General features: G+C 44.0%; 70 protein-coding genes and 2 pseudogenes. 19 read left to right on the top strand and 53 right to left on the bottom strand.

The genetic code is table 11. From position 1 onward, the window contains the following. The 17 genes from tnpA to BLS03_RS16295 form a co-directional block, all read right to left on the bottom strand. Positions 1 to 218 (bottom strand): IS200/IS605 family transposase (tnpA, locus tag BLS03_RS16370; RefSeq protein WP_143015644.1); only part of this gene is annotated, 218 nt, incomplete at its 3' end. A gap of 287 nt (positions 219 to 505) precedes the next feature. Then, a complete protein-coding gene (locus BLS03_RS16365) occupies positions 506 to 1,048 on the bottom strand; it encodes a lysozyme inhibitor LprI family protein (protein ID WP_093276365.1) in 543 nt (180 codons plus the stop codon). Positions 1,049 to 1,181: 133 nt separating this feature from the next. Further along, on the bottom strand, positions 1,182 to 1,742 hold the full coding sequence (locus BLS03_RS16360) for a hypothetical protein (RefSeq protein ID WP_143015643.1): 561 nt from the start codon (positions 1,740 to 1,742) through the stop codon (positions 1,182 to 1,184). Between the two features lie 175 nt (positions 1,743 to 1,917). Continuing rightward, positions 1,918 to 2,961 carry a hypothetical protein gene (locus BLS03_RS16355; protein ID WP_093276358.1) on the bottom strand — a complete coding sequence of 348 codons (1,044 nt, stop codon included), beginning with the start codon at positions 2,959 to 2,961 and terminating at the stop codon, positions 1,918 to 1,920. A gap of 122 nt (positions 2,962 to 3,083) precedes the next feature. Continuing rightward, a complete protein-coding gene (locus BLS03_RS16350) occupies positions 3,084 to 4,151 on the bottom strand; it encodes a hypothetical protein (protein ID WP_093276356.1) in 1,068 nt (355 codons plus the stop codon). 165 nt (positions 4,152 to 4,316) lie between these two features. Continuing rightward, positions 4,317 to 4,688: a hypothetical protein gene (locus BLS03_RS16345; RefSeq protein ID WP_093276353.1), complete on the bottom strand. Its 372-nt coding sequence runs from the start codon at positions 4,686 to 4,688 to the stop codon at positions 4,317 to 4,319. 320 nt (positions 4,689 to 5,008) lie between these two features. After that, a complete protein-coding gene (locus tag BLS03_RS16340) occupies positions 5,009 to 5,575 on the bottom strand; it encodes a hypothetical protein (protein WP_093276351.1) in 567 nt (188 codons plus the stop codon). Between the two features lie 16 nt (positions 5,576 to 5,591). Next, positions 5,592 to 5,768, bottom strand: a complete 177-nt coding sequence (locus tag BLS03_RS25690; RefSeq protein ID WP_176765619.1) for a hypothetical protein — start codon at positions 5,766 to 5,768, stop codon at positions 5,592 to 5,594. A 238-nt stretch (positions 5,769 to 6,006) separates the two neighbouring features. Further along, positions 6,007 to 6,504, bottom strand: a complete 498-nt coding sequence (locus BLS03_RS16335; RefSeq protein WP_093276348.1) for a hypothetical protein — start codon at positions 6,502 to 6,504, stop codon at positions 6,007 to 6,009. 46 nt (positions 6,505 to 6,550) lie between these two features. Continuing rightward, the gene (locus BLS03_RS16330) at positions 6,551 to 7,357 is read right to left on the bottom strand and encodes a hypothetical protein (RefSeq protein ID WP_143015642.1); all 807 of its coding nucleotides are present in this window, start codon (positions 7,355 to 7,357) and stop codon (positions 6,551 to 6,553) included. Further along, positions 7,332 to 9,491 carry a glycoside hydrolase family 19 protein gene (locus BLS03_RS25915; RefSeq protein ID WP_245696724.1) on the bottom strand — a complete coding sequence of 720 codons (2,160 nt, stop codon included), beginning with the start codon at positions 9,489 to 9,491 and terminating at the stop codon, positions 7,332 to 7,334. Before BLS03_RS25915 ends, BLS03_RS16330 begins: the two co-directional genes overlap by 26 nt. Before the next feature lie 15 nt (positions 9,492 to 9,506). Next, positions 9,507 to 10,964 carry a DUF4150 domain-containing protein gene (locus tag BLS03_RS16320; RefSeq protein ID WP_093276343.1) on the bottom strand — a complete coding sequence of 486 codons (1,458 nt, stop codon included), beginning with the start codon at positions 10,962 to 10,964 and terminating at the stop codon, positions 9,507 to 9,509. 150 nt (positions 10,965 to 11,114) lie between these two features. Next, entirely contained in the window at positions 11,115 to 11,906 is a 792-nt protein-coding gene (gene icmH / locus BLS03_RS16315) for a type IVB secretion system protein IcmH/DotU (protein WP_093276342.1), read from the bottom strand. After that, the gene (gene tssK / locus BLS03_RS16310; RefSeq protein WP_093276340.1) at positions 11,903 to 13,228 is read right to left on the bottom strand and encodes a type VI secretion system baseplate subunit TssK; all 1,326 of its coding nucleotides are present in this window, start codon (positions 13,226 to 13,228) and stop codon (positions 11,903 to 11,905) included. Before tssK ends, icmH begins: the two co-directional genes overlap by 4 nt. A gap of 11 nt (positions 13,229 to 13,239) precedes the next feature. After that, the gene (gene tssJ, locus BLS03_RS16305) at positions 13,240 to 13,740 is read right to left on the bottom strand and encodes a type VI secretion system lipoprotein TssJ (protein WP_093276338.1); all 501 of its coding nucleotides are present in this window, start codon (positions 13,738 to 13,740) and stop codon (positions 13,240 to 13,242) included. Next, positions 13,733 to 15,256: a type VI secretion system-associated FHA domain protein gene (locus BLS03_RS16300; RefSeq protein ID WP_093276336.1), complete on the bottom strand. Its 1,524-nt coding sequence runs from the start codon at positions 15,254 to 15,256 to the stop codon at positions 13,733 to 13,735. Before BLS03_RS16300 ends, tssJ begins: the two co-directional genes overlap by 8 nt. A 9-nt stretch (positions 15,257 to 15,265) precedes the next feature. Then, a complete protein-coding gene (locus BLS03_RS16295) occupies positions 15,266 to 15,868 on the bottom strand; it encodes a hypothetical protein (RefSeq protein WP_093276334.1) in 603 nt (200 codons plus the stop codon). Between the two features lie 648 nt (positions 15,869 to 16,516). Here BLS03_RS16295 and BLS03_RS16290 point away from each other — a divergent pair. The 3 genes from BLS03_RS16290 to BLS03_RS16280 are packed head-to-tail and all read left to right on the top strand — an operon-like array spanning position 16,517 to position 21,714. Continuing rightward, positions 16,517 to 17,794: a type VI secretion system ImpA family N-terminal domain-containing protein gene (locus tag BLS03_RS16290; RefSeq protein ID WP_093276331.1), complete on the top strand. Its 1,278-nt coding sequence runs from the start codon at positions 16,517 to 16,519 to the stop codon at positions 17,792 to 17,794. 33 nt (positions 17,795 to 17,827) lie between these two features. Beyond that, positions 17,828 to 21,226 (top strand): type VI secretion system membrane subunit TssM, encoded by a 3,399-nt coding sequence (gene tssM / locus BLS03_RS16285; RefSeq protein WP_093276330.1) that lies wholly within the window; start codon positions 17,828 to 17,830, stop codon positions 21,224 to 21,226. A gap of 35 nt (positions 21,227 to 21,261) precedes the next feature. Next, positions 21,262 to 21,714, top strand: coding sequence for an Lrp/AsnC family transcriptional regulator (locus BLS03_RS16280; RefSeq protein ID WP_093276327.1), 453 nt, complete (start codon positions 21,262 to 21,264; stop codon positions 21,712 to 21,714). Positions 21,715 to 21,858: 144 nt separating this feature from the next. Here BLS03_RS16280 and tssG read toward each other — a convergent pair whose 3' ends face one another. The 13 genes from tssG to BLS03_RS16215 all read right to left on the bottom strand — a co-directional run bounded on the left by tssG (position 21,859) and on the right by BLS03_RS16215 (position 37,472). Further along, positions 21,859 to 22,890, bottom strand: a complete 1,032-nt coding sequence (gene tssG / locus BLS03_RS16275; protein ID WP_093276325.1) for a type VI secretion system baseplate subunit TssG — start codon at positions 22,888 to 22,890, stop codon at positions 21,859 to 21,861. After that, positions 22,854 to 24,602, bottom strand: coding sequence for a type VI secretion system baseplate subunit TssF (gene tssF / locus BLS03_RS16270; protein WP_093276322.1), 1,749 nt, complete (start codon positions 24,600 to 24,602; stop codon positions 22,854 to 22,856). The genes tssG and tssF overlap by 37 nt, the downstream gene beginning before the upstream one ends. A gap of 11 nt (positions 24,603 to 24,613) precedes the next feature. Further along, the gene (tssE, locus tag BLS03_RS16265) at positions 24,614 to 25,024 is read right to left on the bottom strand and encodes a type VI secretion system baseplate subunit TssE (RefSeq protein ID WP_093276320.1); all 411 of its coding nucleotides are present in this window, start codon (positions 25,022 to 25,024) and stop codon (positions 24,614 to 24,616) included. A 154-nt stretch (positions 25,025 to 25,178) separates the two neighbouring features. Further along, positions 25,179 to 26,654 carry a type VI secretion system contractile sheath large subunit gene (tssC, locus tag BLS03_RS16260; RefSeq protein ID WP_093276317.1) on the bottom strand — a complete coding sequence of 492 codons (1,476 nt, stop codon included), beginning with the start codon at positions 26,652 to 26,654 and terminating at the stop codon, positions 25,179 to 25,181. An 8-nt stretch (positions 26,655 to 26,662) separates the two neighbouring features. Continuing rightward, positions 26,663 to 27,166 (bottom strand): type VI secretion system contractile sheath small subunit, encoded by a 504-nt coding sequence (gene tssB, locus BLS03_RS16255; protein ID WP_093276315.1) that lies wholly within the window; start codon positions 27,164 to 27,166, stop codon positions 26,663 to 26,665. A gap of 26 nt (positions 27,167 to 27,192) precedes the next feature. Continuing rightward, positions 27,193 to 28,782, bottom strand: a complete 1,590-nt coding sequence (tssA, locus tag BLS03_RS16250; protein WP_093276312.1) for a type VI secretion system protein TssA — start codon at positions 28,780 to 28,782, stop codon at positions 27,193 to 27,195. A gap of 5 nt (positions 28,783 to 28,787) precedes the next feature. After that, complete coding sequence (locus BLS03_RS16245; protein ID WP_093276306.1) at positions 28,788 to 30,779, bottom strand: serine/threonine protein kinase; 1,992 nt, start codon at positions 30,777 to 30,779, stop codon at positions 28,788 to 28,790. A 208-nt stretch (positions 30,780 to 30,987) separates the two neighbouring features. After that, complete coding sequence (locus BLS03_RS16240) at positions 30,988 to 31,950, bottom strand: hypothetical protein (RefSeq protein WP_093276300.1); 963 nt, start codon at positions 31,948 to 31,950, stop codon at positions 30,988 to 30,990. Beyond that, positions 31,940 to 32,953, bottom strand: coding sequence for a DUF2169 family type VI secretion system accessory protein (locus BLS03_RS16235; protein ID WP_093276295.1), 1,014 nt, complete (start codon positions 32,951 to 32,953; stop codon positions 31,940 to 31,942). Before BLS03_RS16235 ends, BLS03_RS16240 begins: the two co-directional genes overlap by 11 nt. Beyond that, complete coding sequence (locus tag BLS03_RS16230) at positions 32,934 to 34,253, bottom strand: hypothetical protein (RefSeq protein ID WP_093276293.1); 1,320 nt, start codon at positions 34,251 to 34,253, stop codon at positions 32,934 to 32,936. The genes BLS03_RS16235 and BLS03_RS16230 overlap by 20 nt, the downstream gene beginning before the upstream one ends. 46 nt (positions 34,254 to 34,299) lie before the next feature. Beyond that, positions 34,300 to 34,788 (bottom strand): hypothetical protein, encoded by a 489-nt coding sequence (locus tag BLS03_RS16225; protein ID WP_093276291.1) that lies wholly within the window; start codon positions 34,786 to 34,788, stop codon positions 34,300 to 34,302. Next, positions 34,788 to 36,866, bottom strand: coding sequence for a type VI secretion system tip protein TssI/VgrG (locus BLS03_RS16220; protein ID WP_093276289.1), 2,079 nt, complete (start codon positions 36,864 to 36,866; stop codon positions 34,788 to 34,790). Before BLS03_RS16220 ends, BLS03_RS16225 begins: the two co-directional genes overlap by 1 nt. Before the next feature lie 87 nt (positions 36,867 to 36,953). Beyond that, positions 36,954 to 37,472 carry an Hcp family type VI secretion system effector gene (locus BLS03_RS16215; protein WP_093276287.1) on the bottom strand — a complete coding sequence of 173 codons (519 nt, stop codon included), beginning with the start codon at positions 37,470 to 37,472 and terminating at the stop codon, positions 36,954 to 36,956. A 461-nt stretch (positions 37,473 to 37,933) separates the two neighbouring features. Between BLS03_RS16215 and tssH the strand changes: the two genes are divergently transcribed. Beyond that, positions 37,934 to 40,600 carry a type VI secretion system ATPase TssH gene (tssH, locus tag BLS03_RS16210; protein ID WP_093276284.1) on the top strand — a complete coding sequence of 889 codons (2,667 nt, stop codon included), beginning with the start codon at positions 37,934 to 37,936 and terminating at the stop codon, positions 40,598 to 40,600. Further along, the gene (locus BLS03_RS16205) at positions 40,587 to 42,236 is read left to right on the top strand and encodes a sigma-54-dependent Fis family transcriptional regulator (protein WP_093276282.1); all 1,650 of its coding nucleotides are present in this window, start codon (positions 40,587 to 40,589) and stop codon (positions 42,234 to 42,236) included. Before tssH ends, BLS03_RS16205 begins: the two co-directional genes overlap by 14 nt. A 296-nt stretch (positions 42,237 to 42,532) precedes the next feature. Here BLS03_RS16205 and BLS03_RS16195 read toward each other — a convergent pair whose 3' ends face one another. The 11 genes from BLS03_RS16195 to BLS03_RS16145 all read right to left on the bottom strand — a co-directional run bounded on the left by BLS03_RS16195 (position 42,533) and on the right by BLS03_RS16145 (position 69,373). Then, positions 42,533 to 43,939 carry a leucine-rich repeat domain-containing protein gene (locus BLS03_RS16195; protein WP_093276276.1) on the bottom strand — a complete coding sequence of 469 codons (1,407 nt, stop codon included), beginning with the start codon at positions 43,937 to 43,939 and terminating at the stop codon, positions 42,533 to 42,535. 192 nt (positions 43,940 to 44,131) lie between these two features. Then, complete coding sequence (locus BLS03_RS16190) at positions 44,132 to 45,235, bottom strand: hypothetical protein (RefSeq protein WP_093276275.1); 1,104 nt, start codon at positions 45,233 to 45,235, stop codon at positions 44,132 to 44,134. Further along, entirely contained in the window at positions 45,232 to 45,561 is a 330-nt protein-coding gene (locus tag BLS03_RS16185; RefSeq protein ID WP_093276274.1) for a hypothetical protein, read from the bottom strand. Before BLS03_RS16185 ends, BLS03_RS16190 begins: the two co-directional genes overlap by 4 nt. A 58-nt stretch (positions 45,562 to 45,619) precedes the next feature. Beyond that, on the bottom strand, positions 45,620 to 46,882 hold the full coding sequence (locus BLS03_RS16180) for a hypothetical protein (protein ID WP_093276272.1): 1,263 nt from the start codon (positions 46,880 to 46,882) through the stop codon (positions 45,620 to 45,622). Positions 46,883 to 46,977: 95 nt separating this feature from the next. After that, complete coding sequence (locus BLS03_RS16175; protein ID WP_093276271.1) at positions 46,978 to 48,057, bottom strand: beta-propeller domain-containing protein; 1,080 nt, start codon at positions 48,055 to 48,057, stop codon at positions 46,978 to 46,980. Then, the gene (locus BLS03_RS16170) at positions 48,057 to 49,283 is read right to left on the bottom strand and encodes a hypothetical protein (protein ID WP_093276270.1); all 1,227 of its coding nucleotides are present in this window, start codon (positions 49,281 to 49,283) and stop codon (positions 48,057 to 48,059) included. Before BLS03_RS16170 ends, BLS03_RS16175 begins: the two co-directional genes overlap by 1 nt. 49 nt (positions 49,284 to 49,332) lie before the next feature. After that, complete coding sequence (locus BLS03_RS16165; protein ID WP_093276267.1) at positions 49,333 to 49,713, bottom strand: hypothetical protein; 381 nt, start codon at positions 49,711 to 49,713, stop codon at positions 49,333 to 49,335. A 126-nt stretch (positions 49,714 to 49,839) separates the two neighbouring features. Further along, positions 49,840 to 54,657, bottom strand: coding sequence for an OmpA family protein (locus BLS03_RS16160; RefSeq protein ID WP_093276264.1), 4,818 nt, complete (start codon positions 54,655 to 54,657; stop codon positions 49,840 to 49,842). A 1-nt stretch (position 54,658) separates the two neighbouring features. Further along, positions 54,659 to 55,888 carry a hypothetical protein gene (locus BLS03_RS16155; RefSeq protein WP_093276261.1) on the bottom strand — a complete coding sequence of 410 codons (1,230 nt, stop codon included), beginning with the start codon at positions 55,886 to 55,888 and terminating at the stop codon, positions 54,659 to 54,661. A 3-nt stretch (positions 55,889 to 55,891) separates the two neighbouring features. Then, complete coding sequence (locus BLS03_RS16150) at positions 55,892 to 57,565, bottom strand: hypothetical protein (RefSeq protein ID WP_093276258.1); 1,674 nt, start codon at positions 57,563 to 57,565, stop codon at positions 55,892 to 55,894. 612 nt (positions 57,566 to 58,177) lie between these two features. Further along, positions 58,178 to 69,373: a tandem large repeat gene (locus tag BLS03_RS16145; RefSeq protein WP_093276256.1), complete on the bottom strand. Its 11,196-nt coding sequence runs from the start codon at positions 69,371 to 69,373 to the stop codon at positions 58,178 to 58,180. A 332-nt stretch (positions 69,374 to 69,705) separates the two neighbouring features. Here BLS03_RS16145 and BLS03_RS16140 point away from each other — a divergent pair, with 332 nt between their 5' ends. After that, complete coding sequence (locus tag BLS03_RS16140) at positions 69,706 to 70,575, top strand: peptidoglycan DD-metalloendopeptidase family protein (protein WP_218122019.1); 870 nt, start codon at positions 69,706 to 69,708, stop codon at positions 70,573 to 70,575. Positions 70,576 to 70,691: 116 nt separating this feature from the next. Beyond that, positions 70,692 to 71,543: a helix-turn-helix transcriptional regulator gene (locus BLS03_RS16135; protein WP_093276251.1), complete on the top strand. Its 852-nt coding sequence runs from the start codon at positions 70,692 to 70,694 to the stop codon at positions 71,541 to 71,543. 49 nt (positions 71,544 to 71,592) lie between these two features. On the opposite strand, the gene BLS03_RS16130 is transcribed toward BLS03_RS16135, so the two are convergent. Continuing rightward, entirely contained in the window at positions 71,593 to 72,705 is a 1,113-nt protein-coding gene (locus tag BLS03_RS16130) for a succinylglutamate desuccinylase/aspartoacylase family protein (RefSeq protein ID WP_093276249.1), read from the bottom strand. 112 nt (positions 72,706 to 72,817) lie between these two features. Continuing rightward, positions 72,818 to 73,591 (bottom strand): transporter substrate-binding domain-containing protein, encoded by a 774-nt coding sequence (locus BLS03_RS16125; protein WP_093276246.1) that lies wholly within the window; start codon positions 73,589 to 73,591, stop codon positions 72,818 to 72,820. Between the two features lie 255 nt (positions 73,592 to 73,846). Here BLS03_RS16125 and BLS03_RS16120 point away from each other — a divergent pair, with 255 nt between their 5' ends. From BLS03_RS16120 to BLS03_RS16115, 3 genes and pseudogenes are all read left to right on the top strand, one after another. Continuing rightward, positions 73,847 to 74,137, top strand: coding sequence for a hypothetical protein (locus BLS03_RS16120; protein WP_093276244.1), 291 nt, complete (start codon positions 73,847 to 73,849; stop codon positions 74,135 to 74,137). A gap of 12 nt (positions 74,138 to 74,149) precedes the next feature. Further along, positions 74,150 to 74,359 (top strand): annotated as a pseudogene (locus tag BLS03_RS26215) (PAS domain-containing protein); the annotation flags it as partial. Beyond that, positions 74,360 to 74,851 (top strand): GGDEF domain-containing protein, encoded by a 492-nt coding sequence (locus BLS03_RS16115; protein WP_093276241.1) that lies wholly within the window; start codon positions 74,360 to 74,362, stop codon positions 74,849 to 74,851. A gap of 112 nt (positions 74,852 to 74,963) precedes the next feature. Here BLS03_RS16115 and BLS03_RS16110 read toward each other — a convergent pair whose 3' ends face one another. Then, the gene (locus BLS03_RS16110) at positions 74,964 to 76,736 is read right to left on the bottom strand and encodes an alkaline phosphatase D family protein (protein ID WP_093276239.1); all 1,773 of its coding nucleotides are present in this window, start codon (positions 76,734 to 76,736) and stop codon (positions 74,964 to 74,966) included. A 248-nt stretch (positions 76,737 to 76,984) separates the two neighbouring features. Then, positions 76,985 to 77,368, bottom strand: coding sequence for a winged helix-turn-helix transcriptional regulator (locus tag BLS03_RS16105; RefSeq protein ID WP_093276237.1), 384 nt, complete (start codon positions 77,366 to 77,368; stop codon positions 76,985 to 76,987). A gap of 195 nt (positions 77,369 to 77,563) precedes the next feature. Between BLS03_RS16105 and BLS03_RS16100 the strand changes: the two genes are divergently transcribed. The 3 genes from BLS03_RS16100 (at position 77,564) to BLS03_RS16090 (ending at position 84,674) form a co-directional block, all read left to right on the top strand. Further along, entirely contained in the window at positions 77,564 to 78,691 is a 1,128-nt protein-coding gene (locus BLS03_RS16100; RefSeq protein ID WP_093276235.1) for an NADH:flavin oxidoreductase, read from the top strand. A gap of 596 nt (positions 78,692 to 79,287) precedes the next feature. Beyond that, positions 79,288 to 80,886, top strand: a complete 1,599-nt coding sequence (gene mqo / locus BLS03_RS16095; protein ID WP_093276232.1) for a malate dehydrogenase (quinone) — start codon at positions 79,288 to 79,290, stop codon at positions 80,884 to 80,886. A gap of 416 nt (positions 80,887 to 81,302) precedes the next feature. Next, complete coding sequence (locus tag BLS03_RS16090) at positions 81,303 to 84,674, top strand: hypothetical protein (RefSeq protein WP_245696723.1); 3,372 nt, start codon at positions 81,303 to 81,305, stop codon at positions 84,672 to 84,674. A 141-nt stretch (positions 84,675 to 84,815) separates the two neighbouring features. Here BLS03_RS16090 and BLS03_RS16085 read toward each other — a convergent pair whose 3' ends face one another. The 8 genes from BLS03_RS16085 to BLS03_RS16050 all read right to left on the bottom strand — a co-directional run bounded on the left by BLS03_RS16085 (position 84,816) and on the right by BLS03_RS16050 (position 92,037). Further along, complete coding sequence (locus BLS03_RS16085; protein WP_093276226.1) at positions 84,816 to 85,817, bottom strand: GlxA family transcriptional regulator; 1,002 nt, start codon at positions 85,815 to 85,817, stop codon at positions 84,816 to 84,818. Between the two features lie 61 nt (positions 85,818 to 85,878). Further along, positions 85,879 to 86,658 carry an MBL fold metallo-hydrolase gene (locus BLS03_RS16080; RefSeq protein ID WP_245696722.1) on the bottom strand — a complete coding sequence of 260 codons (780 nt, stop codon included), beginning with the start codon at positions 86,656 to 86,658 and terminating at the stop codon, positions 85,879 to 85,881. Positions 86,659 to 86,789: 131 nt separating this feature from the next. Continuing rightward, on the bottom strand, positions 86,790 to 87,257 hold the full coding sequence (locus tag BLS03_RS16075; RefSeq protein ID WP_093276219.1) for a DMT family transporter: 468 nt from the start codon (positions 87,255 to 87,257) through the stop codon (positions 86,790 to 86,792). Between the two features lie 62 nt (positions 87,258 to 87,319). Then, positions 87,320 to 88,159 (bottom strand): type 1 glutamine amidotransferase domain-containing protein, encoded by an 840-nt coding sequence (locus BLS03_RS16070; RefSeq protein WP_093276215.1) that lies wholly within the window; start codon positions 88,157 to 88,159, stop codon positions 87,320 to 87,322. A gap of 19 nt (positions 88,160 to 88,178) precedes the next feature. Next, positions 88,179 to 88,871, bottom strand: a complete 693-nt coding sequence (locus BLS03_RS16065; RefSeq protein WP_093276211.1) for a type 1 glutamine amidotransferase domain-containing protein — start codon at positions 88,869 to 88,871, stop codon at positions 88,179 to 88,181. An 82-nt stretch (positions 88,872 to 88,953) separates the two neighbouring features. After that, positions 88,954 to 90,060: an alkene reductase gene (locus tag BLS03_RS16060; protein ID WP_093276207.1), complete on the bottom strand. Its 1,107-nt coding sequence runs from the start codon at positions 90,058 to 90,060 to the stop codon at positions 88,954 to 88,956. 111 nt (positions 90,061 to 90,171) lie between these two features. Further along, positions 90,172 to 91,080 carry a LysR family transcriptional regulator gene (locus tag BLS03_RS16055; protein ID WP_093276203.1) on the bottom strand — a complete coding sequence of 303 codons (909 nt, stop codon included), beginning with the start codon at positions 91,078 to 91,080 and terminating at the stop codon, positions 90,172 to 90,174. Between the two features lie 69 nt (positions 91,081 to 91,149). Then, a complete protein-coding gene (locus tag BLS03_RS16050; protein WP_245696721.1) occupies positions 91,150 to 92,037 on the bottom strand; it encodes a LysR family transcriptional regulator in 888 nt (295 codons plus the stop codon). Positions 92,038 to 92,141: 104 nt separating this feature from the next. Between BLS03_RS16050 and BLS03_RS16045 the strand changes: the two genes are divergently transcribed. The 6 genes and pseudogenes from BLS03_RS16045 to BLS03_RS16015 all read left to right on the top strand — a co-directional run. Then, on the top strand, positions 92,142 to 92,651 hold the full coding sequence (locus tag BLS03_RS16045; RefSeq protein ID WP_093276193.1) for a lactoylglutathione lyase family protein: 510 nt from the start codon (positions 92,142 to 92,144) through the stop codon (positions 92,649 to 92,651). 26 nt (positions 92,652 to 92,677) lie between these two features. Next, entirely contained in the window at positions 92,678 to 93,661 is a 984-nt protein-coding gene (locus tag BLS03_RS16040) for a zinc-binding dehydrogenase (RefSeq protein WP_093276190.1), read from the top strand. Between the two features lie 132 nt (positions 93,662 to 93,793). Then, the gene (locus BLS03_RS16035) at positions 93,794 to 94,300 is read left to right on the top strand and encodes an SRPBCC family protein (RefSeq protein WP_093276188.1); all 507 of its coding nucleotides are present in this window, start codon (positions 93,794 to 93,796) and stop codon (positions 94,298 to 94,300) included. 105 nt (positions 94,301 to 94,405) lie between these two features. Then, positions 94,406 to 95,308, top strand: a complete 903-nt coding sequence (locus BLS03_RS16030; protein ID WP_093276184.1) for a LysR family transcriptional regulator — start codon at positions 94,406 to 94,408, stop codon at positions 95,306 to 95,308. Between the two features lie 141 nt (positions 95,309 to 95,449). Continuing rightward, positions 95,450 to 96,310, top strand: a complete 861-nt coding sequence (locus tag BLS03_RS16025; protein WP_093276180.1) for an NAD(P)-dependent oxidoreductase — start codon at positions 95,450 to 95,452, stop codon at positions 96,308 to 96,310. Between the two features lie 553 nt (positions 96,311 to 96,863). Beyond that, positions 96,864 to 97,121, top strand: a pseudogene (locus BLS03_RS16015) (transposase); the annotation flags it as partial. Between the last annotated feature and the right edge of the window lie 15 nt (positions 97,122 to 97,136).

Genomic DNA, 97,136 nt, shown 5'->3' with positions numbered 1-97,136 from the left:
GATACTTTCGGTGGGACTATCACAACCAAGTGAACGTGATCTGGCTGAATATTTAATTCCAAGACTTCACAATCTTTTATATTGCACAAAATGTAGATCGAGCGGTAAAGCTCCTTACCTACATTACCTTTCAAGATCTTAAATCTATACTTCGGCGTCCATACTATGTGGTATTTACAACGCCAATATACATGTGATGAACTTCTGTAGTCGCCCATGTTTTTAGTTTCCTCTTACTTGTGGTGAATAAGAGACTTACTTCTAACATGGGCATTCCTTCGGGCAATAGCCCCAAGGGACAATCACCACCGCCCTAGGCGGTGGTTTAGAGCTGACAATAAAAAAGCTAGCCTATGGCTAGCTTTTTAGTTGCGCAAATAAAGTGTAGAAATCGCGATTTATTTATCTTTAAAAATTACTCTTGGAAGATATCAACGTTTGCGTAGGTAAAATTATCATTGCATTGTGAGTAAAAAATTTAAATCTCATTTTTATCGACAGATAACTATAATTCTAGCTCTTTATAATAAAAATCCATTCTCTTATTACATTCTGATTCTTCAGATATAAACTTACAATTATAGTCTTTATAATCATCCCATTCTTTTGACTTTTTTATTCCATCATCAACTATTTTCGCTCTTGAAATAGCATAAGATAGCTCAACATCTTTTGATAATGAATACTTAATTTCCAATATTCTAGCTTGAGTAACCCAACTATTGCACTCAGCTATAAGATACTGAGTCATTACATCATTACTAGGTTCCTCTCCCTCAAAATAAGGTTTAGCATCGCAAGCTTTAATCTTATATTTTAGCCATTTTCTTTGAACATCTCTAAATTCATTCTTTTTATTCTTAGAGTCAAAAAAAGAAAGAGACTTACTATATAATTCATTTAATTCTCTATCATATCTATTGTATTCATCTGATCTTTTGTTTAATAAACCTTGGTAGTTATGATTAAAATCATAGATTTGATACGATAGTACGTCACTTGAATAGAAGAACAAAATCAAACCCAAAGAAACTATTTTTTGTAACATAAACACACACCATAAACTTCAAACATTTTCTTTTCAAAATTACCTATATACTAATTCTTCTATCAATAATAAGAGATAGTAATCCACCAGATAACTCTTGAATTCTAGTTTTAAAAATCAACATATAGCTTGTCTAGTCGTTTTTCTCTTTAAATAAAAATTTAATCGTTTCTAGGTTAGGAAATACATATGTATTCTTATAACTTTTCTTCTCAAGATCATTCATAAGAAACTTAGGCTTGCACCTCTCCAAAAAAATCAACTTATCATTCGATGAATTATAAAATGAAAGAGACATTGAATTATTAGCCTCTGCTAGATGATACTGGTAATCACCGGAATCAACAACTATTGAAAATGAAGATACAGAACCACCACTTTCATTAATAAAATAAAACCTATTATTTATTCCTTTTTCATATTCTGAATCTATATTATCCCTATCACCATACCTATAAAAAACATTATCATTTCCAGAATTTCCGCAGATAGATACTATTTTTTTATTTCTTAGATAGCACCCAGCAACCAATTCTTCATCAACTTTACATAAAGAACCATCATCACGGAATAACTCCTTTTGATAAGCATAAGAATTTATTGGTTTAAATATACCTAAAAATAATATTATAATAATATTCATGTAAAATTTTTTCATTCCACAAAAACCAAAAGTTTTGTTCGCTTTGTTCATAACTATTAGTATCCTATTTAATTTTTTCAGTAACGGATTCAACTGAGTCATGGCTAGGTCCGAACAAGAACTAATCTAGAAAATCCTGCGGTTCTTACTGCATACTTAAAATAAGACTAAATAAAACCTATTTCTGAGACTAAGCAAACAAATAATCAATATATCTAAAAAAAATTTAATGGAAATTCTTTCTAAAATTCCAATCAAAATACTGACTAATCCCTTCACATTCTGATTCAAAAATATTTTTATTATCTCTAGAGACCATTAGCTTATATGAATGGTATATGTCACCTTCAAAATCTTGCAACATATCACGTACTTCGTAAGTATACTTATCTTTTGAAAACATTACGCTATTATACTTTTCACCATTTTCAGATAACTCGCCAACAAAAGTAGGACGAGTTAAACTCAACTCTAACTTTTTAGATGTTCCATATTTATAAGCAATCTTATTATTTTCGATTGAGCAAATGGACACTATTTTAGAATTGTTAAACTGGCAAGAGAACTCAACTTTATCATCACCACATAAACTCATAACTTTAGCGTCATTTGATAAGTATTTAGTATTTTCAGTTTTTGATAACAACACCAATGGTAGAGTATCTCTTTTTTTGTACAATTCATTAACTACAAATTCAGTCATAGTTTTTGCATCATATTTTGACAAGTCATATAGTTTAGAAGGCTTAGGGATATCTACCTTGTAAAAGCTAAACCAGTTATCCTCTTCACGAGCGAGATGTGAAGTAGATTCATAAAAGATGTCAGAAAGTACGACCTTTTTCTCTTCTAAGTTATAATCATACTTTAAAAAAAACTTGAATGTACTGATATCTTCTTCTCCAGTTTCTATTAAAATAGAGCTGTATGACGACTTAGAGTCATTAATAAATCTTTCTCCAAAATCACTCCAATTAGGATAAGAAATTCCGTCTTCATTTTTTACGATTTTAATATGATAGCCAATTTTACTAGCATTATCTGAATACCCACTTTTATTATAGCTTAATGGATATTCTTGATATCTGGCTCCGAGTATCTTATCTCTTTTATCTAATAATTCATTAAAATAATAACTCCCTCCTGAATTGAAAACCTTCATTTCTCTGATTCCATCCACAAACTTCATATTAAACCTGTAAATACCCTCATCTGCTGATACACTATAGGATAATAAAAAAACAAAAATCACAGCCGAAAATTTATACATTCTCCCCCCGTAAATAGATCAGCTAAACTTTTAAATACAATTAAATAAATATAAAATTATTATTTAATAAGCATTGGTGTTTATCATTCCGATTATGTAACAGACAAAATCTACAGTAAAATCTAGTTTTGATAGTACTTACTAGTATTTATGCATCTATGATTAAAAACCTCCGAATTCTTTTGTTTAACTATTAAATCATTTTGGACTGGATCATATTTCCCACCTTCTTTAAACGACTTTTGTTTTAAAATATATTTATAGTCACCGAGATTAAAGTAAGAGCTTTGATAATTATAATAATCATCGCTATGTTTTTCATTCGTTAATGATTTAATGATTTTATGTATTTCCGGTTTATGAAAATCACCATAGTTGTAAGTCATTTCATTGTTATCGTTGCCACAATATGACACAAACTTCCCATTATCTAACTGACATGAGAATTCAATTTTTTCGTCAGTGCCACATAAACTTTTAATGTTAAAGTCTTTAACATCTATACCAGGTGGAGTGTTAATTAAATCAAGCAATAGATTTCTTTTAGATCCATACAATTCGTCCACGATAAACTTAGACATAGATAACCGGTCATAGCCATCAAAAAACAATATTCCATTTTTTTTAATTTTTCCTACCGAATATACCATACGGGCATAATCATACTTTTCAGATAAATTTTCTATATATAGAATATCTTTTAGTTTTATTCTTTTTACTTCATCATCAAAAGCATAAATTAATAAGAAATTATAGGCGCCATTATCTTCTTCATTGGTTTCAACTAAAATGACGTTCCCTAATTTTTTGTTATTATCAATTGTAAGTTCTAGCTCCTCATTTTGAGCCACTGGATAGAATGAACCATTTTTTAAAGACTGTGAATATATATGATACCTAACGGAATTTTTTACAGATTCATACTTAGATTTATTATTTTCAAGAGGATAAATTTCTGAGTTATTGCCTAGACTATAATCAGCTTCATCTTTTTCATTCAAAATATAATAAATACCATTCTTCTCACTAGCCTTCACTATCGCTTCAGAACCGTTTAATCTAATAGTAAAATCATCTAAACTTTCATTTGCAGACGTTTTAAGTGAGAATAAAAATAAAAAAAAAGCCAACAATAAGCACTCAACTCTCTTGTAAAACAAAATAGTAGTACTACTATTCAATGATTTCATTAAAGTATTTCTTCCCATTTTTACCAGCTTACCAGCTTACCAGCTTACCAGCTTACCAGCTTACCAGCTTACCAGCTTACCAGCTTACCAAGCCATTATGTAAATTAGGCCTTATATAAGGAATTAACATCACTCTAAAATTTTTTGTAAGTCACATGTTTTACTCTATTTTCTTCTAAGAAAGATATATTTCACATCACAAACTTGGAATAAAACATAATAGTTCATAGAGTTGCCATAATTTTGAAATACTAATTCACCATCTTCATATCCGGCTGATACTTTGCTTTCACCTTGATCTGGAACCATGTTTAAAAAAGTTATAATTTCTTTATCATCACCAGATTTATATGAACTTAACATGCCACTTTCATTCTGGTTCCCTATATTAATGTAATATTTATCGCTTTGTATATTAACTGTTAACCCACATTTATTGAACTCTAATGAGATATACTTTCCATCAGGCACAGTTGCCCAAGAGTATGTACTAAACATAAGAGAAAACAATAGAAAAGCGATTTTACAATCAAACATAAACCTACCCTAAGATAACTCTTGAATTCTAGTTTTAAAAATTAATATATTTTATTTTATATTCATGCTAATTTTATCCACTAGACATATCTTGTTTATATACTAAGTCTAATTAATTTATTCAAAATCTTACCTATATAATTACATAACTGCATTAAATTTTAATTTATAGCTACCAAAAAGTTACCTACCAATATTTTTAAAATACTAAATTATGATTAAACATTTCATTAATAAATGATCAAGAAATAATAAAAACAGAAAATTCTGATATATCGTGATTATAGTTAACTCCATAAATTATATTGTCGTTGCACTATTTAATTAATGAGATTTTCCAGTTTGTCGCGTTGCTGTTGTGTTAAATCGTAACACTGAGAATAACTTTCTAAAGAATAGTCAAGCCCGTCTACTTTTCCACTCAATATGTCATTAGGTAAGTATGATGACATCTTTTTCACATGAGTCCCACGAATTATTTCCATGACTGGACTTTTAATGTCGAACCTTATCTTAGTAAGACCTCTAGTTATCTGATTATTATCGACCCAGTTTGCCCCACATGCTTGACCATCTAAAGTAGTAATAATACATCCATTATGCATATTTACTACATCACAATAGTTGGTGGAAATAAATTTTTTATCACCATTCTCAAGCCATAAATATCCTTCATCATATTTTTGAATTATAGCAAAATCTTTTTTAGGGCTATATGAAATATGGCTTTCATTTTGTTCAACTCTATACTTATTATTTTTTGGGTATAGATTAAAAGTCCCAACATTTTTACTAATAAATACTATATTTTCGTCTTTTACATGCAAAGTTGCAGAGTAACAACAACAAGAAAAAAAACAGACTGAAACTAAGAAAAATTTATTCATCACCCGTTCTCCTAACCTAGTTATTATAACGATTGACGGCATCTTTCATATTTCTTCTGACACCATAAAGGTCGAGAATCTCTCTTTCTCTAGTTGAACGCTCATCATCACCCCAATCATTGATATTGTTATGTTCTTTGTTGTCATCCAAAGAAAAAAATACATCTAAAATATCATTTATTTCTGTAACCACGTTATTAGGACGATTGATATGATGATCTAGTACCTATACCCAACTTTGACCTAAATAAATCCGCTAAAGATATATTATTATAATTTGATAATGTGAGACCTGGAGTCACCAGCGCTTCTATGGTAGTTGGAGTTCGAACCCGAGAGGTATATTCCTTTATTCGAAACCCATCTTCCAACGATTTAAAATTTTAAGTAATAGATAAAGCGCAGACTTGTGCTTTATCTATCTTTAAAAATTACTCTTGGAAGATATCCACATTTGCGTAGGTCAAATTATCGTTGCATTGCGAGTAAAAAATTTCATTTTCATTTTTATTCACTGCTAGCCAGCTTATAGCATCAAATATTTCACTATTACCAACTATATATTTATATTTACCTAACGAGAAATAAACTCGTGTACTATAATATTTATTCTCATCTTCCGTCGCTTCTTGTCTAATCGATTCATATCCGAAATCAGAACCATCAGCATCAATTGGATAATTTAGTTCAATGTTGCTTTCAGTTCCATACCTATAAACCAACCCTATACTGTTTATGTTTTTTTCGTTGACTTTGTTTTCATTTTTTTTGCTACATAGAGAAACTATTTTTTTATTCTCTAGCTGACAACTAAAACGAACATACTCATCAGTACTACATAAACTTGTCTTATCGTTTCTCTGAGCATAGACCAGAAAAGAAGTGAAAATGAACATTACAAGACAAACCATTACTCTAATTGAAAACATAAATCTCCACAAAGGTACACTTAATCACATTGTAATCGTTTTATAATCAATAAACCTCAGAACAAGACTTACTAAAGACACTTTTATTTTTTTGCGTAACTAATAAAGATGATACTGGTTTATCATTAGCTTTTAATAAATATGTATAATCACCGCGACTAAACATAAAAGCACCGGAGTCAGTTCGTTTTATTTGATCCTCATCCCACTTAGGGTAAGAGATTTCAATATTAGATAGAGTCCCATATCTGTAGGTATTCGCTTTTCCACTTTGACAAATAGAAACTAATTTATCATTAGATAACCGACATGAAAATAATGTTTGTTCACTCAACGAACACAACCCTTGAGTATGAGAGACTAACTTTCTTTTCAGGTAATCAATTACTACATCAAGATTCTGATATTCATATACCTGCGAATGTTCTGGATCTTCGTATCCAGAAAAACCACTCATAACATCAGTATTAGAGATTGGAAGATCTTTAATAAATTGGTTATCCACGTATTTATATAAGTAGTTAGAGTATTGTGTCCCATTGATATCTGCATGCCTAACTTCCCAGCTTACCTGAACAATAAGATAAAACTGCTCTTTTATAGAAAAATATTTCATATCTTCTATCTTAGGCTCAGAACCTTCGTATGAAAATCGGTCAACGACATATTCCCTATCACCAGATTTAGATTTTAGCAATAGAGGATAATCTTCATCAATAACGGATTTTTCAAAAATATCCACTTTAACTTCATCTATATTTAAAACTACTTCTTTTGATAAAGCATTGTTAGAAATAAAAACAACAATCAATAAAATAATGTACTTTCTAATCATTAACATACTCGTCAACATTGTTAATCCCCAAGACTTCCGCGACAGCTCTAAATCTGTTTTTACGATCCTCAAGCCCATTTATTCCACCGTTAACCTTTTTTGTTATTTCCCTAACTGTATATGATTCTGCATCTTCGTTTTTAATATCCTTAAAGTCAAACCAATAATAAAAAGCACTAGATGTTGCGTATTCTATACTTGATGATAATAATTCTGGGTTAGTTAAAAAATTCTTTATATCATCTGGGTTGTGGAGATTATGAAAATTAGTAAATTCGGAATATTTATCTCTTCCTGTTAATTGAATTAGTCCTCTTCCCCGATATTTATATCCGTCACCTGAGCTTTCATTACCGTTCCCCATTCTATCAGCATAAACATAATTCCCTAAATTACGAGAATTACGCGAATATTTATTTTCTTCAGTCCAGAGTTTTTCTCTTAGCTTTCCTAAGCTACAACTATCCGTTTCAGATACATAGTTCTTAGGGCCACCCTTACAGCCAAAAATTTGTCTCATTCTCTTCGGTGAATAGGATAAACTTTCTGTACTTGCAGTAAACCCACTTTCGTGAGCTAGCTGAGACAAGAAATGGGCTATAACTACAGGTGAATTCATGTTATATTTTTTAGCATATTTATTTAAATATGGCAGGATATTTAAACAAACATTCCTATTTTGTCGCAGATTTGCTGAATAAATCATATCAATGTTTATTAACTCACCTAATTTCAATGCGAAAGGCCACAAATAATATGGCTTTGGATTGGCGTGGATGACATCACTTGCATCCTGAATCCAAGCTAATAGTTTTGCTTTTTCTTGCTGTTGGGCAAAAAACGACTGGTATACCTCTTCTAACTTGTTATGCCATTTGGAATCTTTATATTCATCCCTCGATATAAAACTATTTTCAAACAGCCTATCTAATACCTTTTTCGCTGATTCTTTTATCGACTCTAAGTGAGTATTAGCAGAATCTTGACACCACTCGCTTTGATGTTGAACGATCAACTTTTCAAGTTTTTCTCGTTTTCCATTTAGTCGAGTAATTAAAGCTTCCGTGGTCGTTGGAGGTGGTGTTGAGTCCGCTTCTTCGCTAGTCAACGTGACCAATTGTGAAAACAAAGGGTTACCTGGTTTTACGGCTCCGTCACTGACAGTTCCGTCTATTGGTGTTTGATTCATATTTTCAAACTGTTTTAGGAAGTATTCTTCTGGCTTATCGATAGAAAACATTTCTATATGTACTACGTACTCATGTTGCTTAGTCGCGTTACTATCCTGACTAAATTCATTCAGTGATAGATAACCTAAGTCACTACCAGCATCGATACTGATGCGAGTATCTTCGCCATCGGGCTTTTTAATTGCCACAACACTGCCATCTCGCTTGATATCACTCCCAGTCATCCACTCCGGTTCAGGTGTCGTTAAAGCCAAGTGACCGCCCGGAGTATTTAAAAAATTAAATCGCGATGTGTCGCTATCCACACCATTACCTGATGCAATCCATACCTCTTTATCAACAAAGTCACTGTTATTAGTCAATAACTTACAGCGGATCATGGCGTGTACAGTGTTATTAATACTAAAAGAGCGATACGTTTTACTATCTGCGTCTAGATACTCAAACTCTGTCCCAAGCGGCAGACTCACAGTTTTTTCGGGCGTACCTAAGCTATCTGGCACACCGGACGTAGCGAACGAACGAACCTTGGTTTTTTCGGCGTCCATTTTATAACGAGTGGCAAACTCAGCATTCACTCCAATCGCGCTTGGCGGAGCTAAATGCATATACAGCGTGTAGAAAGTGAAAACCTTATCAGAGCCTTCAGTCGGATCAGCATACTCGTGCTCTAATAGCACAAAGTTATTACTGAATTTAAACGTTTTGCCCATGTATTCGCTAGAAACGTAATCATCGTTGATTCGATACGCCGCAACTTTACCACCCAGCATGGCTTGTATCGAGCGCAGCCCCTTCCCCCAAGGAAAAGACTGACTATTAAGATGCACACCACCGTGCCAACCATGACCCGTACTTAAAATATAGCGCCCAGAGGTACTCTTATTCAGATCTTGTTTAAACTCAGTCAAGTTAGCGTAAGCGGAGCCATCGCGTTTTAGAATGGGAAATACTGCGCTCATCAAAAGGCTCCTTACTTAGTGAGAAAACACATCTTTGAAAATAACAAATGGTGGTCGATTGGCATTGTGTGATTTGGCGTAGACAACCGTGCTGAACTCGCCCGAATTGGTCGCAAAACCCGATGCACTGCTGCGGTTGATAATCGCGCCTTCGGCCATATCAACAACGCTTGAAACCTGCTGGCTCACTTGGTCAAAAATTGCCGAAAAAATATCGGGCAGCGCGTTTGACAGTGTTTTAATGCCATCGCGGTAAGCTTGAATGCCGTTATCAACCACCGTTAAGCCACGCGCTTGCGCTTGGCTTTGCATGTATTCAAGGCGCACATCAACGTCGCTAACCAATTGATTAATATAGCTACAAAGGGTGTTATTGACTTGTTCCCAATCCATATTTTGCAGCAAGTTCAAAGTATTACCGCAGCCCAGATAACGCAGCTCAGCGAGCAGTTCTGCCGGTGGCGCAGACGTGTCGGCACTGTAAATGATTCGCACAATATCGCCGTTTGGATGAGCCTTCTCAAAGACTTGTTCAAGCAGTGGCTGATATTTACTGTGCGTGTCGAGATCATCGAGCGAATGGTTCAGCGCTGAAATAAACGCGTTTGCAAAATCGCGAGACTGATTACGGCTAACGACATAAGGCGCCGTGATTCGGCACTGTTCGTAAACAATATCGACAAAGTCATCATCGGTTAATTGCGGCGAAATCAAAATGCCCCAATTGCTGCTGGCGCCAACACTGATGTCCCAAAACGGCGCGCGATGGCCAGAGACGTAAGTGCAAAACGTTTGGCTATCTTCAAAGGTGTTGGTTGGGGTATTTTCTGCCAAGGTTTTGCTTGGCACGTATTCATCTTGTGATTCGCTGACCACTAAAATGCATTCTGCTGGCGCGAGGCCGCTTACACTCGCAAGCCCGCTTGCATCAAACTGGCCGCTGGCAATGGTGCTGCCGGAAGGATCGCGCAGCTCAAATGGCGCGTTGGCATAGGGTTCGCCGGATGGGTAACGGCAGATAAGATCAAGAGTATAAGTCCCTTCGGCATCTTCACTAACCGAAACCGAAGGGTTTTGCACGCCGCCCATACACATCGTATTGGCTTTGTTCATCGTCATTTGATCCGACAAACGGCACACACCCGCACCTTCAATACTCACCGTTGGCGACGCAGAAATAAATTCAGCTTCATCTTCGATGGTGCCGGAAACGATGCCCTTTTTATCACCGCTGGCATCACCAGTACTTTGGGAGAATTTGCTGCCTTTGATGGCAACGCTATTACCACCATCCATTGTTACCGTGGTGGTACCGTCGGCAAGGTCAGCCGATTTGGCATTGTTACCATATGGAATTGGGACGACTGGCGGTCCACATTGTGTCTTACATACATCTGGCAGTGTTGCATTGGCTTCGCCGCCGGATCCTTGATGAACCACACTGAGTCCATTTGCACAAACTGTTACGCCCATAGTCAACCCATTTCAATTAATGTTGGTGAATAAATAATAAAAGAGATTGCGGCTAACAATCTCTCTTATTCACTAGTGAAACTCGCGGTTTCGGTAGGCATTTTTACTATTGAGCAAAAAATAGACTCAATGTCATACTTTTTACCTACCTCATTGATAAGCCGCCAATAACTGCTGAAACTTCATATCAATGATCACGTACGTTACCGCATACATCACCCCAAACGCGATGGCACTTACTCCAAGCACAAACTTGGGTGAAATAACTCGCTTGAGAGGCTTCTTCAGATATTTCGCTTTCAAGTTAACAAGCGACACTTTTTCCTGTTCTGCTAAACGGTCATCGCGAACTAATCGATAAACGGTGTTGCCAATATCGTTGAGTTTTTCATTGCCGCGTTCCTCGCGGCCATATTTACCTTGAAAGCCAAGCTGCAATAACAGGTAAAGAAATTCAATGACATAACGGTATTTTCTCGGGTCAGCTTTTAAGCGCTCAAGAATAATGAAGAACTTGTCACCGCCTGAGGTTTCGTTATGAAACTCAGAAAGCAAACTGTGTTGGCTCCAGTGGCTATTCGCCCCCCACTCTTGGCGACATACCGCTTCATCAAGCGCTGCGCACAAACAGTAGCGAATCACCAAAATTGACGCGCGATCCAACTCCATTTCGTTGAGTTTTCGCTCCCCTTTACGGATCTCGCGCGCCACTTGCTCGCGAAACGGCATTGGGTCATCGAGCCATGGAATTGAGCCCATGCACGACAAGCTGGCAATCAGCCAGGTAAACTGATCGACCAACGGGTTAACGCCCATCTTCTCGATGGTCAAATCACGCACAGCGATATTGCGAGACAAGTCCGGCGCTGGCATCACCTCCATCGGTTTGCCAGGCTCAGGCTGGAACAGGACGACGGTTACATCGTTATCTTGATAACTCATAACCTAACTGCCCACAGTTGGAGTGATAGGTTGGCAAAATCGCCCGCGACATGCACGGCAATCGCGGCGGCATTCTTAAGCGCCGACCACTCTTCGCTGCTTTTATCCAGTTCAAAATAGGTGTAACCGGCGTGGTATGGAAGCGCGCGCGGCACCACTGGCATCGGTTTGATCTCAATGCCCGGTAGCTGCAAGTTAATCAGGTCGCGAATGTTATCAATCGAACCAATCTTAGTTTGGCTGACGAACTGGGTATGCAGAACATCGAGCGTTACATCGGCTTTCACCGCCAGAATAAAGGTGGTGGAATCGACCACGCCTTTGTCTGGAATCGCGGCGGTGCGAATACCGTAGTTTTGCTCTTTTAGCGTGAGCGGAATGGCGCGTTGCTCTGACATCACGCTCAATGTCATCTTGGCACTGTCTAAAGTGCGAGACAGACAAGAGGTTAAATCGGCGTGATTGTATTTGGTAAATTCTTGCGGGCGTCTTGACGCCGAACACAAGGTCGAAAGCTCACCTTCGGCTTGGAGCAAAATGCGATACAGCGATTCGGGATGCACACCTTCGATGCTGGCAAAATGCCAAAACAGCGGTTCGTAACGGTTAAGGGCTTGCAGCAACATAAAATCCGCCACCGATGAAACCCCTTGTTGATCCACCACACCCAAACGGGCCACGATCGATTCTGCGCGGTGCTTAAGCATCGAAGCAAATTCGGTCGCGAATTTACTCAGCACTTTTGAGGCATGAATATCGATACAAGTCGGAATGTAGCCGTCATCAAGGATCACACTGCCATCGGGTTTCACCTCAGAAATTTTCAAAATCGGAATCGAGGTGTAAGCACTTTTATCTTCGTGATCGTACATCAGGCAAAAATTCAATTTACCCACTGAAATACTAGCAATGTCTTCGCTGTCGTAACACGAATCCACCGCTTCTTGGCTTTCGATACGATAACGGGCGCCATCTTTTTTGCTGCCAAACAGCTCAGCACGTTCAGACGGCAGCGGGCAACATAAGTACACCACTTTGTCGGTGATCGACGGATCAACGTCGCGCACTTCTGGCAACTCCGCCAACAGCGGCAGTTCAAACGGCGTTTGATCCTGAAGTACCCCTTCAGCGCGAGTGATGCCTAATTTACCTAGCGCCAGAAGCTCTGCGTTGATTTCGAGACTTTTCAGCCCCCAATGCAGCGGTGAACTGCTTGAGTTCAGCATTCCCGCCATCTTTCCTAGCGAACGGTCAAGCTGCTGGAAATGTTGCGGCTTCATGAACATGCCGTCTTGCCAAACAACCGGATTGTATAAAGACATGTTGTGATCCCTTAAAAATATGTCTGTTCGATGCCGCGACTCTTATCGGTCGATAATGAGCTGCCTTCTAAAATGAGGCGTAAAAAGTAATCGGTCTTTTCGTCGATCAGCTCGACTTTGCGCCATGAAGAACCGTTGATTTCACGAAACGCCACCGAAAAACCGACCGCGCGCGTATTGGGGTCAAGTTCGATGGTCTGCTCTATGGTGTCACCCGGCTTAACCTGAAATTCATATCGTTTAATGTATTCATCACCGAGAGCGGCTTTATCGTTATCAAACAGCGCAAAGAAATCTAAGCTGCGAAACAACACCGGCGAGGTTAATTCATGTACGCGCAAAATAACTGGCGACGATTCACCGCCCTCACGTACGTTGAGAATGTCTTTGGCTTCAATCACTAATTGAATGGATGAGGTTTCAGGCGTAATACCAGTCGACTCTTTCATTTGATCCCATACCGAGCAACCACTCAGTAAAGAAAGCGTCATCAAGGCAAGTGCACTACGCATGTTTTTCTTGAACAATCTTTTCATAGTTTTCTTTAATTAATTTCTTAACCGAGTTGTCATTGAACTTGAGGCGATTTTCGTCGTAATGAGCGGTATACGCGCTCCAAAGCTTAGATTTGGTTGCGAATTTGGTGCTCTGACCGAAATCGTGTTCGAATCGTTTCGGTTCACAGGCATTGATCTGATCAACAACAAAATGGCTGACCGCACGTTCGTACAACACGCGATGGTCATGCAGCTCATCAAGCATTTGCTCAATAAGTTCTTGAGGCGACAGTAATTTCTGACTATTTAGCGTCAGCATCAATTCTGTTAGATTTGGCGTTGCCGTTGGCGTCGATTCGCCATCTTGCTTCATAGTTTCGACATCGTTGAGCTCTTTTTGCAGGCTCTCCATGCACAAACGCAGACACGCGCCCATTTGACGGAAAAAGTGTTCATCGCTGCTTACCAACTCTTGCGCATTAATTCCAAGTCCTTGATAAAACGCATCACTTAAACTTTGATCGCTGGCTGCGGGCGCGCTGAGCACTGCTGAGCTGTCATCAAAGTTCACTTCACTGTTACTCTCTTGCGTAGCGGATGGCTCTTGCTGCTTGAACGGTTCAAAAGGCTGAGTCACCTCTTCCCAATTTTGCTGATTCACTTGGCTTGGCTGCGCAGTTTGCAAAATAGGTTCAGCACTTGGCGAAGGTATGTCTGCCGCGCTTGGCTGACTTGGCTCTAACGCAGGCTTTGAACTCGGCGTAACAGGTGCGCTGGATGTATTGTCAGTAACGGTTGCCGAAGCGCGACTGACAGGAGTTTGAGGCATGACATCATTGTGAACTGGCGCAGTTTTCGTCTCTGTCACGCCTAGCCAGTCTTCAGGAATCAAATTAGGAATGTCGAATTCAGAGTCGATGCTAAAACTGTCGTCAACCAGTTGACGTTTATTCTCAGGGGGTTCAGGTGCATGTTTTGGCTTGGGAACTTCGTCCTGAATCAGATAGTCGTCATCACGCTGCATTGAAAAATTAAGATGAGTCACTGGGTCATCGCCATCGATTTCGTCAGGCTTGGTTTCCATAAACAAATCTTCCAACGTGCCAACTTGCTGCTCCTCTTCCACGACAGGGGCACCCAAATTGACCAGAGGATCGCTCGAATCGCGCTCTGGGGCGATGTCGGCGGCAATATCTTGGGCAACGGAGACATGTTCATACACCACATGCAGTTCATACTGGCCAAGGCTAATCACATCGCCATCGTATAGAGAAACGGGCTGATTACGCAGTACCTTGTTGCCGTTAATCAATATCCCGTTGGTGCTGACATCACTGATGTAATTGGTCTCGCCATAGACACTAATTAAACAGTGGGTACCGGAAATAAAGCGATTGTGGTCAACCAAACTTAAGGTACAGCTAGGGTTGCGGCCTATTGAACCGCCTGCCTCTGGCATCTCAATCTGTTTGGCGCCAGTATATTCTTCGGGGCTTTTGGCAACCACTAAAACCAGTTGATTCAATCTCATACTCTGCCTCTAAAACAGCACAGACACTGACAGTTCAACACCGCCAAGGCCATCGTTATACACAGGCAAAATATAGGAAGCTTGCGGAGTGATTTGAACATGGGCATTTGGATTGCTACCAAGTTTTATCGTCATGCCTGCAGTGACCACTGCGCCAAGTTCAAATTGGGCAAGATCGTCGAGTTGGTCACCGTATTTGTAACCGTCTGAATCCACAACCCAACGCTCTGAATATTGGGAGTAACCAAACGACAAACCAGCACCGATGTACGGAGTAAACAGTGTCCAGGTTCCGATTGCATATTGAGGAACCACGCGCAGTTCGTAGTTCGTTACTTCTTGATAAACCCCATCGGCAGGAGCATCAATCTCGCCGCTGATATAATTCAAGCCAAACCACCAACGCCAGCGGTTATTATTTTCATCTAATGGACGTGTATGCACTAAACCATAACGTGTTAATTCTTGCGCTCCACTTTCCCCTTCATCATATTCAATACTTTCGACACTGAATAAATTATAAGAGACACCGTAACGTTCGCCTTTTGCAAAGGTAAACCCGGAGAAAAGACACATTAGTGACAATATACCAACTTGACTCGGCTTGAGCATTCTATCCCTCGAAGAAATTCTATTTTGCCTATTTAACCGCGAAAGATACCAAGCTGATAAACATTTTCAATACGGTTTAACGGCAGCATAAGAAATAATGCACAAACACTAGTAGAAGTGACAAAATGACTAGAAATATAGTGATTAGGCTAACCTTGAATTAAGCGATCGCTAATGTTTCTCTTGCTAATTTAACCGTCAAAACAATAAGCATCACATTGCTTATATAAGTTGTGATATCGAGTCAAAAACAACACCGAAAAGCACGATAAATTCATCTATAATGCATAAAAAACCACTCTAAATTGACCATTAAATGACCAACTAGTACCAAAAACCCCTATACAACACCCTATCCCATTAAAAAATAACAAAATGTTAAAACTCTCAATTGAATGCCTCTTTTGTGAGACACAAGAGAAATATTCAACTTAAATGTTCAATTTTTGCGCACTAAAATATGACATTAGTCACATTTAGTTAAAATTCAACCATTCACATCATATTTTTTATTCTATTTGAACTTTTTACCTATAAAATCCAACGCAAATAATGACGCCAATATTAATAATAAAGATATTAATAAGATCGAGAGTTTTAACATCTCGGCAATAAAAACAATTAGACATCAGCAGTTGGACAAAAAATATGTTTTTTTCAGATTTTGCCAGGCGGCCAATTAGCGATAATAGCCCGTCAGGTAATAACCCCAATAATCTTGACGACTTTGACGAAATCAAGCGCCAAATAAATAACTTGAGTAAAGTTACAGGGCAGGTTTCTTGGAAGAAAGTTCAAAGTTTATCCAAGAACATCCTTATTTCCGACAGTAAGGATTTTCGTTGCAGCTGCTATTATACCGTTGCCGCGACTCACAATGAGGGTTTAAAAGGTTTGGTTGAAGGACTGAATTCTTTGCTCGATTTGTGCGTGGTGTATTGGTATTCCGCCTATCCAGATTTAAGTAAGCCAACAGCTCGTATCGGCGCAATAGACTGGCTTATCGAACATGCCGAAAAGCGCCTGAAACACATCAAGGTATCTAAAGAAGAATTACCTCTGATTGAAGCCGGTCATCGCATTTGTCTTAATCTGGAAGAAGAGTTACGTCTCCACTTTGGCATTAAAGCGCCCTCTTTTGGCGGCATTCGGCGTATGTTTATGCAGTGGATCGAAAGCTTTAAGGAACAAGCGGCAGAAGCAGAACGCAAAGCGCAAAAGGCCGCCATTAAAGTTGAAGTAATGAAGCCGGCAACGCCAGCGCCAACTGCGCCGCCAGCACCAGTCAAACCGGAGGCCAATAACCGCTCCGCGCTGTTTACGATCTCGGCGATGGTGATCGCTGTTTTTGCCATCACCAGCTCTTACTTTGTATTCAAAAACTACCAGTTGAGCTCGCTAAAGCAGCAGGTAGAAATGGGCTCTGTCAGTCAGCTAAAAAGCTTAACCGCCAAGCTTCCTATTGAGTACAGAGACGCGAAAGACGCTTTAAAAATGCCGTTGCTAACTCGCCTCGATGCCCTGATGAATAACTGGCCACTCGAGCCTTCTATGGTGAGCCAGATGGACGACCTTGGCGAGGTCGTCAGACAAGTTACCGCACTCTACCCTGATTCATCGAGCGCCAAGCAACTCAATCAGAATTATCTCGATCAACGTTCAGCTATTGAGCAAGAGTATCAAGCCATCCATCGCCGTTTTACTAACGCGCGAACGGTGTTTGCCAACGTGATTGCCGCTAGCCAAGACCAACAAGCCAAACAAGCCTATGAGTACAGCAATACTTTGTTCCCTCTGCTTGGGCGGATTGAGTACGCAGAAAAAGCGCGCACTGAGCAGGAATTAGATAAATCATTAAAACTCCTTAACGTTTATCTATACAAAATCAATCAGATACGTAATTCGCTTAGCAACACAAACCAATAATCATTATTACAACGACTTCCGCAATATAGGCTTATGTTTAAAAATAAAATCTTGCGAAATCCAGTGTTCTTGTCGACATTGGTTGCCCTTTTGTTGGCAGCTGCGCTCGCGGCGGTATTCATGCTTTGGCTTACCCAGATGGACAGACTCTATCTTTGGGCAGGGCTTGGCGTCATTGCTGTCCTTTACATCGTTTTCCAGATCACTTTGTGGCTGAAGAAAAGAAGCAACAGTAAAGCTCAAAAGCTTGAGACCGAGGAAGAAGCGCTTTCGATGGTGATCGCGCCGCTACTCAGTAAGGCGGGTAAAAAGCCTATTTATCTGCTGCTTGGCAACAAAGGCGCTGGCAAAGCGCAGTTTTTGACCAACTCAAATGCCATCAAACCGATGGATAAAAGCCGCACCGCCAAGAATGACTTTTTTGAGTGGTATGAATCGGATTCTGCCGTTTATATTAAACCGGACCAACGCTTGGTATACCAAGAAGTCTCTAGTGCAGATGCAGCGCTTTGGCTACGTTTGGTTAAAGACATCATTCGTCATCGTCCGCGTAAACCGTTTGCTGGCTGTCTGTTCTTTATCGACTTTGAATTTTTGATCGTCAATGAGAACGATCAGATTGAGTACACGTTAAACGCCCTGCTTGATCGTCTCGAAACCATAGGTCAAGAAACCTCAGCGGCGCTGCCTATCTATCTGGTGATGTCAAAACTCGACAAACTGGAAGGCTTTAAAGAATACGTGCAATTTAGCACGCTAAAGACCAGCCTTGAATTTCTATCGATTCCGCTAAAAGAAGCCAAAGGCGCAGTCACAGATTACTATCTTGATAGCTATCAAAACCTCGTCAAGGTAATGGAAAGCAATGCGCTTGACTCTTCAGCCAACACCACAAGCATTGACGAAAAACAGGCTATTTTGGCATTTCCAAAGCAATTTGAGCTGTGTAAGTCAGAAATTGGCTCTTTGATTGAGCGTATTTCGTCAGTTAACCACGGCCAATACCTATTTGATATGCGTGAAGTATTCTTCTGCTCGAGCATTCAAGGTGGCAGAAAATACAATCTTCTAGCAAAAACTTGTAGTAATTACTTTAACTTACCAATTATTGCCTCAGAACATACCCACCTCTCTGAGACGCCATTTTTTACCCGTTTCTTGGTCGACTCACAAATATTACCCGAGGCTGACTTCGCTGGTGAAAATAAAGCCTATTTGAAAAAATTGCAGCGAAAAAGCCGCATTACTATTGGACTTGGTATTGCATTTGTTGCCTCTAGTGCGTATTTCTTCTTTAACACCCTAGAAAGTAATATAAGTGTTATCAATACCCTAATGGGCGTGAACAGTGTCGCCAACGAACAAACCGACAGCCAATCGTTTGATGCCGAGCTTCAAGCCGCATCTAAATCGGTAGAATCAGCGTATGAAGGCTGGCTCAGCGGCAGCACCGCGCTGGATAAAGAAGTCGCGTCACTTAAAATCAGCCGTCTTAACGACAGCACCAAAATCGCCTATAAAGCGCTCAGCGATCAATTAACCAATAAACTGATTCCTCTGATTGAAAAAGGCTACCGCTTGGAGCTTGCCAAAAATCAACGTAACTTAAGCCGCGCACTACCGCTGCTCAAAGGCTACTTGATGCTCAAAGAACCGCAAAAACGCGATGCGCCGTTTCTGCGCAAGCAAACGGCTTTGGTACTGCAAGATTTAAGTTCCGATCAAGCAACCGTCGCTAAGGTCAATAAGTACTTTGATGCGTATTTGCGTGACTCTCATGACTCGGTTGCCATCGATATGGACATCGTACGTGCGACTCGCCGCGCCCTGCTGGCCCACTCTAACGTTGACTTAGTTTACGCACGTCTGATTCAGCAAGCCGATGACATTGACCTTGGCAGCCTTGATATCGAGCGCTTTGTTGGATTTGATTTTTACAACATCTTTGACGATCAAATCGATCATAGCCGCCTGCAAGTCAGCAAAGTGTACACCGCAACCGGTTTTAGCACTTTCTACCGCCCACGCGTTGATCTGATGTCGGAACAAGTTATTTCAGACAACTGGGTACTTGGCCTGTCCAATAACGTGATTCCAACGCCGGCGGAGCAAGAAGCGTTCAAACAGAAAGTCCGTAAAAAATACACCGACGATTACATCAGCTATTGGCGTAATGCGCTCAGTGAACTGAAAGTGAAAAAGTACGAGACCGTGGGTGATATTACTAACGCCATTGACCTTATCTCTGGCCCATCGTCACCAATGACCACCGTGCTAAAAGAAGTGTTTAACAACACCCACTTCACACGTGACGACACCAAGCAAGCGGTGCTGGCGAAAACCGATGACAAGCTCACCGACGCGCTTGAAAAAGTTGTCGATAGCGCCGAGCAAGTGGTGCAGCCAGACTACGTACTGATGCAGCGCGTTGAAAAGGCATTTCATAACTTAAACCAGTTACAAGTCAGTGAAACCACAACCTCTTCCACCCCTTGGGAAGAAACTGTTACTGCGCTAAGCCAAGTGCGTAACTACATGAAAGACATTGCCGACTCGCCAGATCCGCAAATGACGGCGCTGGCCGTAGCAAGACAACGTATTAGCAGTACTGAAGCTGACCCTCTTATTCGTTTGAAACAGATTGCTGACCGCTCGCCAGAGCCTGTGCGCAGCTGGTTACTTGATGTGGTCAACCAAAGCTGGTCGGTGATCATCAAAGAATCGTCACGCGGCATTCAAACTCAGTGGTACAGCCAGGTATACAGCAAGTTTAAAGAGCTGGGTCTTGGTAAGTATCCATTTGATCTTAAAGCTGAAAAAGAAATTTCTCTAGAAGACTTTGAGCTGCTGTTCGCCTCTGGCGGTATTTTGGATAACTTTATCAAAGAGAACTTCGCACCGTTCTACGACACCAACTTGTGGCAGCCAAAACGCCTAGATGGTGAAACCATGGAACTGTCGCAACAAGCACTGGTTCAGCTGCGCAACTACAACGTGATCCGCGACGTATTAATCAACAAAGGCACCAACAAAATGTATATCCCGTTCAGTGCCGAAGTGATGGATATGGACTCAAGTGCGATGCGCGCCAATATTCAAATAGCGGATGGCAGCTTTAACTACTTCCATGGCCCTAGCCGCGTTCAAGAGCTGCAGTGGCCACCAAAAGACGGTAACTACAAAATCAGCCTGACAATTCAAGATGTCACGGATGAAGGTACGCAACACGTCTTAAACAAGAATGGGCAATGGGCTTTGTACCGCTTATTCGGTGATTCAACATTGACTAATACTCACGACGGTAGCTTCACCAGCGATATTTCTATCTCTGGCCGTTCGCTTCGTCTGCGTATTACACCGCATTCGCCAACGAACCCATTTACCTTGGATGAGCTGTATAACTTCACTCTTCCAGAACAAATCGAACAATAACAAAACATACTAATAAAAACGCAAAGGCAGGACATATGATGTCAAATATGAATCTACAAGGTTTAGACAAATTGGATCGCAAGATACTTTCAAACTTGCTTTCCAATGGTCGTGAGTCTATCGCAAACCTATCTCGTAATATTGGCTTGTCTCGAACGGCAGTGGCTGAACGTATTAACAGGCTTGAAAAAACCGGTGTAATCAAGGGTTACACCGCCCAAATTCGCGTTGAGAATGACAGCAATAAAGCCGCGAGCTACTTGCTGATCTCATGTGAAAAAGGCAAGAAAAACGAAGTAAGTAACGCACTGAAGGAGCTTCCTGAGGTGCGTCTAACCAGTATCGTTGGGGGGAACTACGACATTATTTCGTTGATTGAAGCGCCGGATCTGCAATCTATCCACCGTTTGTGTAATGAGATTGAGTCGTTTAGCGGCATCAAATCGATTAACACCACGGTGGTGTTGCACCAACCGATTAATCGTTAATTGAAGCGCTCTCGCTCTCACAAAAAATAGCGAGCGTTTAGAAAAGTAAGCTTACGCTTGTGGCATGGTCTCTGAATCGAATTTGGGGATATGGCGCACAGGATTTGCTTAAGTGAAAAAAGCCGCTCTAATCGAGCGGCTTTTCTATATGCTACCAATCATTTTGATATGGGCATCTTTTTCGCTTGGCTTACCGAGCCACAGGGTTTGGCCAAGACGATTACCCTCGCCTTGCCCTAATTCGTTGCTCGGAATGGTGTCAAGGTTGACGGTCAGTTTCAAATCCCATGACATTGGGTCGCGCAGAATAAAGCGCATTAAACCTTTGAGCGTGCCATTGAGTTCACCGTCATTGGAAAACTTCACAAAAGTCGAGAAATCAATGTTATCGATGCAAACATTAAACTTACCGTTTAAGTCAGCAATGCTCTGGCCTAAGTGAAACGTCTGACCCAGAACGCAGTTGGCACGATTGAGCTTGTTACGCTGACGCTCATCGATATTAACGCGGCGGTACACCCACTCTTCAATTCGCACACTTGGCAGCGAAAAGTAGTGAGCAACAATCCCTGAAATCAGCTTAGGTGAACGAGTTCGCGTTGATAACTGGCTGACATAAGAGAGAATCTTTGCGCGGTCTAGATCGGTTGCCGCGGTTTCTTGAATCACATTCGACAAACCCGCCAAATGCAAAATTCGCCCGGAGAAACTGTCTTTTGCGCCGCTTTGATATTGAATGTGGTAACGGTATTTTTTCCACACTCGGTACAACAGCGACATATGGCGATTGTGGAAAAAATCAAAGAAGTCTTTGACCGGGTTTTCATCTGGATCGCGCCCAGCGAGCTTTTCAGTGTATGAGGCTGGCAGTGGCGAACTGGAACCGTGCAAACCTAAAAAGTTGGTTTCAACGCGCGTGTAGGTTCGCCCATCGCGCTCCATCTGCTCGATGAAATCCATGTCACTTTTCGGAAAACACAAATTCGGCGAAACGCTGAATTCAATGTACTCGTGACGAAAATACTTGTTTTCCCCGACGGCGTGAAACTGGTTATTCGGGTCAAGTTGGTAGTGCTTTTCAAGCAGTGATACCGCCTGAAAAAAGCTAAACTCGTGGGTGCTGTTGACTAACTGTTCAATCATAAAATCGTCTGCTGCCCGGTTAAACTTGCCCATTGGTAGCTCTCGCCACTGGCTTCATCAAACACTTCCAGCTCAGTAAACGAGTTGACACTGGAATAGAGGCGAATAAATTCGTTTAGCACGTTGGCCATTAAGAACATATCCCCTTCGTTGACGAAATAGGTCGAGTCTGTGGTGAGCTTGAACTGATTACCGCGTACCGATACGCCGCGAAACACCCGGTCAATCGGCTTCATTTCAGAGGCTTTGATGCCATCTAAACGGTGAATCGAGGCGCGATGCGCTTGTCTGTCCACACGCGAGTGAAAATCGTAAGTCGACAGCAGCACTTTAAGCACATCGATGTTGGCCAGCGACAAATAGTTGAGCGACATATTGGCGATCAATTGCCATTGCAGCTCGCCATTAACCTGCGGGCTCACCGACTGAGTTGGCTTAGTAATGTTGGTAAACGTCGCGTAAGTCGGCGATTTGTGCGTGGTGTAAATCACATCGCCCACCGACAGACGTTCGGCCAAATCGGCGTTGCTGCACTGCAGTTTCATGAGCACCGTTTCGGTGCCAAGGTCGGCGATATCGCCATTGTGAGTGTGAAACGAAATGTAGCGCTCAAGGCCGCGACCATTAATTCGCTCTGTCACTTTGGACTTGTAAAACTCACGCTTTTCACGCTGGTTGATTTGGTGTTCAAACGACTCAAATTCAATCAGCGGCTTACGGCGGCGCTCGTTTTTACTCCAGCTTTCGACGCTGTCGATGGAGTACACTTCGTAATGCTCTTGATTGGCGCTTTGCGGGCGCACTTTGTATTCATTTCGGCGATGTTCAAGACGAATCGGGTCACCGTCTTTGTCAAACAAGTTAACGGCCGGCGTGCAGTGCAAACGAAAATGCTTGTCTTTAAGCACCACTTCCGATGGCAGCGCGCGATTAAAGCAAAACGTCATTTTTAGCGTCGAGCGTTGCGGCACGCCTTTTAGCCATTCAAGCCCGGTGACATCAAAGAACATGAACTTGTCGGGCAAAGCGAAAAATTCTTGCAGTAGACGGTAGCCAGAAAACGAGTTAGCGCCATAAGGCAAAATCGCTTGGTCTTCGTCAAAGCCCACCGCTTTAATAAAATCAGGCGCCAGTTTGTGCACATAACCGCCGCCGACATCGAGTTTGACGTGGTCGAGGTATTTAAACAGCCACAAAAACAGCGTACGAGTAATGTGCAATTCACCGTGAAGGTGAAAACGCAGCGTATCCAGGCCAATGCGCGAGAGCTCCAAGCCATTTTCGGTGGCGAGCGTGACATCAACGGTTGAGCTGGTGCGGCTGTTACTTTGTTCGATGACATTAATCTGCAGCGGATACAAGTCGACGTCATAACAGGTTTGGAACAGGCATTGCGTGCCTTCGACTTGTTCGCTGGCCATTTCAGCGCCGCGTTCAATCACGGTTTTCTCCGTGACACTGCCCGAGTGCGGCTTAAGCTCGGTAATACACATAGACGGCACTGAGCGCATATAGTGCGGCCACAGCAACGTCATTAAAGATTGGGTTAGCTCCGGCAATTCATCGTCGATTTTTTCGCGAATACGACCGGTAAGAAAGGCAAAACCTTCCAGCAGACGTTCAACATCTGGGTCAAAAGTGCCTTCAGCAAGAAAATGGGTCAATTTAGGATGATACTTGGCAAATTCAGCGCCGGATTCACGCAGATACGTCAACTCATCTTGAAAATATTTACTATTGCTCAAAGCGTTACCTACTAGACGTTAAATTGGCCATCGACACCCATAAAAATGTCGATCGACATAGAGACCTTGCCACCGTTATGAAACACTTCGGCCAAAATGCCAAAGCCCAGTTGCAAAGGATTGTTGTGGTCTTCTCGATAATGGACATCAATATTGCGTAGACGCGGCTCATAGCGCTCAATGGTCGAGCGAATATTCTGTTGAATATTGCGCACCAGATTACTGTTGGTAGCGAGCACGTCGTTGAAATCGGGCAGCCCGTAATCACCATCGATCATGGCATTACCAGCGTGAGTGTTAAGAAGATCAGCAAGATGTACGTGAATCGATTCAATTAAGTGTTTGTGCGAAACCACTTTGTCGTAGCAGTTCTTTGGCTCACCCAATTCAATTCGTTCGAGAAGACGATAGCCTTTTTCCATCCATTCACCCGTTTTCGATACATTCACCCGATGGGTTGTCGTTTACCCGTTGGCATGATTTGCTATCCAAACCATCCGCGAGTCGTCGTCAATTGAGTTGAAAAAGCGGCCCCATCGATAAAGATTAAGGCCGCATTATGTTTATTGCGCTCGATTATTGGTCAAGTTTACCAACGAGAGACAGGTCAAAGCTTGCGCCCATGTATTTGAAGTGCGGACGCACAGACATAGACACTTTGTACCAACCTGGATCGCCTTCAACATCAGACACTTCCACTTTTGCAGCGCGAAGTGGACGACGGCCACGAACTTCTGCAGGTGGGTTCTCTTGGTCAGACACGTATTGACGGATCCACTTGTTCAATTCGCTTTCAAGGTCAGAACGCTCTTTCCAAGAACCGATTTGTTCACGTTGCAATACTTTGATGTAGTGCGCGAGACGGTTGATGATGAACATGTAAGGTAGCTGAGTACCCAACTTGTAGTTCATTTCCGCTTGCTTACCTTCAGGAGTATTGGCGAACACTTTTGGTTTTTGTACTGAGTTTGCTGAGAAGAACGCAGCGTTGTCAGAACCTTTACGCATGGTTAGCGCAATGAAACCTTCTTCAGCCAATTCGTATTCACGACGGTCAGAAACCAAAATCTCAGTTGGGATCTTAGTTTCGATTTGGCCCATTGATTCAAAGTTGTAAACCGGCAGATCAAATACTGCACCACCACTTTGTGGACCAATGATGTTTGGACACCAACGGTATTTCGCAAACGACTCACTGATTTTCGACGCCATGGCGTACGCAGAGTTACCCCATAGGTAGTGATCGTGGCTGTCAGTAACCATCTCATCGTAATCAAACGCTTTGATTGGGTTATCTGCAACAGAGTAAGGCGTACGTAGCATAAAGCGTGAAGTACATAGACCAACGTAACGTGCATCTTCGTGCTCACGGAAACCGCGCCACTTGGTGTACTGCGGGCCTTCAAACACTGACTTAAGATCTTTCAGGTTTGGTAGGTCTTCGTAGCTATCTAGACCAAAGAATTTCGATGACGCTGACGTAATAAATGGTGCGTGCGACATTGCGCCAACGTTTGCCATGTATTCCATCAGTTTGATGTCTGGAGTGGTTGATGCCAATTGGTAATCACAGATTACTGCGCCCACTGGTTTACCACCGAATTGACCGTATTCACGAGTGTAGATCTGCTTGTAAAGACCAGATTTCACCACTTCTGGCGCGTCTTCAAAGTCGTCCAACACTTCGTCTTTCTTCGCTGAGATCAATTCAATTTGAATGTTCTCGCGGAAATCCGTGTGATCAACTAGGTACTTCAGACCGCGCCAAGTCGATTCAACTTGTTGAACTTCTGGTGCGTGAAGAATCGCATCGACTTGCTTAGACAATTTTTGGTCGATTTCAGAGATCATCAGGTCAACCAATGATTGGTCAACTTTAGTATCTTGCGAACTGCTTAGTAGCTCACCGATAAATGCTTCAACACCGCGTTTGGCGATATCAAAACCTTCATCGCTAGGTTTTAAACGGGTTTCATTCAGAATGCTATCCAGAAGTGAGCCTGAATCCGCTAAGGCCGCTTCCTGTTCTGCCGCTTGTGCTTCTGCCGACATAGTATCCCTTACTCTTCTTTCGCTTGGTCTTCACCAAGGCTCAATTCATCCAACAATTTCTTACGAGCTTCTTCGTCTTGAAGTACCGCAGCGATTTTCTTACGAAATGCTGGCACGTTACCCAGAGGACCTTTAAGCGCCACAAGCGCTTCACGTAGCTCAAGCAAGCTGTTCAGTTCCGGTACGCTTTTCGCGATCGATTCTGGTGTGAAATCTTTCATGTTAGTGAACGTCAAATCGACACCCATTTGCGCACCTTCTTCATCAGTAAGACGGTTAGCAACGTTGACTTTGACGTTTGGCGCGTACCCTTCAAGCACTTCGTTAAAGTTATCTTTATCGATGTTGATTGGTGTGCGCTCTTCGATTGGTGTTTCATCAGGGCGAGCTGTGAAATCACCGACAACCATCATACTCAACGGCAGTTCTACGTCTTCTTGCGCATCTCCTGTCGCTGGAACATAACGGATATTAATTCGCTCTTTAGGAGCTACCGAGCCATCACGTGACATAACGAGTTCCTTATCTCATATTGTTACTAGTCATAAATGTTTTCCCAATCTTGATACTTTTCAGGTAGTTGCTCTTTATTTGCATACAACTCTTTAAGAGTTTTTTGGCTAAGAACATCTAATTGCAAAGACAAGTGTGGTTCCCAGCTGGAGAGACTAATCTCCTTACGTACAAGCCAAATTTTTTCAAGATAAGGAAGACATAAAGTGAATAATCCAACACTGTGGTAGGCTGTTACTAATTGCAGATACAGCAAAAATTGGCCGCGGCCTGAGCGGTCTTGCTCAAGGCGCTTAGCCACTTCTGCGGTAAACTCCCCCAGATTTTCCAGGGTCACTTCCTCCACCGGCAGCGCGTCTAGATCGCTCGATACCACGCTTTGGACGCAAACCGCCGACGGCGAACTTGAAGCGACTCGTGTCGACAACCAGTTCTGGGTCGCTTCATCTGCAAATGGAACAGAATTTTTAAATTGCAGGGTTTCTAGCCCCTTAAATTGGTCGATAAACGCCAGCGTTTCTTCTTTAACGGCGTTAGCCGCAAGCTCATAGCCGAGGTTTTTTAGCATCGAAAACACCAAGTAATGGCCGGTGAGCCAAAACGGCGCATCGGTTAAGGTGCGCTCAAGACGCTTGATGGTATCGACGTCGCTTTCTTGCTGCGCTTTTTCGCGATAATCGCTTTGCTGATCTTGCGACACCGCCAGAATCAATTGCGTTTGCTGATTTTGATGTTCAGGTAAACCATCAATGTCATCCCATGTCAGATGACGATAAATACGATACGCAAGCGGATCGGTTGGGCTTGCGTGCAGCATGGTTTCGGCGACTTTTTTCAGCGTGCGCTTCGAAGCGGTTGGCGACGAGAAATCGGTATCAATATCCACTTCTTTGGCTGGCGCTTTTTTTACCACCGCAGGTTGCGAAGCCGCAGCGCTTGGCGCTTGGCTGGCGGTTTGAGGCGCAGGGGCGCTGTTGCCCGTAGAAGCACTTTCAGCCGCAGGCTCATTGCTTGCTTGCGGCGCTGGCTCAGCATTGGTGACATCGTCACTTTTTGCTGGCTCTGGCACTGGCGCAGCACCGCCGACTCGCTGCATCAAGGCATTGAGTTCATTACGAATATCAAAAAAGTCTGCTTCCGAATCAGCAAACACTTGATCGAATTGGGCTTGCAGTTGCTCGGTTTCGCTCAAGCAGTTCGAGGCGGTGTTCCAATCACAATCGAGTTCGCTGTATTTGGCGAGCAACAGTTTTAGTTGATGATTGAGCCACTCGATTGCACCATCACGACCGCGCTTGCGCTGCGGATACAGCTTGTCGCCATATTGCGTTATCGCTGCGCCAAGAAGCTTAAGCCCCTGCTCTACACCGCTTAGCTTGTGCTCTTCTGCAAGCGCACGCGTGAGGTAGCACATCGCTTTCAAGTCTTTACTGTGGGCAAGCAGCACGTCTAAGGCGTGAGTTTTGACCACTTTCCAGTCCACCGTTTCACCAAACAGCGAACCAAATTTTTTCACTTCCGCTTCCATCAGTTCATAGTTGAACTCATAGCGCGCATCGTCACCTTCTGGCTGCGCATCGCTGATCGGCTTAAGTAACGCGTCGATTTCAATCATGCCATTTAGCTCCTAGTCGCCGCGTGGTAATCAATCAGTGCGCGTTTCACCGCTAGCGCGCCTTTTGCCGGACGCGACTGCTGGTGACTGTTTTGAATCGAATCTGCCGCCATTTGGCTGAGCAATTCCGTTACTTCAACAAACTTCTTCGGTGAGATGCGTTCAAGGTCGGCGAGTGAGCTGCCCAATTTTTGGGTATCAAATAGCGCATCACCCGTTACGGTACTAAACAGCACGTATTCACTGCGCGCTAAACGCAAATCTCGCGCTTTGGTTTGCAGCGCCGCGGTGCGGCCAAAGAATTTCATCGCCGCTTCAACTTCATCAATCGCTTGGCTGTAGTAATGTTTTTCAGCGTTGGCATCGACCGATTTATACAAGCTGTCCAAAATCTCCTTAGGCAACACTTTCGAGACGAAGTAACCTTGCGACTGATTCAGTAACCAGTTGGATTTAAGATATTGATTCGCTTCATCCGACTTGCCCGCCAAAATCAAGCTAACCAGTTTATCTTTTTGATTGCCTGCCACTTCGGTGAGTTTGCTGGCATTCACCGCAGCCTGGTTCATACCCGCCATTGCAAGGTTCAATGTCTGCTCTGCCTCAGGGAACAAGGCACCATCATCACTTAATTGCTGACGCAGGCTGACCAACTTGGCGCGCGCATTATTGATGTTCGCTGGCAGGTTTTCGGCGATACGCTGATAGCCCGAGACATCGGTTTGGTATTGATCGTACAGCTTGCCAAGTTTGACTTGCTGAACTTGATACGCTTCGCGATACGGCGCGGTCGAAACCACATTGCTGTTCATATCATCAAGTGCGTATTCAATATCCCAAGGCGACTGCGCCAAAAACGATGCGGTTTGCGCCGGCTTAATGGTGCCGACGGCATCGGTCGCATTGTGCTCGGATTTTACAATCGAGTGCCATTCTGGCTGGCTGGCATCATAGAGATAGGTTCCGGTTATCAGCAGCACGCTGACCACTAGGCTGATTTCAAGATATTTGAAACGATGCATCGGGAAACGATCCATCGCTTTGCGCTGTGTCAGCACCAAATCGGCATTGCGCAGATTATTAAAAATCGGCGCGCTGACGTTTGAGTCCAGCGACTTAACATCAATGCTGGCAAGACGCTGAGCAAATGAAATCGCGGTGTAGCCGTGTTTGCGCGGTTTGGTGACCACTTCACGAATCAAGCTCCAGACGTGGCCTGGAATCAATACTGGGCGCTTACGGCTGGTAAGCTGGGTTTGCCATGCATCGCCAAACACATAGCCAAGAAATAGATGACCAGTTAATAGCGCCAATGAGTAGACATCGTCTTGCGGCAGCGCCTCACCGGATTTAAGGTATTCTGGCGAGGCGTATTTCACGCTCGCTTCGGCGTATTGAGCTGGCTCACCGACATAACGCGAAGCGCCAAAATCAATCAGCTTGACGTTGTCGTTATCGCTGACCAAAATGTTCGATGGCTTGATATCAAGGTGGCAAACGCCGCGGGTGTGCATGTATTCAAGAGCGCCAGCCAGTTGGTAAACCAGCCAGGCAATATGATCGTGGCGAAACCCTTTGCTTGAGTAACGCTCCATTTTCTCAGCCAGAGATTCACCTTGAATCCACTCATACATAAAGTATGGGCGCTCAAACTCGTTACCGATTTTGATAAATTCGGCCACGCTCGGATGCTGAGAAATTTCTAGACGGCTGGCTTCGCTTTGCAGCATTTTGCGCTCAATCTCGCCGGCCTCTTCATTAACGACCTTGCAGCAAATCTGTTTATCAGGTGAGCCCTTTTTGGCTAAATGATAAAGCGTGGTGTTGCCGTTTTTAGAAACGATCGTGTCAAGAACGTCAAATTGCGAAAAAAGCACGTACTCAAGCTTAGGCTTATTTTTATTGGCCATTTGCTGTTGTTGCTGCTTTTTCTTTTCGATGGCCTTCACAACCAATTTATCGATATAGCTGTTCGCCATTCCTTTCTTATCTGACACGATGGACTCTTTTAATCAAGGTAATGTTATTACGCGCAGATAATAATTACTCTAATGTATCCAATTCAATACTGGGAATTAAAACAAACGCTATCGCTATAATTTTAGTGAAAGTGACTATCTAAACCGCCAAATAAACTTGCCGTTTACCTAAGCAAATTTTATTTTTTCGAGTGCTGAAAAACGTAAGACGGTTTAAGTCGTTTTTTTATTTTATGGAATCGGCGTCAAATTCCGTTTCTAATTGCAATACCGCACGATCGCCAGTAATGGAAAACATTAATAAGGTCGCAAGCTCGCGGCTTTTATGTTCAAAAATCGCCGCGGCAATCAGTGCCATTGCCGAACTTTGTCCAAGCGTGCCCCACAACTCGTTGATCAAAAATGGCTGCTGAGCGTTGATAAACTTTTCCGCTCTAGCGCCGAGAGCAAAGCCATAATCTTCGGTATCTTGGCGGCGATTCGTCATGTCAGAATAGAGCCAACCAAAAGAACGCGAATGGTCTAAAGTTTTAATCAAACGCATCATGGCGCGGCGATCTTTAACCTCATATTCCGCATTAAAGTGACCAAATCGTGCTATCGGTTTGAGCTTTAATGTCTCAACGATATTTTTTCTTGCCAGCACCATTCCCGCCCCGCCTTCACTGGGTATAATTCCCCAAGGATTATTTGAGCTGAGAACCTGTTTTTGTTCGATCAATTCATCAAGCATTTGCACCGGTGAATCCAAACAAATTGAAATAAGCGCATCGTATTTATCCAGTGCTTTAAGACTGGTTTCAAGATGTTTTGGTCCGCTTTGGTGAACCACTTCAATATTGGAAATTGACTTAGAAAAATCACTTTCCTCTAGCCATTGTTGCAATTTCACTAGCGAAACCGACGAAGGCACAGATAAAATTAACGGGATCGGTTTTAATGAACGATTCAGTGGTTTTAATAATGCGTTTAATAATAAACTGACTAGCGCTTGCGAGCGGGAAAATACATCTTCACCATCGATAAAATCAATATTGGCGTAAGTGTATTTATCAATACCATTTTCCGCGACTTGCTGATTAAAACGCCCTAAATCAGCTTTTGCTAACGCCAGAGATAAATCCAAATTAATCCCCATTGGCGTCGCGACTTCTGCTGCGAGAATATAACGACCGTGACTATTTTTCATTGTTTAGCCCTCGTTCATTGGTATTTTCAACCACCGCTTGAATGCTGGTGCTTTTGAGCAGATGTTCTTTTTCTTGGCATGCAAAAGCCGCGCTGTAAGTAAGAGACACAACCCCTTTCTCGGTATCAACAAACACGGTGTACAACTCCAAATCTTTAAACTCTTGATCATCGCCAAAATCCGCGCTCGCGCGGTATTTTTCGCGCGGTAAACGAAAAGAAAAAATATCATCGTGCGAGAAACCGCTGAGCATCAAACGCTCACCGCCTTGCAAGTAGCCTTTGCATTGCTGATCGAGTGGCGCAGATTGGTAATAACGGCGATCAAAATCGACCGGCAACAACGGGCGGCGGTTTTCGAGCCAATTGTCATCAAAGGTGCCCGCCAGTTGATAGCGCTGCTTAAAAAACGGCGGTATCGGCCCAAAACCAGCGACACGCACTTTTTTGCTGGTCGCATCCCAATCTTCTTTGGGGTAAAACACGCTTGGAACGCGCTGCGTAAGTAACACTTTATTGCTACTTGCTACACCGCCGCCAATTCGGTTGCGTTCATCTTCGCCGCCAATGGCGTGTGAATAGTCGATATCGCAGTCGATAAAACTTTGCGGGTTCGATACTGTGATACTGCCGCCATGCTCAATCCAGTCGCGCTGACCATGAATCACCAAGGTTTTGTCGATATGGCCATCAAGCAGTAATCGGCATTCCATTTGCTCAACCGGACGTTTGGCGTAGGCGCGCGCTTTGCCACTGACCACCACATCGGTGCAATGCTTATGGATGGCGAATTCGTGGTCATGAATCATGGCCGAAAAGCCCGGCTCTCCAGCGTAGAGAGGATCATCAAAAATTTCGACCTCATCGGCGCTTAACCATTCGTTTTGGGTCAAACTCCACATTCGCTTGGCGCTCACCACCCACACTTCATCACCATTTTCATCGCGCTGAAAACGGCCTTTAATATTCAAATAAGGATGATCGTTAATGTCCCACAACTGCATTATGATTCCTCAAATTAAAGCGTTCGGCCGCAGCCTCGGTGTGTTTAATTTTGCTAAATAAGCTCTGTTGATGAGTCGCGGAAAAATACCCATTCCACGCCAAATACACGCGCGAATGAAGGCACAATTGCTTCCAGATCCAATCTCGAAAATCGTGATGGATTTCAGCGCTTTGCATTGCACTTAGCGACGACTCAAAACTCAGCGCATAGCCTAGGCGACTTGGCAGTTTGAGCTTATAATCTTGCTCTTCACGCCAACTCTCTAGCGCATGCAGCACCGATTCCCAGTCGTGTTCGATACCAAGCTGACTTGGCTTGACGGGCAGTAAGTCGCCATACACCACATACAAAGCGCCGAGCCACTCTTCCCCTTCAAGCTCATCAAGCTCAGGTAAGTAATCCAGCACCGCTTCGGTCCACGCCGTTTCACCGCGCAGAGCAAATTGCTGCGCCGCCCGTTTTGCGCGCACGTCAAAACTGTCAAACTCTTTAAGTTCGAGTAACTTGGCGTAGGTATGGACCTCGGTCGATTCAATCGCACTTGGCTCAATACCAAAATATTGGCGAAACCAAGTATTGCGGTCTTGCTTAACCAGCAGACGTTCAAACAGCGCTTGATCATAGTCGAGATGTTCATGCACCCATTCGATACTGTCGGCGACATTAAAACTGGCCAACGTCACATGCGCAGGTTTGTCTTTGATGATGCCCGCTTTAAGCCAGCGCTTAGTCAGAGATGATGACAGCGTGTGGCGCAGTGTGAGAAGCTCGAAATGGCGCGCTGCGTCGCCTAAATTAGCATCAATGGCTTCAGCTAGGGTTAAATCCAGATTGGCCAAATTGGATTTGACCACTAATAGGTCAGCAAGCTTAGGCGCGCTGTTTTGTATTGCTTCAAACGCGGCCAACAAATGAGCGGTTTTCTCGCCAAGTGGCGTATGCAGCACTAGCCAGACAAACACCTCAGGCTCGGCGTCTTTGAGCTGATAAATCAGCCCAGGTGCAAATCGATAAAGCGCCAAATACGCCTGACTCAATTGGACAAATTGCCTTTCGATTAAGCGCAGATAAGCCAGTTCTGGGTCGGGAAAGCCTTTGATGTGCAATTGCAGCCATTGGCGCAACAAAAATGCCGCATTTTCATTAGCAAGCGCGATTTTTTCGTGGCAAAAAGCCAACTCGTTCGAATCGAGTTGGCTCAGCGCTTGAATTTCATGAGTAATGGCTGTGGAGGATTTGAGAGTCTCTTCTTCAGACAAGGATGAAGAGAGATGTTCAACGCTAATTCTTTGCCGCATATCCACCTATCTTTGATGATTTGGGTCAGTTGATTGCCTAATTAAATCAGTTAATGGCAACCGTACCGCCCTGAATTTTTTGCGCTTTTTCAGCTTGAGATGTGACGTATTTGCCTTTCGTCGTTACACGGGCATCACGTCCACTGTAACGGGTTTCGGTTTCACCGCTTTTGACAATCAGTTCTTGCTCGCCTTCGATGATGATCTTCTTGGCTTTGATGACCAGTTCATCGGCATCATCAAGAATCGAAAATAGAATGTCAGTCACCACGGGCAAGCTGACATCACCATTAATAAACTCGATGCGGCAATGAAATTGATTGTCGATAGCCACTTGCAGCTCAGCTTTTTTAAACTGACGCCCAAGCCGAGCTGAAATCGGTTGACCAAACGGGTTACCTTCGAAATCTATGCGGACACTATCCAGCGATTCATTAATCGCCGAGATAGTGCCAAATCGTGAGCAGCTCGCCACATCGGTTTCACGCTGCTCATAAAGTTGGATTTCGCTGTGCTCAGTATCGTGTTGCTTCATTAGTTTATCGCTACGTTGCCGCCCTTCACGATCACTTTGTCGCTGCCTTCAATCGTAATGGCTGCGCCAGTGAGTTTGATGGTGCCATCGCTGCTCATCACCAAAGATGAACTGCCAGTTTTGAGTACAATTTTTTCACCGCTGATGATTTGGGTTGCACCATCGGATTTGTATGACGTGTTACCTTTCACCGATACGGTTAAGTTGCCACCAATGGTTTGGTTATCGTCAGCGCCAACATCTGCGCTACGCGAAGAACCAACCGTTAGGTTGCTGTTTTCGCCCACATCAAGGTCGTCGTTTTTGCCAATTTTTGTGGTGCGGTTATCACCAATTTCCAAGCTAGCGTCATTTTTGACGTACTGAGTTTCGTTGGCGTTGTAAGTGACCGACACATCTTGCTCAACCGTTTCGGTAAAGGTGCTATTTACCTGAGTGGTTTTATGACCGTCGATGGTCTCTTTATGGTCGCCATTCACTTCATTGGTTTGGTTACGCGCGACTTTCAAAAACTCATCTTGGCCGATATCGCGATAACGGTTGTTGAGCACTTTGGTCGACATGTCTTTTTGCGCGTGAATGTAGATCTCTTCTTGGTTGGCTTCATCTTCAAAGCTCAACTCGTTGTAACCCGTGCCCTTATGGGTTTGAGTTCTAAACGTGGTACGGGTTTTGTTCTCCGGTAGCGAGTACGGAGGAAAATGCAGGCCGTTATACACAGCGCCGGTAACCAAAGGACGATCTGGGTCTCCTTCAAGGAAGGTCACCACCACTTCGTGGCCGATACGCGGCAGATACACTGCGCCCCAAGTCGGCGCTGCCATCGATTGGCTCACACGAATCCAACAACTGGCGTGTTCATCTTGGGCGCCGTAGCGATCCCAGTGGAATTGCACTTTGATACGACCAAGTTTATCGGTGTAGATCTCTTCGCCAGCAGGGCCAACAACAACCGCTGTTTGCGGACCATCAACAATCGGCGCAGGCAATTTCGGCGCTTTGTATTCCACATCACGCGGAATACAAATAAATTGGTTGTGGTACGTGGTTGGTAAACCTGCCGATTCGTCTTCGTGAACTTGCGGGTTGTGACCGGTGTGAATCACCGACAACATGATGTAATCACGGTTGATTTCCAAACGCGGATGATCGCTGATATTAAAGCTGTAACCCGAGGTCAAACGCATTACATCACTAGACGCTTCCACTTGTTGATTTTCAACAATATGGTCTGCCATCCATTCGCCCGCGCGTACTTGCCCAACTGCTGGGTCAACATAGCGCCCCGGATAATCAAACAACTTAAGATCTTGGTCGAGGTCGCCACTGCTGGTCATCTCTTGTGGAATCTTAGGCTGCTCGTAGTTGTAATCGGTATAGGTGACATGCCCGGTTTTGACTCGGTTCACCAACTCAAGGTCGGTGATGTGTTCACGGTCGGCAACGCCGCCGGCATCGGAGTGATACACAATCGGACCTAGATACGAGGCATTTAACGGCGAGCTAACCAGATCGGAAATCGCATCGTTGCTGTCGACCACCACCATAGTATGGGTGGTATCTGTGTGCTCAAAGTAGTACCACATACCATGTTCAGCCAGCATACGCTGGACAAACTGGCTGTCGGTTTCACGATATTGCAGCACGTACTCTTTTGGCGAGTAACTGCCTGAAAGTTCAAGACGATAGTCAGTCACTGCCGCTTCATCGAGCACTTCTGAAATGATATCTGGCGCCGATTTTTGCTGGAAAATTCGGCAATCTTGGCGCTGTGTCAAGAACCACAGTTGCGGTACCAACACAATTTGGTAACGCGAAAAACGCCGACCTGTTCCTAGGTAGCGAACTTCATTGACCACACCGCTAAAATGACGCGCAGCGCCCGCCCCTTGCCCAAATAAAGTCAAGTGAGCCGGTTGACGAATCAGCGCATCAAAGGTGATATCAGCATCAAGTGAAAGTAATGATAAGCTAACTCGAAATGGTTTAGAGAGCTCTTCAGTGACCTGAAAGCTCTCTACTCGGAATTCATGCCCTGACCCAGGAACTTCAAATTTAAATTCTACGTCATTCACCATATCTTTTACCTGATACCAATAAGGTTGGCTTAACACCAACGGAATAAGGGCCAAATGAATTTGGCCCTACAACATATCGCTTAGCGATTAAGCTTCGCGAGGAGCACGCCAGTCATCGTTACCAGCAGTACCACAAGTTTCGTGAGTTACTTCGATTGCACGGTAAGTGAACTTCAATACTTCTTCAGTTACACGGTCAGAAGTTGCTGCGTCTTGGCAGTGAGCCATGCGAGTTTGCATATCAACCAATAGTGCATCGATTAGTTTTACTGAGTAGTAATGCTCTTGTTTACCTTGTACTGAAGTACGGTAGAAACGGATAGTACACTCAGAAAGTTTTTCACCAGATACTAGTGCGTTGAAAAGTAGTGGTGAGCTACGGTCTTGAACTTTAGTTACAACAACTGGTTTGTGAACACGTTGACCAGTTGGTTGACCGCTTTGAGGATCACGTGGAATAGTTAATACGTGCTCAAGTTCTTGCACTAGGAATTCATCAACGTGCGCTTCTTGCCATGAGTTACCGACTGAATCTGCAGAGTAAGTATCTTTAGTGATCTCGCCTTGAGTTTCACCAGTGATAGACATATATGCTGGAGTTGGCATTCTTATTTCCTTCTTTTAAAAATTCGATTTAATTACATTCACCAAATCGCTTATCACCGCGACCTAAACCTATAAAGCAAAAGCAATGCCAACTTTTATTTTACTTAAAATACAACAACCTAAGTAAAAACCATCATTAATTACAACTTTATCAGATCCAATATCTTGTAAAATATAACAAGAATTTGTTTGAGCATATTAATTTATTGTTAGCTCTGGATAAAGTTAAAAGAACGGAATTAAAAAACATAAAATAAGTTATATTTACTAGTAAAAAAGTCATTTTAACTAGCAATATAATCAAATAGAAAAGCAGCGATAACACAAATATATTTAATAAGAAAATAACGCAAAGAAAAATACCTAAAATTGGCTAGTCAAAATAACCAACCAAAAAAACTCCTCTTTATTGTTTAGTATAATCAGCCCTCTTTTACAGCCAATCAAACTCTAAAATTATCATGATAAATATTAATCTTTCTTCTTTGATACAGCGTCTACACCCGATCGCTAAGGTCGCGCTTGAAGATGCCGCCGCATTAGCGGTTTCAGAAATGGCCAATGAAGTGCAAATTGAGCACTACCTTTTAAGCTTGCTCGAACGTCCTAACAGTGACTTTGATGTGTTGCTTGCCCATTTTGACTGTTCAGAAAACCTACTTCGTCAGTCAGTTCGTTCGTCACTCGACGCCAGTTCCCGAGGAAACGGCGGCAAACCGGTATTTTCATCGCTGTTAATTGAATGGTTGCAAGAGAGCTGGTTGGTGTCATCTTTAGACCTTTCAGAAACGCACATTCGTTCAGGCGCCCTACTTTTGACCTTAGTTAGCAACCCACTGCGCTATGGTCAACACGGCTACGCCACCATTCTAGAAAGCGTTAATCCTGATAGCCTAAAACGTAATTTCGCTGACCTCACAAGCCAATCGCTTGAAGCGCAGGTGGCAACATCGGAAAAAACCCAAGCGCGTGAAGACGGCTCAGCGCTGAGCAAATTTACTACCGACTTTACCGGCAAAGCACGCAAAGGCGAGATTGACCCAGTATTTTGCCGCGACCAAGAAATTCGTCAGATCGTCGACATTCTCGCTCGTCGCCGTAAAAACAACCCTATCGCCGTCGGCGAACCAGGCGTGGGTAAAACCGCCGTGGTCGAAGGTTTGGCATTAAAAATCGTTCAAGGTGAAGTGCCAGATAACCTCAAAGGTGTTGAACTCTACGGTTTGGACATGGGCCTTTTACAAGCAGGCGCCAGCGTCAAAGGCGAATTTGAAAAGCGCCTCAACGCGGTTCTTGATGAAGTGAAGAACTCACCAACTCCGATCATTTTGTTTATCGACGAAGCCCACACCTTAGTTGGCGGCGGTAACCAAGCCGGCGGCAGCGATGCAGCGAACCTATTAAAACCGGCTCTTGCCCGCGGTGAAGTCAAAACCATCGCCGCGACCACTTGGTCTGAGTACAAAAAGTATTTCGAAAAAGATCCTGCCCTTGCGCGCCGTTTCCAGCTAGTGAAGCTTGATGAGCCATCGCCAGAGCAAGCAGCGCTTATCATTCGCGGCCTGCGCCCGGCGTACGAAAAATCACATAAAGTGTATGTACGTGATGATGCGATCACCGCAGCTGCAGCGCTTTCTGCTCGTTATATCTCAGGTCGTCAACTGCCGGATAAAGCCATTGATGTGCTCGACACCGCTTGTGCGCGCGTCAACATCAGCCTCAATGCCGTGCCTGCATCGGTAGAAAGCTTGCAACAAAAACTGGCGGCGCAAACACGCGAACTTGAAGCGCTTGAGCGCGATGCGCTGCAACAAACTGGCGACAAGCACAGCCTTGCTGGCATTCCAGATTTAAAAGCGTCAATGCAGACCACTCAAGCAGACCTCGATGTTCAACATGCGCAGTGGCAACAAGAGAAAGCGCAAATCGAACAGATGATTGCGCTGCGCGAGCGTCTTAACGCCATCGTATTTGGTGAGCCAGAATCAACCGACAGCGAACAAGACGCTGAAAACGAAGCCAGCCCGTATGCAGAACTTGACGAGCAGCAAGTACGCGCGGCTATCGCTGAGTGCCAAGAGCAGCTCGAAGCGATTCGCCAAGGTAACCCGCTGGTGCACTTTGAAGTTGGCCCGGATGAAGTCAGCCATGTCATTTCTGACTGGACAGGTATTCCAATGGGCAAAATGCTGCAAGATGAAGCGGCGACCACGCTGAATCTTAAAGACAATCTGATTGCAGCGATCAAAGGCCAAGAGTTTGCCATTGATGCCCTAGCGCAAGGCATTCAAACTGCCAAAACCGGTTTGGGTAACCCTGATGCGCCAACGGGCGTGTTCTTGTTGGTTGGCCCAAGTGGCGTGGGTAAAACCGAAACCGCGCGTGCGATTGCCGATCAAATGTTTGGTGGCGAGCGCTTTATGACCACGATTAATATGTCGGAGTTTCAAGAGAAACACACGGTGTCGCGTCTTATCGGTTCGCCTCCAGGCTACGTCGGTTATGGCGAAGGCGGTATGTTGACCGAAGCGGTTCGCCAGCGTCCATACTCTGTTGTGTTGCTTGATGAAGTTGAAAAAGCCGATCCAGAAGTGATGAACCTTTTCTACCAAGTGTTTGATAAAGGTACGCTTAATGACGGTGAAGGCCGCACCATCGATTTCAAAAATACTTTGATCATTATGACCAGTAACTTGGCCACGCATGAAATTGAATCCTTGGTTTCACAGTCCAAAGACATCGATGCTGGTGTGATTGCTGAAGCGATTCGTCCAACGCTCAACCAATACTTCAAACCTGCTCTATTAGCACGTATGACAGTATTGCCGTACATGCCGCTTTCTGACGAAGCGATGACCAACATCATTCATCACAAACTTGGCAAAGTATCGCAGCGTTTGCAAAACCACCACAAACTCGAATTGGTCTACGACGATACCTTGGTGGAATTTGTGCTCGGCAACTGCCGCCTAGCGGAAACGGGTGCACGTAACATCGATGCGGTCATCAACCGCCAATTGCTACCACAACTTTCCACTCAGCTATTGGTTCACGATAAAGACGACGATCATAAACAGATCACTGTCAGCGTCGATGAACAAGGAACGCTCTCTTATGCGTTCAGCTAATCATAATGATTTGAGTAGCGCCCTACTTGCGATCAGCCAGTCTTTGGCTGATCGCAGCCAATTGGCGCAGACGCTCGATGCGGTGCTCACCGCCGCACGGCAAATGACCTTTTCCGATCACGGCTTAATTTACGTTCTTGACCAAACCGGTCAGGCGCTGATTCCAAGCATTGTCCATCACAATGAAAAAGCCTTAATCGATCATCCTTGGCAGCCGCTGTCGTTAGAGCTTGCCAGCGACACCGACCCATTTAACTACGCGATTCGCAATGGCGAAGTGGTGCTGATAAACGACCTTTATCAATACAACGGCTACGATTGTGATGCCATCTATCAAATTGAGCTAAGCCTTGGGCTAAGAAGCCAAAATATGCTGGCATGGCCGCTGGTCGACGACGACAGTAAAACCATCGGTTTATTGGCGCTGTTTAACCTCAATGTGATTGATAACGAAAACGCCCTCACCGCGTTTTGTCATATGGCCGCAAACAGTATTCGCCAAGCGGTATGGCTTGAACAATACGGCCAGATGATCAAAAGCTTAAGTGAAGATAACGCCGCCTTAACCCGCGAAAACAACCAGCTTAAAAAACGTAAGCAGAGCCAATACAGTGGCCCAATTGCTGAAAGCGAACAAATGCTTGAAGTGCTGCGCCGTTTGGACAAAGTGCTTGCCCTGCCTGTTGATGTACTGCTGCGCGGTGAAACTGGTGCGGGTAAAGAAGTGATTGCCAAATACATTCACGAAAACTCCAACCGCGCCAAGCAGGCATTGATTGTGCAAAACTGCGCGGCGATCCCTGAGCAGCTCTTGGAATCTGAACTGTTTGGCCACAAAAAAGGCTCGTTTACTGGCGCGGATAAAGACAAGATTGGTCTGTTTGAAGCCGCCGATGGTGGCACACTGTTTCTTGATGAAATTGGCGATATGCCTCTGCTGCTGCAAGCCAAGTTACTTCGCGTGTTGCAAGAGCGTAAAGTACGCCCGGTTGGCGCGAGTAAAGAAATTGAAGTTGATGTGCGAGTGGTCGCTGCAACCCACTGTAATTTGATGGAAAAAATCAAAAGCGGCGAGTTTCGCGCTGACCTTTTCTACCGCTTAAACGTGTTTCCAATTACGCTGCCGCCGCTTCGCGAACGCTGCACCGATATTTTGCCACTGGCCGAACACTTTGCTCAGCAAAGCGCGAAATCCCTTGGCCTTGCTCAAGCGCCAGGCTTTAGTGCCAACGTGCGCCAACAGCTGCTCGAGTACAGCTACCCGGGTAACGTGCGCGAGCTGAAAAACATCGTAGAACGTGCGCTGTTGCTGTCGGATTTTGAAACCATCAGCCAAATCGAACTCGGTGATAGCATCGAAACCTTCACCAACGTTACTATCGAGCCTCAAGTCGTCACTCAAAGCGCTGTGCAAGCGGTGCGTTCTGAAAGTCCAAACTCTGAGCAGACAGAGATAGATGAACATGGCGATGCTTCAGTGAGCCTAAAAGAAGCGGTTGGCGAATATGAGAGAACCGTGATTATAGATTGCCTTAACGCCTGTAATTGGCACACCAAAAAGGCAGCAGAGCAGTTATCACTGCCGCTCAGTACGCTGAATCACAAGATGAAGAAATACGATATCTCAGCGGCCTAATTCTAATTTAGGCTTATCGGCTTTAGTTACCATCACGTCAGTTAAAAATAAATCTATTGGCTAAAGAAAAACCGCCCAAAGGCGGTTTTTTTATGGTTGTTTATTTGTTTTCTTAAAGATAAACGGTGATATAAACACAGTGAGAATGTATGCGAGAGACAAAATACAAATGTAATCCATCGTAGTCGTAACACCATCCCCAAACTCTGTGCTCATTCGATACAACACTTGAGGCAGATGGGTAATAACAATAAGGATGGTACAAATCCGCATCGCTGTACTTGATTTTTTACCCATTAAAAATGCCCTTTTAAACGTAGGTTTGTTATTTTATTTATTTCTTCTTGGCTTGCATTATTAAGGTATGGCGTATCCAATAGGATAATGGATACATATGGGTAATCAACTAAAGATTCAAGGTCAACATTCTTGACTGGGTTGCGAGAATAATCTATGTATTTAATACTACTTCCCACCCCCATCGGGACCACTGTTTCGATTTTGTTTTTTCTTAACTCTACCCTTTCGAGATTCTTCAACTCAAATAAAGGCGTCACATCCTTAATATTGTTATCTCTTGCCTTAAATACCTTTAGATTTTTTAACTTAGAAATTTCATAAACATCTGACACATTATTTCTTTCAATATCTAAAAATTCCAAATTATTAAACTGGCCAATACCAGACAGTTCATCAAGTTGACTGTTTTTAACGTTTAACTTCGTAAGGGACGGTAGATACCCGATTCTCAGTTTATGATAATTTATAATATTAGAAAACCTTAATGCTTTTAAGTTTTTCAAACCCCTAACATCAGGAACAGCCTTGTTATCAGATGCAGATATAGACAAGTTATCTATAGATTGAGGAAACTCAACCCCCTGAATCCTTATATCCTTTAAATACCATAACGATAGATTCTTTAGTTTTTTTAAATTAAAAATTTCTTTTATATCTTCAAACTTTGGACTATATACATCCAGTTTTTTTAAATTTTCAAGCCTTCCAAAATTGAATATCTTCTCATTCAAGGCCAGAGATAAACATTCAAGATTTTCAAGATTATAAATGGTGTCATAACCTGATTTTATATTAGAATCCATTATCATCTTATATAACCCCATCTGATTATCTAAACCTGAAATACTAAAGATATCCGACGTACTAATCCCTACTTCTTTCAACACCCCACTCTTTGGAAAGATTAATTCTTTAATATTAGAACGTGAAATATAAAAATAGGTTAGATAAATAAACTGCTCCAAATGTACTGAAAAATTCTCATCATCCAAATTGTAAATATGTAACTCATTAACATGACTTATGATATCGAAAATTTTTCTATTTATATTTTTTGGGCTTTCCAAACTTACTGACAATAATTCTCCTTCTTTATCTAAAACAACACTAGTTCTTGGTATAGATGAAGTACCGCTTATCACGCTACCATCATTTAGCTTTATCACACTAGTATTGATAACGTCACAATTATTTACAGACTTTTGAGTCAATTTTACTGTAAGACCATCAACATAAAATGAAACATTATTATCAGGACTTACTGATTCCTTTATCTCATGAACAACTTGGGAGCTAGATATTATTTTATTTGCTAAATCAACATCACTTTCAGAAAACGAAAACCTTGAAAATAAACAAGCTATAATTGAAATTATATAATAACATAATTTTTTTATAGTCATACTTTCATAACCTCTAGCTTTCAATTAATATTTTGGGTTTAAGATAAGAGTTATGTTGCCATCGATCATTTATCTTCGGATAACTTAGGAAGAATAGATACATTAGGCACCAGCAGTTTACAGATTTTAACTTTGGTGTTATTTCCATGTTCGCCTCGCATTTTAATATACAACTCGTTAGCCATTCTTTGTTTAGCCACGGCGCGATCCTTTTACTGGTTTACACTGAGAACTGGTTACAAAATGGTCGCCAACACGCTTAATTTCACAGACATCCTGACACTCATCCCACGACACATCTTTTCCTTGGTAGTCGTCCTGCCAAAACTTTTCACATTTTTTAGTTTTTTGTTCAAAATACTTATCATAGGCATCTTGATATTGTTTATGTGTCGGTAGTGGAGGCAACGTATCAACCAAATTATAATGGTCAAAATCATCCACGAGGTGCGGTGGTATATAGAGAGAAAACCCGCTAATATCATCGCCTTTCACTTTAGGCGAATAAAAATATCGCAGTTTATCTATTGGGGATTGTTCATTTTGTTGACGATTACGTCGCAGCAAAATATCTGTCGACTTATCACCAGCTAATACGTTGTGTTGAAGCACGTACACCGCATCCTTAGCTAGAGGATAAGATTGACTTAAATCGGCGGTAGAAAATGAACGTTTGCCTTGCTCTGTATCACAGACAAAGGCATGGTCATCTTCACGCCACAAGATTAATTTCTCTTGGTTACATTCTTTAGGGTAATAGTCCGCTAAAGAATAGTGTTGCCAATCGCCAATTTTATATTGATAAAGTTTTGGTTTAGCTTTGTTGTTTAATTCCGCTCGTCCATAGTTGGTTATTACATTAACCAAAATTGACTTGGCATCTCCTGTCAGCCTTATATCTTTAGGAGCATCAAAAACAACATCGCTCATTTGTTCAGGAGTCATTCTCGTGGTATCAATTTCACTCGATATTGGATTTTTATACTTCAGCGGTAAAAGATTTTGACTCATTGTCTTACTGTCAAATTCGTAGACATCATAACCTTCGTATACATACGCTTTACTGCTATCAGGTAACCAGCCGCCAAATAAGCAGGCGCCGCCAAAACGCACAATTTTACGGGTTTTTAAATCGGCCCAAGCGCAACTTTTAGTGGTTTCAAATAGCCCCATATCGAAAAAGATATAACGGCCATTCGGCGAGCGAAATGGTCGAGTTCGCTGAAGCCAAGAGACCAAACCACCGGTTTCTTCCGGCGTAAGCAAGGTTTGCAAATTGCTACCATCTAAATTCATGGTATATATAAACCGGCCTTTTTGCGATCTTCGTGACGCCAAATCTGAGTGATAATCTGTGGCTGTTCCGGTAGCTCGTCCCATTTGGCTAGTGGCGCATTTCTAGAATCGGCCACTTTTATATACCACCCAGTATCTTCTGAACTGAATCCTTTCCATCCCCAATGCAGTGAGACCGTTTTTTCAAGCTCTGAATCATATTTGGCTTGTTTTGCTTGCTCTATCGCTCTTTGCGCCTGCCAGGCTTTAAACTGAGGAGAGAGAAATACGCCAGCGGCGCTGGCCAAGGCAAAAATGCCAACTGCGGATATAATTTTTTTATTCATGGTTAAATACCTCGCTCTTTATCACGTAGAACGTGAGAACAATCTTCCCTGATTTAGCTTATTCAATATGAGAGTAAGAATAACCCTGCTCCTTTAAACGTGCTTTGGCTTTATTTAAATCTTCATAACTAAGCGGCGGGTATAAATATTGACTCCAGCGATTATCGTCTATATGTTCAAGGACGTAGCGGCTAAACGCGAAACCCAAATCCCCCAAAATAAAAGTCTCTCCATTTCTTATATAACGATAGGAGTATCTCATTTCGGTCACAGGGCTATTATCATCCGGCATTGGAATATAACGAGAGATAGTGGCAAATGCTTGGGGGCTAATAAACCAAGACTCTTTTTTACTATAATGCATCAACACTTGATTGAGTTCAGTTTGACCAATAATTTTAGATGGAGTCCCTGGCTCATAAATATCATCCCCACATTTGAAACTATTACCTATCCAACTACCATTAGGCCGACATTGATGTTCATCTGGTATATAATCGCCGTAATCAACGATTTTCAAACTGTCTAAGTCAATAACCAGAGTGTTACCACACGTTTTGATATCCGGCTCAAAGTTATCGACAACATAGCTGCCTCGGCAAGAAAACCATCCTCCCCCATTACGTTCTAACTGGACATACAGTCGGTTATCTTTGCGGCTTAGAACTTTATTTGTCCAATCTCCCTCTAACGCCATACCCGCAATATCGCCATATGTATCGTCTAGGGTGGTGACTTGTTTACTTGGTAACATCACTTTAATTAAAGAATCAGAATGTGAGATAACAACTTGTGAACTATCTGGCTGCCAGAGTACGCGAGTAGCTGACTGAGACACTCCATTAATAAAGGTCTTTTCTTTAGTCTTTAAATCATAAAGCACTAAACCACCTTTTTGTGGCACTAGCACATAGCGTCCGTTAGGCGAGCGCGACATAAAGCGCGAATAATCAGCAGAAGTCCCAAAAGTAACGTGAGGCGTTAAACCCACTTCTCCTTCGGGGATCAGTAGCTCAAGACCTGAACCATCAATACCTGCAGCCCAAATACTGATTTTTGATTTGTCATCATTGGGCACGGTAAATAAAATTTGTGGCACTTTTAAATCTTCATTATGCCAATCAGCCACCTGGGGATTAGTTGGAAGATCAAACGAATAATAATGATCCCATGTACTCGTTTTACCACGCCATAATTTAAGCTCATGGGCAATATCGTCAATACGGTTTCGCTCTTTTATATATGAATAACCTAAGTAGCTGCCAATCGTAACCAATGCAGCAGCGACGACGCCTAAACCTAACTTTGTTGTCTTTTTCATAAATAACCCGGTATTTGACTCACAAACACTTCTTGTAACTGCGCCTTTACATTTTGAAATTTTAAATTACATAAAACATGTCACTCGCGATAAAACTATCTTGAGTCTTTAAACCAGAGTCCGTTGTTAGCAAGGCCGTTATATAACGTTTTTAGCTCTAGTGTTCTGTTATGTCCTAATGGGCGCCAACTCCACGCTTTGTGGGTTTTATAATCACGCACTTCCATTACCATGGCATGTTTATTGGCATCCACAAATCGCCCTGATTTTCCGAGAATGTACCTACTTCCAATTGACTTACTGACAGTTCTATCTTCTAGGTTTAATAGGAAGTGATTACGTCCTTGAATTTTTTGTGCCCATCGAGTTTCAACCCAAGAGACTGTGAGATCTGGGCTAAGAGAACGGAACTCAGCTACATTTTCTTCTATTGTTTTATCTGCTTGATACCACTCAATACCATATATCTTATTATTAGTATGCTCATCAAAGACCACAAAGCCACCATCAGACACAATATATCGCTTTCCATCACGAATAATTCCTGTATCAGTAATATAAATATCTGTTTTAGTCTTTTTATGAGTTGCTACATCCCATCTGTAGACTGTATCCGGGCCAGTTTTGTAATATAAATAGCTGCTATCTTCCGCCCATAAAAAGCCAGTAGGACCACTATAGTCAAGAACAGTCGTCTCTTGAGTTTTCAGGTCATATACTGCTTTACCAGAACCACCGTAGCTAAACGCCAAATAACGCATATTAGGAGAACGTACCATTTTCCCTGATCCAGAAAGTGCTCCTTTAGGCAAACTATCCATAACAAGGCGCAAATCGGTACCATCGGTTTTCATACTCCAGATTTTTACTTGGCCTTCATAATCTGTATACATAGGATCGTTTTTATCGCCTAAATTAGCCCAAAAAAATTGTATCCGTGGTAAGTCATAAGAGCTGGCATCATTTAAATCTTCACGTGGCCACTCTTTGGCGCGATAAACAAAGTATTTTGGAAATGGCTGGACTTGAGCTTTGAAGTCCCAGCCTTCAAATTCGCCACCTTCACTCATCTCCATGGTGTAGTAATTATGTTCGGTAACGTAGGTTCGACCGTCATCCTTACCACATGCGGTAAGAGCGGCAGCCGGTAATAATATTAGAAATAGTTTTTTCATTATTTCCCCTCCTTACGCGCTTTTAGTTGACGTTGATAGGATTCATCGTATTGCTCTTGAGTCGGAATTGGCGGAAAAAAACTGCCTAAATCCATTTGGTCAAACTGTTGTGCTAGATTTTGAGAAATAAACAGGTTCAAGTGATTAAGACTCTTATAGTCGTCTTTGCTCTCTAACTGTAAGTCATAGTAATATGTGATTTTATCGAACATTCCAGCTTCATTGGGCTGGCGATAACGCAGCAAAGTATTACCGTAATTACCAGAATTCCCTTTGAAGTACCATGCTCCCTGTTGAATAACATTTCGGACAGGTGCATTTTCTATCTGTTTATCGGGATTACTTTTAGAGAACACGTAATTTTCGTGGCTCATATTATCACCACAAATAAAGTAATTTTGGTTGGGATTATAATCAAATTGGTCCTGGCAGGCAGGCGTCAGGTAATTTTTAACCTCTTTTAATTTTAAAGTCTCTAAATCAAACCCCGCTTGTACTCGTTTAATAATCTCACCGGCGGGATTAGTTTTAGAGCCTGACCAAATTAATAGATTCAACTCGTCATTAATCATAAACGTTTGAGTGTCAACTTCGGGATAATAAAGTTCACCGTCTATGGTAAATTTCTCAGGCAGCACATTAGATTCAGCACCTGTTGCAAGGTCAATTTTACGTGGCTGATTATGGATGGGACTGGTATCAGAATAATAGTAAGAGCGACTATCCTGACTAAAGGTGCCATCCCAACAAGTGCGCATCTTAGCCACAATCTTACGGTCTTTTAAATCATAGATAAGGCAGGGAGTTCTATCTAAATTAAACGAATAGTGCGTGGATAAATATCGGCCATTCGGAGAGCGAACATTATAGCCCGTCGGCAGTTTCCCTAACTCCTCACGATCCAGCAGTAGACGCATATCTGACCCGTTTATATTCATGGTATAAATCGTGCCATCTCGCCCGTAATGAAACATCACTTGAGGTTGGCTATGTACTGTATCCCACTTTTCTAAGGTAATTTTTTTAGGTAATTCGACAGTGATATCCCAAGAAGGAATACGCTGCTTTCCATTCCCAAATATATTCCATTCTCTGCTCTTAACAATTCTATCGATTCTTTCTTGTATTTCTGGAGCTGATCTAGGCTTGGAATTCCAATAGGCAGTGCCAGCACCGATAACGACCACTGCTACAACCGCAGCTGAAATAAGGATTTTTTTATTCATAGTTCTAGCCAAAAATATGTTTTTGTACTCGTTCGATTGCGGCCTGTCACTAACAAATTACTTTAGGGAAACGGTTTGTCGTTATCTCTACTGCAGAAAGTAATTCTTCTGTATCTGCGAAGCAGACCTTTTTGACTTTTGAACGGTACATCACTTCTTTAAATGCGCGAATTTCCACATTGGTATAACCCCCTTCCGAGACGCCAAATAACTGAATAATCACAATCGGTGGTTTATCAAATATCGATTTCGAAAACACTTGTTTGGTTAGTTCGATAACGCACGCTTCTAGTTGATAGAAATCCCCCATTAAGGTGCGAGGGTGAGATAATGCTGGGCAAAGTTTTGTGGCTGATTGATTGGTTTCAATATGAGTCGCGGTCACTTCACCTTTTGTAAACCGATAATAAATATGATTACGCCTAAACATAGGAATCCTTGCTGATACGATAAAGTGATATATGACGCTGATATAAGGCGACACACCTACCGTATGGCTTAAAAAGTGATTGAATTAATGAAGAAAAACCGCCCGAAGGCGGTTTTTATTACTTAGTTAATTAACCCAATCCCCTAACATATCAAGTCTTTTCTGCACTAATGAGTCAACATGGTCATTTATTTGCATCCAGTCTCTTAGGTTTTGATGCGGTATGAACTTAAGAGGTTCACCCTGCAAGTTCTCATAAAGTTCGTTGTCTGTCTTACTCGCATTCATTTCTTTAGCAAGATTCACTTCATATTCTTTATCTTTTAGTTGGTACCAACGTTGTGGAGGTCTTTTTACTTCAGCATCATAGATATGGATTTCGTTACTTTCTGCCCCATTTAAACCCGATTTATGAGGTCCATTGACATAAGCAGTAAACTTCACCCCTACCTGTGGAAGGAAATTATAAGCATCTGAAGGCTTTAATAGTGGAACCAACCCTTTAACTTCATGACCAAAATAGTTGATATAGCTGAGCTCATATACATTGGCAAACAGTTCAGTTTTATCTTCCCTTCTAAGGCTAAGTACTTTAAGTTTCTTAACATCAAATGCACTAATTTCACTTATCAGTTTAGATAATTTTTCAGACAACATAGACTTGTCAAGATTATTCGGTTCAAATTTATAGCCATCATTCTCCTTAACGATAGTACCAATCCGAATTACGTTTTTCATTGTTGAGACTGGCCGATTATTTGTTCCTATCCATCTATCTTGATCAACAAGTTTTACGTCAATAGGAATAATATTTGGATCGTACTGCTGGTCGATCAAACTCTGCGGGTCACTTGGCTTCGTTTTTATAATTAATGTCGCTGTAACATCCTTATCCCAGTCAAAGTTATATATTTTTCCTCGTAGTCTCCCTTCATTAGATACCAAAGGATCTTTAGCAATATTGGTATCTATCTGTTTATTAGTTCGACTACCGCTTTGCTGCAAGTAAAATAGTGTTTGAGCTGAATCAAATACCTCAGGATAGCTAAGTTCCTTATCTTTTACTGGAGGTTGAAGGAAGCTTTTTTCATAGAACAACCCATCAGCCAATTGTGGCGGACTAAAATTTTTAAAGTCTTTAGTAAACTCGTAGCTACGCGTCGGAGAGAGCGTCATATTAAACCATTTGCTATAGGTATCAGGCTGACTTAACGCTACTAACTTTATGTCTGTTTCTGTTTTACTTTGTCCTGGAACTAATATCGATAATGAATATGACAAAAACTGTCTGGCTCCAGACGTAATCGATTTTGACTTAGAATCAAATAACCCTTTCATTACTGCGCTATCATAATCGGCAATCGGACGAATACCGAAGATGCGTCGTGCACCAAAAAAATAACTAGGTTGAATACAAACGCCCATCAGTGACGTTTTGCCAGCATTATCACCAGAAAAAATGACTTTGGCCTCTTCTTCAGACAACTCCATTCGATTTATATTACGAACATACTCGGTGTGAGATGAAGCGACTGAATCAAAAAAGTGCCAAGCGCCTTCATTCGATGATTGCGAATGAACAATTAAGTTTACTGGGAAAAACTGACTTATATCCTTATATTTTCCTTGTCCTTTTGCTTCCTTTTCATCAAGTATCGCGATAACTTTAATATTGTCGTAAGGCGTTATCTCAGACTGATTCTCTTGATAATATTGCTCAAACGGGATCCAGTCACTTTGCTTAGGTGCCTTAAGCGAATCATTTTTGTAAGAGCGGCGCACAAATACGGCTATTTGCTTAAAGATACTTTTGTCTAAGTTTTTTGGTACGGTATCTGTCAGCAAATTCTTGAAATGTTTTCCATCTTCACTTGCTCGATAATGAATAGGAAAATACTTACTACTATTTAAAGCTTGCTGCTGAAAAGACTGGTTTTGATCATCTGCTGTTAACTTTCTTACCACTGCCGAGGCACTAGAGAAACTCATACGAATATAATCACCATCGATAATATTAGCAGTAGAGTTTACATAACCATTTGTTTCGAGCCATACTTCATCTAAATGTTCAGTACCCTGAAGAGAAACATCCAGATCCCAATTATCATTAAGAATATAAGTATCGATATAATCTAATATCTTAAAATCGTCAAATGAATTAGCTTTCGTTCCTAATGCCACATCATTCGTCATCCGTTGAAAATCAGAATATTGCTTTGACTCTCCTGCTTTGTCCAATTGTGCTAACTGGTATGTTTTTAATAATCGCATCAAGCCATTTAACGCAGTCATTCGCTTCATATAAGCGCGTAAATGAACGTTATCAATACCATTCGTGTCGGAGTGTGCAAGAAAAGTATTGATTGCCATCAAATCTTGATAGCGAATTGCATTAATATCATGCAATAATTTATATTTCTCGCTTTGAAATGTCTCCTCAATAAACTCCACCGCTTTTTGAGCTAACTCTAGCGCTTGTTTACCAGCAGCAACGAATCTTGCTGGAGGAAAAACCGCAGAGATCCCCTGTAAGGCAAAGTCAATCGTGCTATTAATTGCAGATACCAATTCTGTATTTGCGCCAATATCAGCAAGAATTTTTTGTTTAGCTGATTTTTCAACTTCATATAGCCCTGCACGGCTCGGCGGGTAATCGACACTAGTTGAGAAATTAAAGAAAATCTCTACACGGCGGTTTTTTTCACGTTCTTCTTTGGTTCGATTTGTATTACCTGGCAGTGGTTCACTGTACCCTTTAGCGACTAACTCAAAATATGGAGCCCAGAGTTCTTTGGCATTTTGATCACTAAAACCAGCAAGGATGGCGTTCTTAACCGCTTCAGCTCGCTTTTTAGAAAGCCGCAGATTGACATCTTCTGAGCCAATAATGCAGGTATGGCCAGTGATGGTAATCTTAAACGGAGCATATTTAATTTGTTCTAATTTTTCTGCTATTTTCTGATAAGGACCTTTATCTGCAATAATATCCGCTTTATTAAATTCAAATAGCGTGGCGTCTAAACGTAGCAAGGTTCCAAAAGCGGTACTTTCTTCGATAGCAACATGCCCTTTGCCTGAAACAAAATTCTCGGCTAATTCCCCTCTGAGCTCGCCAATCGCATCCTGATATTTTTGCGCGGTTGTTTGGTCTTGTTGAAATGCAGTGAGTTTTGATTCTTGTAACGAGGAAGTTGTATACATATAGCGGTTAATATCGCCACGAAACAGATTGTCTTTATTCTTTTTCTCCAATTTCTTCTGGTTATACATCCCCCAACCATTGACCATATCAGCAACCGTTAGCACTGGATCTACTTTGTCCAAAATAAATGAACCGAATTTGCCCACACCGCGAAGTAATGGCTCAAAAGATTGCGTAGTATAACGACTGACTAATGCAGGATTCCCGTACAAATCAGCCAGAGAAATCGTAGCGCGAATATGCGGCGAAGCGCGTTCGCCGAACACCACAGCGCTAGATAGCGCACCGACAGCAGTTTTAGCCATACTGCTCAACTTATTATCATAGTGCGTGTTAAGCTCACCGAGGGTTTTCATAAAACCAACTGATGCAAGGCCCACACCTATCGCTTTGTTAACAGTTTCAGTAAAGCCTGTCGCTCCAGAGGTCGCGGCGCTGGCTACTTTTGCGAGAGTGATCCAAGAGACGCCTTTTTCCAACGCCCCAAAGCTGGTTTCTAGAATACCTTTATTGTTTTGAATCACGCTCCAGGTTTGCTGCGGTAAACTTGCCCCCACCGTGTTGTTCGTCGCCAATTTTTCTGGTAGATCAAACGGCTGTTTAACCATGGTTTCCATCACATTGGTATAGAACTGCGGCGCGTGGTTAAGCAACGCTTCTTCCACACTGATAGGATCGCCATTAATTAATGTACAGCGCCCAGCAAGGGTTTGAATCGGGAGCTTAAATAAGTTTTCTTTTAAACTGTATTTAAGAGGGATTCCTTTATCTTTGATCTTATTCTGCTCATCATCCTCAAGTAGTTCAAAACTAACATCGATTCTGGAAAACTGTTCTATTTCCGGAAGCGTTAATACTTTTGGCGACTGAATCCAAAATGTTGCAATGTAACTCGTAGCATCATGTCTTTGACTTTCGCTGTCGTAATAGAAATACTCAGTTTTTTGAACCAGAGATACCGGTTGGCCTTTATCGTTACTTGGTTGGTCACCGACGATATCCGCCATTGAATCTGTATTATGAGTGACTATTTGCTCACTTAAGTCACTTAAAGTAACTGTTGCTCTCTCATAATCTTTGGAAGAAAAGACGATTTGAATGGTATAAAACTGCGGCACTTCAATGGCCAATATATGGCGGGTATTATGGTTTTTTAACCAATGATTATAATTTTTAAAGTATTCGGTAGTTGATAGCACTTTATCTGTTTGCGGTGGTAAACATTGGCTTTCAACATCAATATCAACCGCATTCATATCCACGCAGCACTCTTTTGCTTGTGCTACGGCACTGTCTTGTAGATAACCATAAAGTTGTTCTAACCAGCCAGTTGTTGGTGAAGTTTGTTCACCACTTTGGTTTGAGTCAGTTTGCAAGGCAAGTTGAGTCATGGGAACAAGATAGCTAGGGAAAAACAGTACCTGAGGTAGTGCGTTTTTCCCATTCACCGTTTTTACACTGCTCTGTGTTACAGGATTGCGGACAAGTTGTCCGGTTTTAATATCTTCACTTAGTACATTTAATACCCCGTGTTTATCACTCACCGCGATAGGATTCGTCGCAGTGACTTCGACAACGGATTTTTTATTTTGCGGGTCAATAGACAGTTTATCTTCAAATTTAAGCCCCGGAGCGGTTAAGGTTTCAAACGGCAGTGGAAAATAACGGCTAGCGGGCTGGCCTTTACGACCATAAAGGCGACCCATTAAATACAGCTGGCGCTGATTATGCGATGCAGGCATATTATTTCCCCTCCTTGCGCGCTTTTAGTTGACGTTGATAGGATTCGTCGTATTGCTCTTGAGTCGGAATTGGCGGAAAAAAACTGCCTAAATCCACTTGGTCAAAGTTTTGTGCTAAGTTTTGGGGAATGAACATATTCAGGTGGCTAAGTCGATCGAAATCACCTTTCTTACCTGTCTGCAATTTATAGTAGTACGTAATTTTATCAAACATCCCAGCTTCATTCGGCTGACGATAGCGCACTAAAGTATTACCGTAATTACCAGAAGATCCTTTGAAGTACCAACCTCCCTGTTGAATAACATTTCGGATAGGTGCATTTTCTATTTGTTTATCGGGATTAGCTTTAGAAAATACATAATTTTCACGGCTCATATTGTCACCACAAATAAAGTAGTTTTGATTAGGGTTATAATCAAATTGATCTTGGCAGGCAGGATCTAGATAATTTTTGACCTCTTTTAATTTAAAAGTATCTAAATCAAACCCCACTTGTACTCGTTTAATAATTTCCCCACCCGGATTAGTTTTAGAGCCTGACCAAATTAATAGACTCAGCTCGTCATTAATCATAAAAGTTTGAGTGTCACCGCCAAGATAATAAAGTTCACCGTCTATAGTAAATTTCTCAGGCAGCAGATTAGATTCATCGCCGGTTGCAAGGTCAATTTTACGTGGCTGATTATGGATGGGGCTGGTATCAGAATAATAGTAGGAGCGACTATCATGGCTGAAGGTACCATCCCAACAAGTGCGCATCTTAGCCACTATCTTACGATCTTTTAAATCATAAATAAGGCAAGCTGTAGGATCTAAACCTCTTGCATAGTGCATTGACAAATATCTACCATTCGAAGAGCGAATGTTATATCCCGATGCTGGTAATTCCCCCAACTCCTCACGATCCACTAATAAACGAACATCTGTCCCGTTGATATTCATGGTATAAATGGGGTTATCTCGACCAAAAGTAAACATCACTTGTGGCTGTTGATGTTTTGCATCCCACTGCTCAAGCTTCGGTTCTTGACTTATTTTCGCAATAAGCGGCCACGACGGCGTACGTTCCTTACCATTACCATAGGGATTCCATTCACGCCCTTTGACAATAATATCGATCCTTTTTTGGATTTCTGGATCTAACCTAGGCTTGGCATTCCAATAAGCAGTGCCAGCACCGATAACGACCACTGCTACAACCGCAGCTGAAATAAGGATTTTTTTATTCATAGTTTAGCCAAAAATAAGTTGTTTGATTGAATCCAGCAGTTGGTTTTCTGCCACTTGCATTTGTTGTAATTGCTCGTCGATTTCGCACTCTTCACATTCAGCAGCAGAATCAAACGGCTCAGGTTCTTTTATGACTTGGTCATAGGTTAGTTCGCTAAATACCGGAAATAGGCTATCGCTGCCTTGGCTGTTGGCCAAAAACAGGTTGAATTTTCCATCCGCAGGTAAGCCGCTAATTAACGCTTCGATATAACCATTTTTTACTTCAACACCGAACGCTTCGCTGACCTTCCAATCACTTTGGGTATCTTCCATAATGGCTATCAAATTCTGATAATCGGGATCTTCGAGTTCGCCTTCATTTTGATTCACTTCCACCCGCACCATAAAGCCGCTGTTTTTACCATCGACATACGCCACTACGGTATTGCTGTTATCAAAACTGCGCACCACAGTTTGCTGGGCGCTTAGCCATGGCATATCGTCTTCGGTAACGGCGTGAACGGTCGCGCTGACCACATCAGAGGTATGTTCTTGGGCAGAAAATGCTTGCGAATCGCTGTAGATGGACAGTTCATCTAGCGGTGTGCTGGCAGCATCAAGTTTGTCACTATCGGATTCCAGCGCTTCAATCTGGCTAAAACGTTTTTGTTTAGGCGAAAACATCAGCTTTAAGCCAGTATCTTGCTGTTGTACTTCACCAGCAATTTTATACGGCACCCAGATATGCGGCATGGCGAAACCATCGGCAATACGATGAATCACCAATGGCTGATCTTTTTGCTGCTCTTCTGCTTCGAGCTGGCGGTAATATTCAACATCGATGTCTTGGTAATAGCCTTTATCGGTGATCTCAAACTCTCGCCACAACTTGTTGTTCCAAAACAGATAGAGATAACCGCCCTGCAGCTCAGAAGCTTTAGCTTTATCAAAACTACCATCTAGGTAGGCAAGCGGCCTAACCGGCACCAGCACGTTATCCCATTCGTCCATGTCGGTGTCTTTATCGACTGGAGTAAGGTCTTCGGCGAGCTTTAATAAAATCGGCGTTGGTTGGCCTGGGCACGGAATGCGAATGTAGAGGGTTTTCGGCTCGCTTTCTAAGCCTTTGAAGGTCGCTAAACTGCGATGTTGATTGTCGTGATCAACTTTGCTGACCGTGACTTTCTCTTTCTGCGCATCGGTTTTACCCAGCATCAAACACGCGGCGTTGCTTGGCCATTGGCCGGCAAATTCCACCACAATTTTTTGATCTGGTGATGGGGTAACTGGCGTGTAAGTGAGGTTTCGCGCCAGCGGCACATCGTCGGTGACCGCTTGATAACCGGCTTTATGCACTTTGTCGATATCGGTTAACGATAATGATGACACCAGTAAGCCAAATTTCGGATAGGCCTTGAGCTGCGCTTCGGAAATGGACACATGACGCGTGAGCAGCGACGTCGCCACCCAATTCGCTTTGATCAGTTCTTGCTTAATAGCAGCAAGCAGGCTGTGGATGTCTTTTTTCGCAGAAAGTGGCAACTGGTCAGAAAATGTTTTGGGAAGTTGACTTAACACGTCTGGAATATTTCGCATACGCGAAAGCTGCCCTATACACTCATCCGGTGTAAGGACATATTGGAGCTCTTTTTTGGTCAACTTAGAGCCCAGAGAAAATTTGCAAACTAAATGCATGTAACGTCTCCACAACCATTAATGGTAAATTTTGGTTGCGGTGATTTTTAAGCTGATAAGGCTTAGGTATTCGATTTGGTGGATGAATTCTACTGATATTTTTTCAACGCTTCAACCTGAAGTTTAGGTGTTATTTTGCAGGTTGTATTAGTGATAATTCAATAAATAAAATTACCGTTCAATGTTTTGTATAAATAACGAAAGGTGTGAATTTGGCGGAAAAAAGAATGTGGGAAACCGCGTTCCCACATTAAATGTAACTAACTCTTGTGTAATTGTAAGCACTTGGTCTTCAATCAAATTTAGCTACCAAAACGCGGCAGCCGTAGCTGCCGAAGCAGGACGTCACTCTGCGATAGAGCGAGTGGCTGCACTATATATCAATCGATATTTCACGCAATCTGACAGATACCCACCAAGAAACCTGCGTAATCACTTTATAAATAAAAGCTTGGATATACTTAGTCGGCAAGCTTAGTTATTCGCACTTATTTACCTATCATTTGCGCTATTGCTGTGAGTTGTGGCGGATATTATTTTATTTAAACTGTTACACAGATCTCATTATATTTATCGAGAGACAAAAAAGGCGAGCTTTCGCTCGCCTTTCGATTATGCCGCTAATAACCATTTGGCAGACGAAATATCCAATTTCGTTGCCATGTTGAGCGAAGGCGTTTGAATTAACGCCACCACATCACTGGTATCTAAAATAAGCGTACTACTCGCCTCTTCCGCACTTACATCAAGTTGGTTGGTACCGTTGGCCGTAATAGTAATGGTGCCATCCTCTAAGCCGCTGAGATCGAAACTCACACTCCAAGTGCCATCACTGAGCACACTTGCAGTGCCACTCACGGATGCGCCAGATTCATCGCTTGCCACTATGGTGAGATCAATATCCTGGTCAAAGTGACTACTCGACCCCGTAATTTGCACGCTGGCTGCGTCGCTGCTACCGACATCGTCATGGGCATCAATGGCGAGCGTCGGTGTTATCACCAAGGTTTTCGATGAGGCAGTACTTTCACCGCTATTACCTACCTCATCGCTATAGCCTGCAACGGTTAACGTCAGCTCATCTGACTGTGCATCGCTGGCAGAAACGGTAATCGTGCCCGTCCAAGTTTGATTGGTACCGGTTTCGTTCCAAACAATGCTCTCGCTACCAAGCGTTGAACTTGAAGGCTCAGTGACTGCTTTATCAAAGCTAACCGATACGCTGACGCTATCACCTTCACTGGCGGTGCTTGGCGAAATGCTCGTCTCGCTATCATCTAACGCTGGCGCGCTTTGCTCAAGTTCAAAGCTGGTGCTGACCTCATCTGCTGCTGCGCTTAGAGTATTGCTGCCGCTAGCGGTCACGGTAATCGTACCATCGCTAAGCGAGCTTACATCCAAACTGATGCTCCAATTACCGTCGCTATCCACACTGGCATCGCCTGAAACACTGTTGTCGTCAGTGTCTTTCGCAACCACGCTCACGCTGTCATTTTCCGCAAAACGGGTTGAAGCACCAGAAATAGCCACGGCCGAGGCGCTGCTGCTGTTGACATCACTTAAGCTGTTGATGCTCAGCGTCGGGGTTAAAATCAACGAGCTTGACGAGGTGGTGCTTTCACCGCTGTTACCCGCTTCATCGCTAAAGCCATCGATAATTAAAGTCAGCTGCTGCGTGTCGCTGTCGGTACTTGGCACAGTGACGGTGCCCGTCCAAGTAGTCGTTAGCTCGTCACTGGTGGTCCAAGTGATTGATGCGCCCCCTAGGGTTGAACTGGCAGGCTCTGTCACCGCTTTATCAAAGCTTACCGATACGCTGACGCTATCGCCTTCACTGGCGGTGCTTGGCGAAATGCTCGTCTCGCTATCATCCAGCGCTGGCGCGCTTTGCACCAGTTCAAAGCTGGTGCTGACCTCATCTGCTGCCGCGCTTAGAGTGTTGCTGCCGCTGGCGGTCACGGTAATCGTACCATCGCTAAGCGAGCTCATATCCAAACTGATGCTCCAATTACCATCGTTATCAACAGTCGCTTCGCCTGAAACACTATTGTCGCCAGTGTCAGTTGCCACCACGCTCACGCTGTCATTTTCCGAAAAACGGGTTGAAGCACCGGAAATAGCTACGGCCGAGGCGCCGCTGCTGTTGACATCACTTAGGCTGTTGATGCTCAGTGTTGGCGTCAAAATTAGCGAGCTTGATGAGGTGGTGCTTTCACCGCTGTTGCCCGCTTCATCGCTAAAGCCGTTGATCACTAAAGCGAGTTGTTGAGTACTGCTGTCGGCACTTGGCACAGTAACTGTGCCCGTCCAAGTAGTCGCTAGCTCGTCGCTGGTGGTCCAAGTGATTGATGCGCCGCCCAAGGTCGAACTTGAAGGCTCAGTGACTGCTTTATCAAAGCTGACCGATACGCTAACGCTATCGCCTTCACTGGCGATGCTTGGCGAAATGCTCGTCTCGCTATCATCTAGAGCCGGCGCGCTTTGCACCAGTTCAAAGCTGGTACTGACCTCATCTGCTGCCGCGCTTAGAGTATTGCTGCCGCTGGCGGTCACGGTAATCGTGCCATCGCTAAGTGAGCTCATATCCAAACTGACGCTCCAATTACCGTCGCTATCCACGCTGGCTGTTCCTTCAACCTTGCTGTCGCTGCTATCAACGGCCACAACTTTCACGCTGTCGTTTTGCGCAAAGCGGGTTGAAGCACCGGAAATAGCCACGGCCGAGGCGCCGCTGCTGTTGACATCACTTAAGCTATTGATGCTCAGCGTTGGGGTCAAAATCAACGAGCTTGATGAGGTGGTGCTTTCGCCGCTGTTGCCCGCTTCATCGCTAAAGCCGTTGATCACTAAAGCGAGTTGTTGAGTGCTGTTATCGGCACTTGGCACAGTGACGGTGCCCGTCCAAGTAGTCGCCGTCTCATCACTGGAGGTCCAAGTGATTGATGCGCCGCCCAAGGTCGAACTTGAAGGCTCAGTGACTGCTTTATCAAAGCTTACCGATACGCTGACGCTATCACCTTCACTGGCGCTGCTTGGCGAGATGCTCGTCTCGCTATCATCTAACGCTGGCGCGCTTTGCTCAAGTTCAAAGCTGGTGCTGACCTCATCTGCCGCCGCGCTTAGAGTATTGCTGCCGCTGGCGGTCACGGTAATCGTGCCATCGCTAAGTGAGCTCATATCCAAACTGACGCTCCAATTACCATCGCTATCCACGCTGGCTGTTCCTTCAACCTTGTTGTCGCTGCTATCAACGGCCACAACTTTTACACTGTCATTTTGCGCAAAACGGGTTGAAGCACCAGAAATAGCCACGGCCGAGGCGCCGCTGCTGTTGACATCACTTAGGCTGTTAATGCTCAGTGTTGGCGTCAAAATTAGCGAGCTTGATGAGGTGGTACTTTCGCCGCTGTTACCCGCTTCATCGCTAAATCCATCGATAATTAAAGTCAGCTGCTGCGCACTGTTGTCGGCACTTGGTACAGTCACTGTGCCCGTCCAAGTAATGCTGGCATCATTGCTGGTGGTCCAGCTGATCGAAGCGCCGCCCAAGGTTGAACTGGCAGGCTCGGTGACCGCTTCGCTAAATGAAACGGCGACAGTCACCGTATCGCCTTCATCGGCAGTGCTTGGTGAGATCATGGTGTTCGAATCGCTCAGCTCAGGCAAAGTTTGCTCTAGGGTAAAACTGCCCGTCACTTCACTAGCCACAGCGCCTAAGCTGTTACTGCCGTTTACCGCAACACTGATGGTCCCGTCAGCAAGACTGCTGACATTAAGTGTTGTGCTCCAGTTGCCATCAGAATCGACACTCGCCTCGCCTGACACGGTTGCGCTCTCGGTATCACTGGCAACAATGGTCAGAGTTTCACCCTGGCTGAATCGCAACGTACTTCCCGAAATCGTCACCGCAGCGGCACCACTGCTGTTAACATCGCTGATGCTGGCAAGCGTGATGGTTGGCGTTACAGGCAGCGAATAGTCGCTGTTGGTTTCACCACTGTTGCCCACGCTATCGGTGTAATCCGATACTGTCAGTGTTAACGACTGTTCGCTGGTGCTCGGCACAGTAACTGAACCAGTCCAAACGGTTGCCGCTTCGTTGCTGCTCAGAGATGAAACGCTGGTGCTGCCTAAAGTCGCACTGACACTTTCAAGTGCTTTGCTAAAGGTCAAGGTGACACTGACATCACTGCCCACTTGTTGGTAGCTCGGGCTAAAGCTTGCGCTTTCAAGCGTTGGCAGTTCACCATCCACTGCAATCACCAAACTGTCGCCAAGGCCAGAAATGGTATTGGTACTTTGATACGCGTCATCCGCTACCGCAACAGTAACATCACGTTCGCCACCTTCTGGCGCGGTATAAGTCACTGTCCAAGTGGTGTTATCCGACGTGCTCCAACTGCTTGAGTCCAGTGAGCCAGTATCGCCGCTATCACTTGCCGTTAGCGTCACATCTGAAAATTCAAAGTCTTCGACTTCTTCAGAGAAGCTAAAGGTTAGCGTGACAGCGTCACCACCCGCGAGCGTACTCGAATCGCTCGAGCTAATGGTCAGCTCAGGGACAGTCGCCGCTTCCACCGTGACGGTTGTCGTAGCACTTCGAGTTTGCTCTGCCGCATCTTCTGCAACGATGCTCGCGGTATAACTTCCCTCAGCGACCAAATAGCTGAAGGTGTAAGTACCCGTATCTTCATCGCTGGTGGATGATTGCGCTGAGAACGTATCGCCATCACTGTTAGCAAAAGTTGGTGTCACGCTGTCTAGGTTGGCATCACTGACCACCGCGGTAAGCGTTACCGTATATTTACCCGATGATGGCGTGGTTGAGCTTTGTACCGCGCTTATGCTGCTGATTGTTGGCCGCGCAAAGTCAACCACAGCTTCAACACCAGTATTGGTGTAGCTCTTGCTGTTGTAGATAAACTTCGTGGTTTGTCGGCCAATCGAGTCGGTCACCGTCACTTTCAAGCGATAAGTTGCCTGGCTATCAGTGGTGAGCGTAAAGCTGCCCTCTGCCGATTCATCACTAAAACTGCCTGACTCTTCAATATTGGTCATCGAATCCGATGCCAGTTCAATGCTGTATTCTTCAGCATCTACTGTGGCGCCATTTTCAACGCTCAAAGTGAACTCTTGGGTAGCGTTGGACAAAATTACCGCGCTGTTGACCATTTCAACATCGTCACCCAAATCAAGCGTCACTTCAGGGTATGCAATATCAACCACCACACGTTGGGTTGTAGAAAGCCCAGCAGCATCGGTGGCGGTAATATCGACAGTGATAGATTCAAGCGTACCAAGCTGCGTTGTGGTTAGCTCAAAGTATTTTGACGAACCATCACCGTCTTCCTCTTTTTCCACTGAATATTGTGGGTTAAACACGCTGTATTTCACTTTTTCAATGCCGCTTCCGGTATCTGAGATATCGAAACGGAAACGCACATTGCCATCGGTTTCTGTTGATTGAGTAACCGTTATGTCGTCACTGATTGTTGGCTCAGTGTTATCGACCAAGACCGAAACGGAATCGCTGGCGTTCTTGTCCCATACATCTTCAGCGGTGACTTTGACTTTCAAAGTTTGACCATCGTCGTCGTCATCGAGATCGGTTTCAAAGGTGTAACAGGTGTAATCACTGTCGTCTTCACAGGTAGCCGCTTTACCGGTAAACATGCTGCTGTTATCCAGATAGCTGTAGCTGGTATCGCCAACTTTCACCGTTACGTCATGCAACACTGAGTTTTCATAGACGCTGACACGGAAATCAACCTCAAGTTTCTCACCACTCACGGTGCTGCTGGTTTCAGGGCTGGTGATCTCAACATCTAGGCTGCCGCTTGGAATCACCAGTTCCAGTGCTTGGGCCGCCGCTGTGTTGCCCGCGTTATCTGAAAGATTGCGCACTTTAAAGTTTTGCTCTGTGCTTAAGCCGTCAATCAGTGAGTCGTACGAATCTGAATATGTACATGAAACCACGCCGACCGCTTCATCATCACAACTGCTTGGTGAGAATGACACGCTGCCGTTTACTTTCAGTAGCGTTGGATAGCTGTCTTCATCTTCAAGATCAACCCCAGACAGATCATCTCTAAAGCTCAAATCAAAGGTTAGCGTCTTGTTGCCATCAGAATCGTAAGATACTTCGCTACCGGTAAAGCTGTATGAGTCGCCATCTTCAACGGTTGGATCATCGATATCCATCATATTGAAGTTAAATAGCTCAACAGATTGCTTGCCGTTGGTGCCGGTAACACGGGTGATGAGTGTCGCGTTACTGCTGATGTTGCGATCGGTGGTGACATCACAGCCATAAGGCGCTTGCGATACGTGCTGCTCTCCTGAATACGCGTAATCTTCGTAATCTGCCGCTTCATCTGGCGCGGTGCTTGATGTGTAGTCTTCACGCACCCAACACTCGATGGTTTCAGGTTCCACTTCACCATCGATACTAAACACCACACTTAATGTCTCGTTAGCAATGTAATTTTGGAAATCCGATGGGCTGCTGATAGAAAGATCCACCCCTTCACGCTGCACACTGATGGTGGCGGAACGAGTCGCGGTTTTACGATCGCTCTCTTCCATATAGTGCGTTTTGTTGTACACAGTAATCGCAATTGCGTAGTCGCCATCGCTGGCTAAATCGCTGGCTGGCAGCGTTGCTTGCCAAGTTCCATCATCTTGCTCACTAAAGCTGAAACTGTTGCTGGTCGATTCACCCGAATAGGTGTAGGTCGCATCAATCGTATCGACGCCACTTTCGTCATCAATATCCATGGTCAGCAGCAGATCATCAGACGAAGTCACTGTGTTGTTGGTGCCAAGCGCCGTGCCGTCCGCGTAAGTAATCGTGAACGAGTTAATTGTTGGCGCAGCATTATTCACTTTCACAACAAACTCTTGCTGGCCGACATTGCCGCGGGTGTCCGTTGCTTGAACTCGCAGTGTATTATCGCCGGTTTGCAGATCAGACATAGCAATGGTTTGACCATCGCTCGGTTCAGTACCCGATTCCCCATCCGAAGGCTCAGAGTCGGTATAGAACCAGTATGTTAGGCTGTTGCTCTCAACACCGTCACTTGATGTCACGCCTGAGGTATTTAAGTCTTTCGCCGAAGCGGTGAACTCATAGTTACCCAAGTAGTAATCGCTCGAATTAAAGCTGTTCAGTGAAATGGTCGGACCGTCGCGGTCTATCATGACGCTCTTACTTTCGGTGGTGCTGGTAAAGCCGTATTCATCGGTTGCGACAACGTAGAGCTTGGTTTTGATGGTGTCATCATCAAGCTCAATTTCGTTGGTTTCCGTTTCATCCAGCGCCATACTAAATGTGGTGCTTGGATCAGTCGGCGTTATGGTTTTTAGCGCAGTGTCATTCCCCTCTTGATAGAGAGCAACACTCGCGACGCTTGAATCGTCAACAACTGAGGTGAAGTAAACCGTAAATTCGGTACCCAGCACGTAGCTTTCTTGCGAATTGGCATCTTGTACCCAAGGTGACGCCAGCGTAATGGTTGGGCCTTGGTTATCCACTTGGAATGTGATTGTGCCTTCATCACTGGTATTGGCTGGATACGCGCTGTCTTCTGCCGTGACTAAGAATTTATTTGTGACACTGTAATCAAACGCATCTGCCACCAATTGAACAGAGACATCCGGTTGATCGCCGATAAGATACGGCATGGTGCACGATTCGGTATCCGGGTCGCAAGCTTCGAGTTCAGTGGTTTGCCCAGAACCGCGCTTTAGTTTGATGGTCACATTGGAACCTGGCGCTAAATCGCCCCAATCGATATCTGGTGTCCACGTATCGTTACCACCTAAACGCGTTTCCAATGTTTCGTCTTCGATGCTTGGCGCTTCTGAGTCAATATGAATGTTAAAGCGCGTCGCGTTACTGGTGGATTTACTTACCGAGTTACCCAAATTATCGGTTGCTCCAACGACCACTAACCAATCGCCATCGCCCGGGTTAATGTAAGTATCGCCGCTGTCTTCACATCCCTCATCATTACACAGGTTGACTTTGAATGTGGTGTCGCCATTACTGGAAAAACTGTCGTAGCTGTAAGTTTGTTTTTCACCCGAGGTTTTGTAAAACGTCAACGTACGAGAGTCCGCCACATCACCGACAGTATCGGAAATGTTAAACGTCAACTCTTGAATATTGTTGGTATTCAAATAGGTGTCTTCTGATAGCGATTCGCCATCGACATTAAGCGGCGTTTCGTAGGTCGCAACTGGGTAGTCGTTGTCCACGTACAAAGACGAAATGTAAGTGTCATTACCAAACCCGTACGCTTGTTCATTATTGTCCATCGCACTGATTTCCAGAGCGAATTCGACCATATCTGGGAAGTTCGATGACTCGGTATCTAAGGAAAAGTCATAGATCTTTTTATAGCTGGTGCTGTTGCTGGTATCTTGAGTAATAGTGACATCCGCGCTGCTTTCTTCATTGTCCGCGTTGTACCAGTAAGGTTCAATCAGAGGCGCGTAATCACCACTGCTTTTAATTCCCGATGGGTCTGAAATTGTCACTTGCGCTTCGATACTGCCAGCCACATAGGTTTTATTGTTAACCGTGTAGGTACTGCCCGACTCAACCGACACGCTTGGCGAAGGTTTATCATCGTCAATACTGCTGCCATCGGTATCAAAAATGTTGTCAGAACCCAAAAGTGGCCGCGCGGTTGAAATATCATCGGCGTATAGCTGGGCGATATACGATTCAACGCCGTAAGTTTCGGTGACCAAATCGTAGTATTGGGTTGCTAAGTCTTGGCGATAGGTGTCTTCGCTTAGCGACACACCGTCAAGTGAGATTTGCTCGCCATCGCTGCCATAGCCATCGGCTTTACCATCGCTGCTAAAGTCGTCATAAAACGCCGTCGCCCAATCCACAGAGGTATAACGCGCGGTGTCATCAGCAAGGCCTACCATCGCTTCGGCAAGGAAACGGTGCTGGAAAGAATCACTTAACGTGCTGTTACTTGAAAACGTCGTGGCCGCCAGATCTTCGTTGGTAGCATAAGACGTGGTGGTTGGATTAAAACCAAAGAAAGAACCATTGGTTGTGCTATCTGATGACAGCGCGATTTCCACTTTACTTAAAATGGTCTCGGCGGTGTCCTCGGTTTTTTCGCCGCTCGCAACCTGCTCCCAGAGGTAATCAAAAAAGCCGGTTTGATAGACAGAAAGCTCGGTAATGTAGAACGTTTGCGAACCGTCGAGTTCAAAATACGCGCCGAGGTTAGCATCGCCTAAATCGATGGTAGTTTTATAGCTGGAGTCATCTTGCCACTGATAGTAGTAAGTATCACTGGTGTCCGGGCTTAATAGACGCACGCGCATAAAGTCGTAGTTGACCACATCGGTGGTCAACTCACAGGTTGCCACATCGTAAGCGCCGTCTTGCATTGACGTGGTACAACTTGCTAAGGAGGTGAATGAACCGTTAGCGCTCAAGCCTTCGAGCTGCGCGCGGGCGTTCATAAATGGCGTGACAACCGTGATGGTCGGCAAGTCAAAGGTACTTCTGAAATACACCACTTCTTCATCACTGGTGTTTTCCGATTCATCTTCAGTGTAAATCACCAGCTTCTGAGCGCTGTCTTCCGATACCGATTTGAACGTGCTGCCCAAGAGTTCTTTCGTCAGTGGCACATAATAGGTCACGCTATTGACCGTACCGTCATCCTCTTCTTCCAGTGTTTCATGAGGAATGCTGGCGGTGACCGTATCGGTGGATGCCACTGTGGTCACGGTATTTTTCAACGTATATTCGCCGTCGTTATCTTCACTGACGTAGTATTTCACCACCAGCTTGAGATCTTCGGCAGACGAGCCAAGTACCGAATCATCGCTGGGATCACTCACCACGACTTTAACGTAAGGGACGCTGTTTTCCTGCAGCAAGTTGACGTTGAAGTTAGCAAAATCGACATCGTCTAAACTCGACTTGAGGCCATTACTGGCGTAGGTGTAATCGATTTTTAGATAATCAGACGCACTTTGCACTGTGCTTGAGGTGTATGAGCTTTCGTTAAACTCCGCCGACACTTCACTGCGCACATCGTCGTCATCGACTTCGATGTAGCTAAAGGTCACCCCTTCTGGATAAGTAATGGTTTGGCTTGGGTTGGTATCATCACGGGTGACGGAGTGCGTCACTTCGCCGATATTGCCTTCGCTATCAGTCGCGGTAATAGTGAAAGTGGTGGTTGTCGACGTGAAAACATCTTCAGTAGTGTAATCTTTACTGAAAGCACACGCGCTGCCAGTGGTTGTCACAGTGCTGGTACAATCCAAATCAACCGCCGTTGCGCCATTGACTGAGACTTGAACCGAGCTAATGTCTTCCGCCGCTTCTTTAACCGAACCTTTTAAGGTGTAGGTATCAAGTGAGTTATTGATGGTACTGGCCGAGGTGACATCAATAACGGGTGCTTCGTTATCCCATTCGAAATCAATATCGATGCCGTCATCAACCCCATAGGTCAGTTCGTTACCCAGTACGTCGCTGGTAAATAACACAATTCTCGCGGCGGTGACTTCGGTATTGCCGTCATCATCGCGAGATACATCGTCGATTTCATCGGTATCGATATTGATCTGGGCCGTGGTTTCTCGCTCACCGACCACAAAATCATCGTCATCAATACTACAAAACTGACTTGAGCTGCTGCACTCATAAAGTTCTGACCAACTGCCATCAAGCTTGTATTGCAGATAAGCGCTTACGCTATTGACACCGATATCATCGGTAAACGTAATGTCGATTTGGTCTTCACTGGCGAGCGTGTCAGAGTCAGAGCGCTCCGCTTCTGGCGCTTGATCATCAATGGTGACTTCATCGCGCGCCGGAATCACCCCTTCGTCGCCAGAAACGCCGATGGCATTGAGTTTTTCGCTAAAGCTTTCATAGTCAGATGCGTCAGTCCCAGACACGTTGAGGTCTGGGTCATTTACAACGATAAGCACTTGTTGCGCCAAAGTATTGGTGTACAGATCGCTGGTCACCTCAAGCTGGCCAAATGAAAGATCCATGGACAGCCCGGTTGATGAGTTGATCGCTTGGCCATCGAGTAAACCATCGGCAATGATGTCTTGGTGACCGATGTAGGCAAGGTTCATCGAAGTGTAGATATCTTCGCTGTCGCCATAGGTTTCAATTAAATCCGCCGCGAGCGAAGAATACGCGGTCAACAACGCGCCATATTTATGACCGTCGGTGGCATAACTGCTCTGTCCGCCAGTGGTGATATTAATCGGTTTGGTGCCGTTAACATCAAAACCGTACATATTTTCAAAGGTCGAGAGCGCATCGCTGATCGCAGTGTCACCATCGGCCCCTTGATTAATTTCATATTCTGCTAAACCTGCCGCAAGGTATGTGAGAGGCGTTACCATCACACTTTCGCTGTTACCTTCGGAGTAGTTTAAAACGCTGTCTAGACGAATGGTGTTGCCGTCACTTTCGGAAACCGCTTCTTCGGTGACCGGATCTTCGTAAGCACCACCTTGAGCGCTAACCAACAGAGGACGAGAAGATGAGTCGATCGAAACCGAATAGTGGCCAAATGCGTCGGTGGTGGTTTTTGCTAACAAACTGCCAATGTTGCCGTCGTCGTATTCCCAAACATAGACGGTAGCTCCCGAGACGGGTGCATCATATACATAACCGGAAATAGTGCCTTCTGCACGAGCGGGTGGCGAGCTATCACTTTCACCACTACCACATGCTGTTAATAAAGCACTACTTATTAATACGGTTAAAAAGGAATATTTATTGTATTTTGTTAGCATGATCCAGACGTCGAAAAAAACTTTTCGGAGATTATATTCGCGTGAACAAAAATCTCAATCTGGCAAAATAACAAGAGAAATAATCAAATTAACTGGCTAAATAGTTAAAATGACTAATAAAGAAAATGGCAAATTAGATTAATTAACCAATTATATAGGAATAGCAATAAAATAATATCAAACGGGATGTACAATAATTTTAAAAATAATAGAATAAATCCGCTTCAAGGCACATAACCCTGTTTTCACTTAACCAGTTTTATACCATGCTCAAACCCGTTTCTTTGTCAATTTTGTGTTTGTTTCTACTCGCTACCTCGGCCGCTAAAGGTATGTCTTTCTTTTGGTCTGAGAGCGATGACGCTGAGTCTATGGCGCCAAAACAGAGCGAACCTTTGCAAGAAGTTAAATCCGTTTTTTCCGGTCAAGTGGATTATTCATTTATCAGTTCGGTATTAGATACCGGAGTCTCTAGCAACGAAGTAAAGTCCCTTTTAGATCTAACGACCGAATACTTCAATGTATTAAATAAATCTTCAAAAGGTGATTGGTTCGCATTTAAAACGGATATTGACACCAATAACCAAACTATTGTTAGGGCCTTTTATTATCGTCAAAGTGACGAAGAATTTTTTGTTTATCGTGGCTACGATAACAATATTTACGATAAAGACGGCTTTCAGTTTAATAGTTTAAAATCGCTGCAAATGCCATTTAAAAACCATTATCGAATCAGTTCGTCATTCAGTTTAAAACGGCGTCATCCCGTCACCCATCGCCTCGCACCTCACTACGGTACTGACTACGCAACGCCGGTTGGCACTCAAGTGCTCGCGATTGCATCAGGAAAAGTGATTCGAACCCGCTATGACCACTTTGCGGGCAACTACATCACTATCGAGCACGGTAATGGCATCGTGTCGCGTTACATGCATCTACTTAAAACCAAAGTAAAACGCGGCGATTTCGTGAACGTTGGCGACGTGATCGCCTTATCCGGCAATACCGGACGCACCACTGGCCCACACCTGCACGTTGAACTGATTTACAATGGCGTACCGATCGACTTTGCCAAAACTCAACGTCAATACGGCGATGTAAAGCCATTACTCACCGCGCAATCGTTAGACGCAGTCGACACTTTTGAAGCGCTCAAATCTGAACTTGAAACCACCCACCCTATGTCGCTTACCCGCCGTTAACCTAGCGATCAACACCTAAAACCGACGCCAAACTGGACATAAAACGCATCACCGTTTGCTCATCTGCGCAAATGTGTTAGAAAGAAGTCCACGGAATCGTTGTACAGTGACGTTTTATGCACACACATCATCTCGCCGACAACCTGCGACTGCTTTGCAGCTACGTCGGTAATATCAGCCAATGCTGCAAAAAAATCGGTATTAATCGCCAGCAATTTACCAAATACCTTAATGGCCAAAGCCAACCTTCGATGCCGAGCCTGCGCAAAATCTGCGACTATTTTGGTGTCGACAGTGAGGAAATTTTTCTCGAGCCATCGCTGTTCGCGAGCCTGTTGTCAACCAAGCAACATGCGCCTTTTCCATTTGAACCGTTATCTGCGAGTCCTATCGGCAAGCGTTACCAAAAGCAGTTGCAAAGTATGGTTGACCATTCCGCCGCTGAGCTTGAGCGCTACGCAGGCGATTATTATTACTACTACATGACGCCCTCCTACGATGGTTTCGTGAGTAAAGGCTTTGCGCGAATTCGTGTCGATAACGGTATTGGCCATTCGCATTTCTATGAAAGAGCTGAGCCCAGTCAGGCGATGTTAGAGCATGCTGAAATCGGAAAATTCGTCGGTATTGTGATACTGCTTGGAGAGCGACTGCAGATCATCGATTACAGCGTACATTGCCAGCGCGCGGTGTCGCAGACCATTCTCTATGGCGCGACCAAAGGTCAGATTGATCTGTTGTCTGGGTTAACGATGGGGATTCAGGGGACCAGCTCGCGCATTCCATTTACCTCGCGAGTGGTATTTGAAAGGCTTGGTCACAGCACTTCTCTCAGAGAGAAGCTCAAGGGCGTGGGATTATTTGCCATCGATGAAGGGCGTTTACCAAAACCAATAATGGACAGATTGCAAAGTGCTAGCAACATTCGCAATCCGCACATTTTTACTGCAGTGGAAAACTATTCATAACGCACAAAAAACTATTCATAACGCACAAAAAACTACTCATAACGCGAAATCAAGGTGCGAGTAAATAGCCGCTGCGAATTGGCGTGCTGCCTGCAACATTGCCCACCAGCATTCCCGCCGTCGCCATGCGGCGATTGCTGCGCGAATACACTCGCCCAGCTTGGGTGGCAATCACTTGCTCAACTTTGTCGCTGATAGGATCAATCACTTCAGCAAACACTTGCCCAGCTTGAATCCACTGCCCCGGTTCAACTTTGAGCACCAACAAACCGCCTTGCTTGGTGGATAGTGTTTCAACGCAGGTGAGCTCACAACTCGGCGCTTCAATTACCGGCAGTGTTGGCGCTTTGCCACTGATAAAACCATTTAGCTGCAAATAGCCCAATATCGCTTGCACATCTTGGTCGGCATAGTCGTCGCTAACATCCAATTGACCACGCAGTTCGACGGTCGCGGCGCAGCAGCCATCGGGGATACTCTCGCCAAAATCGTCTTTAAGCCGCTTCCAGACCATATCGATGCTTGAATCAAATGGATTACCACCAGTTTCATCGGCCAACATGTTAATCTCGCTGCCCATCAAGCGCGCCAGTGGCTCAATTTTAGGCCAGGAATATTCGGTACTGTAGAGATGGAGCGCCGCTTCAAAATCGCAATGCAGATCAAGCATGATATCCGCATCATGACTCAGCAGTTGCAACGCTTGCTGCAACGACTCGAATTCATTTTTGACTGGCCAATCCTCAAGCTCGGCTTTGATGGCACTGCGCACGCTGTGCTTGTTTTCTTCGGCGTCCAAGCTTAGCTTTGGTGCGATACGTTTTTTCACTTGGCAATAAGTGTCTAAGTAGCCGCGATTAAAGTTAGTGCCGTTTTCAAGCTCGTAGCGGCCAAGATGAACATCCATCAGATGTTGATTCTGGCCAATTGGGTTGGCCACTGGCACCAGCACAATTTCGCCTCGCAAGCGATGCTGCTGCTCTAATAATTTTAAGCTCTGCTTAAGTTTATAAAGCACATACATGCCCGGCAGTTCATCGGCGTGCAATGATGATTGCAAATAGGCTTTTTTACCCAAGCTAGGATCGCCAAAATGAAAACTATCGACGACGCGTTGGGTGCCGGGTGCTGGAGAAATGAGGGGCGTTTGCTGATGTTTCATAGACACTTATCAATTATTGATTACGTGGCTTTAATACTGGGCGCTTTGACACGTAACAAAGTGGGAACACAGAATTGGGCAGCGCGGACGCCCTGCCCGTTATAGAGTACGATTACTCACTGTAGAGTTTTAGATCGCCAAAGTATTTTGTTTGAATCTGATCGTAAGTGCCATTCTGATGCACCAGTTTCAGACCTTTGTTCAATAATTCGGCCAGTTTTTGATCATTTTTACGCACTGCAATCGCGGTGTCTGCAGGCAGTAATTTGTCTTCCACTTTTTGGTTGCTGTAGCCGTTCTTCTTATAGGCGTTAATAAAACCAAATTGCGCTTGAATCATATCTTGAAATGAAGCATCGATACGACCACTCAGCAGATCGGTGTATACCGAGTCCTGATCTTGATAAATCTTGATGTTTACGCCATGTTCACCATAGCGTTTTTGAGCGAACTCTTCTTGCATCGAGCCCATCTGCACACCAATAGTTTTACCTTTCAATGAATCGACGGTCGGCAACAAACCTTCACTGCTGCGACTTAGCATCGACGAAAACCCAGTCCATACCACATCGGTATACAGCACTTGTTTACGGCGTTTTTCAGTAATGCCCATTGAAGAAAAAATCGCATCGAGTTTGTGCGCTTTTAGGCCAGGGATAAGACCGTCAAAGTTATACGGCACCCATTTACATGTCTTTTTAATTTCTGCGCAGATGGCATTACCAAGATCAATCTCAAATCCTTCTAAACTGCCGTCAGCTTTGATCGATTCAAATGGAGGAAAAGTCGCATCGACACCGATTCGAATCGTGTCAGACGCAGCGTAAGACCCGGCGCAAAGTAGAGTCGAAACAGCTAAAACCGCAACGCGTAAGTTATTTTTCATTTTGGCTTCCATGTTAAATGAATAGTTATTCTTTAAAATTAGATATTCATACTATTCATTCCATTTTGCTGCGTCTAGAGGTAAACCCGCGCCAAGGTGCAGCGATTCGCCGCGACTGAGCGTCAACTCGCGTCACCCACTATCGAACAAATACCTAGTTACAGACTTAAGCTTTACTCATTGTTGTATTTTAAGCAGCTAAACGCCCTGTCACCGTCTACGCTTTTAGTAGCAGATCAATGACGGTTCTCCTTTATGCGCAACACATTAGAACAACAAGAAGCATTAGTCCTTAGCCACTTTCGCGATCACTTAGAACAATTGATTGCGCTCGAAACTCGTACTCCCGAACTTGCCGAGCCACGCCAAAATTTGCAACATGCCATCGATAAATTCGAGCAGCTGCTTAAGGATTACGAGGTGTTAAAACAAGATTGGGAATGGTTTTTTAATCACTCCATCGATATGAAGTTCACCATAGCGATGAATGGATGCTTTAGCCGCGTCAATCCCGCGGTGGTTAAACTGCTGGGATATAGCGAATAAGAACTCACCTCTCAGCCGTTTTTAAATTTTGTCCATCCGGATGATATTGAACGCACTAAGCAGGAAGTTAAAAAGTTAAAGCGCGGAGAAAACACCCAACAGTTTGAGAATCGTTATCGCGACAAGCAAGGCAATTGGTATTGGTTTTCTTGGAACTGCACGCCTTATACCAGCGATTCTCATCAGGTTTATGCCATTGCGCGTAACATCACTAAGCAAAAAATGACCGCTCTACAACTGCAATACCAAGCCACTCATGACCATCTAACCGGTTTACGTAACCGCTCGTGCCTTGAACAAGAACTGCTGGATGCAATGACGCGCTGCGATGAAAACCCACGCCGACAACTCGCGGTAGTTGCGATTGATTTAAACGATTTTAAACACATCAATGATAGCCACGGTCACGCGGCTGGTGACCACCTGCTGCAAAATATTGCTCAGCGTTTTAAACGTATAAAACGCAAGAGCGATCTTATTTTTCGCACCGGAGGCGACGAATTTGTGTGGATAGTCGAAGGGCTCGATGCCGTCAATAAGCCATCTTTCGTCAATCGCATCAATACGGCGTTATCCATGCCGATTGAATACCAAGGTCATCTGCTGGCTGTGACAGGCAGTATTGGCATCGCGACTTACCCAAGCGACGCCGCCTCACCAGACGAACTGCTCAATCAAGCCGACCAAGCGATGTACCATAACAAAGGCTCGTAAAGAGCCTTGGTTATCACATTTAACTGAGTCATCGCATCTAACGCTGCATATCAAACTGGATTATCAAACCGAGCACAGCGAAAAGTTTACACCTACCTAATCCGCCCTATTTTTACTCACTTACCATCACCAGTTGAGGGGAGTTGAGGCTCATATACCCTTGGCGGCGACGATCGGTCAGTTCACTATAATCCGTGGACAAAATCGTATCGACAAAATACCAAGTCGCGCTTGCTTTAGTTTCTGTCAATTGCACCAGTAGATAGCCGCGCTCAAGTAAATTGCTGTATTGCAGTCCATCAACCATATCAACAATCGCCGCTTCGTAAGTTTCAGCTTCAGAGGCGGCAAAGCCCAAATACTCTTCCATGCCGGGCGAACTGACTGAGCTGGTGGCAAATTCCACCGCTACCGCATCGCCATCAACATCGGATAAATTGTTTGCCCAGGCATTATGAGTATCGCCAGCGAGCACCACAGCGTTCACGCCAAGAGATTTAATCGTCTGCAACAGCACTTCACGCTCATAGGCGTAGCCATCCCAAGCATCTAGGTTGTATGGAATGTCAGGCAATTCAAGCAGCGCCACCACTTCATCGGTCAGTAGGTCCTGATTTGCCGCTAGGTAAGCAGACTCTTCGTCAGTGACACTCGAGTCTCCAGCCGCTACGCGCGCCGCAATTTGAGCCAATTGCCCAAGCGTTGCATAATCGCTTATCGACAATTGTTGAGTCGCCACAGCCGCAGGAAGCGTCATGGTACCCATCAACACTTGTTGACCAATCACTTGCCAAGTCGCCGTCGATGCCGAAAGCTGCTGTTGTAACCAAGCAAGTTGTGTGGCGCCGAGCATGGTGCGGGTTGAATCGCTCAATGCCGCCGTTAATCCATCCTCGTCAAAATTGCCATCGTCATCAAGGTAGTCGTCGTAACTTAGCTGCTCGTCGCGAGCAAGCAAGCGCGTATCCAGCATGTGTAAATCAACAAGGTTACCGAAACTGAAGCTGCGATAGATGTCCTCGTGGTCACCTTCGCTCCAAGGGCGAATTGGCAACCATTCAAAATACGCCTGAGTCGCCACCGATTTTCGTTCATCATAATCGCCTTCACCATCGTTATGATTTTCGGCGCCCTCTTTCCACGCATCGTTGGCCACTTCGTGATCGTCCCAAATGGTGATAAACGGCAGCTTGGCGTGCGCTTTTTGTAAGCTGCTGTCGGTATGATATTGGGCATAACGGGTACGATAATCACTGAGGCTAAACAATTCCGTGGCGGGAAGTACTTGGCGATCCAGCGCTTCGGCGTTATCACTGGCATATTCACCGCGGGCGTATTCATAAATGTAATCGCCAAGGTGCAATAAAGCGTCGACATCGTCGCGCTCGGCAATCAAATCAAAGACATTAAAATAACCTGCGGGATAGTTGGAACACGACACCACAGCCAAAGTCACTGAGCTGACATCGCCTTGTGGCAACGTCAGTGTGGTGCCAACCGTTGACTGGGTTTGACCGACAAAAAAGCGATAGTAATAACGTGTGCCAGAGTCGAGCCCAACGGCGTCGACTTTCACCGTGTAATCTCGGTCACTGTTGGTGGTGGTCTCACCGTTGGTAATTAAGGTGTTAAACTCTTCATCGGTTGCCACTTCCCAGCCCACCGTGACATCGCCATCGGTTTCGGGCGTTACTCGAGTCCACAAAATAACCGCCGCGCTGGTTGGGTCTCCACTGGCAACACCGTGTTCAAATGTCGCAGAGATACTGCTGCTGTCGCTGTCTTTATCGCTGTTACATCCCATTAATCCATAGGAAATAATCGCGGTGCCAAATCCTTTGGCGGAAAGTTCAATAAAACGACGTCGTGAAATAGACCTTCTCATTATGCATTCCTTATTTGCCTTCATCCTTTTCGAGTTAGAATCGTCTGGAATAAATGTGACAAGCAAGTTGCATAATCGTTAATCAAGTAAAAACCATCTTATCGTTCATATATAGGTGTCAATAACCCATACCTTTGTATGAGCCATACAAGATAAATACATGACATCATTTGGTTAAACCTCAAGCTACAGGCGATACACACCGCCAATAATCGAGACTTTTACGACAGCGTGCGGCTAGAGAAACGTCAAGCGGTCAGCAATTGTTTTTGGTCGTATTCTCGCTGCGCTTGCTCAATCTCGCCTTGATGGATCACAAGCCATTCGTAGACTTGGCGAAAGGGTTTGTAAAGCGTTGTGCCAAGTTCGGTAATGCGATACTCCACCGCCACTTGCGAGCTTGGAATCACATGACGTGAGATAAGACCATTACGCTCTAATTTGCGTAAACATAGCGTAAGCGATTTTTGCGTTATGCCCTGCAGCGCGCGTTTAATCGCGTTAAAACGCAGCGGCTGATTGTTGAGCAGCGTCAGCACCATCATTGACCATTTGTCTGAAATTTGATCAAACAGTAAACGGGTTGGGCAATCGACATCAAAACAGGGTAAATCAGGCGTAGTATCAAGCATGGTTTCCTCGAGATATTTCTGGCTGGCATAAGTGCCTCAGCGAATTCCTAAATGGGAATCGACCGAAGGGTTAATCAAACCTTTAGAAGCAACTGGTTTCCTCAATGATACCTAGTCACATCCAAGTGCGTGATTGACACTAGGTATATGAATTATACTATGGAGTCTTCAAGGCTTCCAACTCGGAGTGATTTCATGTCTAAGCTCAGTACTGACGTACTATTTCGTCCTTTTCAACTCAAATCTCTTACGCTAAAAAACCGCATTGTTATGGCGCCGATGACGCGAACTTTCGCCACCGACGGTATCCCGGGGCAAAATGTCGCCGACTATTATCGTCGCCGCGCCGAAGGTGACGTCGGGCTGATATTGTCTGAAGGCACCGTCGTGGATCGCCCAGCAGCGGCCAATCACCCAAGCATTCCGCATTTTTATGGTGATAAGGCGCTATCTGGTTGGCAAAACGTCATCAATTCTGTTCATCAAGCAGGCGGCGCGATGGGGCCGCAACTTTGGCACGTTGGCGCAACACAATACCCCAATTTAGATTGGAAACCTGAAGGTGGCGAAGAGAGCCCTTCTGGCTTAAACGCAGCCAACAATCCACTTGGCCACGCCATGAGCGAAGAAGACATCGCTGACACCATTGCAGCTTTTGCTAAATCTGCTGCCGCAGCGAAACAACTTGGCTTTGATACCTTTGAGATTCACGGCGCGCATGGCTACTTGATTGACCAATTCTTCTGGCCTGAAACCAACCAGCGTAAAGACGCCTATAACGGACTCTCTATCAAACAGCGCTCTCGCTTTGCTGCAGAAGTCATTGCTGCAATGCGCGCCGCAGTGGGCGAAGATTTTCCAATTATCCTGCGTGTCAGCCAGTGGAAACAGCAAGATTACCAAGCAAAACTCGCCAACACACCTGATGAAATGAGCGACTGGTTGCTGCCGCTGGTTGAAGCGGGCGTGGATATTCTTCACTGTTCACAGCGCCGCTTCTGGGAACCGGAATTTGCCGATATTGACGGCGAGCAAGGACTGAACTTTGCAGGTTGGGCGAAAAAACTTACCGGTGCAGCGACCATTAGCGTCGGCTCTGTTGGCTTAAATCGTGACTTTTTATCGCTGTTTACCTCTGGTGAAGGTGCAGACAACAGCAATAACTTCGCCAACCTAATTCAACGTATGGAAAACGAAGAGTTTGACTTAATTGCTGTAGGACGCGCATTAATCAGCGATCCAAACTGGGCAACGAAGGTCAAGCAGCAGCGTATTGATGAACTGACTCAATTCGAAGTATCGGCGCTGGGTAGTTTAGTCTAATTACTTACCTATTCGTCTTTAACACAACCAAGCTCGCCTCAAGCGGGCTTGGTTGTTTGTCTCTTCCCAACCTCACCTTCCCTCAACCTCACCTTTCACCTGCGGCCTGAATTTCAAGCCTTGAACACTCAAGCGCTTGATGTAGTTAACTTTCAATATACTCCGTATAAGTGACGTTAAACAACGTAATTTAAAAACAAACTAACTCCACCAAAACGATTTAATTTTTAACCTCACAAATCTTCAATCACTAAAAATTTCGATACACAAACATAGAAAACCAGTGTCATAACAATAGATAATTGAAAACATGTTTTAAAAAATTATGGCCTACATATCAATGATCGCATCACGCCCATTATTCGCAACTCATTCAACCAATCAATTTTAAGACAAATAAAAATGTGTAATTCTTATTCCATTTTGGTAGTTTAATTACCAATAAAACTGCCCTATTCTTGTTCGCGATTTGCAGCGCTAATCCGAGCAACGGACATAACCAATGATAAAAATAGTGTTCGGTCACACGGAAGTCGTGACGGATTTAGAGCCGATAAAACATTTATAACTGCTTCTATAAGAGAGATTTCAGTCCCATGAAAAAGGTATCTGGTCAAAAAGGATTCAACCAGCCCAACAGTGAACGAGACAATGCGCTGGTCGATGTGGTGCTCATTGGAGGAGGTATCATGAGCGCAACGCTCGGCACCTTCATCCAGCAATTGGAGCCCAACTGGAGCATAGAAATGTTCGAACGTCTTGATGACGTCGCGCAAGAAAGCTCAAACGGTTGGAACAATGCTGGAACGGGTCATTCCTCCCTCGCCGAATCGAACTACACACCAGAGACGCCCGATGGCGAAGTGAAAATTGGTAAAGCGATTGATATATATGAGCAATTCCAGCTATCACGCCAATTTTGGGCCTACTTAGTTGAAACTGGACTGATTAAAAACCCCAGCTCTTTTATTAACAGCGTGCCGCACATGAGCTTTGTGGCTGGCGAAAACAACGTCGAGTTTTTGCGTAAACGATTCAAACTATTAAGTTCGAAAGCGTTATTTGAAGGCATGGTGTACTCGGAAGATTTCGAGCAACTTACATCTTGGGCACCATTGTTAATGCAAGGGCGCGATCCGCAGCAGCCCATTGCCGCAACACGCTCACGCTTTGGTACCGATATCGATTTTGGCGCGCTCAACCGCCACTTGATCGACATTCTAAGCAGCAATCAAAATTTTTCTCTTAAACTGCAACATCAAGTGCAAACATTAACCCAACTTGCCGATGGCACATGGAAAGTGACTGTTCGCGATCTCGCGAGCCAAACCAAACGCACATTACACGCCAAATACGTGTTTATTGGGGCTGGCGGCGCTTCATTAACCTTGTTGCAAAAATCCGGCATTCCAGAAGCGAAAAACTATGGCGGCTTTCCGGTTGGCGGCCAATTTCTGGTGACAGATAACCCCGAGATCGTTAAAGCACACCAAGCAAAAGTGTATGGCAAAGCCCCAGTTGGCGCGCCGCCGATGTCAGTTCCTCACATGGATACGCGCATTATTGATGGCAAACAAGTGCTTTTGTTTGGCCCGTTTGCAAGCTTCTCAAGTAAGTTTTTAAAACAAGGCTCGTTGCTTGACCTGTTTGGCTCGGTCTCGGCTTCTAATCTATTGCCTATGACTCAAGTAGGCCTTAAAAGCTTTGACCTTATCAAATACTTAGTTGGGCAATTACTGCAGTCCAATGACGATCGTATCAAAGCGTTACGCGAATTTTACCCTGAAGCTGACGCAAAAGATTGGACGCTACTGCAAGCAGGTCAACGCGTGCAAATCATCAAAAACGTCCCAGGAAGTGGCGGTGAACTGCATTTAGGTTCGGAACTCGTGCATGCAAGTGACGGCAGCTTGAGCGCCCTACTTGGCGCTTCGCCTGGCGCATCAGTATCAGCTTCCATTATGTTGCAATTGCTTGAACGCTGCTTTGCCAAACAGATGGCCTCAAGCCAATGGCAACAAAAAATTAAACAGATGATCCCATCTTATGGTTCATCTTTAGAAACCAATCCTGAGCTAAACCAGCAGATATTGTTAGCGACGAGTCGCACGCTGCAATTGTCACAAGACTTAGTCGAAATACGCAGCCCAGACCATCCTCCCGCCAGCGAAGACATCATTGCCGCTGTTAATTAAGTTTCTCTATAAAAAAACCGCCTTAATTGGCGGTTTTTGTATTCTACTCTCATATTCAGTGGCGACACCAATAAAATGGGAGCAGGATATAATACTGGAAAAACAATACTTTAAATATAAGCGCACATTATTGTGAGGCGATAAACTTCATATTAACATCAGTCAATACTCTCAACTCAAAATCTTCTTCGCTCATGTTACAATTTGATAAGCACCAAATTATTCCTCTTGATATTCGACAGCCAAAGCAAATTGAATCTGCATTAACCCAATATAGAAATTTACTAAATAGCGGGGATGCTTTTCGAAATGAGCTTTTTGATATTGAATTTATTCATCAAACAGAGCAAGAGACACGCCGACTACAGCCAAGCGATGCAGGCGAAAACCTGACATTATTAGTTAAGGCACTGTCGATGGGCCAAGATGGTGGTAGCCTGCCTACTGACATAGCGCAAGAAGACGAAATTTATCTTTCCGAAGCCATTTTGTTCGCTGCCGCGCTGCAATATCCTGAGATAAGACCTGCCGTGGTTGACGCAGCGCAGGCTATAGTGGCTTATTGTCGACGTGAGAACGATACCAGCAGTATGTGGCTCGATGACATGCGTGTATTTGGTATTGAAGCGCTTTACATGCTGGCGAAAACAGATCTGCAATACGCCTACCTCGTTAGCCAATTCTTTATCCCTTACTGGGATGATGAGCACGCAACACAATATGAAGAGTACCTTGCTGATTTGTTAACATCCCACGGCTGGTGCCCAGAGATGATTAAAGCGTTTATTTGGTGTGACAATACAGAGTTTCGCTTTTGTATGTTCATGCACGATGTTTATACAAGCGATCTTGCCTATCAACCGCTTGGTGAATATTTGCAGCAAAACCCAAACCAATATGCTGATTTTAAACAACAAGTGATTGCGCGTTTTAAATCAGAACCAGTACTGCTGAGCACTAATCATATCGACGAAGATGAAGATGTCGAAGCAGAGCTTACCAAGCATCACCCTGTTGTGTGGTTATACACCACACTGTTTGCCTACACGGAAGATGATGATGACGGCAAAGCACAAGACAAGCTAATGCAGCAGCCATTTATGGACAGCACATTAGAAAAAGAAGCCTATGACCTAGAGCAAGAAATCAGAACTCAAGTCACTGGCGCGTTAGTCAAATATTCACTAAGTGCATTCGTTTCACGTGACCGATACACTGAATACAGCACAACGCGCGAGCGCCGTTATGAACTCAATTTTGGCATCGATTTACTCAAGCCTTTAATTTTAGCGATGCCACAAGGCGCGCGTTTATGGCGCTATGTTGAAAATGGTAGTGAAATCGACGCACTTGAGGCTATAGAAGAGATTCAACTGCTGCCTTTTGCCAAGCAACATAGCCTGCAAATGAGTCTCTACATGGAAAGTAAGCTACATGAGTGGCAAACCAATAATGCTGGCATCGCCGAACAGTTACACGACGTGCTTGAGTTGGTGCGCTGTGATTTACTGGTTAACTGCTGTGATGATGAAGATAATGACATAGAGCAAGCTACCCTGCCGGTTAGCCTAGCGCCGGGTCAATCACTCTATCAAGCTCGGGGACAGCAATATTTGCGCGTAGTGGATGTCTTTTATCATGTTCTTGGCAAACATGAGCTCGGCAAATATATGATGGAATCTGTTACCGAAAGTCGAGAAGAGCCACTCATTTCCCATCAAGACTACTATCGTCGTTATAGTCAGTCTGGTGAAAATGGTGCCAAGCAGAAAGAAATGCAGGCGATATTCGATATTTTTACGGAGAACGATGAGCTGCTATTTAACCGCCATTTTGCGCGAGTTAACTCAGGTTTACGTGCATCACGTGAGCTTTGCCATCCAAAGCATTCGCAAGAGCCCAATATGGGCTTTTTCGCGCTGGCAAGTTATCAGCTCTATATGGATACCGAGCAAAATATTGCTGATGAAGTGACAACCGCGCTAGAAGACTATCTCAATCAGAACAATATTTGGCAGCAAGCCGCGGAAAAAATCCTCAATAAGTGCGCTGTTCAAGGCAGCACACCTATTCCAAAAGAGACCGATTTAACCGAGCAAGATATTGCACTCGTTTACGACTATTTTACATCAAAGCATTCAGAGCAAGATCAAACCAGCTTAATCGCCTTATTGACCCCGGCTCTGGATCGTAATGATTGGTGCCGCGGCGACATCTACCTCAGTAAATACAGCGAATATCAACCAAGCTACGGCTTTTTAGATGATCACTACGATGATTTTCAGCGCTTTACCTTAACAGCTTTTTGGCTAAGACAATTATCACTGCCAGATAGCGAACTGGCTGAGCGGCTATGGCAATTTTTGGTCGCCATCGCTCCAGTGCGCACTGCGCGCAATATTCTACGTGCATACTCAGATAATCCATACAGTGTTGAATTCGAAGAGAGCGAACACGTGACTACGCTCAAACAACAGCTGATTGATGCGGGTATCGATTCTGGCGTACTTGGCGCCTATGAAATGAGCCACTATATCCATACCACTCATACCGATGAGTATGCACAATGGCTGGATGATTATAGTGCGATTACTTATAGCAAATACAATCCGTTCTCAAGAGCTAAGCGTAAACAAGCCCTAGCGCTAGACCAAGGTTTAAAGCTAATTAGTGAAAATCAAAGGATCGATTTTTTACACCACGCAGCACTGAAATATCCTGAGATTAATTTAGATATCATTCACGACGTTAAACGTGCGCTACGTTTGGTCATTGAGCTAAATATTTGCTCATGGGAGTTCGCATTAGCGCACGAATTTAAAGATGTATGTCTTTATATTGGTGAAACAGAACGGGTAGATAAAAAGCTAAAAAGACCGCTGGTGATTAATGAGCTCACAGTCAGCGATAAACCTTGCCACATCGACAATATGACATGGCTAAATGTCACTGTTGTGCAGGAAATCGATGACCACTATCAGGTGCTCATGGCAGATAGCGACTATGTAGACCACCTTAAAACGCGCATAGTAGAGAGTGAGCAAAATACACTTGATGCTAATGACCTCTGGCTTGGCCGTGGTCACATACTGATCCTTAATGGCACAGCTGACCGCCAAGTGTTGATAGAGCGAGCCATCGCCCTTCAAGATCTTAATGCGCGTATTGAATATGTCTTTGAACAAACGCTAGCTTACCTAGATGGGAATGTTGACTATGCGAGCATCGCCTCTCTCTATGCGATGAACTTACGTACACACAATTTCATTCCAAGCACAGAAGAATATAGGCATTACAGCTTAAGCCAATTTATTTGGATGCTGGGTAACGAAAAAAGAGACCGCCTCGTTAAGTTATTACTAAACCACGACTACCGCGGTTTCAAAGTCCTTGAAGGCGAGCATGAAAAAGCATGGCGCTTACATCAACTCAAGCGAAAAGCGATTGATTTCAACCAATATCTAAAACACGAAAGTAATGATGAGATTGCAGAGCAAGGCATGAGCTTTTTGCTTAACTGGCTTATTTCACTGGAGATTAACCCAGCGCACATCACTCTGTTTTGTATTAAGCGCACGAAGTTTAGTGCTTGCTGTGAATTCATTCACCTCCATGCCAGAGGTGATTATGGCGACTTCACGCAAACTCTACGTTACCTCAAAGCACAAAATCGCGCTAAGCTGCCAGAAATACTCAGTCTTGCTGATGATAACGAAATCCTGATGCAAACACTCAGTAACGATAAATCCAGTGCGGTAAAAAATGCAGTAGAAACATGGAGCCATTAGAACAAAAATCCTACCGCTAAGAGTTTTGGATTTAAACTAAACGCCCTGCTTAAGGTATTCTGGCTCAGTGGCGTTCTTGAATTGGGAAGTGTTAGCTTTATTTAGTTGACCACTACAAACTGTATACACGAGCACCAATGCTCAATTCTGCTGATGAAATGTTTTTCTCCAACGGTTCGGGGTAACCACATAGCGCTCTTTGAATTTATCGCGGAAGGCTAAAACTGAACTAAATCCAGTTTGAGCCACGATTTGCTCAATAGATAGATCGGTAGACTCGAGCAAATCCTGAGCCAAATTGAATCGTTCAGCCGCCAACCATTCTCCAAACGCCATTCCTGTTGCCTTATGAAATTTGCGGGTAAAGGTACGGCGAGTCATCATCACAGATTCCGCAAGTTCATCCAGAGTATATTTATGACCAATATCGTTTCTGATTCTATCCATTAACTCATTGATACGAGAATCCGATGTCGTAATCGGTATCGGTTGTTCAATAAATTGTGCCTGCCCACCGTCTCGATGAGGAGGAACAACCATTCTTCTGGCAACACGATTGGCAATGGTGCTGCTGTAATACTTGCGAAAAACATACAAACAACAGTCAATGCCGGCTGCAGTTCCCGCCGATGTAATCACGCCACTATCTTCTACATATAACGCATTAGTATCGAGCGACGTTTCCGGGAAACGTTGAGTGAAATCTTGCTCCAGTTCCCAATGCGTTGCAGCGCGTTTTCCAGCTAATAATCCAGCATAAGCCAGAACATAGCCACCAAGACACAGACCGACGATTAGTGCACCTCTGGCATATGCTAGGCGTAACGCCTCAATAAGCTGAGTATTAGGCCGTTCATCAATCGTTCGCCAATAAGGAACAATGATGATATCCGCCTGTTCCAGTGAGTCGAGTTTGGCTCGGGTATGAATCTCCATTCCGATATCAGACAAAATAGACCCCTCCTCTCCCGCCACAAACTGGAGGTTAAAGAAAGTTTCATGCAGGGTATCAGGTCCGAATACGATACTTGGGACCGAAATATGAAATGGGCTGAATCCATTAAACACAATGACCGAAACATTCGGTATTTGCTGCATTGTTTTGGACGATAGAGTTTTGGGGGAGAGCGTTCTGGTAGACATTCGCTTAAGCCTGATTGTAGAGCTACCTGTGAGGATAGCTCTACACAATCATATTTGAAAACTATAGAGTAACAGTCTCACCATCTTCCGGAATATACACGAAATCATTAAGTAAATTGACTTCGACATAAGCACCAAGCTCTTGTCTGGTCACTAGTGCGTGGTTTACTGCGCCCATATGGGTTGCAACAATCTTTGCCTGAGGAAGAACAACGTGGGTTTTTAATACATCTTCTTTACCCATGATGATCGGGCCATAGCCAATCACATGAGCCCAACCCGTATTCAGAATGACCACGTCTGGCTGTTCACGTTTCATCGTTTCTTCTACCGCCTGTGTCCAGATAGTATCTCCGGCCAGGTAAAGCTTTTGTTCATCGGCGTGAGACAATATAACGCCGGTTACTTCAGCCAGCATGTCGCCTAGTACCTTATTTTCGTAGGCTGCGTCAGAGCCATGTTGACAACCCGTACGCGTAAAGGAAATGCCATTGTAATCGGTCTCTTCAGAGAAAATCTCTACATTAACAAAACCTTGGGAACGGAGAATTTGCTCATCACCTTCGTGTTGCACAAAAATTAACTTATCTTTAGGGATCACATTGACAGCGGTTTCATCCCAATGATCGGGGTGAGTGTGGGTCAACAACACCGCATCAACATCAACGATTTCGTCGATTGAGAGCGGCAACTCAACGGTTGGGTTGCGTACGTCAGCATTTACTGTACCTCCAAAGCCCGGGTAAGTGCCTTTTGGTGCCAGCATGGGATCGACAAGAAATTTCTTTCCTGCATAGTCAATAATTTGGGTTGCGTTACGAATTTGAGTGATTTTCATCATATTGCTCCAGAATGGTTTTTGTGGAGCCATTTTATGCAAGGAAATATAGCCACAAAAGTGGCTATATGGACACATATGGATACTATCGGGACAAAATGATATCACTCTTGCAAAGAAACGGGATTCACCTTTTATAACTTTGGAAAGATACGATTACCGTACATATAGCAGATAAGTCCAAGTAGCATGATACTAAGGCCCACAAAATGCCACCAATGAACTGGTCTTATCGGCATCTCAATCAAGCCAAAGTTATCGATGCACAAACCCGCCGCTAATTGCCCAATAATGAATAAGAACATCACATTAGTAATACCAATTTTTGGAGCGAGAAATATCGTGGTAAACACAAAAGCTGCACCGATTAATCCTCCAAGCCATTTCCAGGGAGGTTGCTGAACAATATTGACAGCAAAGCCATTCCAATTCGCATAAACAGCAGCAGCAATACCGAGACATAATGCGCCGACAGCAAACGAAATAAACGCTGCAATCAATGGTTGACCACCGACTCCTGAACTCAAGCGACTGTTTATAGCAGCCTGAACAGAAAGCCCCGCACCGCCAGCTAATGCCATCAAAAAATATAAAATATGCATTTGTTAAACCAACTTACAACAGATTGGAAATCATTGAGGTCCTCGTCTTCTTTTATAGCAGACTAACGAGACAGTCGATTAACTAGTATTTTCCCTATATCTAAAGCAGATGACGGATTCTGACCCGTGATCAATTCCCTATCAACGACTACGTGACTCGCCCATTTTTCACCGGCCTGAAACTGTGCTCCAGCATTCGACAAAGCGGTTTCTGGCGTAAATTTCATCTGACCACCGTTGAACATGCCTTTGGCAGCCTGTTCTTCGTTATTGGTAAACGATACCATTTTATAGCCAGAGTAAATCCAGCCAGAGTCAGTGACCTTAGGGTTACTTTCTAACTTAGAGGTATACGCTTTGGCATCTGGCAATGCCGATATCAGCGCAATAGGCCCATGACAAAGTAAAGCTGTAGGCTTCCCTTGTGCATGAAATGCTCTCAGTAGTTTACCCATTTCTGGACTAACAGAAAGATCCTGCATTGGAGCATGACCGCCAGGAACAAATACCGCGTCATATTGGTCATAACCAATTTGCTCGACTCTGGATAAACTGATCACCGGAGACTGTTCTGGGTCAGTGAGTTTAAGCTGTTGTAACAACTTCAAATGTTCATCAAAAGCTTGTTGGTCGCCACCAAAATCTTTTACGCTGGCAGAATGCTTATCCATAGTGGGAGCATTACCAAGCGGTGTCGTAAAAGTAATCTCGTCACCAGAATCCATCAGCAATTTAACGGGCTGCATTAATTCATTCAGATAAAACCCTGTTGAGAAATGCTCACCATCTTTTAGTTCGAGTGAATTACTGTCAGATAATACCACCAGTACATTTGCCGCATTTGCCATTGAGCTTGAGGCAATAAGAGCGGTAGCGACGACTATTTTTCTTAAGTTATTCATTTTCGATAACTCCAACCTGTTAGCTTAGTAACGCATCTCGTATTGCTTCACCGACACCAGCCGCTGATTGTGGGTTTTGGCCAGTGATTAACGAGCCATCAACAACAACGTTGTTTGTCCAGTCTTCTGCTGCCTGATGCAGAGCACCGCGCTCTTTCAGCGTACTCTCTAATAGAAATGGCACTGCATCAACCATGCCTACCGCGTGCTCTTCAGAATCGGTGAATGCCGCCACTTTCTTACCAGCAACTAAATACGAACCATCACTCAGTGTGACATTCACTAGCGCAGCAGGGCCGTGACATACCGCCGCGACAACTTGTCCCTGCTCATACATTTCACGTGTGATAGCCAAAACTGCTGGGCTGTCTGGGAAGTCCCACATCGTGCCATGGCCACCGACATACATAATTGCACTGTAGTCATCTGAGTTGACATCCGCTAACGCAGGGCAAGCGTTCAATTTGTCCTGAAATGCTTGGTCATTCCAGTAGTGCGCATTGATGGGGTCTGCTAAATCCACACCATAAACGGGTGGCAGGCCACCTTTAATCGACGCAAATTCAGTAAAGATACTGGCCTCTTCCAAAACATGGAGTGGATGCGTTAATTCCGGCAAATAGAAACCAGAGTCTTGGCGCCCTTGGCCTAAGTCTTTGTGGCTGGTCAGAACAAAAAGAACGGGTTTGATTAAATGCGATGATGAAGACATGAATAACCTCGAAAAATGATTAGCGAGAATACCCTACCCTTCAAACAGTTAGGGTAAGGTAAGATAAAGCCCGAGAAATGGGTTAGCGAGCAACGCCGCTGTACGGTAGATAATCCGTATAACCGTGTTCATCCCCACCGTAGTAGAGAGACTGATCCGGTTCTTCGATTGGCCAGCCATGACGATAGCGTTCAACTAAATCTGGATTAGAGATATATTTCGCTCCAAACGCAGCCAGATCGATAGTACCGTCAGAAAGTAACTGATTGGCTTTGTCCAAATCCATCCCGCCAGCTAGGATCAATGTTCCCTTATAGGCTTCACGGAATTTTTCTAAGAATCCGTCTGGCATAGCATGAGCACCACGGCTCGCTTGGTCCATAATGTGAACATAAGCGATGCCACGGTCATTCAGTTCACGAGCCAAATGCAGGAAGGTCTCTTCTTCTCCCTCAAAATCGCCCAGATCGTGTAAGCGACCAAAAGGAGAAAGGCGGATGCCGACACGTTCAACACCAATGCGTTCAATACACGCATCCACCACTTCAAGTGCAAAACGCACACGGTTTTCAACCGTTTCACTGCCATACTGATCTTGGCGATCATTAACAGCCGCATTAATAAACTGCTCGACGAGATAACCGTTCGCACCGTGAATTTCTACACCATCAAAACCCGCTGCAACGGCATTTTTGGCAGCCTGAGCGAAATCAGCGATCACATTCTGAACTTCTTCTGTGGTCAAACGATGAGGTTGACTCGCAGGGACAAAACTTGGTTTTCCATCCGCATCATAACCAAACGCGCTACTATTCTTGGCTTGCTTATCCGTTGAACTGACTGGAGAACCGCCTTCTTTTTGCAGCGATGTATGGCTGATGCGGCCCACATGCCATATCTGAGTGAAAATAAGGCTGCCAAGATCATGAACGTGGGCCGTCACTTTACTCCAGGCATCAATCTGAGCCTGATTCCAGATCCCAGGACAATCGACAAAGCCACTCCCTTGCTGACTGATTGGCGTACCTTCGGTCACAATTAGTCCTGCATCTGAGCGCTGACCGTAATATCGAACCGTGCTGTCATTAGGTACATTACCTGGAGCTCTAGCTCGAGTCATAGGGGCAACAACGGCACGATTTTTTAACGTTTTGCCATTTAAATCATAGTCATCGAAAAGCACTGTCATTCGATTTTTCTCCTTAGGTTGCAAAAGAGTAAGGTAACAGTGCCATGCTAGAGAAGGGATACTATTAAAGGAATAGCGATTTGTTTATTAACAATATAAATGAAATTTATATCAGAGATGAGGTAACAGGCTAACTTCCAGACAGAGCGCTCGAATCCAGCGATGAGCGGGATCTCGATGTGAACGTTCATGCCACGCCATACTTTTAGTAAAACCAAAGACTTCCAATGGCGTATCCATAATAATTAAATTGTCGTGACGACACGCTAAGCGCCTTGGTACCACGGCAATCATATCGGTAATTCTTAACACTTCAGGCAGTACCAAAAAACTATTTACTGATAGTCCGATATTACGGTGGAGCTTCATTGCAGCTAATGCGTCATCAGTTGCTCCCCAAAAGCCGCCTTTACTGGACACCAAAATATGTTCTAAAGAGCAAAATTGCTCCAATGTGATGCGGCCAGAAATAGCCGCCGGATGATCAGCCCGCATCATACATACATATTGCTCTTCGTATAACGCACGACCGTGTAACTCTTCAGGCGTAGTTTCTGGCGTCACCAATGCCAAATCCACTTCACCTTGTTCCATCTGCCGTGCAAGACTATCTTGGTTTACAGCAATAACGGCCACTCTTATTCCAGGAGCCTGCTTTTTAAGTTCAGACATCAGTGGCACGATAACAGCTTTCAGAGCATAATCTGTCGCTGCGATCGTGTATGTCATTGTTGCTGTTTGAGGCTCAAAATGGATGGGCTGTAACAGGCGATTAATATCAGCCAGAACCTGTTTTATTGGACTAGCCAAAGTTATTGCTCGCTCTGTCGGAACCATTCCACGCTGAGAGCGAACAAAAAGCGGGTCATCAAAATAGTCTCGTAAACGAGTCAGCATCGCGCTCACGGCTGGTTGAGTCAGCATCAAACGTTGAGCAGCTCGAGTCACGCTTCCTTCATCCATTAATGCATCGAATGTTTTTAGCAAATTCAAATCTAAATTTCGGATGTCATTATTCACGTCAGTTAAATACTCCTGCAATCATCAGCATCTCTAAAATGGAGTGATAATCTATGTTGTCGACAATTCTTATTCGCACTGTTTCAATGTTTTTTCAATGACTTTTACTACTTGATCATAGCGCCTCGCAAGTTGTGAATGACGTTTATAGACCAAATAAACAGGCTCTTTGACGTTCTTTTTAATATCCAATACTTTCAATTTATCCCGGTCGGGAAATAGACTCACACAACATTTGGGTACCACTGTAAAACCGATGCCTTTTGAAATTGGCACCAAAATTTGGTGGATCTGATTGATATAACTTTGAGTAGAAACACCATCGAGGTCGAATTTTGATAAATCAGACTTCGCAGCATACGTTTGAAAATAGTGCGCCAAATCTGGATGGCGTATAACGCCAAGTTTTGCCAGCAGCTGATCAAAAGGTAATTCTGTGTTTACTGATGCCGGAACAACGAAAACCAAAGACTCAGTGCCAATCACCCTGCTGTCAAAATACTTAGAATTGGGCAATTTAGTCACTAAACCAATATCAAGTATTCCATGTTGTATCTGCTCAAAAACTCGATGATTTGGCGTGGCTTCAAGTTCAATTGAAAGATTGGGGTATTCAGATTGCAATGAAAGCAATTGCGGATACAGTAGCCAGGCAAAAGTCCCTGAACAACCTATGGTGCAACGACCACTAAAAGGTTCATCCCTTCCTAAATCCTGTAATAACACAGCTTCTTCTTCAATTCGTTTAAGAGCAAATTGATACACTTTTCGGCCATAAACCGTTAACTCAAACTGTTTGTTGAATCGTCTTATTAGCGGATAGCCACACGCCGATTCCAGTTTATTTACATGCTGGCTAACGCCAGGCTGGGTCATATTGAGCACTTCTGCCGTACGAGTAAAATGCCCCGTCTCAACTAGAGTTTTAAACGTATTAAGCCAAATAGGATTCAGCATTTTAATAACCAGTATTTATCATAACAAGAATATTTAATAATTTTTTATTTAGTAAAGCAACTTTTAAAATGGCATGACAATTGAATCCTATAAGGAACTGTTTTATGTCAGAGACAACCACATACCCAAGAACTTTCTCCCATATCGGTATCTCAGTACCCGACCTAGAAAAAGCGGTTAAGTTTTATACCGAAGTGCTGGGTTGGTACTTGATCATGGAACCAACCACCATTGCAGAAGACGACACGCCTATTGGTGAAATGTGCACTGATGTTTTTGGTCAGGGATGGTCAAGTGTAAAAATCGCCCATCTATCTACGGGAGACCGAATTGGCGTTGAGATTTTTCAGTTTGAAAATGCAGAGAACCCAGAAAACAACTTTGAATACTGGAAAACAGGCGTTTTTCACTTCTGTGTACAAGATCCTAACGTAGAAGACTTGGCTGAAAAAATCGTTGCTGCCGGCGGTAAAAAACGTATGAAAGCACCTCGCTTTTACTATCCAGGTGAAAAGCCCTACCGCATGATTTACATGGAAGACCCATTCGGAAATATCCTAGAGATCTACAGCCATAGTTACGAATTAACGTATTCAAGCGGTGCGTATAACTAAACCCACCAGAATAAAAGGAACGGAAAATGAAAGCTGTCATCTATCGACCAGAATTGGACCGCTTTGTAGTCAAGACTATCTCAGAGCCAAAGTTAGAAACGCCCTTCGACGTTATTGTCGAAGTTCATTCGGTTGGACTCAATCCAGTGGATGCCAAAATTAATCATTGGTTTGGTATCACCGAAGCGGGTAATCGTGACATGGTTGGTGGACTTGATGTCTCTGGTGTGATTATTGCTAAAGGGAGTATGGTTAACGATTGGAATATCGGTGATCATGTTCTCTATCATGGTAATATGCGCCGCCGTCAGGGTGGTTTTGCTGTATTTTCCGTTCATGACTCTCGCACATTAACTAGACATCCTGACATATCCGATATTGAAGCGGCAGCATCGCCTTGTGCAGGATGGACAGCCTATCGGGCACTGAACGATAAGTTTCACCTTGCGGGTAAAAGCAGTATTGTTATCTATGGGGCAAGCGGCGGTGTAGGCAGTTATGCGCTGCAACTGAGTCGCTATTTTCAACTTGAAACCATCATTGCTGTTTGTTCCGAGCATAACTTTGATTACGCTACATCATTAGGTGCAACACACTGTCTTGATTATCGGGATCTACAACTTCTCACCAAAGTGAACACCATCGTCGATAATCAGGGCGTTGAATGTGTGCTGGACTGCGTCGGTGGCCCGGCGCAGACAAATTCGTCCTCAATGCTTGGCTTTGACGGACAATTAGTCGAGCTAGTCAGCACCATTGACTCAACCCAACACCAAAGTGCATTTGACCGGGGTTTGACTTTGCATCAGTTAAGCCTTGGGGCTGGTCATGTTAATGGTGAGATAGGCAGGCAATCGATCACTCAAGCGGGTATTGCGTTGAATCGCATGCTCGAGCAGAACATCGTTATATCTCCGCCAACCACTGTACTGACCTTGAGCGATATTCCACAAGCCTTGAACCAAATCAGGCAGGGGCATTCGCGCGGAAAATTCGTCGCTAAGATTTAACGTCAGCTTAGATATAAGCCTGAATTATAGCCTTTATCTTTTATTGTGATTGGAGCAATAACCAGAATAAAAGCATGATATCACCATCTTCGAAACAACGTGTTTTCACTATTCAAACATGAGGAATGTATTATGAGTGACATCATCTGGCCTGAAGGCTTTGTACCCGGTTTTACTGACAACTTCTGTTCAAATGAAGTGATTGTGGCTGGTCTTTCAACTAACGATATTTGGCCATTACTTAACACACCAGCATTGTGGCCAACTTACTACGCAAACTCAGCTAATCCTCGCTTTTACGACGACAAAGGGCCTGAGTTAGAAAATAACGTTCGATTCTATTTTGAAACTTTCGGCTTCCCGGTTGAATCAAAATGTGTTGAACATGTTGCGCCAGCAGAGGGTCAACCTGCACGAGTTGCATGGCATGGCTGGTCAGGCGAAGGTGACACTCGTTTAGATGTACATCATGCCTGGTTAATCGAAGATCTTTCTGACAATCGAGTTCGCATCCTGACTCAGGAAACCCAAAATGGTAATCCAGCGAAAGAATTAGCGGCAACTAAACCAAACCCAATGATCAATGGCCATCAGGAATGGTTAGACGGTTTGGTTGAAGCAGCCCGCAAAGCAAAGTAACGATGGGTTTACACCAATAAATTCAAAAAGCCGCTCTCAAGGTCATTGAGGGCGGCTTTTTTACTCTATATTAAAAATAACCATATAAAACAATAATCTCTGATTATGGCAAATATTAAAAACCTCGATTTGAATCTTCTCCGCGTCTTTGACACTTTGATGGATGAGAAAAACGTCTCCAGAGCAGCTGAAAAACTTTCGGTCAGCCAGCCAGCAGTCAGTGGCATGATGACCCGCCTGCGACACAGCTTGGACGATCAGTTATTTATTCGTAGTCAACATGGCATTGTGCCGACCATTCGTGCGCAAGAGCTTTCTGGGCCAATAAAAAGGCTTCTTAGAGAACTGAATGCTGTTTTAGAACCAACTCTGTTTGAACCACAGACGGCTGAACTCACCCTCTCTATCGCGGCCACCGATTATTCTCTGAGAGCCATTGTCGAGCCCTTTTTGCTTACATTAAGGGAACAAGCACCTAGCATAAAAGTCTCCGTTCGTTGGATCAATGAGCATGTGCTTTTCGAACAAATGGAACGCGGAATCATAGACCTTGCGTTAACCACGCCAGAAGCGTCTCCCGTGGATTTACGCGCCAAAACCTTATTTGAGGAGACTTATGTTTGTGTTCTCAGAGACGAACACCCCCTGCTTGAAGCTAACACCTTAACCCTTGAGCAATTTTGTAGTATCGATCATGCGATTGTGTCTTATGTTGGTGGTGCATTTGAAGGGATGACAGATCAAGTACTGCGTTCACTGGGTAAGCAGCGTCGTGTCGTGCTGTCCGTCCCAAGTTTCCTATCACTGGTCAGTATTTTAAAAACCAGTGATCTTTGTGCCGTAGTCCCCAAGCGACTTATCACAAATGTAGAGGGACTCACCACAGTAAACCTTCCATTCGAAGTCCCTGGATTTACAAAAATCATGGCGTGGCATGAAAGAACGCATGACAGTGATGCCCATCGATGGATCCGAGATTCGATTGTTAAGCTGTGTAATGAGCTTTAAATACCTTCAGATATTCAAATCAGTGATGACGACAATAACAAAATGCAATTAGAGTTATAACGCTCGATCGGTCATGATTTAAACCAATAAACACTCTTTTCATTTTGTTAATTTTTCTACCGACATGACAGGATTTGAAATATGAAAAACGTTGCTTTTCTGGGTTTAGGCGCAATGGGCGTTCGCATGGCCGCTAACATTCTCAAAGCGGGCCATCAGGTTACAGTCTGGAACAGAACCCCTTCCAAAGCAGAAGAACTTGTAATTAACGGTGCCAGATTGGCTGACACGCCAAGTCAGGCGGCTCAGGATGCAGACTTTATTATCGCAATGGTTCGAGACGATCACGCATCCAAAGAAGTATGGCTGGATCCTGATACCGGCGCTTTTGGTAGCATGAAAAAAGGCGCAATCGCGATAGACAGCTCAACACTCTCGGTTAACTGGGTAAAAGAACTCAATCAGCACGCCTCTGAGCGAAATATTCCCTTTATTGAAGCGCCAGTTTCGGGCACCCGACCACAAGCCGATTCCGGACAATTGATTTATCTTGTCGGTGGCAAACAAGAAGCTTATGAAAACAGTATAGAGTTACTGGAAACCATGGGCTCGGTCATTAACTACACTGGCGAAGTGGGCAATGGTGCATTAGCAAAACTTTGCACTAATACGCTACTAGGCATGCAAGTTGCTACCTTAGCTGAGCTGATTTCAACGTTACAGCGTCAACAAGGTGCCGATATTGTAAAGATCATTTCGGCACTCTCATCAACTGCTCCGTGGAGTGCTTCTGCAAACGGAATATCGGCCATGATGCTGAACCAGATGTTTGCTCCGATGTTCCCCATTGAGCTGATTGAAAAAGATTTCTCTTACACACTGGAAGCAACCGGATATACAACACCTGCCATTGAAGCGGTACGTGATGTATTCAGAAAAGGGATAGACAATGGGATTGGGGACGAAAACATGACAGCGGTTATTAAGTTGTACCAATCCTAATAGATTCATTATACAGAATCATTTATTAGTACTTGACTCTGTATCCTTGTAAACACAAATACAAACTCCTTGCCCCTACTACCACTCTTTTCATTATATACATCAGAAAAAGTGTCGAAAACTCGGTAACACAATTTGTCACTGAGTACTTAAGTTAAAATGGAATGGGGCATGCTTCGTGCTGGTGAAGACCTCGCTAGAACCTGGATAGACAGTTTTGTTAATATAATATCCGATTACCTAAAATATAGAGAACTCGAGATCTTTGGCCAATTTTTGTTGACTCGCTCAATGGTAGTCCAGAGCGCTTTCTCGATAAACTCTAATCTGAGTAGTCATCCAACATTAAGGGAGTAATATGAATAAATTGAAGCAGTTTCTTTTCTATCTGATTTGCTTTGGTGTTGTTTTCAACCTTTGCGGATTCTTTGTTCTAGGTTGGCAACAAGGATCAAGTGTTATCGTTATGATTATCACATCTGTCTGACCTGCTCCCCTTAATCTAGTCCAGTCTACACTTAGTAATGTTCATCCAACCAAGGAGATGATGAACATGAAAAAGCGATTCAATGAACAACAAATCATTGCCATTTTAAAGGAAGCGGAAGCAGGTATCCCCGCCAGAGAGCTTTGCCGCAAGCATGGGATATCGGATGCGACGTTTTACACATGGCGCAAAAAATACGCAGGACTGGATATCTCTGAAGCCCGTCGCCTTAAGGCACTGGAAGACGAGAACGCTCGGCTCAAAAAGCTGCTGGCTGAGACACTGCTGGATGCAGAAGCACTTAAAATCGCTCTTAGCCAAAAGTACTGACCGTCGAGG

Origin of the sequence: Vibrio xiamenensis (assembly GCF_900100015.1) — a bacterium.
GTDB lineage: Bacteria > Pseudomonadota > Gammaproteobacteria > Enterobacterales > Vibrionaceae > Vibrio > Vibrio xiamenensis.
The sequence above is the reverse complement of the archived record's forward strand: the minus strand, read 5'-3'. Positions and strand labels throughout refer to the sequence as shown.

Bases quoted from the DNA above. Each gene is read 5' to 3' on its own strand.
- BLS03_RS16365 (WP_093276365.1), bottom strand. From the start codon at position 1,048: ATGTTACAAAAAATAGTTTCTTTGGGTTTGATTTTGTTCTTCTATTCA.
- BLS03_RS16360 (WP_143015643.1), bottom strand. From the start codon at position 1,742: ATGAACAAAGCGAACAAAACTTTTGGTTTTTGTGGAATGAAAAAATTT.
- BLS03_RS16355 (WP_093276358.1), bottom strand. From the start codon at position 2,961: ATGTATAAATTTTCGGCTGTGATTTTTGTTTTTTTATTATCCTATAGT.
- BLS03_RS16350 (WP_093276356.1), bottom strand. From the start codon at position 4,151: ATGAAATCATTGAATAGTAGTACTACTATTTTGTTTTACAAGAGAGTT.
- BLS03_RS16345 (WP_093276353.1), bottom strand. From the start codon at position 4,688: ATGTTTGATTGTAAAATCGCTTTTCTATTGTTTTCTCTTATGTTTAGT.
- BLS03_RS16340 (WP_093276351.1), bottom strand. From the start codon at position 5,575: ATGAATAAATTTTTCTTAGTTTCAGTCTGTTTTTTTTCTTGTTGTTGT.
- BLS03_RS16335 (WP_093276348.1), bottom strand. From the start codon at position 6,504: ATGTTTTCAATTAGAGTAATGGTTTGTCTTGTAATGTTCATTTTCACT.
- BLS03_RS16330 (WP_143015642.1), bottom strand. From the start codon at position 7,357: ATGTTGACGAGTATGTTAATGATTAGAAAGTACATTATTTTATTGATT.
- BLS03_RS25915 (WP_245696724.1), bottom strand. From the start codon at position 9,491: ATGAGCGCAGTATTTCCCATTCTAAAACGCGATGGCTCCGCTTACGCT.
- BLS03_RS16320 (WP_093276343.1), bottom strand. From the start codon at position 10,964: ATGGGCGTAACAGTTTGTGCAAATGGACTCAGTGTGGTTCATCAAGGA.
- icmH (WP_093276342.1), bottom strand. From the start codon at position 11,906: ATGAGTTATCAAGATAACGATGTAACCGTCGTCCTGTTCCAGCCTGAG.
- tssK (WP_093276340.1), bottom strand. From the start codon at position 13,228: ATGTCTTTATACAATCCGGTTGTTTGGCAAGACGGCATGTTCATGAAG.
- tssJ (WP_093276338.1), bottom strand. From the start codon at position 13,740: ATGCGTAGTGCACTTGCCTTGATGACGCTTTCTTTACTGAGTGGTTGC.
- BLS03_RS16300 (WP_093276336.1), bottom strand. From the start codon at position 15,256: ATGAGATTGAATCAACTGGTTTTAGTGGTTGCCAAAAGCCCCGAAGAA.
- BLS03_RS16295 (WP_093276334.1), bottom strand. From the start codon at position 15,868: ATGCTCAAGCCGAGTCAAGTTGGTATATTGTCACTAATGTGTCTTTTC.
- BLS03_RS16290 (WP_093276331.1), top strand. From the start codon at position 16,517: ATGTTTTTTTCAGATTTTGCCAGGCGGCCAATTAGCGATAATAGCCCG.
- tssM (WP_093276330.1), top strand. From the start codon at position 17,828: ATGTTTAAAAATAAAATCTTGCGAAATCCAGTGTTCTTGTCGACATTG.
- BLS03_RS16280 (WP_093276327.1), top strand. From the start codon at position 21,262: ATGATGTCAAATATGAATCTACAAGGTTTAGACAAATTGGATCGCAAG.
- tssG (WP_093276325.1), bottom strand. From the start codon at position 22,890: ATGGGCAAGTTTAACCGGGCAGCAGACGATTTTATGATTGAACAGTTA.
- tssE (WP_093276320.1), bottom strand. From the start codon at position 25,024: ATGGAAAAAGGCTATCGTCTTCTCGAACGAATTGAATTGGGTGAGCCA.
- tssC (WP_093276317.1), bottom strand. From the start codon at position 26,654: ATGTCGGCAGAAGCACAAGCGGCAGAACAGGAAGCGGCCTTAGCGGAT.
- tssB (WP_093276315.1), bottom strand. From the start codon at position 27,166: ATGTCACGTGATGGCTCGGTAGCTCCTAAAGAGCGAATTAATATCCGT.
- tssA (WP_093276312.1), bottom strand. From the start codon at position 28,782: ATGATTGAAATCGACGCGTTACTTAAGCCGATCAGCGATGCGCAGCCA.
- BLS03_RS16240 (WP_093276300.1), bottom strand. From the start codon at position 31,950: ATGAAAAATAGTCACGGTCGTTATATTCTCGCAGCAGAAGTCGCGACG.
- BLS03_RS16235 (WP_093276295.1), bottom strand. From the start codon at position 32,953: ATGCAGTTGTGGGACATTAACGATCATCCTTATTTGAATATTAAAGGC.
- BLS03_RS16230 (WP_093276293.1), bottom strand. From the start codon at position 34,253: ATGCGGCAAAGAATTAGCGTTGAACATCTCTCTTCATCCTTGTCTGAA.
- BLS03_RS16225 (WP_093276291.1), bottom strand. From the start codon at position 34,788: ATGAAGCAACACGATACTGAGCACAGCGAAATCCAACTTTATGAGCAG.
- BLS03_RS16220 (WP_093276289.1), bottom strand. From the start codon at position 36,866: ATGGTGAATGACGTAGAATTTAAATTTGAAGTTCCTGGGTCAGGGCAT.
- BLS03_RS16215 (WP_093276287.1), bottom strand. From the start codon at position 37,472: ATGCCAACTCCAGCATATATGTCTATCACTGGTGAAACTCAAGGCGAG.
- tssH (WP_093276284.1), top strand. From the start codon at position 37,934: ATGATAAATATTAATCTTTCTTCTTTGATACAGCGTCTACACCCGATC.
- BLS03_RS16205 (WP_093276282.1), top strand. From the start codon at position 40,587: ATGCGTTCAGCTAATCATAATGATTTGAGTAGCGCCCTACTTGCGATC.
- BLS03_RS16195 (WP_093276276.1), bottom strand. From the start codon at position 43,939: ATGACTATAAAAAAATTATGTTATTATATAATTTCAATTATAGCTTGT.
- BLS03_RS16190 (WP_093276275.1), bottom strand. From the start codon at position 45,235: ATGAATTTAGATGGTAGCAATTTGCAAACCTTGCTTACGCCGGAAGAA.
- BLS03_RS16185 (WP_093276274.1), bottom strand. From the start codon at position 45,561: ATGAATAAAAAAATTATATCCGCAGTTGGCATTTTTGCCTTGGCCAGC.
- BLS03_RS16180 (WP_093276272.1), bottom strand. From the start codon at position 46,882: ATGAAAAAGACAACAAAGTTAGGTTTAGGCGTCGTCGCTGCTGCATTG.
- BLS03_RS16175 (WP_093276271.1), bottom strand. From the start codon at position 48,057: ATGAAAAAACTATTTCTAATATTATTACCGGCTGCCGCTCTTACCGCA.
- BLS03_RS16170 (WP_093276270.1), bottom strand. From the start codon at position 49,283: ATGAATAAAAAAATCCTTATTTCAGCTGCGGTTGTAGCAGTGGTCGTT.
- BLS03_RS16165 (WP_093276267.1), bottom strand. From the start codon at position 49,713: ATGTTTAGGCGTAATCATATTTATTATCGGTTTACAAAAGGTGAAGTG.
- BLS03_RS16160 (WP_093276264.1), bottom strand. From the start codon at position 54,657: ATGCCTGCATCGCATAATCAGCGCCAGCTGTATTTAATGGGTCGCCTT.
- BLS03_RS16155 (WP_093276261.1), bottom strand. From the start codon at position 55,888: ATGAATAAAAAAATCCTTATTTCAGCTGCGGTTGTAGCAGTGGTCGTT.
- BLS03_RS16150 (WP_093276258.1), bottom strand. From the start codon at position 57,565: ATGCATTTAGTTTGCAAATTTTCTCTGGGCTCTAAGTTGACCAAAAAA.
- BLS03_RS16145 (WP_093276256.1), bottom strand. From the start codon at position 69,373: ATGCTAACAAAATACAATAAATATTCCTTTTTAACCGTATTAATAAGT.
- BLS03_RS16140 (WP_218122019.1), top strand. From the start codon at position 69,706: ATGTCTTTCTTTTGGTCTGAGAGCGATGACGCTGAGTCTATGGCGCCA.
- BLS03_RS16135 (WP_093276251.1), top strand. From the start codon at position 70,692: ATGCACACACATCATCTCGCCGACAACCTGCGACTGCTTTGCAGCTAC.
- BLS03_RS16130 (WP_093276249.1), bottom strand. From the start codon at position 72,705: ATGAAACATCAGCAAACGCCCCTCATTTCTCCAGCACCCGGCACCCAA.
- BLS03_RS16125 (WP_093276246.1), bottom strand. From the start codon at position 73,591: ATGAAAAATAACTTACGCGTTGCGGTTTTAGCTGTTTCGACTCTACTT.
- BLS03_RS16120 (WP_093276244.1), top strand. From the start codon at position 73,847: ATGCGCAACACATTAGAACAACAAGAAGCATTAGTCCTTAGCCACTTT.
- BLS03_RS16115 (WP_093276241.1), top strand. From the start codon at position 74,360: ATGACCGCTCTACAACTGCAATACCAAGCCACTCATGACCATCTAACC.
- BLS03_RS16110 (WP_093276239.1), bottom strand. From the start codon at position 76,736: ATGAGAAGGTCTATTTCACGACGTCGTTTTATTGAACTTTCCGCCAAA.
- BLS03_RS16105 (WP_093276237.1), bottom strand. From the start codon at position 77,368: ATGCTTGATACTACGCCTGATTTACCCTGTTTTGATGTCGATTGCCCA.
- BLS03_RS16100 (WP_093276235.1), top strand. From the start codon at position 77,564: ATGTCTAAGCTCAGTACTGACGTACTATTTCGTCCTTTTCAACTCAAA.
- mqo (WP_093276232.1), top strand. From the start codon at position 79,288: ATGAAAAAGGTATCTGGTCAAAAAGGATTCAACCAGCCCAACAGTGAA.
- BLS03_RS16090 (WP_245696723.1), top strand. From the start codon at position 81,303: ATGGGCCAAGATGGTGGTAGCCTGCCTACTGACATAGCGCAAGAAGAC.
- BLS03_RS16085 (WP_093276226.1), bottom strand. From the start codon at position 85,817: ATGTCTACCAGAACGCTCTCCCCCAAAACTCTATCGTCCAAAACAATG.
- BLS03_RS16080 (WP_245696722.1), bottom strand. From the start codon at position 86,658: ATGATGAAAATCACTCAAATTCGTAACGCAACCCAAATTATTGACTAT.
- BLS03_RS16075 (WP_093276219.1), bottom strand. From the start codon at position 87,257: ATGCATATTTTATATTTTTTGATGGCATTAGCTGGCGGTGCGGGGCTT.
- BLS03_RS16070 (WP_093276215.1), bottom strand. From the start codon at position 88,159: ATGAATAACTTAAGAAAAATAGTCGTCGCTACCGCTCTTATTGCCTCA.
- BLS03_RS16065 (WP_093276211.1), bottom strand. From the start codon at position 88,871: ATGTCTTCATCATCGCATTTAATCAAACCCGTTCTTTTTGTTCTGACC.
- BLS03_RS16060 (WP_093276207.1), bottom strand. From the start codon at position 90,060: ATGACAGTGCTTTTCGATGACTATGATTTAAATGGCAAAACGTTAAAA.
- BLS03_RS16050 (WP_245696721.1), bottom strand. From the start codon at position 92,037: ATGCTGAATCCTATTTGGCTTAATACGTTTAAAACTCTAGTTGAGACG.
- BLS03_RS16045 (WP_093276193.1), top strand. From the start codon at position 92,142: ATGTCAGAGACAACCACATACCCAAGAACTTTCTCCCATATCGGTATC.
- BLS03_RS16040 (WP_093276190.1), top strand. From the start codon at position 92,678: ATGAAAGCTGTCATCTATCGACCAGAATTGGACCGCTTTGTAGTCAAG.
- BLS03_RS16035 (WP_093276188.1), top strand. From the start codon at position 93,794: ATGAGTGACATCATCTGGCCTGAAGGCTTTGTACCCGGTTTTACTGAC.
- BLS03_RS16030 (WP_093276184.1), top strand. From the start codon at position 94,406: ATGGCAAATATTAAAAACCTCGATTTGAATCTTCTCCGCGTCTTTGAC.
- BLS03_RS16025 (WP_093276180.1), top strand. From the start codon at position 95,450: ATGAAAAACGTTGCTTTTCTGGGTTTAGGCGCAATGGGCGTTCGCATG.